Here is a 115343-nt window from a genome sequence, read left to right as displayed (position 1 = left end):
CGATGCCCGTCTGCTGGCCCAGCACCCACAGCAGCCAGACGACCGTGGCGAACATGGGGAATGCCATCAGCACCTTGAAGCGCACCATCCACGCGCCGGGCCGCGGCAGCAGGCGCGCCAGGCCGGGCAGCAGGGTCACGGCCAGGTAGGGGGCCGCCATGCCCAGGCCGAGAATGGCGAAGATCGCCAGCGCGCGCGGTGCCGGCTCCGTCAGCGCCACGCCCAGCGCGGCGCCCATGAACGGTGCGGTGCAGGGCGAGGCGACCGCGACAGCCAGCGCGCCGCTCAGCGCATCGTCGACCAGCGGATTCTTGGCCCGGTGGCCGGCCAGCGAGGAGGGCAGCACGCCGCCGAATTCGAAGACGCCGGCCAGGTTCAGGCCGATGAGCGTGAACAGTGCCGCCAGCAGCGTGACGACGAGGGGCGACTGCAGCTGGAAGCCCCAGCCCAGCTCGTCACCGCCGGCACGCAGCGCGAGCAGCAGGGCGGCCAGCGCCGTGAAGGACAGCACCACGCCGGCCGTGTACGCGATGCCGCCGGAGACGGCGCGGCGGCGGTCGTCGCGATGCTGCAGCAGGCTGAAGACCTTCAGCGACAGCACGGGGAACACGCAGGGCATCAGGTTCAGCAGCGCGCCGCCGAAGAAGGCCAGCACCAGCGTGAGTAGAAACGACGAGCTCGCCGCGGGGGCAGGGGCGGGAGCGGGCAGGGGAGCGGGCGCAGGAGCAGGAGCAGCGGCCGCCGGCCACGGTCCCTCGACCGGCATCGATACCGTCCAGCCGGCCGGTTCGCCGGGCGCCACCAGCACCGTCTTCAGCGCGGCCGGGCTCTCGGTACGTTGCGGCGACAGCGGCACGCGCAGGTGCAGCACGCCGTCCGTCCACTGCTGGTCGACCTTGCCGGCGTAATCGATCACGCCGGCATCTTCCGCGAAGTATTCCAGCGGCTGGGGCTGCGTGGCAAGGCCCCGCACAGCGACGGCCAGCACATTGCCATCGACGCGCGCCGTTGCGGTGGCGCCTTTCACTGCCACCGGCGTGGCCGCCGACGTGGCGTCGAACAGGGCCTTGCTGGCCACCAGCGGCGCGCCCACGGGCAGGTCGACGTCGTAGTCGCCCGCTTCCGGCAGGCAGATCTCCTTGCACACCAGCCATTCGGCATGCAGGCCCACCTTCAGCGACGTGCCCTTGAACCCGGCCGGCACGGTGACGGGCACCGGCAGCAGCACGGTGCCCTCGTAGCCGTAGTTCATCAGGGGGCCGAGGGGCAGGCGTTTTGGCGTCGGCCAGGCGATCGCGCCGGCCTCGACACCGGCGGGCAGTTTCCAGGCCAGCGTGGTGGCCAGGCCGGAATCGCCGGGATTCTTCCAGTAGGTGTGCCAGTGCGGCTGGTGCGCGATCGCCAGGCCCAGCCAGACCGTGCTGCCAGGCCGAATGCCGTCCGGCGCATGGGCGACCAGCTCGCTGCGCACGTGCTCCGTCGTGACCACCGGTCCCGCCGCGTACGCCTGCGGCAGGGCTGCACTCAGCAACCATGCCGCCGCAAGTTTCACCATCGTCCTGGCCATCCGTCTCTCCACTGTAACAATACGCACATCATAGAACAAATGAGGGCGCAGCCGGCGGTAGGGCGACGGCTCACTCGCCGCGCGGTTCCCTGCGCCGTTCGGACAGCACGATCGGCGCGGCGTTGCGGGGGTGGCGACCTTCATGCCCCGCGTAGATGGCGCGGATGGCCGCCATGTCCGCTTCCTGGTCGCCGGTCAGCCACAGGTGGTCCGCCACGCCCAGCAACTTGTTCGGGTAATCGATGTACACCAGCACCAGCGGCACTTTCGCCTCCAGCGCCAGGTGGTAGAAGCCGCTCTTCCAGTGGGGACGGTAGCCGCGCGTGCCCTCCGGCGTGATGGCCAGCCAGTACCAGTCCGCCGCGTTCAGCCGTTCGGCCTGGGCGCGGATCATGCCTTGCGGCGCGCTGCGGTCGACCGGCTGGCCGCCCAGCCAGCGGAACCATTTGCCCAGTACCGGTATCTTAAACAGCGGGTCCTTCGCCAGCCAGCGGAACGGCAGGTCGAGCGCCCACTTGCCCAGCAGGCCGATCGGGAAATCCCAGTTGGAGGTGTGCGGGTAGACGACCAGGATGCCGCGCGGCCCGGGCAGGGGGCGGTACAGCATGGTCCAGCCGAGGGCGTGCAGCAGGCGCAGCGCGAGCCGCTGCCGGGTGGTGGGGAGTTGCGAACTGTCGAGCTTCGGGCCGTTCATGAAGTTTGTCCTGCGTCTGTCGTGTAAGGGCGGTGCGGGCCGGCTGGAACCGGCCGCGCTCGCCCTGGTGCGCCCCGTGTTGCCGAAGGCGGGCGCGATTTTATCCTGAACCGCATCCCGCGGCCGGGTTTGCCTTGAGGGGGCGACATGGCGGGAAAGCACAAGAGCCATCGACAATGACAATAAAGAAGCTGTTATGGATCGCCGGGGAAGACCGTCAGACGGACGACAGGCTCCGCACCGCCGCCGCGCCGTTCGGTGCCTGCGTGGCAGGCGACCTGGCCGGGGCGCGCGACCTGGCCGCCGGGGGCACAATGCCGGTCGGCGTGGTGGTGCTGGGGGGGATGGCCGGGGGCGTGGAACCGCTCGATCACTTCCTGCGCGAACATTGCTGGATGAAGTGGGTGGCCCTGTGCGATCCGGCGGCGCTGCAGGAGCCCCGCTGCCGGAAACTGATCCACGAGCACTGCATCGATTTCCACACGCTGCCCGTGGACGCGCTGCGCCTGCGGCACACGCTGGGCCATGCCCATGGCGTGGCGGCGCTGCATGACCTGCCGCCCCCGCGTGCGGCCACGCAGGCGATGCGGCTGACAGGCTACAGTGCGCCCGTGGTGCAGTTGCGGCAGCAGGTGCAGAAGGTGGCGGCGGCCACCGCGCCCGTGCTGATCTGGGGCGAGAGCGGCACCGGCAAGGAGCTGGTGGCGCGCGCCGTGCACGAGGGATCGGCACGCGCGGCCGGTCCGTTCGTGCCGATCAACTGCGCCGCCATTCCCGCCGGCCTGGTGCAGTCCGAACTGTTCGGCCACGAGCGGGGCGCCTTCACCGGTGCGGCGCGGGCGCGCGTCGGCCTGCTCGAATCCGCGGCCGGCGGCTCCGTGTTCCTCGACGAGATCGGCGACCTGCCGCTGGACATGCAGGCGAACCTGCTGCGCTTCCTGCAGGAGAAGACCATCCACCGGCTGGGCGGCACCCGGCCCGTGCAGGTCGATGCGCGCGTGATTGCCGCCTCGCACGTGAAGCTGCAGGAAGCGGTGGCGCGCGGCACCTTCCGCGAGGATCTGTACTACCGCCTGAACGTGCTGTCGCTGGAAGTGCCGGCCCTGCGCGAACGGAGCGAGGATGTGCTGGTGCTTGCCGAAGCCTTCTTCCACGACAACGCGCGCGAACGCTCCGCCCAGGTCAAGGGTTTTTCCGGCCGCGCGCTGCAGGCCCTGCGCGCCCATCACTGGCCGGGCAATGTACGCGAGCTGCTGAACCGCGTGCGCCGCGCCTCCGTGATGGCCGAAGGCCGGCTGATCACGCCGCACGACCTGGGCCTGGACGATGTGCTGCAGACACTGGCGCCGCCGCTGGCGCTGAACGGTGCCCGCGTGCAGGCGGAGCGCCGGGCCATCGAGGCCGGGCTGGGCGCCGGCAAGAGCATCACGCTGGTGGCGCGCGAGCTGGGCGTGTCGCGCATGACGCTGTACCGGCTGATGGCGAAGCACAGCATCGCCGTGCCGGCGCGCAAGCGTTCCTCCTAGCGTAGCCGCCGCGTTCGCTGTTCGCCGTATGTCACATCCTTGTGACAGCGTAGCGCGCCTCGTGATTCCCCACTGAAGAGTGCACGGTCCCGTTACGGTCCGGGCGTGCGACGGTGCCGCGGCCGCCCCGGCACTGTCGCGTGCCTGTGACGAATTGCCTTCCCCGACGGCGCCGCGGCTTCCCTGGCGCCAGGCGAATGTGAACGATTTCAATCAGTTAGCGCAGCGCTGCCCTGATGGCACCAAGCTTGCAATAAGAAACTGGCTGGGCAAACCCGAGGCCGGGCGCACTCAGACGATATTGGCCAACCATTCAGCGAGGAATCAAATGAAGAAAACCATGCTAGCCACGGCAATGGCGCTTGCTTTCAGCGCGGCATTCGCCCAGACGACGGACCCCACTTCGGCGGTCACGCAGGACGGCGGCGGTGCCAACGCCAACAGCAATGCCTCGGCGGTACAGGACAACAGCACCATCACAACGACCGATTCGAACGACGATAACAGCCAGGCGAATGCCAACAACAACAGCACCGGCGCCGCCGATGCCCTCGCGGTCGGCGCGGCGGCCGCGAACAACGGCGGCACGGCCACGTCCAGCGTCGACAGTTCCTTCAACACATCGACGGCCACGGCCACCAGTACGCTGACGGGCACCGTCACGGGCAATAACGTGCAGAACATCGGCAACGTCGCCTCCAATAGCGGCACGGCCAATGGCGGTGCGGGCACCGGCGGCACCGGCGGCGGCGCAACGGGCGGCGGCGCCGGCGCAACGGCCGGCAGCGGCGGCACGGCGGCCGGTGGTCCCGGGGCCTCGGGCGGCATCGGCGGCGTGGCCACCAACGGCAGTGCGACCGGCGGCGCGGCCGCGGGCGGTGCCGGCTATGGCGGCACCGCCTCGACGGGTGCCACGGCCAGCGGTGCCGGCGGTGCGGGTGGCGCGGCGAACGGCGCTTACTCCGGCGCCGGCGGCGCGGGCGGCGCCGGCGGCTACGGGGGGGCGGGCGGCAGCAGCTCGGATGGCTACGGCGGTGCCGGCGGCAGTGGCGCGGCCGGTGGTGCCGGCACGGGCGGCGCAGGCGGTCTCGCCGGTGCGGCAACGGGCGGTGCCGGCGGCGCCACGGGCGCCGCGAACGGTGCGAACGGCGGCAGCGGCGGCAGCACTGGGGCTGCCACGGGCGGTGCCGGTGGGGCGGGTGGCTACGGCGGCCTGGGCGGCGCCGGCGGCACGGGCGGCAGTGGCGGGGCGGGCGGCTATGCCTCGTCCGGCGGTGCCGGCTCCGGCACCACGTCCACCTCCGGCAACGGCACCGGTGGCGCGGGCCCTGGCGGCGCGGCAACGGGCGGCGCGGGGTATGGCGGCGGTGCGGGCAGTGGCGCCGCGTCGGCCAGCAACGGCAATACCGTGCCGGGCAGTGGCGGCGAGGCGAGCACGCCGCCGACGATCGGCGACCAGACGGCAGGTGCCGGCTCCGGTAGCGCCACGGGCGGCGCAGGCAGTGGCGCGACCGGTACGGGCGGCGCGGGCGGCGGCGGCACGGGCACGGGTGGTGCAGCCACTGCCGGTGCGGCCACCGCGAATGCCGGCACCACGTCCGGCGGTGCGGGTGGCGCCGGGGCGGCAGGCGGTGCCGGTGCGGCCGGTGGCACGGGCGGTGCCGGTGGCGCCGGTGCCGCGGCCACCAATACGGCGGGTGCCGGTGCGGCAGGCGGCAGCACGACCTCCGGTAACGGCGGCGCAGGGGCGACCGCCAGCACGGCGGGCGGTGCCGGCGCGACGGGCACTGGCGGTGCCGGCGGCAGCGGTGCCACGGGCGGCGGCGGTTCCAGCATCGCCGGCGCGGGCGCCGCCGGTGCAGCCGGCGGTGCCGGTGCGGCCAGCGGCGCGGCGTCCAACACGGCAGGCGCGGGTGCGGCCAGCGGTGCGGCCACCGGCGGCACGGCCACGGCCGGCACGGGTACGGGCGGTGCGGCCACGGGCGGGGCTGCCACCAACGGCGGTGCCACGGCCGGTGACGGCGGCGCAGGCGGTGCTGGCGGGGCCGGCACCGGTGGCGCGGGCGGCAGCACGGGTGCGACCACGGCCGGTGCGGCCACCGGCGGCACCGGCGAAGGCGGCACGGGCGGGGCTGGCGGCAGCAACAGCGTCAGCGCCGGCGTCTTCAATATGTCCGCCACGATGAGCGGCATTGCGCAGTCCGCCGCGGGCATCTCCGTGATCAGCCAGAACAGCGGCATCAACTCGCTGGTGCAGCAGAGCGTCAACGTGCAGGCCAACCTGGCCGTGGGTCCGTAAGGGCGTGGGGCGGGCGGCCGTGCTCCGTGGGGAGTGCCGGCCGGTCCGCCGCACACGGGCCGCTCCCGTGTTCGGGAGCGGCATTCACAGCCTGGGAGGCGACATGGATGGACGATTCCAACGAAAGATTGCTGCGGTGACGGCGTTGCTGTGCCTGCCTGCCTGCTGGTGCGCTGCGGCGCCGGCAGGCGAGGCGGGGGCATTTGGCGAGGAGGCGCAGGAGCACGTGGCGGCGCCTGCCGCCACGCCCGCTCGTTTGACCGCTCATTTGACCACTCATTTGCCCGCTCATTTGCCCGCTCATTTGCCAGCTCATTTGCCGGCCAGCTTGTCCGCCAGCTTGCCTGTGGTGGTGCCGGGGCCGGTGCAGGACCTGAGGGTGTCCGGCCCGCCCGGCGCCCTCGATGACGCCCGCCTGGCGGACCTGCGCGGCGGAACGGAAACGCCTTGGAGCGACATGAAGCTGAACGGCACCGTGGGCAACAATGCGGCCACGAATGTGGTGACGGGCTCGAACGTGATCACGGAAGGCTCGTTTGCCAATGCCAGCGGCCTGCCGATGGTGATCCAGAACACGGGTGCCAACGTGCTGATCCAGAACGCCACCATCGTCAACGTGCAGTTCAAATGAGGGCCGCGATCGTGAGGCGAACGATGCCGGCAAGGATGGCGCAGCGTCGCGAGGCGCCGTCGGAATGGGCCTCGCCATCCGCACCTGCCCCGCCACCCGCTGCCCCGCCACCCGCACCTGCCCGACTGGCCCTGGCATCGTCCTTCGTGCTTGCCCTGGCGCTGTCACCGCCTGTGCGGGCGGTCGACCTGCCGTTCGCCGGTGCCGGCCCGGTATCGGTGGGCGTGACAAGCATCCGCGAGGCGCGCTATCTCGCCACCGTGCGGCAGCAGTTCGACTTCAGCTGCGGTTCGGCGGCAATCGCCACGCTGCTCACGCATCACTACGGCGTTCCCGTGACCGAGGCGCAGGCGTTCCGCGAAATGTTCGCCGGCGGCGACCAGGCGCGCATCCGGCGCGAAGGCTTCTCGCTGCTGGACATGAAGCGCTACCTGGCCGCCCACGGCTTCGTGGCGGATGGCTTCCAGCAGCCGCTGGAGGCGCTGGCGGGGGCCGCGCTGCCGGCGATCGTGCTGGTGGCGGAGCGGGGCTACCGGCACTTCGTCGTGGTGAAGGGCGTGCGCGATGGCCGCGTGCTGCTGGGCGATCCGGCGGGCGGCACGCGGGCGATGAGCCGCGCAGCGTTCGAGGCGATCTGGCTGAACCATCTGCTGTTCGTGATCCACGGCCGGGCCGGCACGCCGCGTTTCAACGCGTTGGCGGACTGGGCCGTGGCACCGCGCATGCTGCCCGGTGAAGCGCTGGACCGCACCGGGCTGGGCCGGGTCACCCTGCCGAAGCACGATGTGGGCGACTTCTGACAGCGATACATGGAGAAACCGATGGATGACGGAACGGGCGGCCGGGCGGTGCGATGGCAACTGGCGGAAGTGGCGGAAGTGGCGGAAGGGGGCGAAGTGGCGACAGTAGCGACAGTGGCGACAGAGGTGGAGGGACGGGCGATGCGACAGTCAAGGCGCGCCGCTCCGCGCCTGTGGGCGATGGCGCTGCTGCCTGCGCTGGCCGTTCTGCCGGCCGCGCGGGCCGAGGGTGGGCCGGGCGGCTGGGTGCCGGTCGATGAAGCCGTGCTGGACGAGGCGCGCGGAGGCTTCGATACCGGCAATGGCCTGCTCGTGTCGCTGGAGCTGGACCGCATGATCAGCCTGAACGGCAACGTGGTCGGGAGCAGCAGGCTGGCGCTGGCCGATGTGGCCGGCACCGGAGGCGCGCCGTCGTCGGGGTTCAGCTTTGTCGCGGCGGGGGACGGCAACGCAGTGTCGCTTGCCACCAACATGCAGACGATGGCGGCACTGGTGCTGCAGAACAGTGCCAACGACCAGCTGATCCGCAGCCAGACGACGATCAATGCCACCGTCAATACGCTCTCTACACTCAAGGGTCTGAACTTCGGCGACAGCCTGCGCCAGGCGCTGTCGACCGCCGTCGTGCCGCGCTGAGCGGCCCCGCCCACGTACCGCATCGAGCGGTCCCGTCACAGGAGTGCAAGCATGCGGCTCGTCCATACCCTGCGTGCCGGTTCGGCCGGCCTGTCCCTCTTCATGCTGAGTGCGCTGGCGCAGCAGGCGCTGCCCGCGGCGCCGCCTGGCGACGGGCCGTCGTCCGCGGAGTTGTCCGCCGAACTGCAGCGCCTGCGCGCGGAGCTTGCCAGCCAGCGCGAACTGCTGCGCCAGTTGCAGGCGGAACTGGCGGCAGGACGGGCGCCGGTCGCGGACGATACGATGACGCCGAGAGGACCGGCGGTGGCCGCGCCCATGCCGGACGCGGAGCCGGCGCTGGCGGAACCGCTCGGCAGGACGGCTGACGAAGCAGAACCGGCGCGGCGCCCGCTGGCCTCGGCCATCCTCGAGACGCTGCGTGGCACGGGTCCGGCGGACCAGACGCAGCCCCAGCCGCCAGTACCCGCGCAGGCTGCACCGGTGCCAGGCCGGCCACAGGTACCGCCGCGGCAGAATAAACAGGCGGCGCCGGCGCCCGCCGTGGGCCGCGCCCCCGAACGCAACGCCCGCCCGCCCGAAGTGGCGCCCCTGTTCGAAGCGCCCGGCGTGCTGACGGCGCGCGGCCACTACGTGCTGGAGCCCGCGCTGCAGTTCGGCTATTCGTCCAGCAACCGGGTCGCGCTGGTCGGTTACACCATCATCCCGGCGCTGCTGATCGGCCTGGTGGACGTGCGCGAAGTCAAGCGCAACACCTTCAATGCGTCGCTCACGGGCCGCTACGGCCTGAGCAACCGCACCGAGGTCGAACTGCGCGTGCCCTATGTCTACCGCTCCGATGCCACGGTGAGCCGCGAGCTGTTCACGGGCACCGCCGTCGAACGCGTCTTCAATACGAGCGGCCGGGCGATCGGCGACGTGGAGCTGTCGATGCGGCACCAGCTGAACGACGGCGGCATCGACAAGCCCTACTACGTGGCCGGCCTGCGCGTGAAGACCCGCACCGGGCGCGATCCGTTCGAGGTGGTGACGGACTGCACGCGCCGCTGCGTGGGCGAAAACGCCACCGGCACCGGGCTGCCGCTGGACCTGCCGACCGGCTCCGGCTTCTATGGCATCCAGCCCAGCCTGACCTGGTTGTTTCCTTCCGATCCGGCCATCTTCTTCGGCAGCGCCAGCTACCTGCACAATTTCAAGCGCAGCAACGTGAGCCGCCGCGTGCTGAACGGCGAGACGGAACCGCTGGGCGACGTGAAGCCCGGTGGCGTGATCGGCTTCAACTTCGGCATGGGGCTGGCCCTGAACGAGAAGGCGTCGCTCAGCCTGGGCTACGACCACAGTTCGGTGGGTCGCACGAAGCAGAACGGCAGCAATGTGCCGGGATCCGTGCGCACGCAGCTGGGCACGCTGCTGATGGGTTTCTCGTATCGCCTGAACGAGAAGCGCACGATCAATGTCACGGTCGGTGCAGGGCTCACGCGGGATACGCCGGATGTCTCGCTGGCCGTGCGCATGCCCCTCAATTTCTGATACCGGCAATGGGGGGCGCCGCGTTAGTGCGGAAGGAGGAGGGCCCTGCAGGGGCGCGCCGTTTCGGTTAATCTGTCGTTCCGAACACATCCACAAGAGGAACAAGAGATGGGCTTCTCCTTCACTGCGCGCCGCCAGGTGCTGTCCACCATCGCCGGTGCCGTGCTGAGCGTGACGGCTGCCGGCGCCTTTGCCGCCGCGCCGATCGTGGGCACCCAGGCCCCCGGCTACTACCGCACGATGCTGGGCGACTTCGAAGTGACCGTGCTGAGCGATGGTACCGTCGACCTGCCGATGGACAAGCTGCTGCAGGCGAAGCCGGCGCAGCTGCAGCAGGCGTTTACGAAGAACTTCGTCAAGGCGCCCGTCGAAACATCGGTCAACACCTTCCTGATCAACACGGGCAGCAAGCTGGTGCTGGTCGACACGGGTGCCGGCGGCCTGTTCGGCCCCACCCTGGGCAAGCTGCTGGCCAACCTGAAGGCGGCCGGCTACCAGCCGGAGCAGGTCGATGAAATCTACATCACGCACCTGCACCCCGACCACATCGGCGGACTGGGGGCCGGCCAGTCCGTGTTCCCGAACGCCGTCGTGCGTGCGGACCGGCACGATGCCGACTACTGGCTGAGCAAGTCGCAGGCTTCTTCGGCACCGGCCGACAAGCAGGGCTATTTCCAGGGCGCGCAGAATGCGCTGGCCCCGTATGTGGGCGCCAAGAAATTCGTGCCGTTCGATGGCAGTACCGAACTGGTGCCGGGTATCCGCGCCACGTCGAGCTACGGCCACACGCCGGGCCACACCTCGTACGTGGTGGAAAGCCGGGGCCAGAAACTGGTGCTGATCGGCGACCTGATCCACGCCAACTTCATCCAGTTCGATGACCCGACCGTGACGATCGCGTTCGACAGCGACAGCAAGACGGCGCTGGCCGCCCGCCAGGCCGGCTTCGCGGAGGCGGCGCGGAGCGGTTACCTGATCGGCGCAGCCCACCTGCCGTTCCCCGCCCTGGGCCACCTGCGCAGCAGCGGCAAGGGTTACCAGTTCGTGCCGGTCAGCTACAGCGTACCGCGCTGACGCGGCTGGGCGGGCCTGGAGGCGGCGCCCGCTGCAGGAATGTGGAAAGGCCGCGCGAGCGGCCTTTGCTTCAGGTGACGGCACCTCGGGCGAGCGCTGGCCACGCCATGCAGCTTGCGGCGGACGAACCGTGGAGCACATCAAGACGTAAAAAAGGCCGCGCGAGCGGCCTTTGCTCCGATGACGGCCGCTCGGGCGAGTGGGGGCCAGGCCATGCAGCTTGCGGCGGACAAACCGTGGAGCACATCAGGACGTAAAAAAGGCCGCGCGAGCGGCCTTTGCTTCAGACAGGGACGATTCAGGCAAGTGCCGGATAGTCCGTGTAGCCTTCGGCGGACGAACCGTAGATCACCTCGGCGCGCAGCGGGTTCAGCGGCGCACCCTGCTGGAAACGTTCCGGCAGGTCCGGGTTCGAGATGAAATCCTTGCCCCAGGCGACCGCATCGGCGGTGCCGTTGTTCAGCGCTTCCTGCGCGCTCTCCAGGCTGAACTGTTCGTTGGCGATGTACACGCCGCCGAATTCCTTCTTCAGCAGCGGGCCCAGGCTATCCGCGCCGATCGACTCGCGGGCGAAGAGGAAGGCGATCTTGCGCCTGGCCAGTTCGCGGGCCACGTAGCCGAAGGTGTTGGCCGGGTCGGAATCGCTCATGTCGTGCGAGTCGCGGCGCGGTGCCAGGTGCATGCCCACGCGGTCAGCGCCCCAGACGTCGATGGCGGCGTCCGTCACTTCCAGCAGCAGGCGGGCGCGGTTCTCGACCGGGCCGCCGTACTGGTCGGTGCGCTGGTTCGTGCCGTCCTGCAGGAACTGGTCGAGCAGGTAGCCGTTGGCGCCGTGGATCTCCACGCCATCGAAGCCGGCGCGCTTGGCGTTCTCGGCACCCAGGCGGTAGGCGGCCACGACGCCGGCGATTTCTGCCGTCTCGAGTGCGCGCGGCGTCACGTAAGGACGGACCGGACGCAGCAGGCTCACATGGCCCTGCGGTGCGATGGCGCTCGGTGCGACGGGGGCATCGCCGTTCAGCAGCTGCGGGTCCGAGATGCGGCCCACGTGCCACAGCTGCATGAAGATCTTGCCGCCCTTGGCGTGCACCGCTTCGGTGACGAGCTTCCAGCCTTCCACCTGCTCGTCCGACCAGATGCCCGGCGTGTTTTCATAGCCGACACCCTGCGGCGTGACGGAGGTCGCTTCCGACAGGATCAGGCCGGCGCTGGCGCGCTGGGCATAGTACTCGGCCATCAGCGCGTTCGGCACGCGGCCTTCGCTGGCGCGGGCGCGGGTCAGCGGCGCCATGATGACGCGGTTCTTCAGGGTGAGGTCGCCAACGGTGATAGGGTCGAACAGTGTGGTCATGTGGGGTCCTTGAATCGGCTTACAGCCGGGTTACAGTTCAGTAGTTAAAGCTCAGTAGTGAGCTGATCGAGAAAAGCCTGGACGACTTCGTCATTGCGCTTGTACATGCTCCACTGCCCGAGCCGGGTCACGGTGATCAGGCCGGCCTTCTGCAGCGTCGCCAGGTGGCCGGACACGGTCGACTGCGACAGGCCGCAGCGGCTGTCGATCATGCCGGCGCACACGCCGATGCTGAGCGGATGCAGCTGGTCGGCAAAGTGGGCCTGCGGGTCCTTCAGCCAGGCCAGGATCTGCCGGCGCACCGGATTGGCCAGCGCCTTGTGGATGGCGTCGATGTCCAGCACGGGTTGTGGGCTTGTATTCATGTTTGACGAAGCGTTCATCGGTTTTGTCCGATACGCATATGGGCATTCTACGATATAAGTTCAAGGGCTGCTGGCGGCCGCGTTTTTCGGTCAGGTAGAAGTGGTGATTGCCGTCCCGGAACGCGCCCGCAGCGGGGAGGGCGCAATGATATACTCCGGCCAGCCCGAGGGGACGGCCCCTGCATCGCCACATGGCGGCGGGTCCGATTCCCGGGGACGACCCCGTTCCCGGAGTTCTCCATGTCCTGGATCATCCTGTTCGTTGCTGGCCTGCTCGAGGTCGGCTGGGCCGTCGGCCTGAAATACACCGAAGGTTTTTCACGTCTGGTCCCGAGCGTGCTGACGCTGGGCGCCATGGCTGCCAGCGTGGGCCTGCTGGGCCTCGCCCTGCGCGAGCTGCCGCTCGGCACTGCCTACGCCGTCTGGACGGGCATCGGCACCGTCGGCACCGTCATCTACGGCATCGCCGTGCTGGGCGAGCCGGCGCAGGTCGCCCGGGTCGTCTGCATCGTGCTGATCGTCGCCGGCATCGCCGGGCTGAAAATCCTGTCGCCGCACTAATCGGCGCCGCTACCGTTGTCGAGCTTCTGTCCCGGTGCCAGGCACCGTGCCAATTGACGGGCTCGTGTCCTGGTGCCAGGCACCGTGCCAATTGCCGAGTTCGTGTCCCGGTGCCAGGCACCGTGCCAATTGCCGAGTTCGTGTCCCGGTGCCAGGCACCGTGCCATCGACGGGCACGTCAAAAGTCGGTATTCACCCGCGCGAGGTAGTACCACTCGCTGTTGGCCTTCGCGGCGCTGTCCGGGAACAGGATGACGCCGTCCATCGCGGCCAGCACCGGCGTGCCATCGGCACGCCTGCCGATCTCCTCGCCCTGCCGCACACGGTCGAAGCTGGACCAGGGCCGGCTGAAGCGGTCGTCGTCGTGCAGCTTGTCGTACACGTCCGTCATCGACAGCACTTCCATGTCGGCCAGCGCGATCGGCTGCGGTGCCGGCGCATCGACCAGCCGCAGGTGGGCGAGGGCATTGAGGATCGCGCGATACGCCACCTCGGGCGCCTGCGGATCGTCGTGCTGGCCGCATTCCAGCGTCACCGCATAGCCGCCGGTCGTGCGCATGTATTCGGTCGTGCCCACGCCGTAGCGCTGCACGGTTTCCAGTTCGGCGTTATCCCGCAGGCGGCGCTGCACGCCCGCACCGTAGGCACGCAGCCAGCCGTCCATGAAGCGCCGCACGCCGATCACGCGGGCCAGCGCGCGCTCCTCGGCGGAATGGTGGAAGGGTTCGAGCGGGCCATCGTTGTCGCGCGGGCCGACCGTCACGAACGCCTCGCCCGGCGCGTTGAACGAGTGCAGGTCCAGCAGTACGTCGTGCGCCGCCAGGAGGGGGCACAGCCAGTTGGCGACATGGTCCTCGAAATCCTGCGGCGCAGCGGTCGGAAACAGGTTGCGGTTCAGGTTGCGCTCGCCCGCGCGGGTAACCTGCGCATAGGCGAGGGGATTGGCGACGGGGACGAAGGTGACACTGCCGCGCACGATGGCGAGCTCGCCGCCGTCCAGCTGCGCCAGCACGCGCGCGATGCCGTGCGTGCCCGCCGTCTCGTTGCCATGCACGGCGCCGAGCACGATCAGGCGCGGACCGGGTTGCTGTCCCGTGTAGTTCAGTGAACGGAAATGCAGTGGCGGCATGCGGAACCTCGGCTGTGGACTGGCTGCCATTCTAGCGCGGCGCGGGGTAACGTGACATCGCAATCCCGGTCCGGCCGGACGCTGAAGGTACAATCCCGGCCATGTCTTCCACACCCCGTCTCGCCGGCCTCGACACGCTGCGCGCGCTTGCCATCGTGCTGGTCTTCGCCAACCACTACATGGGCTTCGTCACGTTCGCGCCCACCTTCGGCGTCGTCAGCCGGATCGGCTGGGCGGGCGTGGACCTGTTCTTTGCCTTGTCCGGCTACCTGATCGGCAACCAGCTCTTCGCCGGCCTGCAGCGCGGCACGTTCTCCCTGCCGCGCTTCGCGGCGCGCCGCCTGCTGCGCACGCTGCCCAACTACTACGTGGTGCTGGCGCTGTATGCCTTCTGGCCGCCGTTCATGGAGCCGGCCCGCCATGAGCCCTGGTGGGAGTACTTCACGTTCACGCTGAACTGGGGCCTGATGCCGGGCACGCGCTTCTCGCACTCCTGGTCCCTGTGCGTGGAGGAGCAGTTCTACTTCGTGCTGCCGCTGGTGGCGGTGCTGATCGCGGCATGCCGCCGGGCGAAGGTGCTGTGGTGGCTGGTGCTACTGGCCGGCTTCGGTGCCGGCATGTGGCTGCGCCACCAGGGCTGGCTGGCGGCCGATCCGCCGGCGCGCGGCAATGCCGCCTTCTACCGCGAGATCTATTACGCCACGCTGTGCCGCTTCGACGAACTGCTGGCCGGCGTGCTGCTCGCCCTGATCCGCCAGCACCATCCGGCAGCGTGGCAGCGCATCACGGCCTTCGGCAACTGGACGCTGCTGGCCGGCCTCGTCGTGACGGGCCTGACGCTGAACTGGTTCCTGGACGATCACTTCGGCCACCGGGCCAGCGTGGTTGGCTATCCGCTGCTGGCGCTGGGCTTCGGCCTGCTGGTGCTGGCCGCGCTCAGTCCCGGATCCCTGCTGGCGCGGGTGCGCGTGCCGGGCGCGGCCAGCATCGCCGTGTGGTCGTATGCGATCTACCTGGTGCACAAGCAGCTGTGCGTGGTGATGGCGGAAGCCTTGCTGCCGTACGGGATCGATGCGGCCGAGCCGTTGGGCATTGCTCTGCTGGCTGCCGGCAGCATCGGCGCGGGCTGGCTGCTGTACTTCGTCATCGAGACGCCGTTCATGAAGCTGCGCGAGCGCTACGTGGCGGCCAGCGCGCCCCGCGAAGGGGCACTGCCAGCCGCCACCTGAACAGCGCTCAGCGCATCTCGATCACATCGAACGGCGCATCGCGCGCCGCGAGAAAATCGAGCAGGGCCCGCACGCGCGCCGGGGCCTCGTCGTGGGCGGTGGCCGCAATCGCCGCATGCAGGCCGGGCATGACCTCGATGATGTGCGGACTGCGGTAAGCGTTGATCAGGAGCGCGGCCAGCTGCGCCGCCTCGCGCTGGTGGCCCAGGCGGATGCGCTGTTCGAGCACGCCGAACAGGGCGCGCTGCATGCGCGGGGTGGGATTGGTGATGTGGGCGAACACCAGCGGCGTGTTGGCGATGGCATCGCAGATGCGGCGTTCGATCTCGTCGGGACGCACGTCCGAGGCGATATCGAAATAGGCCGCGTTCCAGCGCGTGCGGGCATGCACGTGGCCGGGCGGGAAGGAATCGGCCGTGTCGAACCCGAGGGCCCGGCTCAGCCGTTTGAGAAGATCGGTCAGCATGCCGGCATTCTAGCGTGCCGGCATGCTGGCCGTCAGCGGGCGTGTCAGCCGTGGGCTTCTTCGCCCAGCAGGCCGGCGCGGAAGTCCTGGACCGCCTGCTGGATTTCCTGCTGCGTGTTCATCACGAACGGGCCGTACTGCGCGATCGGCTCATTGAGCGGCCGGCCGGCGATCAGGATGAAACGTGCCGCTTCCCTGGCCTCGATGACGACGCCATCGGCTTGCGCATCGTTGGCGAAGATGGCCATGCTGCGCTCCGCGACCGGCTTGCCGGCGATGCTCACCGTGCCCCGGTACGGATACAGGAAGGCGTTGTGGCCGGTCGGCAGCGGCTGGCTGAACGTGGCGCCGGCGGGCAGCTCGACGTCGATGTACAGCGGCTCCGTCACGTCGCGCTGCACGGCGCCGGCCACGCCGTGCGTCACGCCGGCGATCACGCGCACCGTCGCACCGGCGTCGGTCGCGAACGACGGCACTTCGGCGGCCTTGAAGTCCTTGTACCAGGGCTTCATCAGCTTGTCCTTCGCCGGCAGGTTCAGCCACAGCTGGAAGCCTTCCATCAGGCCCGCTTCCTGTTCCGGCAACTCCGAGTGGATCACGCCGCGGCCGGCCGTCATCCACTGCACGCCGCCGTTCTCCAGCAGGCCCTCGTTGCCGGCGCTGTCGCGGTGGCGCATGCGGCCTTCCAGCATGTAGGTCACGGTCTCGAAGCCGCGATGGGGATGGTTCGGGAAGCCGGCCAGGTAGTCGCTGGCTTCCTCGGAACCGAAATTGTCCAGCATCAGGAAGGGATCGAGGCGGCGCTGCAGCGGCTGCGTCAGCACGCGGTTGATCTTCACGCCGGCGCCGTCCATCACGGCCTGGCCCTGGATGATGCGTTCCACGCTACGGGAGCGGGTGACTTGTGCGTTATTGGTCATGATCGTTCCTTTACACCAGCACTGCGTTGATCTGTTGGTCCGCATCGAGGCGGGCCCGTTCGACGGCTTCGGCGCCCAGGCCATGGCCCTCGGAAAACACGAACTGTACATCGGTCAGGCCCACGAAGGACAGGAAGGCCTTCAGGTGCGGCAGCTGCACGTCGCTCGGCGCATCCTTGTGGATGCCGCCGCGGGTCACGGCCACGTAGACTTTTTTGCCGGTCAGCAGGCCGACCGGGCCGGTGGCGCCGTACTTGAACGTGACGCCGGCGCGGGCAATCGCGTCGAACCAGCTTTTCAGCTGCACGGTGATGCCGAAGTTGTACATCGGTGCGCCGATCACGATCACGTCCGCAGCCTGCGCCTGGGCGATCAGTGCGTCGTCGAGGGCGACGCGGGCATTCTGGTCCGGCGTGCGGGCATCGGCCGGTGTGAACAGGGCCTGCAGTGCCGCTTCGTCCAGCACCGGATGCGGTGCCGCGGCCAGGTCGCGGCGCACCACGGTGGCGGTGCCGGACGCGTTCAGCTTCGCGACGATCGCGTCCGCAAGGCGGGTGGATTCGGAACCGGTGCTGCGTGCGCTGGAATTGATCTGCAGGATGTTCATGGTGTGCTCCTTGTCTGGTTTTGCTGCGATGGAGTGACTTTACTCGTTCCATCTCCATCGATAAAGACAGTAAAATGGATAACATTCATCCACCAGTGGAACAATCATGGATCTCGACCCCGGCGACCTGCTGCTGTTCGCCCGCATCGTGGAGACGGGCAGCTTCAGCCAGGCGGCCGAGCGGCTGCAGCTGCCCAAGTCGACCGTGTCGCGCCGCCTGTCACTGCTGGAAGCGCGCCTGGGCGAGCGGCTGCTGCAGCGGACCACGCGCCGCCTGGCCCTCACGGAGTTCGGCACCAGCCTGCTCGAACATGCCCGCAAGGTGGCCGACGAAACGGCCGCTGCCGGCGCGCTGGCGCAGCACCGGCAGCAGGCGCCGAACGGCCTGTTGAAGGTGTCGATGCCGGCCGATTTCGCCAACGAGGTGATGGGTGGGCTGCTGCCAGGCTTCCTGGCGCGCTATCCGGCCATCTCGGTGCAGCTGGATCTGTCGCCGCGCCGCGTGGACCTGCTGGCCGAAGGCTTCGACCTGGCCGTGCGCATGGGCGCGCTGCCGGACGACACGTCGCTGGCGGCGCGGCCCATCGTGCTCAGTACCTGGTCGCTATATGCGTCGCCCACCTACACGGTGCTGCGCGGCCTGCCGTCGCATCCGGATGAACTGTTCAGGCACGACCTGCTGGGCCTGACGCGTTCGGCCTCCGGCATGGCACCGTGGACGCTCGTCAAGGGCAAGCAGAAATGGGAGCGCGAGCTGCCCGTGCGCATGACAGGCAATTCGCCGGAGCTGCTGGCGCGCCTGGCCGCAGCCGGCGGCGGCATCGCCAGCTGCACGGACCGCAACGCGCTGGCCCTGCTGCAGTCCGGCGCGTTGGTGAAGGTACTGCCCGACTGGCGCTTTCCTCCAGTGACCGGCTGGGCCGTCTTTCCCGGCCGCCGGCTGATGCCCGCCAAGACGCGGGTGTTCCTCGACATGCTGGAAGCGCACTACGACGCAACAATTGCCTGAAAAATGGGGACAGACCCCATTTTTGAAGAAACTTTCCTGAAAAATGGGGTCTGTCCCTATTTTTCGGTCACGCGTCGTCGAATCGCGTAAAGCGCTCCACCAGGAAATCGACGAACGTCCTGACCCGCACCGATAACTGGTGCCGGTGCGGATACACCGCATAGATATCGGCATCCGGCGTGCGATATGCTGGCAGCACCTGCACCAGCCGTCCGCTTTGCAGATAGCGCTCGATGTCCCAGGCGGCGCGCATCAGGATGCCGTGGCCGTCCAGCGCCCAGCCGACGGCGATCTCGCCATCGTTGGTGGTCAGGTTGCCGCGTACCTTCACGGCCGTCGCATCCCGTTCCGCTTCGCGCCCGCTGTGACGCCCACCGAGCAGGCGCCACACGCCATACGCTTCATCGCCCTGGCGGATCGCGATGCAGTTGTGCCGGCCCAGTTCCGCCGGCGACTTCGGTTCGCCATGCTGGGCCAGGTACTTCGGCGCGGCGCACAGCAGGCGGCGGTTCGGTGCCAGCCGGCGGGCGATCACGCGCGCATCGGCCGGCGCGCCGAAGCGGATGCACACGTCGAACTGGTCGTCCGCCAGCGGCGGCGGATCGACGGACAGCTGCAGCTGCACGTCCACCTCCGGATAGCGCTTCACATACTGGGAAATCGTTGGCGCGATGTGCAGGCGGCCGAAGCCCAGCGTGGCATTGACGCGCAGCTGCCCCTTCGGCGTGCCCTTCGACTTGGTCAGCATCTGCTCCAGGTCGGCCAGCTCGCCGAGGATGCGCTGGGCATGCTCCAGCAGCACCTCGCCCTCGGACGTGAGGCTCATGCGCCGCGTGGTGCGGTTCACCAGCGGCACGCCGATGCGCCCCTCCAGCAGCGCCAGCCGCTTGCTGACGGCGGAGGTGGTGATGCCCATCTCGCGCGCCGCGGCACTGAGGCTGCCGCTCATCGCCAGCGTCACCATGAACGCCAGCTCGGCCGGTTGCAGTCCCGTTTCCATCAGTTGGTCGATGCCATGATTGTTGAGCTCCAGGTTAACAACGCATTGAGTTTAGCCGTCATTCGCGCACCCGTCCACGGACTACAGTCGTTTTACTTTCAATGGATTCAACAGGAGACAGCATGAAGACCTACCAGATCGCGACCATTCCCGGCGACGGCATCGGCAAGGAGGTGGTGCCGGCCGGGCGCGAAGTACTCGCGGCGCTGGCCGCCGAGACCCACGGCTTCCGCTTCCAGTTCGAGGATTTCGACTGGGGCGGCGACTACTACCGCAAGCATGGCGTGATGATGCCGGCCGATGGCCTCGATGCCCTGCGCGGCAAGGACGCCATCCTGTTCGGCTCCGCCGGCGACCCGGACATCCCGGACCACATCACGCTGTGGGGCCTGCGGCTGAAGATATGCCAGGGCTTCGACCAGTACGCCAATGTGCGGCCGACGCGCATCCTGCCCGGCATCGACGGCCCGCTCAAGCGCTGCAGCGCCGCGGACCTGAACTGGGTCATCGTGCGCGAGAATTCGGAAGGCGAGTATTCCGGCGTGGGCGGCCGCGTACACCAGGGCCACCCGATCGAGGCGGCCACCGACGTGTCGATGATGACGCGCGTGGGCGTCGAACGCATCCTGCGCTTCGCCTTCAGGCTGGCGCAGTCGCGGCCGCGCAAGCTGCTGACCGTGATCACCAAGAGCAATGCGCAGCGCCATGCGATGGTGATGTGGGACGAAGTAGCGCTGGAAGTGTCGCGCGACTTCCCGGACGTGAAGTGGGACAAGGAACTGGTCGATGCCGCCACCGCGCGCATGGTCAACAAGCCCGCCACGCTGGACACCATCGTCGCCACCAACCTGCATGCCGACATCCTCAGCGACCTGGCCGCCGCGCTGGCCGGCAGCCTGGGCATCGCCCCCACCGGCAATATCGACCCGGAGCGCCGCTACCCGTCGATGTTCGAGCCGATCCACGGCTCCGCGTTCGACATCATGGGGAAAGGATTGGCCAATCCGGTCGGCACGTTCTGGTCGGTCGTGATGCTGCTCGAGCACCTGGGCGAGCACGACGCGGCGGCGCGCGTGATGGCCGCCATCGAACACGTCACCGCGGACACGTCGCTGCACACGGGCGACCTGGGCGGCACGGCGAAGACGGTGGACGTGACCCGCGCCGTGTGCGACTTCCTCGCCCGGAAGGAGGAACGCAAGGCCGCCTGAGTTCCAGGTCCCGCGTACAAGCCGGCCACCAAGAGCCGGCAGGGCATCCGCAGCACGACATCAAGGAGACATCATGTCAAAACGATTTTTTGGAAAGCTGTACGTCCAGGTCCTGATCGGCGTGCTCGCCGGCGGCGTGCTGGGCGTGTTGTATCCGTCCTTCGCCACGGAGCTGAAACCGCTCGGCGACGTGTTCATCCGGCTGATCAAGATGGTGTTCGCACCGGTCATCTTCGCGATGGTCGTGCTGGGCATCGCCAAGATGGAAAGCATGAAGGAGCTGGGTCGCGTGGGCGCCCGGGCGCTGATCTACTTCGAGGTGATGTCCACCTTTGCGCTGCTGCTCGGCCTGGTCGTCGTCAACCTGGCGCAGCCGGGCGTGGGCATGAATGTCGATGCCAAGTCGCTCGATACTTCCGGCATCAAGAACTACACGGCCGCCGCGGGCCACGCGGGCGGCTTCATGGACTTCGTGCTCCACATGATCCCCACCAGCGTGGTCGATGCGCTGGCCAAGAACGATATCCTGCAGATCCTCGTGTTCGCGACGATGCTGGGCATCGCGCTGTCGCACATGGGCAAGCGCGCCAAGCCGGTGGTGGACTGCCTGGAGGCGTTCAGCAACAGCATGTTCATCGTCGTCGGCATGATCATGCGCGTGGCGCCGCTGGCCGCGTTCGGTGCCATCGGTTTCACCGTCGGCAAGTACGGCCTGCAGTCGCTGGTGTCGCTGGGCTACCTGATGGCCTGCATGTACCTCACGTGCGTGCTGTTCGTGGTGGTCGTGCTGGGCTTCGTGGCCCGCTACGCCGGCTTCAGCCTGTGGAAATTCCTGCGTTATATAAAGGACGAGATCTTCACGGTGCTGGGCACCAGCTCCTCCGAATCCGTCGTGCCGCAGCTGATGCGCAAGCTGGAGCATGCCGGCGTGTCGAAGCCCGTCGTCGGCCTGGTGATTCCTTCCGGCGTGACGTTCAATCCGGATGGCCAGTGCATCTACTACACAATGGCGGCGATCTTCATCGCCCAGGCCACCAACACGCCGCTGACCCTGACGGACCAGCTGGTGGTGCTGGGCGTGCTGATGGTGACGTCGAAAGGGTCGGCCGGCGTGACGGGTTCCGGCTTCATCACGCTGGCCGCCACGCTCGCGTCGATGGGCAAGATTCCCGTCGCGGGCATGGTGCTGCTGCTGGGCGTGGACCGCTTCATGTCGGAAGCGCGTGCCATCACGAATACCATCGGCAATGCGGTCGGCACGATGGCCATCGCCGCCTGGGTCGGATCGCTGGACCGCGAGCGCATGCACCGGGTGCTCGATGGCCACTCGTCGGCCGAGGAGCTGCGCGCGCTGTATGCGGACGATGGCGATGACGTGCCGGAGCCGCAGGTGGTCGTCCCTTTGCAGAAGGCGTCGGCATGATGGGCGACGACACCGTCAACGGCCTGCTGCGGCGCATGCTCGATGCGGCGATTGCCGCCGCGCAGCCGGCGCTGTGCATTCCCGCCGAGCTGCCGTCACCGCCGCAGGGCCGCCTGATCGTCATCGGCGCCGGCAAGGCGTCGGCAGAGATGGCACGGGCGGTGGAACGTCACTGGCCTGGTCCCCTGGGCGGATTGGTCGTCACCCGCTACGGCTATGCGGTGCCGTGCGAACGCATCGAGATCGTGGAAGCGTCGCACCCGGTGCCGGATGCAGCCGGCCTGCAAGCCGCGCGGCGCATGCTGGACCTGGTGCGGGGGCTGGGCGAAGACGACACGGTGCTGTGCCTGATCTCCGGCGGCGGCTCGTCGCTGCTGCCGCTGCCGCTCGACGGCATCACGCTGGCGGACAAGCAGATCGTCAACCAGGCGCTGCTCAGGTCCGGCGCGACGATCGGCGAGATGAACTGCGTGCGGCGGCACCTGTCGGGCATCAAGGGCGGCCGGCTGGCGGCGGCCTGTCATCCGGCGCGGGTCGTCACGCTGCTCATTTCGGATGTGCCGGGCGACGATCCACGCGACATCGCTTCCGGACCGACGGTGGCCGATGCCAGCACGTGCGAGGATGCGCTGGCGATCGTGCGGCGCTACGGCCTGTCCTTGCCGGAGAACGTGCTGGAGGTGCTGCGCAGCGGGCGGGGCGAGTCCGTCAAGCCGGGCGATCCGCGGCTGGAGCGGGCCGAGGTGCGGCTGATCGCCACGCCACAAAAGGCGCTGGAGGCGGCCGCCGCGGTGGCGCGCGAGGCGGGCGTCACGCCGTACATCCTGGGCGACAGCCTGGAAGGGGAGGCGCGTGACGTGGGCAAGGTCCTGGCCGGCATCGCGCTGCAGACGGCGCGGCGCGGACAGCCGTTCCGGACGCCCTGCGTGCTGCTGTCCGGCGGCGAGACCACCGTCACCGTGCGGGGCGAAGGGCGGGGCGGGCGGAACGTGGAGTTCTTATTGTCCTGCGCGCTGGCGCTCGATGGCGCGGCGGGCATTTACGGGCTGGCCGCGGATACCGATGGCGTGGATGGGCAGGAGGAGATCGCCGGCGCCGTGATCGGGCCGACGACGCTGTCACGCGCGTGGGCTGCCGGCCTGCGGCCGCGCGACAGCCTCGATGACAACGACGGCCACGGTTTCTTCCAGGCGCTGGGGGACAGCGTGATCACGGGGCCCACGCTCACCAACGTCAACGATTTCCGGGCGCTGGTGGTGCTGGGAAATCAGTTGCGTTGAAATCTGTTGCTTTGAAAATGGGGTCTGTCCCCATTTTCAAAGCAAGTTTGCCATCATCTCGCCCAGCCGTACGGGGCCGGCGGGCTGCCACGCGGCGTTGAAGTGCAGCGTATCCTTCGGGAACAGCATCACGACCGTGGAGCCGAGCAGGAAGCGGCCCAGCTCTTCGCCCTTTTTCAGCACGATGTTCTGGTCCGCATAGGTCCACTCGCGGATCTCGGCCTGGCGCGGCGGGTTCACCACGCCGTGCCATACGGTGGCCATGCTGCCGACGATGGTCGCACCCACCAGCGTCATCACGAACGGGCCGCTGGCCGTGTCGAACACGCACACCACGCGCTCGTTGCGGGCGAACAGGCCAGGGATGCCGCGCGCCGTCGTCGGGTTCACGGAGAACAGGGCGCCGGGCACGTAGATCATGCGCGTCAGGCGGCCGTCGCACGGCATGTGGATGCGGTGGTAGTCGCGCGGCGACAGGTACAGGTTGGCGAAGGCGCCGTGGCGGAACTGGTCCGCCAGCGCGCGGTCGCCGCCCACCAGCGCCGTCGTCGTGAAGCGGTGGCCCTTGGCCTGGAAGATCTGGTCGTCCTCGATCGCACCGAACTGGCTGATGCGGCCATCGACGGGGCACACGAAATCGGCATTGGCCAGCGGCCGCACGCCATCCCTCAGGCCGCGCGTGAAGAACTCGTTGAAGCTGTGGTAGCTGGCGATGTCGGAATTGGCCGCCTCGCTCATGTTCACGTCGTACTTGCCGACGAACCAGCGGATCAGCCGCGTCGTCATCGCGCCGCCTTTCGCGCCTGCCACCCGGCCGGCGAAGTTGGTCAATGCACCCTTCGGTAGCAGGTATTGCGGCAGCACGGCGAGACGGTCGGACACGATATTATTTTTCCATACAAGAACGAGTGCGCATTATAGCCGTGCGTGTCGGGGCCATGGCGCGCGCGCCGGCATAAATATTTCTGGGAGACCAACACATCGCTGGCGAACTTCGGCAAAATAGCGCTATCAATAAAATAACCCCCAACCAAAATAACCCCCAACCCGCTGCCCATGAACACGACCGCTGCGCCACGCCTGTCCCGCCTGAACGCTGCCTTGCTGCTGACCACCCCCTTCCTCCTTGTCCCCGCCGTGCCGGCCATGGCGCAGACCATCGACGCCGTCGTGAAGCCCGCGGCGGAAAAGCAGCCACAACCGGCCGACGTCGCGCCGATGCAGAAAGTGGAGATCAAGGGCGCCGCGGCCGCGTACGATCCGCGCCGCGACGACACGGCCAGCAAGATCGTCGTCTCCACCGAGGAGATCCAGAAGTACGGCGACACGGCGATCACCGATGTGTTCAAGCGCCTGCCCGGCATCACGGTGGGCGGCAATGGCCGGGGCAATGGCGAGATCCGCATGCGCGGGCTCGGCAGCGGCTACACGCAGATCCTGCTGAACGGCGAGCGCGCGCCGGCGGGCTTCTCGATCGACACGCTGTCGCCGGACGTGATCGAGCGCATCGAGATCGTGCGCGCCGCCAGCGCCGAGTTCTCCACGCAGTCGATCGCCGGCACCATCAATATCGTGCTGAAGAAGGCGGTGAAGACGGCGCAGCGGGAAGTGAAGCTGAGCGCGGCCAAAAGCGCCGACCAGAACAGCCCGAGTGCCAGCCTGCAGATGTCCGACAAGGCCGGCGCGATGTCGTACTCGCTCGGTGCGAACTTCTGGCGCGGCACCTACGACCGCGAGGCGCCGATCGCCGAGACCCGCACGGCGCCGGACGGCATGCCGACGATGGACCGCCGGACCCGCCAGCAGGACAGCGGCCGCTGGGAAGGCCTCAACCTGGCGCCGCGCGTGAACTGGAACCTGGCCGATGGCGACACGCTCACGTCGCAGACCTTCGTCAACTACAACCGCAACCGCTATCACGGCTATGCCGATACCGACACGTCCCTGGGCGCGCCGCCGCCGTTCGAGGAGCGCGACATGCGCCAGTCGAACTGGAACCTGTTCGCCCGCGAGGACGTGAACCTGGTGACGAAGCTGGGCGAAGGTGCCAAGCTCGATGCCAAGGTGGGCATCAGCGGCAACCGCGCCGAGGGCACCTGGCACGAGCTGGACTACCGCGGCGGGGCGCTGGCGCGCGATGCCGTCGTGCTGAGCGAGACCACCGAAAAAGGCCTGTCCACGCAGGGCAAATACTCGCGGCCGTTCCTGGAAGAGCACGCGCTGTCGATGGGCTGGGATGCCGGCTACACGGTGCGCGACGACAGCCGGGTCGAACGCGATGCCGACCTGCCGGGCGCGATCAACGACGATTCCGACGAGGGTTACGAGGCCACTGTCAAGCGCCTCGCGCTCTATGCGCAGGACGAATGGAACATCACGCCGCGCTGGTCGATGTATGCGGGCCTGCGCTGGGAGGGGCTGGAGACCACCAGCGACGGCGACAGCTTCGACGAAGTCAGCCAGGTCAACAGCGTGTGGAGCCCGCTGGCGCAGACTCTGTACAAGCTGCCGGACAGCCGCGACCAGGTGCGCCTGGCGCTGACCCGCACCTACAAGGCGCCGCCGACCGGCAACCTGGTGCCGCGCCGCTTCACGTCCACCAACAACAGCCAGACGGAGCCCGACCGCCGCGGCAATCCGGACCTGAAGCCGGAGCTGGCCTCCGGCATCGATGCCGCCTACGAGCACTACTGGGGCGAGAACGCACTGCTGTCGGCCGCGGCATCGATGCGCCGCATCAGCGGCTATACCCGCCAGGGTCTGTTCCTGGAAAACGGCCGCTGGGTCGCCACGCCCGTCAACGACGGCAATGCCGTCACGCGCAGCCTGGAGCTGGAAGCCAAATTTCCGTTGGCCGCCGTGATGACGAACGCGCCGGGCGTGGACGTGCGCGCCAGCGTGTCGCGCAACTGGTCCAGCGTGGACAGCGTGCCGGGCCCGGACAACCGGCTGGACCAGCAGACGCCGCTGTCGGCCACGTTTGGCGCCGACTACAAGTCGCCGGACGGCAAGCTGACGACGGGTGCCAGCTTCGCCTTCAAGAACGGCGGCCCGGTACGCATCGACGTCAACCAGACCGGTTACCAGGCGGTGCGGCGCGACCTGGACGTGTACGCGCTGTGGAAATTCAATCCGCAATACCAGCTGCGCGTGGCCGTATCGAATCTGCTGGGTCAGGATGCGTTGTCCGATACCGCTTATACGGACGAGAATGGCACATTGCGCCGTGCCTCCCAATATCCCGGGTATGCGCAGGGCCGGGCGACGCTGGAAATGCGTTTCTGAGCATTGCGCTGCGGTCGACGCCATCGGCGACGACCGCGGCTGATTTAATCCCCGGAAAACATCGGCGTCAGTCCGACACCGTCCTGCACGCCGTTTTCAATGCCGCAATCGCCTTTGCTTCCAAGCGCCTCCGGGCATTGGCGATCCATGTCGCCGTGTAATCCCAGCGCGGCAAAACTCCTCAGTCCGATTAAACGCCCGGGTGCTTTCGGTGCACTATCTCCCTGCACGTAACAGCACATCCGTCTAATGGTTGTCGTGAATAACGCAACGCCATTTTTATTCTGGCGCAGCGCGCGGCCCTTAATACGCGAATATATGTGGAAGCGTGAACGGATTCTATGGTAAATTGGCGTGACATTGAATTCTCACACATTGTCACACGCAGTTTGCGGCCGATGGATTGCAAGCTTCTGTGTCCAGGCAGACGCGCGGCCTGATGCCATCGGATGCAATGTTGACATAGCGAGTCGCAGCGGCGTTCCGAAGCGGCTGCATCCGTTTTAACCGTTTTTACCCATAGGGACATGACATGACGACTTATCAGGAGTACCAGGCAAAGATCGCCGAATTGCAAAAACAGGCCGAGCAGGCGCGCAAGAATGAAATCGCCCAGGCCAAGGAACAAATCGCCACGATCATGCGCGATTTTGGCCTGTCGATCGCCGATCTGGGTCCTGCCGTCAAAGCGGCCAAGCCGGTGAAGCCACGCGCTCCCGTGCCAATGAAATACCGGGATGACAAAACCGGCCAGACCTGGACCGGCCGCGGCCGCGCACCGAAATGGCTGGAAGGCCGCAAGAAGGAAGAGTTCCTGATCAAGCAGTAATCTCGCGCCCCCGGCGTGGCCAGTCTGGCCGGCCGGAAGCACATGGCGCTTCCCGGGAAGTGTCGGGATCGCTCTCGCAGTAATCGCGCCGTAGATCGGCGTTGTGCGCCGCTGCACTCGCTTCATTCCATTGCCTGAGGCCTGACGCTATCGCCAGCCGACTGCGCTGTTACCAGGCGTTTATTACCGTATCGACCGGTGTGGTCATACCAGCAGTCATTCCATTGCGTTGAAAGGCCGAAAGGGAACCTGGCCACCATCCCTCTACTGCCATCCGGATCCGCGCGATAGGCATTCATGTAAATTTCCGTTAAATTCCGAAGATATTCAGAATATTCCCATCCAGATTGCGGAACCCGGCGAGTTTGATTCCGTCCCCTGCATGCACGTCGCCAGTCAGTCGAAGTCCTTCGATCCGATGGTGTTCGAAAACGACACCCTTGGACTCCAGCGCGGCGACTATCCCTGCGCGCTCATCGCCCACTCCCCGGGTTATGCCGGTGGCCTGATTGGTTCCCGCAAAACCGGCAGGGTAAACGATTATCCGGGCGCAGCCGCTCAGATAAGGCACACTTTCAACGACCGTCCCGCCGCGCACCAGTCCATTCTTCTACGGACCGCTACCGCGCCATAGAAATGCCGTGCCGCCGCGATATTGCGCACGGCGACCGTGGCCACCGCTTCCGCATTAGCCGGCGTGTCGTTCGCCCGGCAGTGAAACGGGCGCGGCCGCGCAGCACACTGCGCAGTCTAGGCGAACGCCGCGACCGGCCATTGTGTGCCACCATGCGGCATGACTCCTTTGTTCCCTTTGAATACCGTTTTGTTCCCGGACGGACGTCTCGACCTGCAGGTGTTCGAGGTGCGTTACCTGGACATGATGAAGAAGTGCATCGCCGAGTCCGGCGAATTTGGCGTCGTCGCGCTGGCGCAGGGCGACGAGGTACGCAAGCCGGGCCAGCAGGAGGCGATCGTTACCGTCGGCACGCTGGCGCGGGTGGTCGACTGGACGGCGCCGTTGCCGGGCCTGATGCAGGTGACGTGCCTGGGCACGCAGCGCTTCCGCGTGCTCGAAGCGCAGCAGATGCCGCACGGGCTGTGGATGGGCGAGATCGAACGGCTGCCGGACGACATGACCGTCACCGTGCCGGACGACCAGCAGGAAGTGGCCGATGCGCTGGGTGCGCTTATCCGCTCGCTGCAACAGCGCGGCCTGCCGGTAGCGCAGATGCCGATGGCGGCGCCGTACCGGCTCGATGAAAGCGGCTGGGTCGCCAACCGCTGGTGCGAGCTGCTGGACCTGGACCTGGGCCAGAAGCAGCTGCTTCTGGCGCAGGAGAACCCCGTGCTGCGTCTCGAGCTGATCCAGGATGCGCTGGAAGACACCGGCTACCTGAACCAATAGAGCTGCCGACGCCGGTCACGCCGGTAAGGAGATGGGCTACCTGAACCGGTGGAGGGCGCCGGTCATGCCGGTGAGGAGAAGGGCTACCTGAACCGGTAGAGGTCGCCGGTTACGCCGGTGAAGAGAAGAGCTACCTGAACCGGTAGGAGTGGCGGTCACGCCGGCGCGAGCCGCTCCTCGGCCGCGTGCACGCGCACCGACCAGAGCACGCCCATCACCAGCAGCGCGATGGCCGCCGTCTCCAGCGGGCGCGGTCCTGCCTGGCGATAGAGGAAGCCATACAGCAGCGCGAACAGCGTCTCGAACAGGATCAGCTGGCCGGACAGCGTGACGGGCACGCGCCGGCTCGCCACGTTCCACAGATGGTTGCCGATCACCGAGGCGCCCAGCGCCAGCAGCGCGTTGCAGGTCCAGAACAGCGGCCAGTCGCGGCCCGAGGCGGCGCCTGCGGCACCCGTCACATCGTCATGCCACAGTGCGAAGGCAATGCTGCCCACCACCAGCGCCACGATGCCCGTCGCCAGGCCATACAGTGCCGACCATTCGGCGCTGCTGAAGTGGGCATTGGTCTTCAGGAAGCGCGCGTTGTCGACCGCATACCACGTCCAGCACAGCAGCGCGCCCGCGGCGCAGGTCAGGCCCGCGACCGTGTGCCACAAGGGCCGTCCCGTCTCGCCCGCATGCAGGAACACATCGACGTTGATGCACGCGATGCCGGCCGCAACGATGGCCAGCGGCAGCGCCAGGCGGCGCAGCGGCACGGCACCATGATCGTGCCGTCCCAAGAGCGTGACGGTGATCGGCAGCACGCCGATGATCAGCGACGTGGGCGCCACTCCGGCCAGCTTCACGCCCAGCGCCAGCAGCATGTAGTAGACGAGGTTGCCGGCCAGCGCATGGCGCAGCAGGGCCATGCAGTCGGAGCGATCGAGGCGGTGCGCCAGGGTGCCCAGCTTCGGCAGGAGCAGCACGCAGGCCATTGCGCCGTACACGCTGTAGCGGCCCAGCGCCAGTTCCAGCGGCGAGAACGCCGCCAGCAGGGCCGGCGCCACGAACACGGCGCCCCACAGCGCGCCTGCCAGCAGGCCGCATAACACTCCGATCCACATGCTCGGTTCCGTCGACTAGGGGGCGCCAGTGTCGCACAGACTGCGCTATGGTGGCCAGACCCGGAACCGGCAGGAGAGAGCATGAGCGACAGGAAGATCATCGAAGCACTGAAGCTGGAGGCACAGCCTTTCGACACGGAGGAAGATTTCACGCGGCTGCTCGACCACATGGGCGATGCGTCGATCGTGCTGCTGGGCGAGGCGACCCATGGGACGCGCGAGTTCTATCGCCTGCGCGCCGAGATCAGCAAGCGGCTGATCGTCGAGAAGGGCTTCGACGCCATCGCCGTCGAGGCGGACTGGCCGGACGCGCTGCGCGTGAGCCGCTACGTGCAGCATGGCGGCGACGACATGACGGCCGAAGGCGCGCTGGCCGGCTACAAGCGCTTCCCGCAATGGATGTGGCGCAATCACGAAATCGAAGGGCTGGTGAACTGGCTGCGCGAGCACAACGCGCACGTGGCCAGCAGCGCGCGCCGCATCGGCTTCTATGGCCTGGACCTGTACAGCCTGCAGCAGTCGATGCATGCCGTGATCGCGTATCTGGAAGAAGCCGATCCCGAGGCAGCGCGCCGGGCGCGCGAACGCTATGCCTGCATCGACCACATGGCGGAAGATCCGCAGCACTACGGCTATGCCACCTCGTTCGGCATGAAGGAGGACTGCGCGAAGGAAGTGCGGCGCCAGCTGGCCGAGCTGACGCGGCAGGCCAATGAGCACCTGCAGTCGATGGGCGGCCAGGTGCCGGACGACCTGTTCTACGCACAGCAGAACGCCCGCGTGGCCAGCAATGCGGAGGTGTACTACCGCGCCATGTTCGGCGGCCGCGACGAGTCGTGGAACGTGCGCGACTCGCACATGGCCGAAACGCTGGAAGCGCTGCGCGAGCACATCCACCAGCGTACGGGCCGGCCCGGCAAGATCGTCGTCTGGGCGCACAACTCGCACCTGGGCGACGCGCGCGCCACCGAGATGGGCGAAGGGGGCCAGCTGAACCTGGGCCAGCTGGTGCGCGAACGCTACCGGCCGGAGGACATCTACCTTCTGGGGTTTACAACGCACACGGGTACCGTCACCGCGGCCACCGATTGGGACGGGCCGGCGGAACTGAAACAGGTCGTGGCATCGCGGACGGACAGCGTGGAGCGGCTGCTGCATGAAACGTCCATCGCGGCGGGGCTGCCGCAGTTCCTGCTGCCGCTGCGCGGACGCGACAGCATGCTGGCCCGGCTGCCGTCACGCTACCTGGAGCGTGCGATCGGCGTGATCTACCGGCCGGAGACGGAGCGCTTCAGCCATTACTTCCATGCCGACGCGGCCCGGCAGTTCGATGCGATCATCCACGTGGACCGCAGCGCGGCGCTGCAGCCGCTGGAGCGGTCGGCACTGTGGCAGCAGGATGAAGTGCCGGAGACGTATCCCAGCGGGCTGTGAACGGCGACCGATCAGGCGGCGAGCCAGAAGAGAAGGGCGGCGTTGAGCACGACGCTGGTCCAGAACTGCCGCTGGAACGACGCCTTGACGGTCTTGTGCCGCACAATCGACTGGGCCAGCAGGCCGCCGGGCCAGCCGCCAACCAGGCCAAGCAGCAGCAGGGTGCGTTCGGGGATGCGGCGCCGCTTGAGGCGGGCGGCGCGCTTGTCGATCACGTAGGCGGTGAAGCAGGCCAGGCTGGCGACCAGGTACCAGCCGGCCGCAATGAAGACGACGGGATCAGAAATAGCTCAGGCCCAGCGCCGCCTTCACTTCGTCGGCCGTCCGGGCCGCCACTTCGCGGGCGCGCGCGGTGCCTTCCTTCAGCATCTGCAGCACCTGGCCCTTGTCCTTGGCGAATTCCTCGCGGCGCGCGCGGATCGGCGCCAGCATTTCCTGCAGCACGACTTCCAGGCGTTTCTTGACGATCGAATCGCCCAGGCCGCCGCGCACGTAGTGGGCCTTCATCTCTTCCAGTGCTGCTTTCTCGGTATCGAAGGCATCGAGGTAGATGAAGGCCACGTTGCCTTCCAGGTGGCCGGGGTCCTGCACGCGCAGGTGCAGCGGATCGGTATAGACCTTCTTCACGGCGGCCGTGATCTCGTCGGCCGAGGCGCCCAGGTTGATCGTGTTGCCGAGCGATTTGCTCATCTTGGCCTTGCCGTCGATGCCCGGCAGGCGGCCGATCTCCGGCACCAGCGCCTTGCACTCGACGAGGATCTCGCGGTCGGCCAGGCGGTTGAAGCGGCGCACGATCTCGTTGGTCTGCTCGATCATCGGGATCTGGTCTTCGCCGACCGGCACGAGCGACGCCTTGAACGCCGAGATATCGGCCGCCTGCGAGGCAGGGTAGGTGAGGAAGCCGGCGGGAATGTCGCGCTCGAAGCCGCGCAGCACGATTTCCGCCTTCACGGTCGGATTGCGCTCCAGGCGCGCCACCGTCACCAGGTTCAGGTAGTAGAAGGTGAGTTCGGCCAGTTCGGGGATCTGCGACTGGATCAGGATCGTCGACTTGGCCGGGTCGATGCCCACGGCCAGGTAGTCCAGTGCCACCTCGACGACATTGCGGTGCACCTTGCCGGTGTCTTCCATGTTGTCCGTCAGCGCCTGCGAGTCGGCCAGCATGATGAACTGTTGATAGTCGTGCTGGTAGGTGACGCGGTTGCGCAGGCTGCCCACGTAGTGGCCCAGGTGCAGGGGGCCGGTCGGGCGGTCGCCCGTGAGGATCACGGCGGGGGGAGCGGTTTTTTCGGACTGGGTGTCGAGCGTCATGGTGCTGGGTTCCTTGTGCCCCCTGTCCCGATGCGCCATGAAAAACGCCGCCTGACAGGGCGGCGTTGATAGTGAATCACATCACGTTACAGTGGCCGCACAGTGCGTTGTAAGCAGCGGGGCGGCGCCACGAGCAAGCGGGAGCGGGATGCGATCGATGAAAAGTCATTCCGCTATGGTTGCAGGTTGACGCCGCCCTGTCAAGACGGCAGCCCCCGCGGATCAGTGACGGCGCGGGTCGTTCGGGCGGTCGTCGTGGCGGTTCGAGACGCCGTCGCCATCGCGGTCGCGGTCGACGCGGTTCGGCACGCCATCGTGGTCACGGTCGCCGGGACGGCCGTTGTGGTCGCGTTCACCGCGGCGCCATTCGCCACGGGCGAATTCCCAGCGGCCGTCGCGTTCCACCCAGGCCGGCTGGTTGTAGTAGTAGCCGGCGCGCACGCGCTCGTAGTGGCCCTTCTGCCAGACGTAGGCGCGGCCGTTGTAGCTCCAGTAGCCCGGTGCCCACACATAGCCGTGGCGCGCTTTCGGCACCGCTTCGTGGCGCGGTGGCGGCGGTGCCTTGCGAACGACGATCACATCGGCGCTGGCGGTCAGCGGCACGGTCATGGCACCCATCGAACCGGCAATCATTGCGGCAATCAGCAGTTTTTTCATGATGAACTCCTCTTTCTGATTAGTGTGAGTTCATTATGCACAGGGACTTGTTACAGAACTGTGGCCGCACACACTTAGCTTGTAAGCAATTGTTTCCCGGAGTACCATCATGCGATTCACTCATGAAGGAGTTCTCCATGCCGTTGCGCGTCGCCCTGGTGTCTTCCGTAATTCTCTCTTCCCTGTTGTCGACGGCCCAGGCCCAGACGGCGCCGATGACGCCCGATATCGCCGGCAAGTACGAAGCGCCCGTCGAAACGGCCGATTACGTGAAGCGTGTGGTGATGATCCCGATGCGGGACGGCGTCAAGCTGTACACCGTGATCGTGCTGCCGAAGGGGGCGAAGAAGGCGCCGATCCTGCTCACGCGCACGCCGTACAACGCGGCCGGCCGCGCCAAGCGCAGCGCCAGTCCGACGATGCTGGCCACGCTGCCGCAGGGCGACGAGAACTTCGTGCAGGAAGGGTATATCCGCGTGTTCCAGGACGTGCGCGGCAAGTACGGCTCGGAAGGCGACTATGTGATGACGCGTCCGCTGCGGGGCCCCCTCAACAAGACGAAGACGGACCACGCCACCGATGCCTGGGACACGATCGACTGGCTCGTCAAGAACATCCCCGAGACGAACGGCAAGGTGGGCATGCTGGGCTCCTCCTATGAAGGCTTCACCGTGCTGATGGCGCTGGCCGATCCGCACCCGGCGCTGAAGGCCGCGGTGCCGATGAGCCCCATGGTCGATGGCTGGCGCGGCGACGACTGGTTCCACAACGGCGCCTTCCGCATTCCCACGCTGCCCTACATCGCCAGCCAGACGACGGTGCGCGGCCGGGGCGAACCGCTGGCCACCGGCGTCTATGACGACTACGACGGCATCCTGCGCGCCGGCTCCGTCAGCGCGTATGCCAGGCAGTTCGGCCTCGACAAACTCAATTACACGAAGAAGCTGTTCGAGCACCCGGCCTACGACAGCTACTGGCAGCACCAGGCGCTGGACAAGGCGCTCGGCGCGCGCAAGCTGAAGGTGCCGACGATGAACGTGGTGGGCCAGTGGGACCAGGAAGACATCTACGGTGCGTATGCCGTGTACTCGGCGCTGGAGCAGCAGGACAAGGACAACCGCATGAACTACCTGGTGGTGGGCCCGTGGCGGCACAGCGGCGTGAATTACGACGGCTCGTCGCTGGGGGCATTGAAGTTCACCGGCGATACGGCGCTGGAATTCCGCCGCGACGTGATGCAGCCGTTCTTCAACCAGTACCTGAAGGACGGTGCACCCGTGGCCGACACGCCTCCGGTGTTCTTCTACCAGACCGGCACCAACCGCTGGCAGCGCCTGTCCGGCTGGCCGCTGTCGTGCGAGACGGGCTGCCCGTCCACGTCGCAGGCCGTCTACCTGAAGGAGGGCTTCAAGCTCGATTTCAGTGCGCCCGCCGGCGGTGGCGCGGCGTATGACGAATACGTGTCCGATCCGGCCAAGCCGGTGCCGTTCGTGCCCCGTCCCGTGCGCATGGGCGACCGCGACGTGTGGCAGCCCTGGCTGGTGCGCGACCAGCGCTTCGTGACGGACCGGCCGGATGTGCTGACCTACGTTTCCGAACCGCTGAAGGCGCCGCTGCAACTGTCCGGCGCACCGCAGGTGGACCTGTATGCATCGACCTCCGGCACGGATGCCGACTGGGTGGTGAAGGTCATCGACGTGTACCCGGACGAAGTGCCGTCGCAGCCCGAACTGGGCGGCTACCAGCTGCCGCTGTCGATGGACATCTTCCGCGGCCGCTACCGCAACAGCCTGGCGTCGCCGCAGCCCGTCGTTGCCGACAAGCCGGAGCGCTACCGCTTCGCGCTGCCGAACGTCAACCACGTGATCCTGCCGGGCCACCGCGTGATGGTGCAGATCCAGTCCAGCCTGTTCCCGCTGTACGACCGCAACCCGCAGCGCTACGTGCCGAACATCTTCTACGCCCAGCCCGCCGACTACATCAAGGCGACGCAGCGCATCTACCACACGCCCGAGCTGCGCAGCGCGATCGCGCTGCCGGTGGTGCCCAACCGCTGACCACGGCCGAGTCCGTGTCCACCTTGGGGTCAACCCCGAAATCGGACACGGGCTCTACTATAAGAGTACATCCAACTGTTGAGGCCGTGTCCGAAAACGGGGTTGACCCCGTGGTGGACACGGGCTGGACAGTAGCCGGTGGCTACGGCGCGCTGACGTATGCGGAGAGCCGCGCGCCCGGCGACTGGGCGAGGAGGTTGCGCATTTCGCGGGCTTCTTCGAGCGGGGTGCGGCCGAAGAAGCGCTTGAATTCGCGCGAGAACTGCGAGGTGCTTTCGTAGCCCACGCGCCCGCAGGCCGATGCCGCCGTCAGGCCGTCCTGCACCATCAGCAGCCGCGCCTTGTGCAGCCGCGTCGATTTCAGGTACTGCATCGGCGACGTGGCGGTCACCGCCTTGAAGCTGGCGTGGAAGGCGGCGGCGCTCATGCCCGCTTCGTCGGCCAGCGTGGCGACGTCGATCGGGCGCTGGTAGTCGGCGTGGATGCGCCGCAGCGCCTTGCCGATCTTGCCGAACTGGCTCTGGTGGGCGAGGGCGGCGCGCAGGGCGCCACCCTGGGCGCCCGTCAGCACGCGGAACAGGATTTCGCGCAGGATGCCGGGACCGAGCAGGCGCGTCTCCAGCGGCGAGGTGAGGGCTTCCAGCAGCCGCAGCACCGCGTCGCCCAGCGGTTCGTCCAGCGGCGTGGCCGCGATGCTGACGGGCGGGATCGGCGCGACGTGGCCGGCCTGCGCCTCGTCGGTGGCCAGAGCCAGTTCGGCGGCCTGCTGCAGGTCGATGGGGATGGAGATGGCCAGCAGCGGTTCGGCTTCCGTCGCGTGCAGCGTCTCGCCCTCGAACGGCAGCGGCACGGAGAGCACCAGGAACTGCTGCGAGTGATAGTCGAACGCGGCGCCACCCAGGTAGCCCCGCTTGTGGCCCTGGCAGACCACGACGATGCAGGGTTCGTACAGCACCGGCCCGCGCGGGTGCACCGAGTTCGACCGCATGAACTTCACGCCGGGCAGGCCGCACAGCGTGTAACCTTCCTCCGGCGCCAGCACTGCCATCAGCCGCACCATGCGGGCCTGTCTCGCACAGATCGTCATGTCGTTCTCCAGATAGCTTCCGGCAGAGATTATGCCGCAATGCGCACATTTTTTAACATCCGCTGGAGGATCAGGCAATCTTTCGCCATCAACGCGCAACCCGGCGCGGGCGTTCGTTTTTAAACTGCCAGTCCATTACCACCCGTAACTGGAGACGACCATGGCAGAACAGAAAATCATCCTCATCACCGGCGCAAGCAGCGGTATCGGCGCCGCCACGGCGCACCAGCTGGCCAGCGACGGCCACCACGTGGTGCTGGGCGCGCGGCGTACCGACCGCCTCGAAACGCTGGTCGCCGACATCCGCGCCGCCGGCGGCAGCGCCGAGTTCCACGCGCTCGACGTGACCGATGCCGACGGCATGCAGACCTTCGCGCTGGATGCGCATCGCAAGCATGGCCGCGTGGACGTCATCGTCAACAATGCCGGCGTGATGCCCCTGTCGCGCATGGATGCGCTGAAGCTGAAGGAATGGGACCGCATGATCGACGTGAACGTGCGCGGCGTCCTGTACGGCATCGCCGCGGTGCTGCCGCTGATGCAGCGGGCCGGCGGCGGCCACGTGATCAATGTGGCGTCGATCGGCGCGCATGCCGTCAGTCCCACCGCGGCCGTGTATTGCGCCACCAAGTATGCCGTGTGGGCCATCTCGGAAGGCCTGCGCCAGGAAGAGAAGGCGATCCGCGTGACGGTCATCTCGCCCGGCGTGACCACCTCCGAGCTGGCCGACTCGATCTCGGACGAAGGCGGCCGCGCCGAGATGCGCGAATTCCGCAAGGTGGCGATCGGCGCCGACGCGATCGGCCGTGCGATCAGCTATGCAATCGCCCAGCCGGCCGACGTGGACGTGAGCGAGATCGTGGTGCGTCCCACGGCCAGCCCGTACTGAGCGTCACACGGGCCGGTGGTGGTCGCGGAACCAGCGCCACGCCACGAAGATGGCGAGGGCCTGCATCGCCGCGCTGACGAAGAAGGTGGCGCCGATGCGCCAGTCCGCGGGCGGCAGGTGGCTCACCTCGCCGAGCAGCCAGCCGCCCGCCAGCGGCATCACGGCCACGGCCACGCCGCTGATCGACTGCAGCGAGCCCATCAGCTCGCCCTGTTCGGTGGGCGGCGTGGCCTTCGAGAGGATGCCCTGCAGCGCCGGTCCGGCGGCAAACGCGAAGACATTGCACAGGATGAGCACATACATCATCCAGCCGTGCGTGGCCAGGCCGTACAGCAGGTAGGTGAGGGCGCCGGAGCACAGGCCCAGCAGCGACAGGCGCACTTCGCCGAAGCGCTTCATGAAGAGACCGAGCAGCCCGGCCTGCACCACGACCGACGCCACGCCCACGCAGAACAGCGAGATGCCGTTCTGCGTGGTGCTCCAGCCGAAGCGGAAGGTGGTGTACAGCACCCATGTGGTGTGCAGCATGATCTGTGCGAAGGTCACCAGCACGAAAACGACGACGAGCCCGCGGATCTCGCGCCGCGCCGCCAGCCGGAACAGGCCGCCCAGGGGATTCAGGCGATGCAGCGCGAACGGCGCACGGCGTTCGACTGGCAGCGATTCGGGCAGGAAGAACCAGCCATACAGGAGGTTGGCCGCCGACAGGCCCGCCGCCACGTAGAAGGGCAGGTGCAAATTGACGCCACCCAGCAGCCCGCCCAGCATCGGCCCCGCAATGAAGCCCATGCCGAAGGCGGCGCCGATCTTGCCGAAGCTGTTTGCCCGGTTCTCCGGCGTTGACACGTCCGACGCGTAGGCCGAGGCGACGGACATGCTGGCCGACGACATGCCGCCGATCACGCGACCGACCAGCAGCCACGCCAGGTTCGGCGCCCAGGCGGTGACGAGGAAATTGAGGGCCATGCCGCCCATCGAATACAGCAGTACCGGACGGCGGCCGATGCGGTCGCTGACCGCCCCCAGCGCCGGCATGCACAGGAACTGCATGAGACCGAACACGGCGCCCAGGATGCCGTACCACATGGCCTGCTGCTCGCGCGAGCCGACGAATTCGCCCACGAGGGCCGGCAGCACGGGCACGATCAGGCCCACGCCCAGCATGTCGATGAATACGCAGACGAGCGCAAAATTAAGCTTTTGACCCGTGAGCTTTTGACCCGTAAGCTTTTGACCCGTCAGCTTTTGCTCCGCAGCCTTCTGATCGGCAGGCTTCTGATCCACAGGATTCCGATCGGCTCCCTGCTGCCCCGGCACCGCCCCGGCGTGCGTATCGGCAACCTGTGCCGGGGGCACGCGGTCGCCGGCGTCGTTCACGGCTTGATGGCGGCGGCCGCCATTTCGGTATCGTTCAGCACGAACACCAGGCGGCCATGCATCGCCTTGCTGATGCGGTTCATCGCGGGCCGCAGCGCGGCATATTCCTGCGGCGAGCAGAAGCCGCGCGGATTACCGGCACGGGCGCTGCGCATCAGCTGATAGCGCATGCCGCTATTCGTTTCTTCACGGGTGTAGCGGGCGTCGTAGCGCAAGCCTTCCTGGTTGATTTCCAGGTTCTTCGGCACGTACAGCACCTGCATGGCCACCGGCAGTTCGATCGTCATCGTGTCCTTCACGGCGAACGGTTCGCAGCGCGTGTCGTACTGGCGGTCGCGTTCCGTGAAGCGTCCCGCGAAACCGGCCAGCGGCACCGGGCCGTTCACGCCGGGCAGGAAGGACAGCACGCCCGCTTCCGGCTGGCTCACGTAATTGCGGATGCGTTCCGTGAAGCGCACGGCCAGCGTGTCCGCCTTCGTGCGCGGCAGGATCTCCAGGCTGCCATTGCCTTCGTAGCCGTTCGACGCCATCGTGCGGCGTACCCAGTCGGCGCCGCCGCCCGGGCCCACGCTGTCGATGAACTGCTGCACGGCGACGGCGCTGCGGCCGTGGCCGATGATCTCGGTGACGCGTTCGGCGGAGCCGTCCAGCGCCACGCGCATCGTCACGCGGCGTTCGACGAGGTGGTTGTCCGGATCGGGCAGGGGGGTGTTGCGCAGCACGGGATGGCCGCGCGTGGCCAGCACGGGTTTGCCGGAATCGCTGTCCGGCAGCAGGCCGAACGGCATCGTGCTGTCCGTCGAATCCAGGTACAGGTCGAGCGCGGGCAGGTAGCTGATGGCGTGGTTGAACCACATGACGGGAATCGACGGCAGCGTGTAGTTCTCCTGGTCCGCCAGCAGCAGCACCGGAGAAGCTTCGATGCCGCGCGCGGCCAGCAGCGCTTCGAGCAGCGCCACGTGATCCTTGCAGTCGCCGTAGCGGCGTTCCAGGATCGCGGCCGCATCGTCCGGCACCCAGCCGCCATCGCCCACATACGTGGCCACGTAGCGGATATTGGCGCGCACCCAGTCGTACAGCAGGTGCGCCTGTTCGCGCGGCGTGGCGGCCTTGCCGGCGATGTCGTCGGCCAGCGTGCGGATGGCCGGCGTGACGGCCGATTTCGGGCCGGCGCCTTGTTCATACGCGTCGGCCAGTGCCTGCCAGCTGGCAAACGTGGACAGCATCAGGTAGGGCGTGTGGTGCCAGCTGTTGGCCTTGTTCGCTTCCGGCGTGCCCGTGTCGCGGCTGCGGAACTGCCAGCGCAGCACGCGCTCGCCGTTTTCCGTCACGGCCGGCTGCGACGCCAGCGCGTTGTGCGCGATCTTCAGCGGCAGGGCCTGCGGATAGCGCACGGTGATCGTGCTGTCGTCGCGGATCACGTCGTCCTGCAGGAACAGCACGTGCGACATCCCGCCCGGCAGCTCCGGCACCTTCTGCACCAGGCGGTAGCGCACGCGGATCGCATCGCCGGCGGCCAGTTGCGGGAAGGTGATCTGCAGCAGGCGCTTCTCGGGGAAGGACACGCCGCCCAGGATGCCGTCCTGGATCTTGATGCCGGAGGCTTCCACCGGGACCGGGGCGCCGTTGGCGGGGATGGTCTCGGCAGCCAGCAGTTCCATCGTCTGGCGGCGCGAGTCCCAGTTCACGTACTGCTGGCCCAGCGTGTCGGCACCGGCCGCGTCGATGGCGCGCCAGGTGTAGTCGACGATCTGTTCATGCGTATTGTCGGCGCGGATCAGGATCTCGGTGCGTTCGCGCAGCGCGCGCACGTGGCCCTCGCCGGCGGCTTGGGCGGCCAGCGTGGCGGCGCACAGCTGGAGCAGGACGAGGAGCTGGAGAAGCCTGCGCATCATGCCCCCGCCCCGGACCATTCGGCCACGAACATGTCGCGGAACCGGTGCAGCGCTTCGAGCCGCTGTTCACCCAGCCGGCGGCCGGCGGCCGTCTGCATCGTGCCGGGCAGCGTGGCCAGCTTGACGGCGATGTGGTCGAGCGCGAAGGCCTTGTCATCCAGGTCGCGCAGGGTGCCGGCCGGGTCGGCGCCATGCGCCAGGCCCGTGCCCATGCGGCCCGCCGTGTAGAACATGCGCGCCAGGCCGACGGCGCCCAGCGCGTCGAGCCGGTCGGCGTCCTGCACGATCTGCGCCTCGATGGTGCGCGGTGTCAGGCCGGCCGAAAAACTGTGCGTTTCGATGGCATGGCCGACCGCCGGCAGCAGCGCTTCCGGGAAGCCGGCGGCGGCCAGCTCGCGCATGGCCTGCCGGGCTGCCTGGCGCGAGGCCAGGTGGCGTTCGGGATGGTTCTTCGGCAGGTTCACCAGGTCATGCAGGTAGCACGCGGCCAGCACGACGAGCGTGTTCGCCTCCGGGTAGTCGCGCAGCAGTTCGGACGCATTGCGCCAGACGCGATGCAGGTGGTTGGTGTCGTGGGCGCCGTCGTCTCCGGGAGCGGCCCCCGCGATGGCCGCCAGCTTCGGCTGCCAGCCGGCCGGCGCGATCGTCGTGGTCGTCATATTCTTGTCTTGTTTCTATATGCAGACCATTGTGCCACGATTCAATTTATTCTGGTGTAAAAACGGCAAGTTCGTGTCCCCGTCGAGGCAGTCAAACGCCGTCGAAACGGGCAGGAATGTGACATATTCGTTGCGCGCATGTTGCGTTTTATGGGGCGGATACAAACGCAAAAGAATTATGTGATGCAAAAAAGATTGGGCTACGGTAACATTTCGCCTGTGTACAACCGGCTACCGCCACAACCCCGCGCCCGTCCGCTGCAACAAGGAATCCCATGTCCCAGAACGACACCGCCACCACGACCAACCCGGCCGAATACCTGGCCTTCACGCTCGGCAAGGAAGAGTACGGCATCGATATCCAGAAGGTCAGCGAGATCCGTAATTACGAATCGCCGACCCGCATCGCCAGCGCCCCCGACTATGTGAAGGGCGTGATCAACCTGCGCGGCATCATCGTGCCGATCGTGGACATGCGCGTGCGCTTCAACCTGGGCACGCCCGAATACGGCCCGTTCACCGTCGTCATCATCCTCAACATCGGCAACCGTGTCGTGGGCATGGTGGTCGATGCGGTGTCCGACGTGACGACCCTGACGCCGGAGCAGATCAAGTCCGCGCCGGACATGGGCTCCACGCTCAACACCGAATACATCGTCGGCCTCGGCACCGTCGAAGAACGCATGCTGATCCTGGTCGATATCGACCGCCTGATGTCCAGCGAAGAGATGGGCCTGATCGAAGCCATCGCGGCCTGAGCGCGCGACGGGCTTCGCCCGCAGGCACGCCGGCGCCAGGCTTTGCGGCCGCGATGCGGCACGGATCGACGGTGGACGATAGCGGAGCGGAGCAGTGCCGGCATCCGGCCCGGTTACTGGAGAGGCCTGTCACCATGGTTGTGGTGGCAGGCTTTTTCATTCGGCAGTCGCCGGCACGGATGGGCCGACGTGCGCCAGTGCGCGCTGCGACAGCGCGTCCGCGGCGGCGTTCCGGTGACGGGGCAGCCAGCGCACCGCCACCATCCCGATCTCGTCCATCAGCAGGTGCACGCGGGTGCGGTGTTCCGCATGGCCGCTGGCCGCGGGCACCTCGCGCATCAGCACATCCTGCACGATCACCTGGCTGTCGCCATGCACCAGCAATTCGCCGGCGTTGCGCGCCACGGCCACTTCCAGCACGGCGATGAGGGCCAGGTATTCGGCATCGCCGCTGGTGCCTTCGCCGGCGCGCCGGCTGATTTCGACGCGTTCACCATCGGGCCCGACGAGCAGTGCGCCGATGCCGATGCGGCCGGGATTCGGCGTGGCCGAGCCGTCGAACCACGCCTGCCAGCCGCGCGGCGACAGCGTTACCCGCTGGCGCGCCAGCTTTTCGGCTGCAGCGCGGGACTGCGCGATGATGCGTGGAGGGGGAAAGGGCGGAGACATCGGGTGCGCGGGCAAAGCGCGCATTGTACTGCTGATCTGGCGTGCTGCCTTGGCGCTCAAGCCGCGAGCAACCCTGGAACGGCCGGGGCCCGACCCACGGCGCCGTCCGCGCGAAGTCCTGTCGCCGACGGTGTCACGGGCCGGGCCCCGGCCGTTGCCCCTTCGTCGAAAAGGGCAGGCAACCGATAGGTCCCAGCCGGCTCAGCGGCGATGCGGATTGTCCGGTCGGTCGTCGCGGCGATTCGGCACGCCGTCCCCGTCGCGGTCACGGTCGTAACGGTTCGGAATGCCGTCGCGGTCCTGGTCGCGGCGCGGTCCCGGGCCGTATGCATGCTGCACGGGGCGGCCACGGTCGTAATGGTTCGGATTGCGGTCGTAGCGGTTCGGGATGCCGTCGCCATCGCGGTCGCGGTCGTAGCGGTTCGGCACGCCGTCGTGGTCGCGGTCGCCGCCGCCGTGGCGGTTCCAGCGCGCCTGCTCGTAGTACCAGCGGCCCTCGCGTTCGCGCCACGACGGCGCCGCGTAGACATACCCCGGCCGGTCCGGCAGCCAGCTGCCCGCCATCCACACATGGCGGTAACCGTCCCAGCCCCAGTAACCCGGCGCCCACACATAGCCGTGGCGCGGTGGCGGCATGCGTTCATAACGCAGCGGTGGCGGCGCACTGCCGATGACGAAGCTGACGCCGACCTGGGCGATGGCCTGGGTGGGCACGAAGGCGGCCGAGCCGATGGCCAGGGCTGCCGCTGCAAGGATGGATTTCTTGAGCATGGTGTTCTCCGTTCTTCCGTGGTGTTCGTGGTATTCGTGGTGTTCGCGGTATGCGATGTTCTTCTCGGGCCGCTGGCCTGGTGGTTTCGCCGGCCCCGTGAAATCACTATATCCCGCACGATTTGTCACACGCATGGCGATTTCAGATTCTTACAAATGCGCGAGAGTTTGTTAATGCGTGTATCGGCGCGTGTACATCCGGAGGTTTCCAGGTCCCCCTGCTACGGCTGGGTACCTCATACCGTCCCGATGCCATGGCCGCCCAATTCGCCGCGCAACTCTCATCGACAGTCGCGCATCACCACCGCAGCTGGCGCCGCCGCCGCAATCTGCCGCGTTCCTGGCCGATGCCCTGGCCGCTGCTGGCAGTCGTCGCACTGATCCTGGCCGGTGGGGTGCTGCTGGCCTTCAATGCGCGGCAACTGGGCGATGCCGCGGCGGCTACCGAGGCCGGCGCGGATGCCCTGCGCGCCGCGTCGCGATTCCAGAAGATTGTGCCGGGCGCGCACTTCGACGTGCCCGCAGCGGCGGGGGTCACGCTGCTTGCGCAACCGTCGGGCGCCGTGGTCATCGCCAACCGCACGCGTGCCGAGGCGCCGGTGCTCATCGATCTGTGCGCGCAGCTGGCCGATGCTGCCGGACGGTTGATGCCGGTGCGGCTGGGCGGACGGTGGACCGAAACAGGCCGGCCGGCGGGACGCAATGCGATGCTGGTCAAGCGGGGATCGACCGCCACCGTGGACATGCCGGAAGTGCGCATCACCGGCACGATCCACGCGCCGCTGCAGCTGGCGTGGACGGGCGCCGCGGCGCGCTGGCTCGGCGATGGCGGCGACGGCATCGTCGGCGGCAGCACGGGCGCGGCCACGCTGCGCAACGAAGGCTGGCTGGCCTGGCAGGGCGGCGCCCTGCAGGTGCTGCGCCGGCCCAGTGCCTCCTGTCCGCGCGCCGGCGAGCTGGTGGCGCGGCTGCACGTGCCGGACGGCGCGCAGCGGGGCCGTGCGCTGGTCTCGGCGTACGCAGCCCACGGCGCGTCGGCCAGCGCCTGGCTGGCGGCGGGCGACTACGCGATCCCCGCTGTACCGTCGCCCGAGCTGGAAGACGAGACGCTGTTCGACGCGCTGCGCCAGCACGGGCTGGTACGCCTGCTGCCCGACGGCGCGGTGGTCCTGGCGCCGGCCGACCTGGCGGAATGGCTGGCAGCGCCGGCGCAGGTGCGGGCCACGAGCCTCGACATCTGGCGCGGCGTGCGGCTCGACGACGAACAACGCAAGCTGCTGCGCCGCCTGTACCGGCAGGCGGACGGCACCTACGTGCGCCAGCAGGTGGCGCTGTACAACAGCGAACGCACCTTGCTTGCCTGGCGCCAGCGCGAGGGCGACGCCTCACGCTGGCGTGTCGATGGCGGCACCACGTCCGCCATGCCGCCGCTGGCCGCGCGCCTGTTTGCCAGCCTGCCGCAGGGCTGGCAGCCATGGACGCGGCTCGCGGCACCGGCCAATACCGCACGACTGGTGCTCGACTTGCCGGCCCCGGCAAAGGGCACGGAGCGACTGTCCTTGCTGCTGGCCGGGCGGGTGGCCGGCAGCGTGGAAGGGGCAGCGTTGCAGTCGGCTGCCGCCTGCGACGGGCGCGCCTGCACGGCGCCGGACGATGTACAACGCCTGGTCCTCGCGCCGCAGCCGGGTGCACGCCGTATCGTGCTGGCGGCCACGCCGCTGGATGCGCGCGCGATGGAACGTCCCGCCGACCGCGATTACCGTCACCTGCGCGTGGCGGCGGGGCGGCTCGTGTGGCAGCCCTTGCCGCGGCCCGCGGCCGGCGAGGCGGTACGGGCCAGCCCCGGCCCGGTACTGCTGGCCGACCGCAACGGCACGCCCCTGTGGAGCGACGGCACCGCGACGGAGGCCGCGCAGGCGGCCGGTCTTGCGCCGCTGCTGGGTCTCGGACCGCAGCATGCGGCCAGCCTGGCCGGCATGCTGGCACGCGCCGACAGCCGCGGTGCCACGGCACGCCTGTCGCTGGACCTGCCGTTGCAGGCGCTGGCGCAGGAAGCACTCGACTGCCTCGGCCTGCGGCATGGCCGCTGGCGTGGCGGTCGCTGCGAAGGCGGCGCGACAATCCCGGCCGGCCGCAAGGCGGGCCTGGTCATCCTCGATGCCGAGAATGGCGACATCCTGGCCGCTGCCGGCGCCGGCCAGCCGCACGTCGGCGCGGGCAACTGGGCCGAGGCGCGCGACCTGGACCGAGCCAACCCCGCCGCCAGCGCGCTGCGCCTGCCCGCCCTGCAGCACGATGGCGGCGCGAACAACAGCCCCGGCTCCACGTTCAAGGTGATCAGTGCACTGGGCCTGGAACTGGCCGCGCAGGAAGACCGCCGCCTCGATGCGCTGCTGGACGGCCAGCCGCTGGCCCGCATCAATGCCGAGGCGCGCGAGCGGGGCTTCGATTTCAGTACCGGTGCGCCCACGTATCCGGCGTCCGCACGGGGCGCCTATGTCACCAACTACCGGGAGATGGGCATCGACGGCCGCGCGCAGGGTGGCCGCCTCGGCCTGCCGCAGGCCCTTGCGTACAGCCTGAACACCTGGTTCGCCTGGACCGGCGAGCTGTCCGACCACACGCTGCTGGGCCGTGCCGAAGGCGGCGTGCCCGATCTGCAGCCGCTCGAACCCGGCGCGCTGGATGCGGCGCGTCCCATCCTGGCCGCGGCGCGCCGGCTCGGCTTCGAACGGAACCTGCGGCTGGACGGCGGCCTGCTGCCGGCGGACTTCCGCTGGGCCGACTACGACGTGCTGCAGGCCACGCCGGCCCGCATCGACCCGGTGCACACGCGCCATGAGCTGCGCCAGATGAGCATCGGGCTGCGCATGCAGGCCACGCCGCTGCAGATGGCGATGGCTGCCGCGGCGCTGGGGCAGGGCGCCAGCGTGGCACCGCGGCTGCTGCTGGCACTCGATGGCCGCGATGCGAAGTCGCCGGCACCGGTCAAACTGGACGCGCGGCTCGACCGCATCCGCGCCGGCATGCAGGGCGTGATCGAACGCGGCACGGCGGCCGGCGCCTTCCGCAGCCTGCCCGCCCATGTGCGCGCCGGCCTGTATGGCAAGACGGGCACGGCGCCCGTCAGCGACGACCGCGCCACGGTCTGGTTCACCGGCTGGCTGGAGCCGGGCACGCTGCCGGGCCAGCGTCACGGTCTCGCATTCGCCACCTACGTCAGCCGTTCCGAAGGGACCGGCGGCGAGCATGCGGCACCCGTGATCGCCGCGGTCCTGGCCCGGCTTGCCGACGGAGATGCAAGGCATAAAGTGAAACAGACGGGTAAATAGCGATGTGCAAGCGGAAATGAAACTTGCGGTTTCATGGCATGATGACCAATGATCGCCGCAGGCCTGCCGATTTCCGGCGGCCCGGCATGCATGGTGCAATGTATGCGACTGCCAGGAACGCGCTACCAGGAACAGGGCTGGGAACAGGTCCGGAAGCTGCTAGGCCATGCGTCGCTGGTGGCGTTCCGCCAGTGCGACCTGGCGCTGCTGCTCGACCCGGCGCGCCTGCCGGAGATGCTGGACTGGTACACGGATGCGCTGGCCCACGCGCTGCGCAATGCGGCCGGGTCGCTGCGCGGCAGCGCGCCCGCGAATGCGTATGGCGACAACGTGGGCGACCTGGCGCTGGTGCTCGTCTACGAGTTGCAGGCGCAGCCCGCGTACTTCCATACGATGGCTGCGGCGATCGCCGCCGAGCATGCGAAGCTGGGACCGTTCTGGCTGCAGGCCACCGGCGACGCGCTGCTGCGCAAGAAGGTGAACGACATGTTCGCCACGCTGCGCGACAAGGTCGATGCCGACAATTACGTGGCCGCCACCGGCCAGCCCTGTTCGCCGAACCGCATCTACACCTACCGCATGCTGGACATGGCGTACGCCGCGATCGCCCAGGTATTCGCCGGCTGGCCGGGCACGGCGCCGCAGGTGGCGGCGATCCTGGGCCGCGAGCCGGACGGCATTCCCATCGAGGTCCGGCAGATGAAGTCGATCGCCTCGTGCCGCGCGGCGTGGGTGATCCGCTGGAGCGAAACGCTGGAAGCCTTCGGCGGCGCGCCCGGCCCGCTGCACACGAAGTCGAAGCGCTTCGCCAGCCTGCGCAACAGCCCGGAGAAGATCGCCGCGATGCTGGCGGAGATCGGCGACTACGAAGAGCTGTCGGCCAACGGCGACGGCGCGGACTGGCGTCAGGATGCGGACGATGCCACGGCATGGCTCGATGACCTGGCGCGCGTGTCGGCACAGGCCGAGCCGGGCCGGGAGGCGGACCGCATCCTGCCGCAGGCAGACGAGGACGAGGAAGACGATGTTTGCACCGCCCCCGGCTATGATGAGCTGCCGGCCGCCGCTGGCGCGCTGGCCGCCTTGCGCGAGGAAGCGCTGGCCGTGCGGCTGGCGGTGTACCTGAAATTGCTGGGGCCTGCGGACGACAGCTATCCCGATGCCTGGCTGGACGGCGAGAGCGGCGAGCTGCCGACCCTCGGCAAGCTGGCGCAACTCGGCGGCATGTCGGTGCCCACGCTGCGCAAGCGCCGCAATGCGGCCATCGAACGGCTGACTGCGGCGGGCGGCGCATCCTGGACTGGAGAACAACTATGATGGACGAGGACAAGGTACGGGAGAAGACGGCGGAGGACAGGCTGCGCGAGCGCGTGCTGCTGTCGCGCGCCGTGCCGGGCGACCGGCTGATGCTGGCCGATGCTGCGCTGCTGGCGGCGCTGGACGGCAGCCGGCCCCTGTCGACGGGCGAACTGGCCGCGCTGAACGGCTCGCCCGTCACGCTGCGCCGCTTCCGGCACCTGGCGCTGGAGCGCCGGCGCGGTGCCTGGACGGCCAGCACCGGCATGCTGCGCGCGGCGGACAGCGGCGAGCTGACGCTGCTGGCCACCGACGACGGCCTGTGGACGCTGCACTTCGTCGTCGCCGAAGGCTGGCAGGTGATCCTGAAGCTGGAGGTGGCGGTCGCCGCGGCCCCGCAACTGCTGCGCGAACGGCCACTGCTGCGCGTGACGGATGGCGGCGGCGCCATCGTGCTGCAGGGCCGGCTGGACAGCGATGGCGAATGCGAACGGTCCTGGCCCTTCGAGGCGGCGCCGGCGCAGCACTTCCAGGCGTGCGGCGCCACGTTCGCCGTGACGGCGCTCGGCTGATGGACCCGCGGCGCGAACCCTCGCTGGCGGCGCCGGAGGTGGATGCCGTCATCGCTGCCGCCTGCACGGACGGGGCAGCACCTTCGGACAGCACGGTGATCTTGTTCGGCGCCGATGGCACCGCGCGGCGCCCGGGCACCTTCGGCACCAGGGCGGGCGCGCGCCGCGCCACCATGAAAGGCGAAACGGCATGGTGGTTCCATGGCGGGCCGCACAGTGTGGCGCTGGTGCCGTTCGCGGCCGCGCCGGAAATCGGCCTGCAGCTCGACTTCGTGATCGACAGCGCCGATCCCCGCCTGGCGCGCCAGCGCTTCGACCTGTTCCTGTTCAGCGAGATCGCCGTCAATGCCTCGTCACTCACGCTGGCCGGCTTCACCCGGCGTGCCGAGACGGCGCTGCGCGCTGCGCTGGAAGGCGGCATGCTGGACCTGCCACCCTGCACGTCGCTGGACGAGTGGAACGCCTTCCGGGGCGGGTTCAATGAGCTTCTCTACACCCGCTTCGGCATCACGGTGGACGACTGCGTGCCCGTGACGCTCGACGAGGTCGATTATGCGGCGGTGCTGCGCGCCCGCGCGGTGGCGCCGCCCGCGCCGCACGCGATCGATGCGCCGCTCGAGAAAACAGATGCGGTGGCAGATCAGGGAGCAAATGAGGTGGCATATAAGGTAGCAGATGCGGTAGCAGATGCGGTAGCAGATTCGGTCACACTGCCCGCAGCCATGCTGCCGGTGTCCGACGCGGGAGCGCTGCGCCGCCTGTTCCTGGAACTGCCCGCCGCGTCCGCCGCACTGCGCGCGCTGCCGGCCACGCACTTCGCCACCCGCCAGTCGCACCTGCAGCGGCTGGCCCTGGCCGCGCTGGACGTGAACACGATGCCGTCGCTGGCGCTGGCCGCACCGGGCCGGCCACGCGCGGCGCACGAACAGCGCCGCCTGGCTGCCAGCAGCACCAGGGCCGCCGTCGCACTGGACGAGTTGTGGGCCGTACTCGCACAGTGGAAGGAGGCCGGCGCCACGGACGACGAGGTGGACCGCGTGCTCGCCAACCTCGAATTCCACCTGAAGGCGCGCCGCGGCGGGGAGGCGCCTTGATGCCGTCCTCGATCGCGGAATGCCGCACCGTGCTGGGTGACGGCCGCGTGCTGGCCGTCACGGCGACGGTACGCCCCCGTGCCGGCCGGGCCGAAGTGAAATGCGTGGTGCCGGGCGCGCCCGTGCTGTGCGAGCGCGTGCAGGAAGTCGTCAGGCTGGCGCGGCTCACGGAGGCGCGCTTCGACAGCCGCGTGCAGGTCGTGCTTGGCTTCGACGGCGTGCCGGCCGACGGTGAGCGCAACTGGGAACTCGCGGCCGTGCTGGCGGACCGGATGGCGCGCGGCGCCTGGCAGCCGCCGGCCGGCATGGAAGACGTGTGCGCGCTGGGCTGGTCCGATGCCTGGCAGCTGGGGCGCCTTGCCGGCCACGATCCTGCCGCCACGCCGGAGGAGGCGTTCGTGCTGCTGGGCGGTGCCGGCGCGGCATTGAACGCGTTGCCCCATCTCGGCGCGCTCACGGGGCATGCCGATCCGGGCGCCGCCGTCTCGTCCGTGCGCGCCTGGTTCCCGCTGCACAGCGGCGGCGTGAACGATGCGCTGGCCTGGGTCGAGGTCAGCGTGTTTCCCTCGGACGGGCAGGCTGGCGAGGAAGAAGACACCATCGCCGTGCCGGGCGTGGACGCAGCCGTGCAGCTGGCGGTGCGCCAGGCGCTCGCCGGTGCGCGCCATTTCGATGGCAGGGGGCTGGGCCGCTGGCGCAGCGTGGTGCGCTTCGGCCAGCCACGCTTTGCCGGCGACTCGTACCAGCTGGCGCTGGTGATGGCGGACCGCCTGGCGCGGGGCCGCGAATTCGTGCCGCGCGGCCGGCTGATCGCCAGCGGTACCTCCGGCGCCTGGCATGCCGGCCGGGTCGACACGGTGGCCGGCCGGGAGGCGAAAACGGCGCTGATCCTGGCCGAGGCGGTGTCCGGCGACCGGGTGCTGCTGCCGGCGGCCTGGGCGGACGCGCTGCCGGCCGGCTTCCGGGACGGGCTGCGCGCGCGCGGCGCGTCGCTGGCCTGCGTGGACCGAATCGGGCTGATTTGATGTCGCCTGCTAAAATCGGCCGGCGGCCCATGTATATGAATGCGAGGAGTCTCACATGTTCAAGATGTTCGGTATCGGCGGCGTGAAATGCCCCCGCTGCGGCCAGCGCACGGTGGATGCCGGCGGGTATTGCGCCGGCTGCGGCCTGTCGCCCGGCGCGCCCCGCAGCGAGCCGGTATTGCGTGACAACCGCTGGATCCCCGCCCCGGACGAGCTGGCGGTGTATTTTGGCGTGCGCGAACTGTCCGGCCTCTTCACCAAGACGCTGCGGGTGCCGGCCACCACGCGCGCCTACATCCTGCAGGGCGACGTCGCCACCGAGGTGCCGCAGGGCGAATACGAGCTGGAAGGCTTCTTCCAGCGCCTGAACAACCTGCTGCGCGACCGGCATGCCGAGATCCTCATCACCCGCACCACGCCGCTGCCGGTGGAATTCGCGTTCGCGGACCTGAGCACCGCCGAGCACCTGAAGGTCTCGGCCAGCTTCACGGCAGCGCTGCAGGTCGAGCACGTGCCCGCGTTCGCGCGGCATTTCATGACGGCGCCGGGCACCGTCACGACGGCCCAGCTGGCCGAGCTGCTGCGGCCGTCCGTGCGGCAGATCGCGGCCGAATTCATCGGCGCCCGTTCGCTGCGCGAGATGCACGCCAATCCGGACCTGCGCCTGCAGCTGGATGAGCGCCTGCAGGCCGCGCTGAAGCTGCGGCTGGCCGAATTCGGCCTGGTCGCCGTGCAGGTCGACACGCTGGCGCTGCGCCACGACAAGTTCGATGCCAACCGGGCCAGAGTGGGCAGCCTGTGGCTGGTGGCGGACGAACGCCACGGCGACCTGGCCCATGCGAAGCAGCTGGACGAGCTGTACGACGAAGAGGAATGGCAGGCCATCTGGCGCGAGGAGCAGAAGGCGCGCAGCGACTACCGCCGCGCCGAACTGCGCCAGGATGCCGCCGTCGACCAGGCCGAACTGGCCGCCACCGAAGCGGAACGCATGCAGGCCGTGCGGGCGCGCCAGATCGAGCTGTATGGCCGCATCGTCGAATCGCGCACGCGCCGGCAGGCGATCGACCTGGGCGCGGCCGATGCAGCCGCGGAACTGGAACACGCGCTGGCGAAAAAGACGGCCGGCCTGGCAGGCGAGGCGTCGGACTGGGAGCATGTGCGGCGCCTCGCGCAGATCCGCCTGCGCACCGAGCTGGAAATCGCCCAGCAGGCCGCCATCGAGGAACGCGCGCTGGCGAAGCAGCGCTTCACGCACCAGCTGCATGTGCAGCAGATCCGCAACCGCATGGAACAGGCGCTGGCGATCGAGGACGAAGCGCAGCGCCGTGCCGGCGTGCGCCAGGCGCAGCAGGCCGAAATGGATGCGCAGCGGCGCGAGGCGCAGATCGAGGCGGAGCACCACGAGTCGCGCCTGCAGACGGTGGCGCTGGCCAACCTGGCGCGCAAGCGCGAGGCCGAGCGGGTGCAGGAGTGGGAAGAAGAACTGCATGTGTCCCGCAAGCGCGAGCTGGGGCGCGGCGAGGCCGCCAAGGATGCGGGGTCGCAGGTGCACGTGGCGGAGATCTCGGCGCGGCTCGATGAGCTGCGGCGCAGCGGCGCCAGTGCCGATGCGCTGGCCCAGCAGGAAAAGCTGCTGCGCACGATCGAGGCGGACGGCGTGGCCCAGCGGCAGTCCCGCGACATCGCCAACGAAGGCGAAGAGCAGCGGCTGGCCCTGAAGCTGCGCGAACGCGAAGCCCAATGGCAGCAGGAACTGCGCCGCCTGGAACACGAACGCGAAGAGCGCTATGCCCGCGCCAGGGCCGAGTATGAGACGCTGGTAGCGCAGCAGAACCATGCGGCGGAGCTGGCGCGCATCGACATCGAGCGCATCGAATCGATCGGCAACCTGTCCGACACGGGCAAGGTGGCGCTGGCGCCGACGGCCAACGCGCAGGCGCTGGCCCAGCTGCTGAAGGTGCAGGCGCAGTCCGGCATGAGCGCCGACCAGCTGCAGTCCCTGGCCGCGGTGGTGGCCGCCGAGAACAGCGTCACGCCGCTCGATGCGCTGCGCATGGCCCAGCAGAGCGTGGCGGACGAACGGGCGCATGCCGACACCCAGCAGGACAAGGACCGCCAGCACCAGCTGGAGCTGCTGAAGCTGCAGAACGCGACCCATGCCAATGCGCTCGCCGCGCAGATGCAGCTGGGCGTGGGCGTCGCCCAGGCCGGCGCACCGGTCCACCACCATCACACGACGGCGCAGGCGGGACCGCAGTTCTGCGTGAACGGCCATCCGGTGCCGGCCGACCGGCCGGATGCCCGGTTCTGCGCCGAGTGCGGCGTGCCGCTGCGCCGCTAGGTCCGGCGCCAGGGAATCGATGCAGACAGCCCGGGAAAAAATCCGTGAACTGCGCGCGCTCCACGACGACGGCCTGCTGTCCGAGGCGGAGTTCGAGCGCCGCAAGAACGCCATCCTGGACGCCGAGTACACCCCCGGCGGCACGGCGGCGCCTGCGGTACCGGCCCGGCATGGCACCGAACTGGGCCTGATGGCCGGCCAGGAGATCGGGCCGCAGAACCGCCGCTACCGCCTGGAACGCCTGCTCGGCATGGGCGGCATGGGCCAGGTCTGGCAGGCCACCGACCTGGCCACGCATGCGGAGCTGGGCCACAGCGAGCAGGTAGCGCTGAAGATCCTGCCACCGCAGCTCACGCAAAGCCCCGCCCACGCGCGCCTGCTGATCGAGGAGGCCACGCAGGCACGCCGGCTGGCCCATGACAATATCGTGCGCGTCTACGAATGGGCGCTCGATCCGGCCACCGCCAGCTATTTCATCATCATGGAGTGCCTGGACGGCCAGGACCTGGATGCCTGGCTGGCTGGCCGCGGCCCGGTGCCGTTCGAGGAGATGGAGCGCATCGTGCGCCCCGTCGCCAGCGCGCTGCAGTATGCGTGGGACCGGCACCGGCTGGTCCACCGCGACATCAAGCCCGGCAATGTGTTCCTGACCAGGCAGGGCGACATCAAGCTGCTCGATTTCGGCATTGCGGCGCGGGCGCGCGATGCCACGGCAGGACTCCCGGAGGTACCGAACGCGGGTACCGCCGGCTACCGCGCACCGGAGATCGGCACGCAGCAGGGCAAACCCACGCCGAAGCTGGACGTGTATGCGGTGGCCGTGATGGTCTACCAGATCCTGGCCGGCCGGCTGCCATTCGACGACACGCGTTCCGCCCAGATCGTGCCGGAAGCGCCGCCGGGCCTGAACGACGCGCAGTGGGTGGTGCTGCAGAAGGGCTTCGCGTTCGATGACGAGGAACGCTTCGACGCCGCGCAGGCGTTCATGGATGCGCTGCGCCGGGCTGCGGGGCCGACGGCCGAAGAGCTGGCGGCGCAATCGGCAGCGGAGCGGCGCGCGCAGGAGGAGCGCGATTTCGCGGCACAGCAGGCGCAGTTGCGCGAGCAGCGCGAACAGCTGCAGGCCGAACAGAAGGCCCAGGAAGCGGCCCGCGCGGCGGAAGCGGCGGAAGGGCGGCGCCTGGAGATCCAGCGGAGCATGGAACTGCAGGCGCGCCGCAAGGCCGAGGCGCAGGCCGCGGCCATGCAGAAGGTGCGTGACGACCAGGCCCGCCGCGAGCTGGAAAAGCAGCGGCGGCTGGAAGCGGAAGCGGCGGCCCAGGTGCGCAAGGAACAGCTGCGCCAGCAGCTGATCGCCCGTCGCGAGGCCGATGCCGCCAAGGCCCGCGCCATCGAGGAGGAGCGCCAGCGCAAGGCCGCCATGCTGAAGGCGCAGGCCGCGTACAAGGCCGAACAGGACCGCGAGCGCCTGCAGCAGGCGGCCCGCAACGCCGCCGAACTGGCCGCGCTGATGCCGACCGCGGCCAGCCCCGTTGCCGACCCGAGCGGCGTGCTGCGTGACCGCTTCCTGGATGGCACCGGGACCGGTCCCGACCTCGTGCTGGTCCCCACCGGCAGCTTCCTGATGGGCGGTAACGCGCAGGAGCACGAGGTGGCGCGCAAGGCCGGCTCGCAGAAGGCCTGGCTGGAACGCGAGCTGCCGGCCCACACGGTGCGCATCGACCGCTCGTTCGCGCTGGGCCGCTACCCCGTCACGGTGGGCGAGTGGCGCCGCTTCGTGCGCGCCACCGCGTGGGAGCCGAAGCTCGACATCGACTGGACGGCGCCCGGCTTCGAGCAGGAGGACTGGCACCCGGTGGTCGGCGTCAGCTGGGACGATGCGCAGCTGTACCTGCAATGGCTCACGCTGATGACGGGCGCCCACTACCGGCTCCCCAGCGAGGCGGAATGGGAATACGCCTGCCGCGCCGGCTCTGCCACGGCCTTCGCGTTCGGCGACGAGATCTCCACCGAGCATGCCAACTACGACGGCCACTTCACGTACGGCAAGGGCGTGAAGGGCCAGGTGCGGCACGGCACCACGAAGGTCGGCAGCTTCCCGCCCAACCCCTGGGGCCTGTACGACATGCACGGCAATGTGTGGGAATGGACCCAGGACCCGGCCCACGACAGCTACCAAGGCGCACCGACGGACGGCAGCGCGTGGCTGGAAGACGGCGACCGGGCGCGCCGCATCGTGCGCGGTGGCGCATGGCTGTACCAGCCGCGCTACCTGCGCTCGGCCGTGCGCAATGGCTACTCGGCAGTGCTGTCGAACGACGTCGTCGGCTTCCGCGTGGCGCGCCGGCTGGGATGACACTGCGGCGACCCCGTCAAAATACCGCTTGCATCTGAACCTACTAGTAGGTAGGATGGCGGCATGAAAAAGCTCTCGACGACTTCCGACGATATCCTGGCCAGTGCGCGCAACCTCATCGTGGCGGGCGGCTACAACGGTTTCAGCTATGCGGACATCGCCGAGGTCGTCGGTATCCGCAAGGCCAGCATCCACCACCACTTTCCCGCCAAGGCGGACCTGGTGCGGACGCTGGTGGCAGGGTATCGTGAAGGGGCGCGGGCCGGCATCGCGGAAATGGAGCGCAGCATCCCGCAGCCGATCGACCAGCTGCGTGCCTATGTTGCCTACTGGACGAAGTGCATCGGGGATGGCACGGCGCCATTCTGCGTGTGTGCGCTGCTGGCCAGCGAACTGCCCATCGTGCCGGACGATGTGGCGGCGGAAGTGAAGGGTTTTTTCCGCACGTTGTCCACGTGGCTGGCTTCCGTGCTGGAACGGGGCGCGCAGCTGGGCGAGATCCGGCTCGCCAGTTCGCCCCAGGTGGAAGCCGATGCCTTCATGGCCACGGTGCACGGCGCCATGCTGTCGGCCCGCGCCTTCGGCGATCCGACGCTGTTCGAAACGATCATGACGCCGCAGCTGCAGCGGCTTGCCGCACCGCGCTGAGGACAGCGAGGACAGCGAGGACAGCGAGGAGAGGTGTCTGACACCTTTTCTGCCCGCTCCCACGATGTCGGTCCGCACCGACGCCAGAAAAGGTGCCAGCCGCCGGCTTGGTCGCTGAGCCTGTCGCAGCCGCCTCTTTTTAACTAATTACCTACCATCTAGTAGGTAGTAACCTGTAAGTCAGTCGTCAACCATCCCCGAAAGGACCCGCCATGACCACCACAACCCCTACCATTCCCCAGCCCGCCACCGACACCTGGCTGAAACGCTACTACTACCTGCGCGCCGTGTTCTCCATCGCCTGGGTGATCGCCGCCTTCGCCATCGGCCAGCACATGCCGGCTGCCGCTGCCGTCCTGCTGGTGCTGTATCCCGCCTGGGACGCCTTCGCCAACCTGCTCGACGCCTCGCGCAGCGGCGGCCTGGGGCGCAACCGCAGCCAGGCCATCAACCTGGCGGTCAGCGCGATTACGACCATCGCCGTGCTGGTGGCGCTGCCGGACATGCACCAGGTGCTGACGGTGTTCGGCGCATGGGCGATCCTGTCCGGCCTGCTGCAGCTGGGCACGGCGCTGAAACGCTGGAAGGGCCACGGCGGCCAGGCCACGATGATCCTCAGCGGCGCCCAGTCCGCGCTGGCGGGCGGCTTCTTCATCAGCCAGGCGCTGGCACCGGCCACGCCGTCGATCATGAACGTGGCGGGCTATGCCGGCGTGGGCGCGTTCTATTTCCTCGTCTCGGCGCTGTGGCTGACGGCCAGCGCGATGCGCACCCGGCGCGCCTGAATCATTCCCCCTTTCTGGAGTGGGCGAAACGGCGATAAAGGTGTACATTCCGCCAAGGTTCCCACAACGACAAGGCACACCATGACCATCACCGTCCAGCGCGATCTCACGCAACCCATGCGCCACATCGTCCACGTGCGCAATCACCTGATCCCGGCCGATGTGTCGGTGGAAGAGGGCGGCGCGGATGCCGGGCCGTCGCCGCACGACCTGTACGATGCGGCGCTGTCCTCCTGCAAGGCGCTGACGGTGCTGTGGTACGCGCAGCGCAAGAACATCCCCGTCGTCGACATCCGGGTGAGCACGGCGCGCGATGCGAGCGAGGAGCGCCATGGCACCTACCGCCTGGCCGTCACGCTGCACTTCACGGGCGACCTGAGCGAGGCACAGCGCGCCGAGCTGCTGTCCGTGGCGGAGAAGTGCCCGGTGCACAAGCTGATGACGAGCGTGACCACCGAGGTTGTTACTAGCCTCGCGACGACCCTGGCAGCGGAGTAAGCCATGAGCATCGCGCACATCATCAAGGGCCACGACAAGGACCTGGGCGGCGGCTTCATCGTCAGCCGCTACCTGCCGTCCGTGATCAAGCAGGCCGTCGGGCCGTTCATCTTCTTCGACCACTTCGGCCCGATCGACGTGCCGCTCGATGCCAAGCACGACGTGCGGCCGCATCCGCACATCGGCCTGGCCACCGTCACGTACCTGTACGAAGGCGCGATGGACCACCGCGACAGCATCGGCACGTACCAGCGCATCGAACCGGGCGCGATCAACTGGATGACCTCGGGCCGTGGCATCGTCCACTCCGAACGCACGCCGCCGGACCTGAAAGGCAAGCCGCACCGCACGCACGGCCTGCAGCTGTGGGCCGCGCTGCCGCAGGCGCACGAGGAGGACGAACCGAACTTCTCGCACACGCCGGCCGCCGCTATTCCCGAGCTGACGGTCGGTGCGGCCACCGTGCGCGTGCTGATCGGCACGGCGTTCGGCCAAACGTCGCCGGTGCCCACCTATGCACCGACGCTGTATCTCGATATCGCGCTGCCGCTGGGCGAGACGATCGACCTGGCCGACCTGCCTGCCGAAGCGGCCGTGTATGCCGTGACGGGCGGAGTCGAGGTGGACGGCGTGTCGGTGCCATTGAAGACGATGGCGCTGCTCGACACGTCGAAGCCGCAGCGCCTGCGCGCCCTCGACGCGGCGCGCTTCGTCGTGATCGGCGGCGCGCCGCTGGACGGGCACCGCTTCATGTTCTGGAACTTCGTGTCGTCGTCGAAGGAGCGGCTGGCGCAGGCGGCGGACGACTGGGATGCCCAGCGCTTCCCGCAGGTGCCGGGCGAGACGGAACGCATTCCGCTGCCGAACCGGCCGAAGCCGCAGGGGACGTATCTGTAGAAGCCGGGTTCGGCAGGCAGGGTGCGGCAGACATGATTCGGCTGGGGGGGTGCGCGGATTTGGGACCAGTCTGATTCGTCATGAAACACGCGCCCCGCATCTAAACCCCTCCGATTCCCGCACGGGGAAATCTAAATCGATCCAGCGGAACATGGGGCGCGTCGAATCTGTCCGCTTTTCGGGAGCCGAAAGTCCGGAGGGTACCGGGGCGACGGGATGCGCTTGCTGCTTTGGACTTATTGCTTTGGACTTATTTATCTGGCCATCGACATGCCGTCACCTGAAACAGATTCCTGACCATGCATCTGCTCGACGCGATCACACACGGCGGCCTGTTCCTGGCGCTGCTCTCCGGTGCCATTGCCGTCGGCACCAACACGCTTTTCCTGTCTCGCAAGGAGCACCGACTGGCGGCAGAATATGTCATGCGCAAACGTGAATGCCTGCCAGTGACGGCGGAGATGAAGTACGCGCGGCTCCAGGCGCTGGTGCAAAGGGGTTGCCAGATGGGGTTTCTCGCTGGCGTATGTGTGTCTCTGCCGTTCGCCGCGTTTCACTGAGCCGGGGCCGCCGTCCCGCACGGCAGTGCGCACGCACAGGCACGGAGTCTGCGAACGTTCAGGCGGTCTGCACTTCGCCGGCGACCGTTTCGCGCGCCACGCCGCCGGTGCGGATGATCCAGCTTTCCGGATACGGTTCGCTGGCGAAGCGGGTGTGCGGCGCCATGCGGCTCAGTTTGTCGAGCTGGGCCTGCGGGCCCAGCGCCGTTTCCTTGCCGGTCACGGCATCGAGGTGCCAGAAGCCGCCATCGTGGTGGAACAGCTGCGGCAGCGCGGCGGCCACCGGGGCGGCCTGCAGGCGGCGCAACGGGTAGCCGGGGTGCGTGTCCGGCGCCAGCACGATGAAGCATTCGGCGCGCGCGCCTTCGTCGACCCGGTGCAGGACCACGCCGTGCGGCATCAGCGCCGTCACTTCCATCACCACGATGCCCTTGATGCTGGCGGACAGTTCGATGCGCATGCCGAGGCGCAGCGGCACGGGCTTGTGCTTGCCGGGCCAGACGCCATCGAGCAGCAGGCCGTAGCGCGACACATCCTCGATTTCAAAGCCCTGCGTGCCGCGGCGGATCACGGCGTGGCGGCCGGACAGCCGGCGCGTGAGCCCTTCCGTGTCGATGCCGTCCTGGCCGAAGTGGTTCAGCAGCGCATGCGCTTCCGGATCGACGATCTCCATGCGGCCGAACACGCACTCGTCCAGCGCGAACAGGCGGATGTGGCGCTGCGCCCCCGCTTCCGGCGCCGCGTTGACGAAGCTGGCCATGCGGCTCGGGTGCGGGTGGACCGGGCCGGCGTGCGGCACGTCGATCTCGATCAGGTCCTCGTCCCACGCGATGGTGGAGAAGCCCAGGTCGACCTTGCCCTGCGACGGGCCCAGGTCCAGGTGGGCGATGCCGGCGTTGCGGGCCGTGACATCGATGTCCATGCTGCCGCCGCCCTGGCCGCTGTGGTCGGCCACGCGAGCGATCGACGCATCGTCCGCCATCACGCGCACGTTCTTGTGCGTGGACAGGAAGATGCGGTGGATCTCGGTGAGCGAGGCATCCAGCCGCGGCACCAGGATCACGAACGTGCATTCCCATTGGCGGCTGGCTGCGCCGGGCTGCTGGCTGACGATCTCGGCGTGGATCTGGTACTGGCCATGCTCGCGGTCGCGCGACGAGAATTCCGCGAACACGGGACGCCAGTCGCCTTCCACGCAGCGCACGAACTGCTGGTGGGCGACGCCGTCGCGGATCAGGTCGGAGGAGAGGCGGATCGCCAGTTGCGGCGCGCACTGGGCCGGCATGCCGCGCAGTTCCATCTTGAGCGTCTGGCGGCCGCCGGCGGCGCGCGGGTCGAAGCCGCTGATGTGCAGCTGGGGCCGCACGCGGATCGGGGTAGCGTAGTTGGCAAACCCGCTGGCAACCGCGGCGGAATCTTTGACCACGTTCACATCGGCCTGCGGCACGCGCGTGTTGCGCACTGCCGACAGCAGTTCGTAGCTCGATGCGGCGCTTGGCGCTTCGGCTGGCTGGCCGTGTCCGCCTTCGCAGATGTGCGAACCCGGCGCAACCCAGAAGGTGCAGTGCGGGTGTTCGGCGTTACGACAAGTTTTCATGAGCGGCCACGGACGAGATAAGGAAGACTTTACGCGCTTTCCCACGTCCTTGGCAACCTGCCGGTACCCCGAATAACGCGGCTTTCAGGCCTCAATCCGGGGCATGCCGCGAATTTTATTGAAAGGCTAATCTTGTCCGGTTTGCTCGTTTTCCCGTTCGCCCGGGCGCCGCAGCCACAGGCTGCTGGCCCAGCCCGTTTGCCGGGAAGTGCCGCTGGCATAGGTGATCTGCCACCAGTCGCCTTCGTGCGCGCCGGTCGCGGCCACCAGCGCACCCTGCGGCACGACGGCCAGCCGCGCCGCGCCGACCCCGGCCGCACCCCGCACATTCAGGTCGCGATACACCCGATAACGCGCGCCCGCGGCCGGTGGCGGCGTGCCGGTTTGTTGTTCCGGCACGTCACTTGCGATGAGCGGCGCGGCCACCGGCGCAACCGGCGCCGTGGCAAAGCAGTACAGCAGCAGCGCGCCGCCGGCCCACGTGCCGCCGCCGAGCACGGCCGCGCCGCGCGCGGTGGGACGCCGCCACCAGTGCGCCGGCGTCAGGTGCGCGGCCAGAATCAGCGTCAGGACCAGGCCCAGCGCATAGGCCGGGACGCCATGGAGAGCGGTCAGCATGGCCGTCATGCGTCGCAGCGCAGCACGTAGTGGCCGGCGACCACGTGGTGGCCGGGCGGCAGCGTGAACGGCGCATCGCCTTCGATCGGCCCGACGAAGCGCAGTTCCGCATCCAAGTGGTACAGCGCCTGCGTGGCCGACTGCCGCGTGATCTGCAGGCCCCGCACGCCCGCCGCGAAGGCAAACGCGCTGCGCGACAGGCCGATGCGGTCCGGGCTGGCCTGCAGGGCGCCCTCGTCGCCACCCAGCAGGCGCGGCGTGTCCAGCACGCGCAGGGCGGCAAGGGCGCTGCTGCCGCGGCCGAAGGTACCCTGCGTGACGGGCGCCGCGACCGGCACGGGCAGCATCACCAGCGCGCAGTAGCGCTCGGCCATCGCGCCCGGCGCCGGCAGCAGGCGGATGCCGCGCTGGCCGGTTGGCGTGAACGTGGCCGGTGCCTCGATGCGTTCGCAACCGGCTGCCGTGACGGCGTGGAGGGCATCGTCCGCGCCGGCGACCAGGGTGACCGCCGCTTCGCCGCTTGCCGCAACGGCCAGCGCCCGGTCGAATGGCACGGACAGCGAGGTGGCGCCCGTGCTGCGGTAACGGCTGAGCCGCGGTAGCGCCAGCGCGGCCAGCGTGATGCACTGGCGTGAACCGGGTGCAAAGGTGGCATCGCTTTCGCCGGGGCGGAACGCCGGGCGGCGCTGTGCCGCAACGGGCAGCGCCGTCGGTTCATCGCCGGCCGGGACGGCGGGACGCGGCTGCCAGACAGCCGGCCGGGCGGCGGCAGCCGGCACCACCGGTGCGCCGCTGCGCACGGCTTTCAGCAGCAGGCGCTTGCCCTGCGGGTCCTGACGCGGCGTGACGATCCAGCAGTCCTGGCGTTCGTCGCGGCGGCAGTCCAGCGCATCCTTCGGGCGCACCTGCAGCACCGGCGGTGCGTCCGGTCCTTCGTTGATGAGCAACAGCGTGGCGCCGCCGCCGAACGGCCAGCCCGGCGTGCTGGCCTCGTCGAGCACGGCCAGGCGCTGGTTCGGGTAGACAGGATTGAGCGCCCGCCAGTCGCGGCCATCCGTGGAGGCGCTCACGTTGAACAGCACCTTCTCGTCCGCGCCCGGCAGGTACACGGCGTGGCCGAAGCGCACCTCGATCTCGCCAGGCTGCAGGTCGTCCCCGCCGGTGACGTGGTAGCGCACCTGGTCGGAGCCCAGCAGGTCGCCGAAGTCCTTCTGGTGCAGCGCCGCCAGCGTCTGTTTCAGTTCGCGGGCGCGGTTGCCGCGCGTGAGATGGTAGTCGTCGTCCACGTCTTCCTGCGGCAGGCGCAGCGTGATGTGGGAGAAGCAGCGCGTGGCGGCGCGGCCGCGCTGTTCGCGCGGGCAGCGTTCCAGCAGGTCGCGCAGCAGCGGGCGGCGCGCGAACAGCGCCAGGCCCGGGGCCTGCCAGATCGCCTCGGCGTTGAACACGTCGGGAATGCGGCCCAGGACTTCGTGTTGGACATAGATCGGCATGGTTACTCCTGAAGGGATGCGGGCGGCGTCGCCCCGGCATGGATGGCTAGCAGGGGGAGCAGGAAAAACAGCAGGTGACTGCCGCCGGCCGACAGGAAACTCATCGGCTGGCCCATCACGGGCAGGATGGCGAGATTGGTCCCCCACGACAGCAGCAGGTGCCCGCCGACGAAGGCCGCGCCGCCGCACAGCGTGAACGCCTGCAGCCGCAGCAGCCAGGCCTGGCGGAAGCCGCCCGCTGCGGCAGCGGCAACCCCGCAACGGATGCCGGCATGCGCCAGTCCCGCCACCAGCACGGCCTGGGCGCACCACAGCAGCAGCGCCGCCAGCAGGCCGTGGCGGTGCAGCAGGAAGGAGGGCGCGAAGTCGTCCTGCACGGCCGGCAGCGCCATCACGCCGCCGGCCGGCTGGCCCAGCGCGCGCAGGCCGAACAGGCCGTCGGTGCCGAACCAGCCGCCGTCGGCAATCGCCGCCGCGCCCTGCTGCAGCTGCTGGCCCGTGTGCGGATGGCGCGCCGGTTCCAGCCATACCTGGAAGCGGTCCGCGTAGAACGAGGATGGCAGCGCCGAGAGCCGTTCCGGTCCCGCCTCGCGCAGTGCCGTCACGCCCGCGATGCCGGCAATCGCCACGCAGGCCAGCGTACCGGCGGCCAGCCATCGTTTTGCCGAGATGGCGTAGGCCAGCAGCATCGCGCCGGTCCACAGCGACAGCAGGATCAGCGGCGAGTAGTCGTCCACCTGCACCAGGGCGCAGCCCAGCAGCGCCAGGAACAGTAGCGCCGGCGCGATCAGGCGCAGCCAGCGCGCGCCATGGCCGGGCTGCGCGCGGTGGTCGGCACGCCAGCCCATTCTGAGCGCCAGGCAGTGCGCCGTCAGCAGGGTCAGTACCAGCTTAGCCGGCTCGACGGGCTGGATGTCGAACACGCCCGTCTCGTCGCCCCACAGCACCTGCGCGGCGAGGGCCAGCAGGGCAAAGCCGGCGGCACCGGCCAGCAGCCATTCGATACGCCGCTGCGAAACGGTCACGCCCCGGCCGTAGATGTGCCACAGCGCGACGGCACCGCTGCCGGCCGCAAGCAGCGCCGTCGTCTTGCGGTAGTAGCGCAGCCATTCCGTGTCGCCGCCGCCCAGGCCCAGGTCCAGCTGGCACAGCAGGCCGACGCCCAGCAGGACGAGCGCGGCGCTGGCGGCGGGCGAGGTCGCGCGGCCTGGCAGCAGCCAGCAGCCCAGCGCGCAGGCAGCCAGCAGCAGCGAGCAGGCGGCCGAGGGCGGCGTGCCGGCCCGCTGCAGCAGCACGGCGGCGACGCCCGCGGCCAGGACCAGCGCGGCGGCCGGGCCATGCAGATGACGAACGAGGAGGCCGGCACGCGAACGCGCCTGCCGCGCCACGTGCACCGGGCCGAGGATATTGCCGCGGCGGCGCGGGGCTGGTGGCGTCAGCACGGCGATGGCGATCAGTGCCGCGGCCGCGGCCAATGTGAGAACCCACACGACCGGGCTGCCCTGCCAAAGCGCGCGCTGGCGCCACTGCCACGCTACCTGCGGCGGCAGCGTCGTTTCGGGCACGGCGAACAGCGCCACGCGGCGGGCCGGGGAGAGCGTCAGGAGGTCGCCGTGCAAGTCCACCTGGTAGCGGGTGCGGCCCAGGGTCAGCGCCTCCACGCCGTGCAGGCTGCGTTCGTCGTCGCGCAGGCTCGCGGCGCCGGCCAGCACGACGGTCGGACTACCGATGGCGGAAGCCAGCACGAGTGCGTCGCGCTGCCGCATGATCTGCGCGCTGCCGGGTTCGATCTCGGCGACGCCAATCCGATTGCCGCAATGCAGATTGCCGCCGAAGACGAGCGGGCGGGCGACGGTCAGGGCGGACGGCATCAGGCGGTTCCACAGCGCCAGCGCACGTACCGACAGCGACGCCGCGGGGCAGGAAGGCTGGGCGGTACCGTCGCGATGGACGGTGGCGCCGTCGTAGCGCCAGTGCGACTGGCCCTCCGTGAAGGCGATGGCGCCATCCCCCGTTTGTTCGACTGTCCAGGCCTTCCCGCCGACCTGGAAGGTGCGCAGCTTGCTGACATCGACCGTACCGAGCCTCTCGTCCGTCCCGTCGCGCCGCAGGAGCGGCGGGCGGCCTTCGCCCGCGGCCCGGATGCGCCAGGCGCCATCGGCAGCGCGGCGCAGCGTCATGCGCATACCCTCGGCCTGTATGGCGGCCAGTTGTGATGACGTCAGTGTGACTTCGCCGGCGCGGTCCAGATGCACCGCGATGGACGCGGGCAGCCACATCGCCGGTGCGCGCAGCAGCGCGAACAGCTGGAGGCCCAGCAGCAGCACCAGTGCCAGGCAGAGCAGCCGCCGGCTCATGCCTGGCCTTCCAGCTGCGCGACACCGCGGCGCACCAGCGCCTCACGGCCCGCCAGGCCGGCGCGGATGCGGCCCAGCAGGCGGCTGATCTGCAGTGCATTGCGGGGGCGCGCTTCCGGGTCCGCTGCCAGCAAGGCTTGCAGCAGCGCCAGCGCGGGATATTGCGAGATGCAGGGGACCTGCGCGGCAAAGCGCTCGGCCTCGTCGTCCGCCAGCACCGGCGGCAGCGGGCCGCGTCCGCGCAGCACGCGCGCGCCATCGGCCAGGTGTTCGCGATAGGCGTCCCCGCACGTGCTGCACCAGCGCAGCGCGGCGCCGGTGACGAGGAAGTACAGCAGCGCGCCCAGCGCGAAGTAATCGCTGTGGCGGCCCGTCGCATAGCCACCGCCCGGGGCCGGGAAGAACTGTTCCGGCGCCTGCCAGTTCGCGGTGCCGCAGTAGGTGTGCGCACCGGCCGCTTCCAGCAGGCGGTTGGTGCCGAAGTCGGCCAGCTTCACGGTGCCGCTGGCCGCGTCCACCAGCACATTGGCCGGTTTCAGGTCCAGGTAGCGCCAGCCGTATTGATGGACCTTGGCCAGCGCCTGGTTCAGCTGCGTGATCCAGTCCAGCACTTCGGCAAAGGCGGGCGCATCGTCCTGTGCGCGGCGGCGCGCCACATGGCGCCCGAGGTCGCCGTCCAGCAGTTCCAGTGCCAGCACGGGCAGCCCGTCGTGCCAGCCGCTGTCGACGAGGCGCACCACGTGGCGGCCGTCCCACGGCTGTAGCGCCTGCAGGAAGGTGATTTCGCTGCAGGCGCTGGCGATCCACCGTTCGCGCTGGCCCGGCAGGGCGCGCGCCATCTGCGCTTCGTTGATGCGCTTGAGCGCCACGTCGGGCGAGCCGGCCGGTCCCTCGGCGCGCCAGATCGTGCCGTAGACGGAGGCGCCGATCTGTTCGCGCAGCCGGTAGGGTCCGCGAGCGAGGGTGAGGAAGGTGGTCTGGTCCGGCATGGCATCTCCGTGGGGTCACGGAGTGCTAGCCGGGGGAGGGGGAAAGGCCTCAGAACCCCAGCTCGGACAGACCCGGATGGTCGTCCGGCCGCCGGCCCAGCGGCCAGTGGAACTTGCGGTCGGCCGCGGCAATCGGACCGTCGTTGATGCTGGCCAGGCGCCGCCGCATCAGGCCGTTCGCGTCGAACTCCCAGTTCTCGTTGCCGTAGGAGCGGAACCAGTTGCCGCTGTCGTCGTGCCATTCGTAGGCGAAGCGCACGGCGATGCGGTCGTCCCGGAATGCCCACAGCTCCTTGATCAGGCGGTAGTCCAGTTCGCGCTGCCATTTGCGGCGCAGGAAGGCGGCAATCGCCTCGCGGCCCTGCACGAACTCGGCGCGGTTGCGCCAGAAACTGTCGACCGTGTAGGCCAGCGCCACGCGGTCCGGGTCGCGGCTGTTCCAGCCGTCTTCGGCCAGGCGCACTTTTTCGCTGGCCGTCTCCAATGTGAATGGCGGCAGGGGCGGGCGGGGATTGTCGGCGGGTGTCGTCATCGTTGTTCTCCTGTATGCAGGCGCGCACGCAGCGCGGCGTTTTCGGCTTCCAGGCTGGCCAGCCGGTCGCGCAGCGGCTGCACGGCTTCCGTCACCTGCTCCTCAGTGTAATGCGGCGTGATGTGCTGCGGGCAGTTCCAGTCGAAGGCCTGCAGGTGCAGCCGGAAGATGCGTTCCGGCCGGCCCTTGTAGCCGGGCGTGGCCACCAGTTCGGCCAGCGCGGCATCGGCATCGAGGGGCACGATGTCGATCTCCGCGAAGATCTTCAGCCGGGCGCGCCGCGCGTAGTCCATCAGGAACAGGCAGCCGCGCGGGTTGGCGTTCACATTGCCGGTGCTGATGTACTGGCGGTTACCGGTGTAGTCGGCAAAGGCGAGCGTGCGCTCGTCCAGCACTTTGAGGAAGCCGCGCGGACCGCCGCGGTGCTGCACATAAGGCCAGCCCGTTTCGGAGACGGTCGCGATGTAGAAACTGTCGCGGTCGGCGATGAAGTCCGTTTCGTGCTCCGTGAAACGGTCGAACGTGAAGGCGCGCCGGCCGGCCATGTTGCGCCACTGGGCGGCGCTGCCCATCTGCTCCTGCACGGCCTGCACGGACGGCGTGGTGGCAATCTCCAGGAATCCAGGCATGAACGCTCCTCGGGAAGGGCCGCCAGCGGCCCGGTCCTCGATCATCCTCTTTTTCGCCGGCGATGATAATGCCCGGCGCTCGGAATGCATTCTTGCAGAGAGTGAAAGAATTCAGCGCTGTTTTTTTTGCGATTCTCACCTGAATCTCATTACGGGCCCCGGGCGTGTGCAGCTCGGGATGAGCCTGCACACGCCGGACGACGCTTCTGTCCCCCTACAGTTCGAACCGCTTGTCGAGCAAGCGGGACCAAGCGAAGCCGCAGGTCTGGCTCACCGGTTCTTGTCCGAACCGCGACGCATGCGCCGGCGCGCGGCCAGCAGCGCGAGTCCCCCGGCCATCATGGCATAAGTGGCCGGTTCGGGGACCGGTGACACCGTGACCACGAAGCTGCTGCCGTCGCTGTCCGTGCCGAAGAACGTGTGTCCATCGGCCGAAACGCCGAGCGGCAAGGCAAGCGTGCGGCCGCCAAGGTCTACTCCTTGACTGAGAATGTAGTCGGTGAAATTGAGCATCCCCTGGCCTTCGATCCAGATGGTGCCCTGGCCGTAGGCAGCGGGGCCAAAGCCGCGATCGTAGCCGACGATCACGCTGCCGTCGGCCGAGATACCGGTCGCCCCCTGGAAGTCGCCCAGCGCGTCGAGGTCACCCAGCCATTCCGTCTGTTGCGTTGCGGTGTTGTAGCGCCAGGTCTGGCCGAAGTCGCCATTCCCCACGATCCAGCGCCCATCGGCCGACACGGCGTCCGCTTCCCGCAGCGCATTGCCCTGACCGTCAACCATATTATGCAGTGCGCCATTCTGCCAGTAGGCGCCGGTCCATTGTCCGTCCGGCTGTTCGACCCAGCCGGCGATGAGGCTGCCGTCAGCGGACACGCCGTTGGCACGTGACGAGCCCCCGAGCGAACCCAGGTCGCGCATGGTGCCGCCGGGAGTCGACGCGATGGCATGGGCGGTACCGCCATCGACCCAGCCCAGGCCCACCACGGTCTTCCCGTCGCCGGAGATATTCCAGCCGGCGCTGGCCGACGTCCCCGAGGTGCCGCCGATGCCGCCCAGCGTCGTCCACTGGCCGGTGCCGACCGAGTAGTAGCCCGCATAACTCTGGCCGTCGTTTCCGTAGGCAGAGCCGGAGATGCGCGTGCCGTCCGCCGACACGCTGGCGACACCACCTTCCCATGCCCCGCCGATGGACGTCACGCCGGTGGCAGCGGTCCACATATAGTACGACCCGCTGTCACTGTAGGCGCCGACAACGCTGCCATTCGCCGATGCGCCGGAAGCCGTGATGCCGTATCCAAGGTCCCAGAAATTCCCTGCCGCGTGAGCGAACGGGGCGGTCAAGCAGCAAACCAGCGCAGCCGGTGCGAGAACAAAACGAGCTGAAGTCTTCACGTTTGAAACCTTTATGTTGAGCAAGGAATGCTGGGATCGCCAGCCCGAATAACACCTGCCGCCGCGGCTGGCGGGACAGGCAACGACCAGTTCAAGCGACGCCGCCCATTGCACGTTTGCGGCGAACTGCCGTGCCAATGGCGCCAAGGCCGGCAATCAGCATCGCCCAGGACGCAGGTTCGGGAACGGGTGAGACGGAGAGAACGACGTTGTCGATTGCGAACTCCGGAAACTCTTCCGAGCCGACGATCGTCAGCGACGAAATATCGACGAAATTGGTGAACGTGAAGGTTGAAAATTTTTCGGCCGCCTTTGTTTCGACGAAGATCTCGGTCGTGACGGTGCCGTTTATTCCCGTCGCAATCAACGTCAGGGTCAGGGGGCGATCGTGTTCCGTGAATGTCTGGGCCACGTCCAGCGAGGTCAACGAGAACAAACCTTTGTTTTCGCGATCGATCGTGACACTGCTTTCGTTGAAAGAATAAAAAGCCGTCGTGCCGTTGGAGGCACATGCCGGATTGCATTGGCCTAAATGATCCGCCGGGTCATCGATAATATAGAATCCGAATACGCTGACCGGGGTGTAATTGACGTTGAACCCGTCTTCGACGAAGCTGTACGGGTAATAACCATAACCGCCAGCCTCGGCCTCGAAATCAAGCGTCTCCGCATTTGCCGAAATCGCCAGGATGGCTGCCGCGATAGCCAGTAATATTTTTCGGAACATCGTTCGTCCTTTCGAAATCAAAATATCGATACAAGTTGTCGACCATGCTTGGCCGAGACCCTCCGAGCCTTCAGGTGCCGGCCTTTCGCGACTCCGCCATAGCGCCATTGACGTCCGGCATCGGCGCTGCCACCTGGTTCGACCCCTGGGGATTCTGAAACAAAATGCCTGCGAACTTGTAAAGCTCGCGATTACAAAGAGTGGAATTTACTAAAAACAATAAATATTTCTACACAAGTACGCCGCCCGCGCGGAACCAATGCGAGTAAGTGGGCGTCACTCTTATGCTGCTACCGACAATGATAATAATTTCATGATTCTGCCGTGGTCAAGTCATTTAGGAATGAAAAACGATGCTCCAAATAACGTGGTCGCGACAGATATTCCCAACTGGAACTGTGCAATGCAATCTGGACAGAATATCGGTACCAAAGCAAAAATAAGAGTGTTCGGCGCCCGGGATCGGCGATCCCGGTTCCGAATACGGCGAACGAGGGATTTGGCTGTCCGACTTGTCGAAGCACCTCGCCAGGCATCTTCTTTCCGCGAATCAGTGAATAAATCGCCGGGCGCTATCGATCAATATTTGGTGATGTCGAGCGGGCAGCAGATTTCACATGACCCCGGCAGACCGGCGCTGCGGCAGTCGGTCGTGTTGTAGATATGCAGGGAGCCCATGGCGTGGCGACAGGCTGGTGAAGGCGCCAGGAAGCCAGAGGTCGCCCATCGGGCCCGGCCTTTCCACGGAACAGCCCTATATCGCGACGGGAACACGGCAACACAACGATTCGAGGTCGGCTGGATCCACCGTCGACATCGGTTGAGACACCTGTTCCGCCGAATGGTTCAGTTCATTCCACAGGTACGCGTGACAGCGCCAAAAAAAAAGGCCCGGAATCCCCGGGCCTCTTCATGCGCGCTGCGGATCAGCGGCGGTGGTGATGGTCATGGCGATCATGACGGTCGTAGCGGTCATAACGGTCATAGCCGCGACGCGGTGCGTCGTAGTAGTAATCGCGGTACACGCGGCGCGGTTCCACGTACACGGTGGCCGGCTGCACGTAACGGGGTGCCGGTGCGTAGTAGACCGGGGCAGGTTCGTAGTACACCGGCTGCGGCTGGGCGTAGACGCGGGTTTCGACGTAGCCGCGGCCGCCGCGGTGATGACGGCCGTCCGAGCTGACGGCATTGCCGACTGCTGCGCCGACCAGGCCGCCGACCAGTGCACCGCCGCCGCCATTCTGGCTGCCGATGGCGGCGCCGAGCACGGCACCGGCCGCGGTATTGAAGTCCCGGTCACCGGCTGCGAACGCGGTGGACGACACCGTGACGGCGGCGCCGAGCACCATCACACCCAGGATTCGTTTGTGGTTGAACATGCTGTTTCTCCTTTAGCGCGGTGGACCGGAACCGGTCGCGAACCGTTTGGTATGGGAACCACTTTACCGGGTTGGCGGGGAACCTCCAGTGCTCATACAGAATATTACAAACCGAACAGGGTATGTAACAAGTACGGTCCGCAACATCCTCCCGGACTTCGTTACCTGGCGGTCAGCCAGGCCGGTGATCCTGCTGCCGCGCCCACTCGGGCCGTAGCAGGCCGAGCACCTTCACGTCCTGGTAGCGGCCGTTGATGAAGAATGCGCCGCGCAGCAGGCCTTCTTCGGTGAATCCGCACTTCTGCGCCACGCGCACCGAGGCGCCGTTTTCCGGCGCGGCCAGCACTTCCAGGCGGTGCCAGGTGTGCACGCGGAACAGGTAATCGGCCAGCATGCGCAGCGCCTCGCTCGTGTAGCCGAGGCCGGCCAGTTCGGTGGCGAACAGCCGGTAGCCGATTTCGCGGGTGGTGGGCGTGCGGCTCTTGAAGTGGGTGATGACGCCGACGATGTGGTGGCGCTCGTCCTCGATGACGAACAGCTCGCTGTCCTCGGTGACGAAGCCGTTCTGCAGGAATTCCTTGCGCATCGTCTCGGGCGACTTGAACTGGCTGGAAAAGTAGTCGCCGCGCGAAGGCAGGTCGTTGACCAGCGCGATGAAGGTGTTCAGGTCCGTGTTCAGCAGGTGCCGCACGGTGCAGAGGGGTCCCTTGAGCATCCGGCCATGCTATGCGAAGGAAGAAGGCAGGTCAACGCATTGCGGGCCGAAGGGGAGCGTCCGGGTATTGCTGCAAAACATTGTCACATGGGTTATCGTTACAGGTTCCTTACACTTCTTTTCCAGGCCACCGCATGCATTTTCGTAAGCCCCTCCTGACCGCCCTCGTCGCCAGCCTGTGCGCCAGCGGCGCCGCCGTCGCCCAGTCCAACGATCCCGCCACGCTGGCGAAAATCCGCGATGCCGCGATGGCGAGCGACTGGCCCTACCAGCGGCTGGAGGACATGACGGACCTGGTGGGCCCGCGCCTGTCCGGTTCGCCCGGCGCCGCCGCGGCCGTCGAGCAGGTGGCCGAGGCGATGCGCAAGCTGGGCGCGAAGGTCACGCTGCAGCCGGTGAAAGTGCCGCACTGGGTGCGCGGCGAGGAGAAGGCGCAGCTGGTGGAGTACACGGGGCGGCCGAAGAACGTCACGCAGAACGTGGTCCTCACGGCCCTGGGCGGCTCCAGCGCCACGCCGGCCGCCGGCCTGACGGCGCAGGTGATCGTCGTCCGTTCGTTCGAGGAACTGAAGGAGCGCGCGGCGGACGTGAAGGGCCGCATCGTGCTGTTCGACGTGGCCTTCGACCAGGGCATGGCGGACCGCGGCCTGGCCGGTCCCGCCTACGGCCGCGGCTCGGCATTCCGCACGCGCGGTCCGGCAATGGCTGCCGAGCTGGGTGCGGCGGCTGCGCTGGTGCGCTCCGTGGGCGGCGCCGACTATCGCGTGGTGCACACCGGTGTCACGCGCCTCGACGAGAACCGCCGCATCCCGGCAGCGGCGGTGACGGCCGAAGACGCCATGCTGATCGCGCGCCTGTCGAAGCGCGGTCCCGTGACGATGAAGCTGGTGCTCACGCCGAAGACCCTGCCGGATGCGGACAGCTTCAATGTGATCGCCGACCTGCCGGGTACCGACAAGGCCGATGAAGTGGTGATCGTCTCAGGCCACCTCGATTCCTGGGACCTGGCCACCGGCGCCAACGACGATGCCACCGGCGTCACCGCGTCGATGGGCGTGCTGGAAACCCTGAAGAAGCTGAACCTGCAGCCGCGCCGCACCATCCGCATGGTGGCGTGGATGAACGAGGAAAACGGCGGCAAGGGCGGGGCCACCTACCACCAGGCCAACAGGGCCACGCTGGAAAAGCAGTTCGCCGCGATCGAAAGCGACAACGGCGCCGCGGGCCGCACCTTCGGCGTGCTGGCCGGGATTCGTCCGCAGTACGAAAAACTGTTCGCACCGCTGCAGGCGGCGCTGCTGCCGATCGGCGCCGGCGTGCTGCAGCGCCGCGACGTGATCGGCGCGGGCGACCTGCACGCGCTGGAAGCCGATGGCGTGCCGAGCTTCCTGCCGCTGGTGGACTCGTCGAAATACTTCGACTACCACCACACCCCGGCAGACACGTTCGACAAGGTGCAGCCGCAGGACCTGAAGAGCCACACGGCCGTGCTGGCCACGCTGGCCTGGTACCTGGCCAATCTCGACCAGCCGATCGGCCGCGCGCCCGAGCAGTTCCGCTGAAAGGCCGAGGCATAAAAAAAAACGGGGGTGCCGCATTGCTGCGGTACCCCCGGTTCACGTCTGCGCCGTGCTTACAGCGTGCGCGGTTCCTTGTCTTCCGGCGTCGTGGCGGTCACGTTGTCGGTCGACGAAGGTTCCGTGTCCTCGGCCGTGCCGTTGATCACCAGGTTGACGGCATCGATGAACGCATCGAGGATCGTCGGCGGCGTGGTGGTCGGTGGCGGCGTGGTGGTGGAGCTGCCGTCATGGCTGCTGCCACCGCCGCCGCAGCCGGCCAGCAGGGCCATGGTGGCGGCTGCGGCGATCAGGCCCGACAGGAGTCGTTTGCGGTCCATGGCGACTCCTTAGTTATTGCCCGGCAGCGGCGTGTTGAAGTACGGGAAGACCGTCTTGAACGCGGTGGCATCCTTGCGCACGCCATCGGTCAGCGGCAGGGCGCCGGCCGGTGCGTCGGTCGGCTTGCAACCCACTTTCAGCGTATCGGCCGTGCCGGTCAGCGCGCACAGGGCCCCCATGGCCACGCGCAGCGACAGGTCGACCACGTCATCGGCAGGACGGCGGCCGTTCGGGAAGCCGGCCGTATCGCCACCGGCCACGCCCAGCGCGTTCTGCGCCGCGGCGGCCTTCGGTGCGATCGACGTGTTCAGGCGCAGCATTTCGGAAGGCGTCACATTGGCCGGCTGGTTGAGGCTAGGAATGCCCTTCAGGAACACCGTGACCAGGTCGGTACGCGGGAAGTTGGTCGGTGCCTTGGCGGACGGGAACAGCGTTTCCACCAGTGCCGGCAGCGTCGGATTCGTCACGTAGTTGATGAACTGCGCGTCGTCCTTCGGCTTGGAACCGTTGAAGCGGTCCTTGTCTTCCATGCCGATCACCACTTCGTTCACCAGCGGCATGCCGACGCGCGAGACCTGCGTCCAGGCGCCGCCTTCTTTCGGCGTCGTGTTCAGGCCATTGGCCGGCGTCGGGTTGAGGAGGCGGCCCTGGCGCATGCTGGCCGTGGCGAATGCACCGATGACCGGATCGCTGCCCGCGACCAGGCAGCCGATCGGCAGTTCCAGCGCGATCGAGCTGACGTTCTTTGCTTCCAGGTCGTTCTTGTTGCCGCCCACTTCCGCACCCAGCGGGTTCAGGTTGAACAGGTCGAAGATCTTGCCCACGGCGATGTAGAACGGTTCCTTGCGCTGGCCCACGAACACGCGGCCCTGGCCGCTGCAGCCGGGGATTGTCACGTTGTAGATGTGCTGGTTGGCATAGGTCTCGTAGCCGGTGGCGCTGCCGAACGACTTGTCGCCGATATTGTCGACCGGTTTGTCGAAGCTGGTGGCGCCGCCGGTGCCCGTCAGGCGGGTGCGGGTGCCGGTACGGCGGTCGCCGCGCACGATGTCGACCGTGAAGGTCTCGCGCACGTTCAGCGTGGCCGGGTTCACGCCGGAGATCGGGCCGGAATTGATCAGCGGGATCGTCACGGACTTGCCGCCCACCGTCAGCGCCGTTTTCTTCGGCGTGTTCGTGAAGCGGAACTGGAACGTGATGTCTTCCTTGCCGTCGCCGTTGTTGTCGAAGTGGATTTCGTACAGCGCGTTATTGTCGAACTGGTAGAAGTTCGGGCCGCCCTGCGGATCCTGGAACGGCATGAAGTTGGCGATGGTCGTGACATAGTCGGCACGGCCCGGTTCATAGCTGCGGAACATGTACAGGTCGGTGCCGTCGACTTTCGGCGCGCCCGTGATGAATGGTGCTTCGCGATGGCTCGATGCGAAGGAGGGAGTACAGAGGGTTGCCAGGACGGCGGCCGTCAGGAGCGCCAGCGAAGGCGCACGATACTTGCCCATGGTTTGTCTTCCTTGTTTTAAATTTGATTGTTGAACTTCTACCCGGCACACCTGGGCACGCAGGATGCGCCTGTCCGCAAATGTAGGCGTGCCGCCCGGTTCGCTCTGTGGGCTGGCGAACATATTTGCATAAGACAACGATAATTATTGTCCCGATCGCCTCCCGGTTTTGTATTGGATTGTCTTAGGCATCGGAAAACAACAAAAGTTCGAAATTGTCAGCACGCACGATTGAAATCGCTGGCTGCTGCCGGGCAAACCGGTCATTCTGAAGCGGGTTCCCATAACGATAACGACATGACCAGACACGTTTTCCTGCTTGCCGCGGCTTCGGCCGCGATCCTCTCCCTCCACGCCAGTTCCGCCATTGCCGCACCCCGCATTCCCGCCAGCGGCACCGAAGTGCTCGAACGCCTGCCTGCCCGCAACGACCCCGCCCAGCAGGCGCTGGCGACCGCGCGCGCGCAACTGGCCGCCGATCCGCGCAATCCCGTGCTGGCCGCCGCGGTGGCACGGCGTTATGTCACGCTGGCGCGGGGCGATGCCGATCCCCGCTATCTCGGCTATGCGCAGGCCGCGCTGGCGCCGTGGTGGAACGAGCCCGTGCCGCCGCCGCCCGTGCAGCTGCTGCGCGCCACGATCCTGCAGAGCACGCACCAGTTCCCCGCGGCGCTGCGCGATCTCGATCACCTCGTCCAGACCACGCCGGGCGATGCCCAGGCCTGGCTGACGCGCGCCACCGTGCTGCAGGTGACGGGCGACTTCGCCGGTGCGCGGCAGAGCTGCGCGAAGCTGTTCGGTATCGCGCCGGACCTGGTGCTGCGCACCTGCCTGGCCGAAGTGGGCAGCGTGACGGGGGCCGCCAACGCCAGCTACCAGGCGCTGCGCCGCACCTACGCGGCCCGCCGTCCCGATGACGCGTCGATCGCCGACTGGGTGCTGACGCTGCTGGCGGAAATGGCGGCACGGCTGGGCGACGCCACGGCCGCCGAAACGCATTTCAGGGAGGCGCTGGCGCTGGGCCCCGCGGACAGCTACCTGCTGGGCGCCTACGCCGATTTCCTGCTCGACCGGAAGCGGGCGGCGGAAGTGGTGCCGTTGCTGCGCGGCCACGAGAAGGCCGATGCGCTGCTGCTGCGGCTGGGGCTTGCGCTGCAGGCGACCGGCGCGCCCGACACGGCGAAGGTGACGGCGCTGCTGCGCGACCGCTTCGACGCGGCCGCCCTGCGCGGCGACACGGTGCACCAGCGCGAACAGGCCCGCTTCGAACTCGTGCTGAACCGGCAGCCGGCGCGCGCCATCGAACTGGCGAAACGCAACTGGGCCGTGCAGAAGGAGCCGGCCGACCTGCGCATCCTGCTGGAGAGCGCCATCGCGGCCCATGACCGCGCCGGCATCGACACGGTGCGTGCCTGGGTCGCGCAAACGAAGATCGAGGACGTGGCGATCGCACGCCTGCTGGCCGGGGTGCCGAAATGATGGGGCGCCTGCTGCTGGTACTGCTTTCCTGCCTGCTCATGGCCCCGGCCCAGGCCCATAAATCCAGCGACAGCTACCTGGTGCTCACGGTGAACGGCGCCAACGTGGAAGGCCAGTGGGACATCGCCTTGCGCGACCTGGACGCCGCGCTGGGCCTGGACGCAGATGGCAACGGCGAGCTGACATGGGACGAAGTACGCGGCCGCCACCAGGCCATCGCGGCGTATGCGCTGTCCCGGCTGGAGCTCGGCAGCGGCGGCCACCGCTGTCCCCTGACGGCCGGCGCCCAGCTGGTCGACGACCACACGGATGGTGCCTACACGGTGCTGCGCTTCCACGGCGCCTGCGCGGAGGCGGTCGACAAGCTGGATGTGCATTACCGGCTGCTGTTCGACATCGACCCGCAGCACCGCGGCCTGCTGCGCCTGCGCGCCGCCGACGGGACCGACAGCGCCACGGCCGTGCTGGGCCCGGACAATGCGCGGCAGACCTTTGCGCTGGCGGGCGGTGGCCGGCTGGCGCAGTTCGGCAGCTATGTGCGCACGGGCGTGTGGCATATCTGGATCGGCTTCGACCACATCCTGTTCCTGCTGTCGCTGCTGCTGCCGGCCGTGCTCGTGTGGCGCGAGCGGCAGTGGCAGCCGGTGGCCACGTTCCGCGCTGCGGCGACCGATGTGCTGAAGATCGTCACCGCATTCACGGTCGCCCACTCGGTGACGCTGACGCTGGCGACGCTGGGACTCGTGGCGCTGCCGTCGCGCTGGGTGGAGTCGGCGATCGCGGCCTCGGTGGTCGTCGCGGCATTGAACAACCTGCGGCCGGTGGTGGCGGGACGGCGCTGGGTGGCCGCCTTCCTCTTCGGCCTGATCCACGGCTTCGGCTTTGCCAGCGTGCTGGCGGACCTGGGCCTGGCGCGCGACACGCTGGTGCTGGCGCTGGTGGGGTTCAACGTGGGCGTGGAAGCGGGGCAGGTGGCCATCGTGGCGCTGTTCCTCCCGCTGGCGTTTGCGGTACGCGGCTCGGCGTTCTACCGCAAGGGCGTGCTGTTCGGCGGGTCGCTGCTGATCGCGCTGCTGGCGCTGCTGTGGTTCGTGCAGCGCGCCTTCGATCTGTAGCGCGCCGGTCAGCGAAAGGGCGCCATTGCGGGCGGCGTCGCTGCGAACTGCAGCGGCAGTGCGCCTTGAATCAGGAGCCACCGCGAACGCCAAGCCTGTAGCGGCGTGCTGGCTTACAGCACCGGCGGTGGTGCAGGCTCGCTGCCGGCAGCGGTCTTGCCGGCGCCGCTGGTGAGGGCCGCGCCGCAGGTGGACGCAATGATGGCGGCGATGGCCAGCCACTGCGTGCCCGTCAGGTGTTCGCCCAGCAGCACGAGGCCCATCAGCGCGCCGATGGCCGGTTCGGCGCTGAGCAGGGTGCTGAACGTGTTGGCCGGCAGGTGACGCAGCGCCACCATCTCCAGCGAATAGGGGATGGCGCTGGACAGGATCGCGACGCCGACGCCCACCAACAGCACCGCCGGCGCCGTGATCGCCGGCCCGGCCAGCGCGATGCCGACCGGTGCCACCAGCACGGCCGCAATCGCGGTGCCGCAGGCGGCCGCCGCCGGCCCATGTGCGGCGCCGGCACGCTTGCCGGCGAGGATATACACGGCCCAGCAGGCACCGGCCAGCAGGGCCAGGCCGATGCCCCGCCAGTCCAGCGCCGCGGCCGACTCGCGCAGCGGCAGCAGCATCGCCATGCCGGCCAGGGCCAGCGCGATCCACAGGAAATCGATGCGGCGGCGCGACGTGAACACGGCCACCGCCAGCGGGCCGGAGAACTCGATGGCGATCGTCACGCCCAGCGGAATATAGGCCAGCGCGCTGTAGAAGCTGAGGTTCATCACGCCCAGCGACAGGCCATACAGCACCATCGGGCGCCACTGGCGGCGCAGGTCCAGCCGCCACGGCTTGAACACGGCGCCCAGGATCAGCGCCGCGAACGCCAGCCGCAGCGCGGTGGTGCCGGCCGCGCCGATGGCCGGGAACAGGCCTTTTGCGAGCGAGGCACCGACGGTGATCGAGACCAGCGACATCAGCAGCGCGCCATACAGGACAGGGGCGGGTGGGGCGGGGCGCTGCGGGTGGGTGCTGGCGGTGGAAGGCATGGGGTGCGGGCGGACGAAACCCGCACGATAGCATCGATGCCCCGGCGGCGGCCAGTCGTGCTTTGCCCGCCGCGCCGATTGTGCAAGAATGCCGTGCCGCCGACCTTCCCCGGCGCTGATCGATTACGAGGACCCATCATGCACAGCTTCCCAACGATCGCGGCCCTGGCCGCGCTGGCCTTCGTCCTGGCCGCCTGCGGCAAGGTCGATCCGCAACTGACGGCCGACCAGATGACGCTGACGGACGGCACCTGTGCGCCGGCCGAAGTCGACCGGATCTCGGACGCCGATGTCCGCAAGGCGTTCGCGGCGCGCTGCGAGCGTCGCCAGGCCGCGCCTGCGCCCTGAGCGACGCTGCTCTTTCCTGTCGCCTGAGGCACGCGCTGGCCCTTCGCCCGATGGCCCAACGCGCCAGGCATTCGTGAAGATCGACGCGTCGCGTGATACCATTCGGCCGATGAAAGCGCTGCTCCGCACATTGCTGCTGTGGTTCCTGCTGGCGGGTATCCCGTTCCAGGGCTTCGCCTCGGCCACGATGCTGTTCTGTGGTCCGCAGCCAGCGCCACCCGCCGCGCCGGCCATGCCGATGCCGGACGGTCCGCACGACCACGCGGCGATGCTGGCTGCCCAGGCACACGAAGCATCGACGCATCACGACAGCGGCACGGGTCACAGCCACGCCAAGTGCGCCAGTGCGGCCGCTTGCTGCGCCGGTGCCGCCCTGGCGCCCGCGCTGCCGGCCGCGCCATCCCTGCCGGCCGGCCACAGTGTCACCATTCCCTTCGTTGCGATGGCGCCAGCCGCCGTCGATCTCGCCGGTCCCGAGCGGCCGCCCAGGCAGTCACGCGCGTGAGTCTTGTTCACTGAGCCTTTGCACAGAGCCTCGTGCACTGATCTTTGCTTACTGAGCCTTTTGCACAGAGCCTCATGCACTGGGCTTCGTCCGGTGAACGACCTGGCGCCGGTCCGCTGACCGGTCCGGCCTGCATCGCAGGCTTCCACGATAGAGAGCAACAATGAAATCAACGATGATGGCGGCAGCGTGCGCGCTGCTGCTGGGCGGCTGCGCCACGTTTTCGTCCGATGGCGGCATGAATGCCGTCGACAGTGCGACACAGGCGCGGGCCGGGGCACCGGCGCGGCTGCTGCGCAATGATGGGGACCGGCGCGCGCTGGCCGACCAGCTGCGGCCGCTGCTGGCGAAACCACTGAGCGCCGACGATGCGGTGCGCATCGCCCTGCTGAACAACCGCGGCCTGCAGGCCACCTACTGGGAACTGGGCATCGCCGAAGCGGACCTGGTGCAGGCCGGGCGCCTGCAGAATCCTGCCTTCGGCTACCAGCACGAACAGGGCGGCGGCGCCAAGACGATCGAACGTTCGCTGACCTTCAACGTGGTCAGCCTGCTGACGGCGCCGCTGGCCGCGCGCATCGAAGGCCGCCTGTTCGCGGCCACGCAGCTGCGCGTGACGGAGGAAGCGCTGCGCGTGGCGGCCGACACCCGCCGCGCCTACTACGAGGCCGTGGGCGGCGCGCAGGCCGTGGACTATGCGAAGACGGTCAGCGCGGCGGCCGATGCCAGCGCGGACCTCGCGTCGCGCATGCGCAAGGCGGGCAACTGGAGCCAGTACGACGAGGCGCGCGAGCAGGCCTTTCACGCCGAAGCGCTGGCCGCAGCGGGAAGGGCCACGCAAGGCGCTGTCGCGGCGCGCGAACGGCTGGCGCGGCTGCTGGGGCTCGACGAAGCCTTCCAGCTGCCGGACCGGCTGCCCGACCTGCCGGCCACGCCACGCGAACTGGCCGATGTCGACAAAGCCGCGCTGCGCGACCGGCTGGATGTGCAGGCCGCGCAGGAAGACACGGCGCGGGTCGCCGCATTGCTCGGCCTGGCGCGCACCACCCGCTTCATCAATGTGCTGGAACTGGGCGCCATGCGCGAGAGCAGTCCGGGCGAACCGCAGCAGCGGGGCTATGCCGTCACGCTGGAGATTCCCCTATTCGACTGGGGCACGGCGCGCACCCGCCGCGCCGAGGCGGTGTACATGCAGTCGGTGAACCGGCTGGCCGAGACGGCCACGCAGGCGCGCAGCGAGGCGCGCGAAGCCTACGCCGCCTACCGCGCGTCGTTCGAGCTGGCGAAGCATTACCGCGACGTCGTCATCCCGCTGCGCAAGCGGGTCTCGGACGAGACGCTGCTGCGCTACAACGGCATGCTGCTCAGTACCTTCGAGCTGCTGGCCGATGCCCGCGAACAGACCGTGGCCGTGGCCGCGGCCATCGAGGCACAGAAAGACTACTGGATCGCGGCCGCCACGCTGGACGCCGCGCTGGGCGGCCGGACCGCCACCACCGAACCTGGAGCACACCCATGACCAACCGTCGATCCTTCCTCACCGGTGCCACGCTGCTGGGCGCCGGCATGGTCAGCCGCGCCGGCGCCGCCACGCTGCCCGAGGCACCGGTGCAGTCGTCCGCCGCGACGGCGGTAACGCCCGCGCCGGCCACCGGACGCCCCTTCAACCCCGTCGTCACGCTGAACGGCTGGTCCCTGCCATGGCGCATGAAGGACGGCGTGAAGGAATTCCACCTGGTGGCCGAGCCGGTGGTGCGCGAGATCGCGCCCGGCATGCACGCCAACCTGTGGGGCTACAACGGGCAGAGTCCCGGTCCCACGATCGAGGTGGTGGAGGGCGACCGCGTGCGCATCTTCGTGACGAACAAGCTGCCGGAGCACACCAGCGTGCACTGGCACGGCCAGATCCTGCCGAACGGGATGGATGGCGTATCGGGCGTCACGCAGCCGGCCATCCAGCCCGGTAAAACGTTCGTGTACGAGTTCGTGGCGCGGCATGCCGGCACCTTCATGTACCACCCGCATGCGGACGAGATGGCGCAGATGGCGATGGGCATGATGGGCTTCTGGGTGACGCACCCGAAGGACATCCGCCAGCATGCCGTCGACCGCGATTTCGTCTTCCTGCTGAACGCCTACGACATCGAGCCGGGCCGCTACACGCCCAGCGTCAACACGATGCTGGACTTTAACCTGTGGACCTTCAACAGCCGCGCCTTCCCCGCCATCGATCCGCTGGTGGTGCGGCAGGGCGACCGGGTGCGCATCCGCGCCGGCAACCTGACGATGACGAACCACCCGATCCACCTGCACGGCCACACGTTCGAGGTGGCGGGCACCGATGGCGGCTGGGTGCGCCCGTCGGCGCGCTGGCCGGAGGTGACGACCGATATCGCCGTCGGCCAGATGCGCGCCATCGAATTCGTCGCCGACAATCCGGGCGACTGGGCCTTCCACTGCCACAAGTCGCACCATACGATGAACGCGATGGGGCATGACGTGCCGAACCTGATCGGCGTCGACCACCGTGGCGTGGCCGAGAAGATCAACCGGCTGGTGCCCGGCTACATGGTGATGGGCGACAAGGGCGGCTCGATGGGCAGCATGCGCATGCCGCTGCCGGAAAACACGCTGCCGATGATGACGGGCACCGGCCAGTTCGGCGAGATCGAAATGGGCGGCATGTTCACGCTGCTCAAGGTCCGTCCCGACCAGCCCCGCGGCGACTACCGCGACCCCGGCCACTACCGCCATCCGCCCGGCACCGTCGCCCGCGAATGGACCGGCAACCTGCCACCCGCCCCGCAGGCGCCCGGCATGCCCGCCCTGGCCCCCGCCACCGGCGCCCCGGTGGACGTCACCCGCGGCGGCGGCCACGACCACCACTAACTGCTGAGCTCGTGTCACTCTGTGGGGTCAGGCGTAGTGACACGAGCACAGCTGTAGAGAAAATACAGCAACTTTCTGGCGCTGCTTCAGAGGGAGCCCAAACCGTCCATCCTGCTAGTGTCGAGTTCGTGTCACTACGCCTGACCCCACGGTGTGACACGGGCTCGGCAGTAGCGGGGGGCTGCGTGCTATATTCGCGCCGATGACTGCCCACCTCGCTCCTGCCTTCACCGCGCTGCGCTACCTGCTTAGATGGACGCTGATTGCCGGCGCGGTCGCGGCGCTGGCGGGCAGTGCGTCGGCGCTGTTCCTGTTCGCACTGGAGGCGGCGACGGCGTACCGGCTGCAGCACGGCTGGATCATCTGGCTGCTGCCGCTTGCCGGCTTCGCGGTGGGCTGGGTCTACCTGCGGTGGGGCGGCACGGTCGAGACGGGGAACAATCTGCTGATCGACGAGATCCACCATCCGCAAAAAGTGGTGCCGTTGCGGATGGCGCCGCTGGTGCTGGCGGGCACGGTGCTCGCGCACCTGTTCGGCGCCTCGGTCGGCCGCGAGGGGACGGCGGTGCAGATGGGCGGTGCGCTGGCCGACCAGCTCACGAACCTGCTTCGGCTGAAGCCCGAAGACCGGCGCATCCTGCTCATGGCCGGCATCAGCGCCGGCTTCGCCTCCGTGTTCGGCACGCCGCTGGCCGGCGCCATCTTCGGTCTCGAGGTGCTCGTCATCGGACGCCTGCGCCACGATGCGATCCTGCCCTGCACCCTGGCGGCGCTGCTGGCCGACCAGGTGGGACTGGCCTGGGGCGTCCACCACACGCATTACGGGGCGGGCGCGATCCCTGCGATCACCCTATGGACGGTTGCCGCGACGATGATCGCCGGTATCGCGTTCGGCCTGGCTGCGCTGCTGTTCGCGAGGGCCACGCACCGTCTCGCCGGCTTCATGAAGCAGCACGTGGCGTATGCGCCGCTGCGCCCCCTGATCGGCGGCGTCGTGGTTGCGGTGGCCGCAGGGGCGCTCGGCACGCAACGCTACGTCGGCCTGGGCATCCCCGTCATCGTGGAGGCACTCCAGCAGCCGCTGCCCCTGTGGGATGCGCTCGGCAAGTTCGCGTTCACGGTCACGTCGCTCGGCGCCGGCTTCAAGGGCGGTGAAGTGACGCCGTTGTTCTTCATCGGCGCGACGCTGGGCAACGCGCTGGCGCCGCTGCTGCACCTGCCGTTCGCGATGCTGGCCGGCGTGGGCTTCGTGGCCGTCTTCGCGGGCGCGGCCAATACGCCGCTGGCCTCCACCGTGATGGCATTGGAACTGTTCGGACCGGAGATCGGCCCGTATGCGGCGCTGGGCTGCGTGGTGGCGTATCTGTTCTCGGGACAGGCCGGCATCTACCGCGCGCAGCGGTCGGAGGCCAAGCCCGCCAGCGCCATGCCGCCCCTATAGCTGGCGTGGATCGTCGAGCGCCGGCAGATCCCTGTCGGCGCCCAGCCGTGCGAGCAGCCGCCGCGCATCGAACGGCGCATGCACCTTGATGTCGTTGTCGAAGTAGCAGAACACGTCGCGGCTGGCGCGCTGCGGCGGTGCCACGGCCGAGATCAGCCGGGCATTCTTGGGCTGCCCGCCGGTGCTCCAGGCGCGGATGCGGTCGGCCCAGTCGTCCAGCGCGGCATCCGTGTAGCCGCCAGCGTAAAGCTCCTTCTCGCCATGCAGGCGCAGGTACATGAAGTCCGCCGTCACGTCCTCGAAGTCCGGCCACTTGCCGGCGGTGTCCGCCACCACCAGCGCCACCTTGTACTTGCGCAGCAGCTTGATGAAGAGGGGATTGTTGAAGCTCTCGTGGCGGATCTCCAGCGCGTGCCGCAGCTTGCGTTTTCGATCGATCTCCAGGTACGAGCGGCCATCCATGCGCGCATCGTGGCGCTGCGCCATCGCCAGCGCCGCGGCGGTATCGTGCGGCAGCAGGCGGAGAAATCCTTCCAGCAGGTCGGCATCGAACCGGAAATTGGGCGGCAGCTGCCACAGGAAGGGCCCGAGCTTTTCGCGCAGCGCGAGCACGCCGGAGGCGAAGATGTTACAGAGCGGCCCCTCCGGATCGCGCAGGCGCTTCATGTGCGTCAGGAAGCGGTTGCCCTTGTGCGAGAACACGAAGTCCGGCGGCGTGGCGTCGTACCAAGCCTGGTAGCTCTTCGGCCGCTGCAGCGAATAGAACGAGCCGTTGATCTCGATGGTCGGCAGGTTGCGCGACGCGAATTCGAGCTCGCGCGCCTGGGCCAGGTCATGCGGATAGAAGACCTTGCGCCAGGGTTCGTAACGCCAGCCGGAGATGCCGATGCGAAGGTGGGCCATGGCCCGAGTATACGCAGGCTCGACAGGGCGCGGCGCATGGCAGGGCAGCGGTGCCGGAGCGGCTGTGCCGCCCGGTCGGACGCGCAGGGTCGTCCGCGCCGGATCACGTCTGCGAGAACAGCTCCCGCATGTCGCCATGGGGGGCCGGCCGGCTGGAACGGTCGCCCCAGGCGCGCAGCAGGTGCTCCACGCCTTCCGGCGGCAGCGCCGAGCAGAAGTACCAGCCCTGCACGCAGTAGGCGTGTTCGTGGCGCAGCCAGTCCAGGTCGACCTGGCGTTCCAGTCCCTCGCACAGCAGCTCGGCATCGGAACCTTCGGCCACGCCCTGGATCAGCCGGAACAGGCTGGCCGTCACGGCGCTGTCGGCCACGCCGTGCACGAAGCGGCGGTCCACCTTCAGCCGGTCGAAGGGCAGCGAGCCGATGGCATCCAGGTTCGAGTAGCCGATGCCGAAATCGTCGATGGCGATGCGCAGCCCCAGTTCGCGCAGCGCCGCCACGCGCTCGTGCAGCGCCTGCGGCGCCTCGAGCAGCTGGCTTTCCGTCACTTCCACCTCCAGCAGCGCGCCGGGCAGCCGGAACTCGTCCAGCAGCGCGGCGATGGTGCCGGCCAGCTCGGGATGCAGCAGCGAGGCGCGCGAGAAGTTCAGCGAAACGGGCACCTGCGGCAGACCCGCATCGGCCCAGCCCCGCATGTCCTGGCACACCTGGCGCATCACCAGCAGATCGAGCTCGTAGCTGCGGCCCGTGCTTTCGGCCAGCGGCACGAAGGTCGATGGCAGCACGGCGCCGCGGCGCGGATGGTGCCAGCGCGCCAGCGCCTCCAGCCCGATCAGCTTCTGCCGCGCGAAGTTCACCTGCGGCTGGTAATGCATCGTCAGTTCGCCGGCCGCGTCATGCCCTTGCAGCAGTCCCAGCATGTCGTGCAGCAGGCCGGAGCGCTCGCGCAGCTCGTCGCCATATTCGCGCACGACGGTGAAGGTGTGCGTTTCGCCGATGCTGGAGGCGGCCGTTTCGGCCATGTCCAGCAGGGCGGCCGCGGCCAGCGTGGTGGGCAGGTCCTGGCGCACCACGCCGATGCGGGCGCGCAGCACCTGGTGACGGTCGGCGGAGAGCTGGATCGGCATGTCGATCGCGCGGGCCAGGGCCTGCATGCGCCCATCGTCCGAACCTTCCAGCAAAGCGAAGGCAAAGCGGTCGCCGCCCATATGCCCGACCGGATTGCCGCTGCCGGCCCAGCCGGTGATGCGGGCAGCGATCTCGGCCAGTGCCGCGTCGCCGGCACGGCGGCCGAAGATCTCGTTCACCTGGTGGAAGCCGGACAGGTCGATATAGCCCACCGTCAGTTCGCTGGCGCCCGCGGGGCTCTTGGCCTGCTGCAGGTGCTGGATGAAGGCGGTGCGGTTGTACAGGCCCGTGACCTCGTCGCAGTAGCGCAGCTCCAGCGTGTCCGTCACCAGGCGGCCCAGGCCCTGCAGCATGGTGCGCTGCGCCTCGTCGAGGCGGCCCGGCTCGCGCCACATCACCCACAGGGTGCCCAGCACGTAGCCGCGGTTGCCGCGCAGCGTGACGGCGGCATAGTGCCGGTAATGCGGCGCGTTGCGCACGATCGGGCGGCTGGCGCTCCAGTCGTCTTCCAGCGCATCGCCGATCTCGAAGAACTCCTGGCCGGCAGCGACCGCGTCGCCGCAGAAGGAGTGCTTGCGGTCCACGTCGCGCAGCGCGATGCCCACCGTGACGGGCAGCCAGATGTGCGATTCGTAGACCAGGCTGATGCCGCCAATCTCGGCACCCATGGTCTGGACGGCCAGCTCCACGATGAAGCGCAGCTGCGGATCGGGACGGTCCGGATCGAGCCCGTAGCGCGACAGCTCGCGCACGCGGCGATCCTCCGATTCCAGTTCTTCCAGCCGCTTGGGATTGGTGTTCATGGTGCTCATTCAGTTGGCGAAGTGTGAGAGCTTACGGAGCTTTTGTCGTCCTTGCAATGTCCGATCATTCGTGCGCAGTAACGAATCATTCCCCGTTTGCCTCTTTCCGGTGATGCCGGGGCCCCGCCGTGCTGGTAAAGTCGCTCTTTTCAAGGCGGAGCCACCATGGGCAAGGGAAGACTGGAAGCGTTCAGCGACGGCGTCATCGCCATCATCATCACGATCATGGTGCTGGAACTGAAAGTACCGCACCACCCGGACTTCAACGCGCTGCTGCCGCTGTGGCCCGTGTTCATGAGCTATGTGCTCAGCTTTATCTACGTGGGCATCTACTGGAACAACCACCACCACCTGCTGCATGCGGTGCAGGAAGTCAGCGGTGGTGTGCTGTGGGCCAACCTGCACCTGCTGTTCTGGCTGTCGCTGATCCCGTTCGTCACGGCCTGGATGGGCGAGAATCATTTCGAAACAGGGCCGACGGCGGCGTATGGCTTCGTGCTGGCCATGTGCGCGGTGGCCTTCTGGCTGCTCACCCTGATGCTCGTGTCGAACCATCCGAAGAACGCGACGCTGGCCGAGGCCACGGGCGAGAACCGCAAGGGCAAGATCTCCATCGTGCTGTACCTTGCCGGCGTGGCGCTGTCGTTCTTCGCGGCGTGGATGGGGTTCCTTGCCTACGCGGTCGTGGCGGCGTTGTGGCTGATCCCGGACCGGCGGATCGAGGCCAAGGTCGTCGAGGAGGAAGAAAAGGCCGCGCAGGAGGAAGAAAAAGCCGCGGTGAAAGCGGGGGAGTAAGGCGAGGAACGCCAGGAAGAGCGCGGCGGGGCATCGTCGCTGCGCTCTTCCCGACCCGCGGCCGGGATGGCCGGGAATGCTATTTCGCGGCGGGGACGGGCACCGGCGATGGCCAGCGCAGGCCCAGCAGCATCACCAGCGCGCCCACCGGCAGCAGCAGGCACCAGAAGCCGGCCGCCACGTAGGCCGAACCGCCGGCGATGCAGCCCAGCGCGAAGGCCAGCACGGGCCAGGCGAAGCGCGTGAGCTTTTCGCGCGCGGCCGGGGCGCCATGGCCGGTCGCCAGGTCCGTCACATTGAACAGCAGCTCCGTCACGTTGCCCGTCATGACCGTGGTCGGGGCGATGCGGGCGAACTGCTGCTTGCCCGCGGCGTTGTGGACACCCATCGCCGCCGCGCCCAGCATGCCGGCCAGGAGCACCGGCGGCGCGCTCTGGTGTTCGAACGGCACCGCGGCCAGGCCCGCCGCCATGAAACCCGCCAGCAGCACGAGCTCCAGCGCCAGCAGGGGCCGTACGGCGCTGCTGCCGCGGCGTTCATAGGCATTGCCGAGCAGCCGGCCGAACACCACGCCGGCCCCGAAGGCGGGGAAGGCGAGGAACTTCAGCAGCAGCGGGCCGTGCGAAGGGCGCGCCAGTTCCGCACCGATCAGCACGAAGTTGCCCGTCACGTGGGCCGTGAACAGCCCGTACAGCGCCACGAAGCCCGCCGTGTCGACATAGCCGGCCAGCCCGCCCAGGCAGATGCCCAGGAACAGGTCGCTGGGTGTCGCCTTCATCAGCTGCGCAGGAAGGCCAGCAGGTCCGCGTTCAGGCGGTCCTTGTGCGTGGTCGGCAGGCCGTGCGGCGCGCCTTCGTACACCACCAGGCGGCCCTGCGGCAGGATCTCGACGGCGCGGCGCGCGGTGGCATCGATCGGCACGATCTGGTCGGCATCGCCATGGATCACCAGGGTGGGGAAGGTCATCTTCTTCAGGTCTTCCGTGAAGTCCGTCTCGGAGAACTGCTTGATGCAGGCATAGGCGGCGCGGATGCTCGACTGGGAACCCTGCAGCCAGAACGTTTCGCGCACGCCGGCCGAGTCCTTCGCGCCAGGGCGGTTGTAGCCATAGAACGGCGTCGTCAGGTCCTTGAAGAACTGCGAGCGGTCGTTCTTCACGCCGGCGCGGATCTCGTCGAACACGGACAGGGGCACGCCGTTCGGATTGTCCGGGCCCACCAGCATGCGCGGCGTGACGGCGCCCACCAGCACGGCGCGGGTGACGCGACCGGTGCCGTGGCGGCCGATGTAGCGCGCCACCTCGCCGCCGCCGGTCGAGTGCCCCACCAGCATGATGTTTTCCAGGCCCAGCGATTCGATCACGGCGGCCAGGTCGTCGGCGTAGTGGTCCATGTCGTTGCCGTGCCAGGGCTTGCTGGACAGGCCGTGGCCGCGGCGGTCGTGCGCCACCACGCGGTAGCCATGGTCGGCCAGGAACATCATCTGGTCTTCCCAGGCGTCGCCCTGCAGCGGCCAGCCGTGGCTGAACACGACGACGGGACCGTCGCCCCAGTCGGTGTAGCGGATGATGGTGCCGTCGCGGGTAGTGACGGTATTGATGGTGTGCTGGGCTGTCATGATGGACTCCGGTGGTGGTTGCAATGAAGTCATTGTCGGCAACCACGCGGGGCGCGTCTACCTGCTGTAAGGGAGAGATGGCGGCGCCACCGGCAGGGGTAGGACGGATGCGCGCCGACCCGCGCACGGCGCTTTCTCCTACTCCCAATGGTCGAGCTGCATGACAGAATGGTGTCATCCGGCGGCGTCATCCGAGACCCGCGCCCGAACGTTGCAAGGCCACTGGCCAGAGGAGAACACCATGAACACGACATTCAATACGAAGCTCAACACCACCATGATTGCGGCAATGGCCGCCCTGGCATTTGCCGGCACCGCGTCGGCACAGAGCCATTCCGTGACGAACATGGCGAACCCGCCGCAGGCCCAGTCGGACACGAAGGCCGGCACCGAAGCCACGCCGGGCCGCACCGCCACGGCGCAGCAGAACACCAACAAGCAGAAGGACAAGAACGGCGGCAAGGGCCACACGACGAAGCACAACCCGAAGAGCCAGGCCCAGGTGAAGGCGGATGCCGCCGCCGATGCAAAGTCCGATAACAAGGACGATGGCAAGGCCGACAGCAGCGGCGCCAGCACGTCGGCCGCGGACGGCTCCCCGGTGACGGGCGAGCGCGTCGATGCCGGTACCAGCGCGACCTCGACGAAGGGCATGGGCGCCGGCAATGGCGATGGCGGTGCGGAAGGCGCCATGGAAATCAAGCCGTCCGACGCCTACGTGAATCCGGTCGAACGCCGCGCGCTCGATTCGGCGCCGAAGAGCGGCAAGATGCCGGGCAAGGAATAAACGGCAGGGTGGCGGAAGGCAGAAAGAGTCGAACTTACAGAGGAGCGTCTGACGCCCCTCACCGGGTTTGAAGCCCGGCCCCATCACCGGATGAGAATGCCTTCCTAGGACTACTTGGAAACGCGCTGGCTCGCGCTGGTCACATCGCTTCCGGCCAGCTCGCGTTGGGCCGCACCAGGTGGCTGTTGCGGACGCGGCGAGTATAGCCGACCCGGTCGAAATACTCCAACACCTGGATCGCGCGTTTGCGGCCCAGGTCCGTCGCATCGCGGAACGTCGCCGCCTGCGTGTCCGGCAGCGTGGCGACAATGCGCGCCATGTCCGCCAGCGCGCGCGGGTGGTAGAACAGGTCCGGCACCACCTGCGACAGCTGCCCGGCGCGCGCCAGCTTGCGCAGCAGCCGCCGCACTTCGTCTTCCGGCACGCGCTGTGCCTTTGCCAAGTCGCGCACCCACGGCGGATCGAAGCGGCCCTGCTCGACGGCCGCCAGCAGCGGTGCCGCCAGCGCTTCTTCTTCCTGCGTCAATGCCACGCTGTGGCCCGGCAAGTGCAGGCTGTGGCCCCTCTGCGCGATGCTGCCTTGCGCGAGCATGCGGGCGGCGAGGGCGCTCCACAGGGCATCTTCCGCATCCGGCTGCGCCATGCGTTTCAGCCGCCACAGTTCGGGGCCGGCGTCGTCCGGATGCTTCGCATGGAAGGTCGCGAGTGAGGCCAGCACCGAGCCCTCCAGCTGGGCCAGCGCCGCCTCCATGATCCACAGCTCTTCGCCGCCGGACAGCGGCACGCGCAGCGCGCCCACGGGCAGTGGCAGCGCATCGGGCGGCAGTTGCGTGAGGCGCACCAGGGACGCCGCACGCACGCCGAGGGGGCTTTGCGCCAGCAGTGCGGACACGTCGCCGCCATCCAGGTAACTCTGCAATGCCTCCAGCCACGCCAGGCGCGCGGGACTGCGGCGCTTGCGCGCCGCGCCGAACGGGTCGAGCACCACGCCGCCGCCGATCGTCTGCGTGGCCTGCGCATTGCGCACCACGAAGCGGTCGCCCGGCACCGCGTGCAGCGGCACGTCGAACACCAGCTGCACGCGCGCGGTCTGGCCCGGCTGCACCGTCTCGGCATCGAGCGGCACCACATGGGCCGTATGGTGCGCGGCGCCCAGGTGCACGTGCACCGGCGACCAGGCTTTCAATACGCCGCTGGCCAGGGTCAGCCGCGCGTCGATGCGCTCCGACACGTCGGCCAGCGCGGGGGCGACCACCCAGCTGCCCCGTTCGATGTCTTCCTTCGCCACGCCGGCCAGGTTCAGCGCGAGACGCTGGCCCGCATGGCCCTGCGTGGCGGTGCGGTTCTGCGCATGGATGGCGCGCACGCGGGCGCTCTGGCCGCCGGGGGCCAGCACGAGCGTATCGCCCACCGCCACGTCGCCGGACAGCGCGGTGCCCGTGATGACGGTACCCTGGCCGGCCAGCGTGAACACGCGGTCGACGCCCAGGCGGAACAGGCGCTGTTCGTCACGCGACGGCAGCGTTTGCGCGATGGCGGCGAGGTGATCGAGCAGGGCGGCGACACCGGCATCGCCCGGGTTGGTCGCGGCGGTGCGGAACACGGGTGCGCCGGCGAATGGCGTATCGGCGAGAAGCACCGCGATGTCGTTTTCCACGGCGGCGATGCGTTCGGCATCGGCGCGGTCGCATTTCGTCAGCGCGACGGCGCCGCGCGTAACGCCCAGCAGCCGCAGGATGGCCAGGTGCTCGACGGTCTGCGGCATGATGCCGTCGTCGGCCGCAATCACCAGCAGGGCGACATCGATGCCCGTCACGCCGGAGGCCATCGTGCGGATGAATTTCTCGTGGCCCGGCACGTCGATCACGCCGAGCACGGAACCATCGGCCAGCGGCACGTAGGCGTAGCCCAATTCGATCGAGATGCCGCGCGCCTTTTCTTCCTTCAGGCGGTCGGTGTCGACCCCCGTCAGCGCGCGCGTGAGGGTGGTCTTGCCATGGTCGATGTGGCCGGCGGTACCGACGATCATGCGCGGCCCAGGTCGGTCAGTTGCGCCTCGAATTCGGCGGCATGCGCCTCTTCCAGGCAGCGCAGGTCCAGCCACAGCGCATCGTCCTTGATGCGGCCGATGACGGGCACGGGCAGGTCGCGCAGGCGGCGTTCCAGCACGCCCAGCGGATTGCCGCGCGTTGCTGGCGCAGAGCGTATCGCCAGCCCGTAGCTGGGCAGGTTATCGACGGGCAGGGCGCCGCTGCCGATCTGGCTTTGCATCGGTTCGGCGGTGACGGTGTACGTGTCGCCCAGCGCCCCCTGCACGGCCGGCAGCAGCCGTTCGGCCAGTCGCCGCATCGATGCCGCCGGGCGGGTGAGCAGCCGCAGCGTGGTGAGGCGGTCGGCCAGCAGGTCCGGCGCGTGGTACAGCGCGAGCACGGGTTCCAGCGCGGCGAGCGTGAGCTTGCCGACGCGCAGGGCACGCTTCAATGGATTCTTCTTGATGGCGGCGATCAGGTCCTTGCGGCCGGCGATGATGCCGCACTGCGGGCCGCCCAGCAGCTTGTCGCCGCTGAAGGTGACGAGGTCGGCGCCGGCGGCGATGGTCTCGCGCACCGTCGGTTCATGGGGCAGGCCGTACTGTTCCAGGTCGACCAGGGTGCCGCTGCCCAGGTCCACGGCGACGGGGATGCCGTGCTTCCTCGCCAGCGGGACCAGCTCTTCCAGCGTGACTTCCTTCGTAAAACCGGTGATGGCATAATTGCTGCAGTGGACCTTCATCATCAGCGCGGTCTTTTCGCCCGCCGCCGCATCGTAGTCCTTCTCGTGCGTGCGGTTGGTGGCGCCCACTTCGACGAGCGTGGCGCCGGCGCGCGTCATCACGTCCGGGATGCGGAACGCACCGCCGATTTCCACCAGCTCGCCGCGCGAGACGATCACTTCGCGGCCCATCGCGACCGTGTTCAGCATCAGCAGCACGGCGGCGGCGTTGTTGTTGACGATGGTGACGGCTTCGGCGCCCGTCAGCTTGAGGAGATGTTCCTCGACGAGGGTATCGCGATCGCCGCGCTTGCCCGTCTCCAGATCCCATTCCAGGTTCATCGGCCAGCGCAGCGCGTCGGCCACGGCCTGCACTGCCACGTCGGGCAGCAAGGCGCGGCCGAGGTTCGTGTGCAGCACCGTGCCCGTCAGGTTGAACAGGCGGCGCATGTGCGAGCGGTTGGCGTCGCGCAGGCGTTCGGCCAGCGCGGCCAGCACGGCGGCCTGGGACGTGTCGGGGGCGCCGCCGTTCACGAGCGATTCCCGCAAGCGGGCCAGTACCTCGCGCAGCACATTGACCGTCTGCTCGCGGCCGAATTCGGCCACCAGCGGCTGGCACGCCTCGGCGGCAAGCAGCGTGTGGACGGCCGGCAGCCGCAGGCCCGGTGTCGCCTTGCCTGACGCGCCGTCCATCATGCCGGGCTGCCCAGTCGCAGCAAGGGGTTGCCGCTGGCGCGGGCGTAGCCCAGCTCGGACACCAGCACGTCCAGCACCAGGCTGGCCAGGTCGTCGGCGAGCGGATCGACGTTGTAGTCGTGCTCCTGGTTGAAGATCTTCCGGTAGGTATGGCACTCGTCGCAGGTTTCGGCACGTGCCACGCGGGTCGGGTCGTTCGCCTTGTTCATCATCTTGCCTTCCCTGGCGGCGGCGATGTTTTCCTCGACCAGGTTGGCTTCGGCGTCCGTCAGGCCCTGGTAGGCGATCTTGCTGGTCGATTCGCAGCAGGAGCACTTCACGCGCACCATGTGCCATTCGCTGGCGCACAGCTGGCAGTGCAGGTAGCGGTAGCCCTGCGACTGGCCGCCGATGCGGATCACGCTGGCGACGGGATGCGAGCCGCACACCGGGCACAGCGTGCCGGTGATCAGCGGCTGGGCCCAGCACTCGTCCAGCTGCGACGCCATGAGGCTCCAGGTGGCCTGCAGCGCGGCGGCGATGAACGGCGCGTGCAGCGGGTCGATGCCTTCGGCGAATTCGCCCAGTACCGCATCGGCGGCGCCTTCCAGCTGCGCTTCATCGAGCGCGCGGAGGGCGGCGATTGCCGTCACCAGCTGCGGCTGGTCGGCCGATTTGGTGGCCAGCCTGTCGAGGATGGCGGCATACACGGCGCGCCACTCGGCGGGGCGCTGGCCGGTGGCCGGGAGCACCGGCATATTGTGTTCGTGCGCGACGCGCATCGTTTCCGTGTCCGGCAGCGGTATGCCGGCCGGCAGCAGCGTGGCGACGACGTCGGCCTGCGCCTGCACCAGTTCGGCCATCAGCTTTACGTAGCTCGACAGCGTGGCATCGACGGACGTGCCCTGGATGTTGTTGGCGGCCAGCTGGCGCAGCCGCTCTGCGCGGGCCGTGTACAGGACGCCCGGCTGCGGCAGCAGCAGGCGGGGAATGGCGGTGTGGTCGAGACCTTCGATCTCGCCGGGTTCTAGCAGACGCTGTACCAAATTAACTCCAGTGTTTCCTCAAAAATGGGGACAGACCCCATTTTTGAAGAAACTAATTTCCCGGAAAATGGGGTCTGTCCCCATTTTTCGGGCAACTTTTAATGAAAAAACCGGGCCACAGGGGCCCGGCCGATTTTAGACCATTACGCAGGAACGCGTACTCAGCGGTCCGATTTGCGGATTTCCGACTCGAACCAGCGCGGGTGATGCTTGCGTGCCCAGCCGTAGGTGACCGTGCCGCGCACCATCGCGCCCATCGAGCCCTTGATCCAGAAGCCCGCGTACACGTGCACGATGATCGACATGATGATCACGAACGCGAAGAACGCGTGCAGCAGCGAAGCCAGGCGCACCAGCTCGATCGGGAACAGGAACGTGAAGTACACGCGCCACATCACGATGCCGGTCAGCAGCAGGCCCAGCATCGACACGATCAGCGCCCAGAACAGTAGCTTCTGGCCGGCGTTGTACTTGCCGATGCGGGGCAGCTTCTCCTCGCGGTTGGCCAGCACGTCGTCCATCTGCTTGAGCCACTGACGGTCCGACGCGTCCAGGAAGTTGTGGTGCCAGAAGCGCAGCACCAGCACCAGGAACGACAGGAACATCACCACACCGATGAACGGGTGCAGGATGCGCGTCCACTGGCCGCCGCCCAGGAACACCGCCATCCACGACATGGCCGGATGGAACATGGCCAGTCCGGACACGGCCAGCAGCACGAAGGCAATCGCCGTGATCCAGTGGTTGGTGCGTTCGTTCGGCTTGTACCGCTCGATGAGCGGCAGGCCGTCCTTGTCCTTCAGTTCGACAGTGCGCTTCATGTCTCCTCCCTGATCCGCTTGGCGTCGTGCAGTGCTTCCTCTTCCTCCGCCGCGCTGACCTCGTTAGGGCCGACACGGGTGTAGTGGAAGAAGCCCGCCAGTGCCGCCGCCGCCATGCCGGCCAGCGCCAGCGGCTTCGTCAGCCCTTTCCACAGGCCGACCATCGGGCTGATGGACGGATTGTTCGGCAGGCCATGGTACAGCGACGGACGGTCCGCATGGTGCAGCACGTACATCACGTGCGTGCCGCCCACGCCGGCCGGGTCGTACAGGCCGGCGTTCTCGTAGCCGCGCGACTTCAGGTCCTCGATCCGCTCGGCCGCGTGCTCCTTCATGTCTTCCTTGGTACCGAAGACGATCGCACCGGTCGGGCACGTTTTCACGCAGGCCGGTTCCTGGCCCACCGCCACGCGGTCCGAGCACAGCGTGCACTTGTACGCGCGGTTGTCCTGCTTCGAGATGCGGGGCACGTTGAACGGGCAGCCCGTCACGCAGTAGCCGCAGCCGATGCAGTTCTCTTCGTGGAAGTCCACGATGCCGTTGGTGTACTGCACGATGGCGCCCGGCGAAGGACAGGCCTTCAGGCAGCCCGGTTCCTCGCAGTGCATGCAGCCGTCCTTGCGGATCAGCCATTCCAGGTTGCCGTCCTGCTTCTCGTGTTCCGTGAAACGCATCACGGTCCACGATTGCGGGGTCAGGTCGATCGGGTTGTCGTACACGCCGATGTTCTCGCCCACCTCATCGCGCAGGTCGTTCCATTCGGAGCAGGCGGTCTGGCAGGCCTTGCAGCCGATGCATTTCGAAACGTCGATCAGCTTGGCGACCGTGCCCGTGATGGGGGCGCGGGCGGCCGGCGGCTGGACGGTCGTGGCGGAAACGCGCCTGATGTCTAATGATTGCAGTGCCATGTTATGCCTTCTCCACTTTCACCTGGAACGACTTGAACTCGGGGGTCTGCGAGTTGCCGTCGCCCACCGCCGGGGTCAGCGTATTGGTGAGATAGCCAGGCTTCGTCTGGCCTTTGAAACCGAAGTGCAGGGGGATGCCCACCGTGTGCGTCGGCTTGCCTTCGATGGTCAGCGTCTTGATCCGCTTCGTCACCACCGCCTTGGCGATGATGTGGCCGCGTTTCGAGGACACCTTGACCTTGTCGCCGGCGATCACGCCGATTTCCTTCGCCAGTCCCTCGCCGATTTCCACGAACTGTTCCGGCTGCGCGATGGCGTTGAGCCTTGCGTGCTTGGTCCAGAAGTGGAAGTGCTCGGTCAGGCGGTAGGTCGTCGCCACATGCGGGAAGTCCACGTGCGTGCCGAGCTGGGCCCGGTCGTTCGGGAAGATCCGCGCACCCGGGTTCGAGGTCGCTGCCTTGTTCTTCGGATGCATCGGGTTGTAGCCCAACGGATTCTCGAACGGCTCGTAGTGCTCGGGGAACGGACCCTCGTTCATCTGGCCGCGGGCGAAGAAACGCGCCACGCCTTCGGCATTCATGATGAACGGGTTCATGCCGTTGGCCGGGTCTTCGTCCAGCTTGAAGTCCGGCACGTCGGCACCGCTCCACGTGGTGCCGTTCCAGCCCACCAGCTTGCGCGTCGGGTCGAACGGTTTGCCTTTCGTGTCGCAGGAGGCACGGTTGTACAGCACGCGGCGGTTGGCCGGCCATGCCCAGGCCCAGCCCAGCGTGTTGCCGATGCCGGTCGGGTCGGAGTTGTCGCGGCGGCCCATCTGGTTGCCCGCGGCCGTCCAGCTGCCGGCGAAGATCCAGCAGCCCGAAGCCGTGGAACCGTCGTCACGCAGTTGCGAGAAGCTGGCCAGCTGTTCGCCCTTCTTCAGCAGCACCTTGGTCGGATCTTTCGGATCCGAGATCTCCTGCAGCGCCTTGCCGTTGAATTCCATGGCGATTTCTTCGGGCGTCGGGCTGTCCGGACGGGCGTACGGCCACGTCAGGTTCAGGATCGGGTCGGGGAACTTGCCGCCTTCGGTCTGGTACATCTTGCGCAGGCGCAGCCACAGGCCGGACATGATCTCCAGGTCGCTACGGGCCTGGCCCGGCGGCTCGGCGCCCTGCCAGTGCCACTGCAGCACGCGGGACGAGCTCACCAGCGAACCGCGCTCTTCGGCGAACACGGTCGTCGGCAGGCGGAACACTTCGGTCTGGATCTTGGTCGGATCGACGTCGTTGAATTCGCCGTGCGGCTTCCAGAATTCGCCCGTTTCGATGGCCAGCGGATCCATGATGACGAGGAACTTCAGCTTCGACAGCGCCTCGATGGTCTTCTGCTTGTTCGGGGCGGAGGCCAGCACGTTGAAGCCCTGGCAGACGTAGCCGTTCATCTTCCCTTGATGCATCAGCTCGAGCGTCTGCAGCAGGTCGTACGGCTTGTCCAGCTTCGGCAGGTAGTCGAACGCGAAGTTGTTTTCCTGCGTTGCCGCGTCGCCCCACCAGGTGCGCATGAAGCTCACGTGGAACTTCTTGTAGTTGCTCCAGTAGGAAAGCTGGTTCGGCCGCAGTGGCTTCGGTGCACGCGCTTCGATGAACTTGTCGAAGTCCTGTTCGGCATCGAACGGCAGCGTCATGTAGCCCGGCAGCAGGTTCGACATCAGGCCCAGGTCGGTCAGGCCCTGGATGTTCGAGTGGCCGCGCAGTGCGTTCATGCCGCCGCCCGCGATACCGATATTGCCCAGCAGCAGCTGGACGAGGGCGCCCATGCGCAGCGTCTGCGCGCCGGTGGAATGGTGCGTCCAGCCCAGTGCGTACAGGATGGTACCGGCGCGACCGGGCACGGCCGTCGACGCGAGCGTCTCGGCGACCTTGTGGAACTGCTCGGAAGACACGCCGCAGACGCGGGTGACCATCTCGGGCGTGTAGCGCGAGTAGTGCTTCTTGAACAGCTGGTAGACGCAGCGCGGGTGCTGCAGGGTCGGATCGACCTTGGCATAGCCGTCTTCGCCCATCTCGTAGTTCCAGCTGCTCTTGTCGGTGTACTTGCCGGCAGTGGCGTCGTAACCGGTGAAGATGCCGTCGTCGAACGCGAAGTCTTCGCGCACGATGAAGGACATGTCCGTGTAGTTCAGGACGTATTCATGCTGGATCTTGTCGTTCGTGATCAGGTAGTTCGCGATCGCGCCCAGGAACACGATGTCCGCGCCGGTACGCGTGGCAACATAGTAGTCCGCCACGGACGCAGTACGGGTAAACCGCGGGTCCACCACGATCAGCTTCGCCTTGTTATGGGCTTTCGCTTCGGTGACCCACTTGAAACCACACGGGTGCGCTTCGGCGGCATTGCCGCCCATAACCAGAATCACATCGGCATTTTTAATGTCGACCCAGTGATTCGTCATCGCTCCACGGCCAAACGTCGGGGCAAGACCTGCCACCGTCGGACCGTGTCAAACACGCGCCTGGTTATCGAATGCGAGCATCCCCAGACTGCGGACAGTCTTGTGGGTCAGGTAGCCGACTTCGTTGCTGGCGGCCGAGGCAGCCAGGAAGCCGGTGGACAGCCAGCGGTTGACCGTCTTGCCGTCGGCGTTCTTCTCGATGAAGTTCGCATCGCGGTCGGCCTTCATCAGCTTGGCGATGCGGTCGAGCGCGTCGTCCCAGGAGATCTTCTTCCATTCCGTGCCGCCCGGTTCCCGGTATTCCGGTTCCTTCATGCGGTTCGGCGAGTGGATGAAGTCGATCAGGCTGTTCCCCTTCGGGCACAGCGTGCCGCGGTTAACGGGGTGATCGGCGTCGCCTTCGATGTGGATGATGCTGGCCGCCGCGTTCTTCGCGCCGTCGCCCAGGCCATACATCAGGATGCCGCAACCGACGGAGCAGTAGGGGCAGGTGTTCCGGGTTTCGGTCGTGCGCGCGAGCTTGTACTGCCGGACTTCGGCCATGGCCGTAGCCGGCGCAAACCCGAGCGCCGCGATACTCGAACCCGCGATGGTCGCGCCGGTCACCTTGAGGAACTGGCGCCGTGACATCTGGTTCATACGATTCCTTTATAAGGATTTATAACTTCGGGCGACTGATGGTGTCACCGCCACTGGGTATTTTCGCAGGAAACTTCCGGTGCTGCAGGAACAAGTGCGGGACTACGTACTATCCCTTATGAAATGCGGCAAATTTAAAACAGTTCGTTAGCAATAAATCAGCGAACCGTGTCATACAAGAGATGTCTAATACAAGACTGCCAACAGCCGGGCCCGTGTCCACCGTGGGGTCAGACCCCGACATGGACACGAGCTGAGCAGTCAGTGAGTGCGAATCGGGCAAAGCCACCTGGCGATGCTGCGTGATTGTTGAGCTCGTGTCCGTGTCGGGGTCTGACCCCGAAGTGGACACGAGCTGTGCCGTTGGCGGCGGCCACGTTGCGGGCGGTGATGTGGCATCATCGCGGGATGACTGCCGATACCTGCCCCATCGTCCCCGACCATCCACTTCCCGAGCCCGCCGCGCGGCATGAGGTGCTGCGCGTGAAAGCGGGCGTGGCGGCGCACACCGGGGATTCGCTGGCCGAGGAGGTGCCGGTGGCGCTGGTCTACAACGGCATCTCGCACGCGGTGATGATGGCCACGCCGGCGGACCTGGAGGATTTCGCGCTGGGATTTTCGCTGACGGAAGGCCTGATCGACCATGCCGGCGAGTGCTACGGCATCGACATCGAGGCGGTCAACGGCGGGGTGGCCGTGCAGCTGGAAGTGGCCAGCCGGGCCTTCGTGGCGCTGAAGGAGCGCCGCCGCTCGCTGGCGGGCCGCACGGGCTGCGGCCTGTGCGGGGTGGACAGCCTGGACCAGGTCTACCGCGCCTTGCCCCCGCAGGCCGGCACGCAGGTCCTGACCGGCGCGGCAATCCGGGGTGCGCTGGCCGCCTTGCCCGCCCGGCAGGCTCTCAACAGGGTCACCGGCGCGACGCACGCCGCGGCGTGGTGCGATGCGGACGGCACCCTGAAGGTGGCGCGCGAGGATGTCGGCCGCCACAATGCGCTGGACAAGGTCGTGGGCGCGCTGGCGCGCCAGCCGGACCTGCGCGAGGGGGACGGTTTTGCGCTCGTCACCAGCCGTGTCAGCGTCGAGATGGTGCAGAAGGCCGCGATGGCGGGCGCCTTTGCCATCGTCGGCGTCTCGGCGCCCACCGCGGCCGCGGTGCGGATGGCGGAAGGGGCGGGGATGGTGCTGGTGGCCTTCGCGCGGGGCGAGCAGTTCGTCTGTTATGCGGGCCAGGATCGCCTGGTGCCCTAGGCGTCGGCACCATGTATCCGTTGCTACGAAGAACCAACCGGTAGTAAGTGCCTTGCCGATAACATTGGTCGACATGAGGCATAGGCTGACACGCGCCCGGCACGTGTGCTGACGGCGGGCGGCTCTCATCCGCGGTGTAATGGTGGCGAGGAATCCACCATGAACAAATCACACACCTGCGGCAGTGCGCCGCCCTACACGCTCGGCCTGGAAACGGTCGGCATCGACGATGTACTGCAGGCCTGCGATCTTGTCGGACAGCTGCTGCAGGCCGTCTCGCCGGATGCCAATCCGCGTGCCGCCGCGCGCCTTCTCGCCGAGGCCTCCAGCGCCGAACACCACAACAATCCCCTGGCCAGGACCATCCTCGTCCAGGTCGCCCGCGCCCTGCAGCGCCGCGACCTGCAATAAGCTGCAACACGATCCCCTGGGCGACGCTCCCTTGGCGGGCACCGCCGCTGTCGGCCTGCTACCATGCGCGCTGCGGAGGATCCATGTGCGTCAATTACGTGACCGTCAGGCGTGACAGCCTGGCTTCTTTCGGCATCGCCACGGAGGCGATGCCGGCCGGCGAATGGGAGCCGGAAATCTGGCAGGACTATGCGGCGCCGATCATCGTCGCGACGGCCGACGGCACCCGTCGTGGCCTCGTGGCGAGCTACGGCATGGTGCCGCAGCACCGCTTCCCGCCCGGCACGCGCGGCTTTTCGACGATGAATGCGCGCAGCGAAACGGCCGGCACGCTGGCCAGCTTCCGCGACGCGTGGGCCGCCTTCCGCTTCTGCCTGATCCCGATGGAACGCTGGTACGAACCGAATTACGAGGGAGTTGCCAGCACGGGCAGGAGCGAGCGCTGGGCCATCGGCCGCGCGGACGGGGCGCCGCTGGCCGTGGCGGGGCTCTGGCGTGCCTGGCAGGCGCCGGATGGCCGCCGCACCGGTTCGTTCACCCAGCTGACCGTCAATGCCGATGCGCATCCGCTGCTGGCGCGCTTCCACCGCCCGGGTGACGAAAAGCGCGCGCTGGTGCCGGTGGCGCCCGGCGATTTCGATGCGTGGCTGGGTTGCCGCTCGCATGCCGCGGCACGCCAGCTGCTCGCGCTGCCGGATGCAGCCGTCCTGTGGGCGGCGCCGGACCCCATGCCGCAGGCCGTGACCTTGCAGGCCGCGCTGTTCTAGCGGCCGATCCCGTCAACGGTGGCCGAGGTGCCGACCACCCCACCGGATCCCGGGCGGCATGGCATGCCCGATCAGACCGCCATCTCCATGAGCGGACCGAAACGCTTCAGGCAATCCGCCGCCGCCATCGGCCGGCCGTAAAGGTAGCCCTGGATCTCGTCGCAGCCGTTCTCGCGCAGCGACGCCAGCTGCGTTTCATCCTCGACGCCCTCGGCGATGGTGCGCAGGTTCAGGCTGTGCGCCAGTGCGATCACGGCACGCGTGATGGCCAGGTCCTCGGAATCGCCCGGCAGGTCCCGCACGAAGGCGCGGTCGATTTTCAAGGCATCGAGCGGGAAGCGCTTCAGGTAGGAGAGGCTGGAATAGCCGGTGCCGAAATCGTCGATCGACAGGCCGATGCCGGCCGCCTTCAGCCGGTGCATCGCCGCCTCGGCCGCCGCCGGATCGGTCATCAGCATCGACTCGGTGAGCTCGAATTCCAGTGCGGCCGGGCTGATGCCGGCGCCGTCGGCCGCGGCCAGGATCACGTCGACCAGGTTCTCCTGCTGGAACTGGCGCGCCGACAGGTTGATCGCGACCGGCACGCGCGGCATGCCGGCGTCGCCCCAGGCGCGGATCTGCATGCACACGGTATCGATGACCCAGGCGCCGACCGGCAGGATCAGGCCGCTGTCCTCCAGGATCGGCACGAACACGTCCGGCGGTACCGGACCTTCTGCGCCGGACCAGCGCAGCAGCGCCTCGAAGCCGGTCAGCCGTCCGGTCGCGATGTCCTGCTTCGGCTGGTAGGCCAGCGCGAATTCGCCGCGGCCCAGCGCACCGCGCAGCCGCGATTCGAGCGACATGCGCCGCGCCACGCGTTCGTTCATCGCGGCCTGGAAGCGGCAGCTGCGATTGCGGCCCGCCTGCTTGGCGCCGTACATCGCCGTGTCGGCATTGCGCACCAGGTCCTGTGCGACCGTGCCGTCGCGCGGGCTGGCGGCAATGCCGATGCTGGCGGCGATGAACACCTCGTTCCGGTCCAGTGCGAACGGGCGGCGCAGGCTTTCCACCAGCCGTTCGGCGCAGGCATCGACGGTGGCGTCGTCCAGGCCGGCGGGGCAGATCACGGCGAATTCGTCGCCGCCGAGCCGCGCCACGAACGCGCCCTCCGGCACGGCGGCACGCAGGCGGCACGCGGCTTCCACCAGCAGCGCATCGCCGGCCGCATGGCCGAGGGTGTCGTTGATGTTCTTGAAGTGATCCAGGTCGATCAGCAGCAGCTGCATGGCGCCGCCCGGCACGACGGCCCGTTCCAGCTGCTCGCCGAAGGCGGCGCGGTTCGGCAATGACGTCAGCGGATCGTGCGTGGCCAGATAGCGCAGCCGGTTGCTGCTGTGGTGGCGCTCGGCGGCATTGGCGAAGGCGGCGGCCAGGCTGTCGAGGAAATGGCGGTCCTCGTCGGTAAACGCGTTCGGCACATGGCCGTAGACGGCCAGCGTGCCCGGCACGTCGCCCCAGCGCAGCGCCACGGCCATGCGTTCGGCATGGCCGAGCGGCTCGTCGGTCGACACCCCGCCGCCCGGTTCGCCCGGATACCAGGCGGCCACGCAGCGGTTGCCCGACGCATCATGGCGGAGCAGGGCGGCACAGTCGGCTTGCAGGCCGACCGCGGCGGCGCGCACCAGCAGCTTGCACAGCGTGTCGTGATCGGTCTCCGTCAGCGCGAAGCGGGCGAAGGCGGCGGCCTGCTCGTGCTTGCGCGCGTGCGCCAGCGCCAGCTGCTCGCTGCGGCGCCGGTCCGTGATGTCGATCTCGATGCAGATGTATTTTTCCACCGCGCGCGCCGCATCGAAGATCGGCACCAGCGTGCGGCGCCGCCAGTGGGCCTGGCCGGTGCGGTCCGTCAGGCGTACTTCGCCCGTCCTGACGGCGGCGCCGGCCACGCCCTGGCGCAGTGGCACCAGCACTTCGCCGATCTCGTCGATCGACATGGCCAGCAGTTCCTCGCGGCTGTAGCCGGAAGCGGCCACGTAGCGCTCGTTGACGGAAACGATGCGGCCGGCCGGATCGAGCTCGCAGACATTGCAGGCTTCGTCCAGCGCGTTCTTGTGCTGGATGAGCGAATCGATCAGCGTGTCGATGCGCTGGTCGAACTGGCTGCGGATGCTGTGCGTGATGCGGTCGACGGCGCGCATCGCCTGCTCGATCTCCAGTGGCGCATCGCCCGGCCTTGCCGCCGCATCGGCCACGCCGGCGGACAGGTCCGCCTCCACGCTCTGCAGGCGGGTCAGCTGGCGCAGCCAGCGGCTCAGCAGGTACTGCATCGCGAACAGCGACAGCACCAGGCAGGCGCAGGCCAGGCCGGCCGCGTCGCGCAGCAGGTGCCACAGGCGTGCCGCGATGGCCGCCTCGTCGAAGGTGAAGCGCATCACGCCGTAATCGTGGCCGCCGACCGAGATCGGCCGGTTCACGTCGTACAACCGTTGTGCCACCATGTCGACGATGAACTGCGGTGGCTGGTCGCCCATCTCGCGCGGATCGGCAATGCGCAGCGTATTGCCGCCCATGTCGATGAACGCGGCGGCGCGCAGCGGCGAGTTGTGCAGGGTTTTCGCCAGCGTGCGCTGCACCGTGTCGTAGTCGCCGATGACGACGCTTTCCTCGACGGCCTGCGACGCCACCTCCGCCAGCATGCCGGCCATGTCCTGCACCTCCTCGATCTCGCGCAGGAACTGCAGGCGGTAATAGGTACCCAGCCCCAGCACGAGGAAGCACACCACGGTGACGCTGTACAGGGCCAGCATGCGGCCCCACAGCGTGCGCGGTACCAGGCGGCGCAGGACGTCCATCAGCGCAGGCGTGCCGGCGCGCGGCTGTAGAAGTCGCGGTAGGCGTCGTAGTCGCCTTCCTTCGCGGGCACGAAGGTGAACGGCGCCATCTTGATCAGCGCGGCCGCTTCGTCGAGGATGCGGCGGCCGCGCGGATCGGTGGCCATGCCCAGGAAGGCCCGCGCCACGGCATCGGCCTGGGCCGCCGGGACGCGGCGCGAGACCATCAGCGCCAGGTCATTGAACGGGGCGGACTGCCACAGCACGCGCAGCGGCCGGCCGGTACGCGCTGCGTAGGCCTCGGCCAGCTGCGAATTGGCGCCGACCGCGCGCGCCTTGCCGCTTTCGAGCTGCGCGAAGGCGCCGTCCATGTTGCCGGCAAAGACCACGTTGACGGGCACGTCGCGCCGCAGCAGTTCGGCGTAGCTGACCTTGTAGGCGACCAGCGCTTCCGGACCGGGGAACGCCACGTCGCCACCGGCCAGTTGCGCCACGTTCTTCACGGGCGAGTCGGCCAGCGTCACGAGCTGCGAACGCACCGGCGGCGCGTCGCGACGGGCCAGCACGCGCCAGCCCATGCGCTCGCGCTCCGGCGAGAACAGGTGGTTGGAGAAGGCGAAATCGACTTCCTGGGCCAGCACGAACGAGGTCGTATCGGCGGACGTGCGGCCGATCTTCAGGCGCAGCGTGACGCCGCTTTTCTGCGACACATATTCCATGATGGGATTCCAGAAGCTGGCCGTGACCTGCACGTTGTACTGGTTCACGGGCGAGAACTGGTACGTGGGCGCGGCGGCGGCGGCCGCCCCTGCGAGCAGGCCCGCGCAGACCGCACCCGCACGTATCAGGCGCGCCACGCGGTGGAACGCGGCGGTCGGGGGCGGCGCAGACGGGCAGGCCGCTTGCCGGAGGCGGGCGGCACGGGGTAACGGATACATCAGGACTCCTGGTACAGGGAAGGCGGCTACTGCGGGCGCGATGAATGACTGCGCGAAGCGTGAGATTGTAACGCAAATTTCCGTACGGTAACGTTCAATTGCACATCAACAGGTGGCAAAGGTGATAAGGACGATGTAACGAATACAACTCTGGCAGGCGCCCCCCGGCCGGCGCAATTGTTAAAATCGTCCGTATGCAATTGTTATGGAAAAATGTTGAAAATTCATCTTGTGGCGGTTGATTTGTTGTTGCACCGCCTGCATATCGGCAAGGTAGCAGATCACTAGGAGAACTCAGATGAACCACATGCACAATAACGATGAAGCGGCAGGGATCGACGAGGCCTACAATCCGGGCCGGCTGCTCGATGCCCTGGCCGAACGGCTGGGCGCCAAGAATGACGCGGCGCTGTCGCGCGCGCTGGAAGTGGCACCGCCCGTGCTGAGCAAGATCCGGCACGGCCGCCTGCCGGTCGGCGCCACGATCCTGCTGCGCATGCACGAAGCGAGTGGCATCGCGATCCGCGAGCTGCGCGACCTGATGGGTGACCGGCGCGGCCGCATGAGAATGAGCCCGCAGGAATTCCGGCCGAAGACCGAAGGGCAGGGCGAGCAGCCGGCGCAGCGTTCCTAGGCTGCGGCGCCCCGCGCCGGTCCACGCTGCCGCCGGTGTCCTGGTGCCTGGCACCGGGACACGTGCCGCGGCGCGCGTTCAGGGCGCCCGGTAGAACTCGATCTCCACGATCGCCAGCGAACCTTTCGCGGTGCGGTCGGCGCCGGTGTCGTTGTTCTTCTGGTTTGCCACTTCCGTGAGCCGGATGCCGCCCGTGTCGTCGGCCGCGCCCACGAGCTCCACCTGCACCATGCGGCCCTTGCGCGGCTTGAGCGGCAGCGTCACGTAGCCGAGGCTTTTCGGCGTGGTGCCGCTGTACACCTCTTCGCCATCGACGGCGACACGCAGCGGGTAGCTGCGCTGGCGCCAGCCGGAGAGCTTGAGCGTGATCTCGGACAGCGTGGCCGCTTCGGCCAGCGTGTACGTGATCGAAGGCGTACCTTCGCCCGGGTTGCTGGCCCAGGTCGTCGTTTCATCGTCATCGTACGAAGCTGCCGCCGCGGCCGCATTGCTGGCCGCGGCGGCCGAGGCGACCGGCACCGCCACGCGCGAGACCCTGAACGACGGCGTGGCCGGTGTCGGGCCCCGTTCCAGGTGGAGCGGCAGGCCGGCATCGGTCAGCTCGCGCGACAGGCCACCCTGCACCTGCACGGCACGCGAATCGAGCGCGATGGCGGCCGGCGCCAGGCCTGCCGCGCTGGCCCGCAGCACGATGTGGCCCGCATCGGTCGTGCTGCGTACCAGCACGCGGTTGACGCCGCCTTCCACCGGCAGCGCGCGCGCCAGGATGAAATTGTCCGGCCCCTGCGCGATGCCGCCGCGCCATTCGGCCGGGCCCTGCAGGTCGAACCTGACCGTGTCGAGCGCCACCGGGTTGCGGCGGCCCTTGGCATCCACCACCTCGACCTGCACCAGCGCCAGGTCGGCACCATCGGCTTTCAGCCCGCCCGGTCCGGTGGTGGGCGTGAGGCGCAGCGCGACGGGCGCGCCGATCGTCTCCAGCTTCGTCTCGCAGACCTTCCTGCCGGCCGCGTCGTAGCCGACCGCCTTCAGCTCGCCCGGCTGCCATGCCACGTCCGCGAAAGTGAACAGGAAGCGTTCGCTCTGCGCGCCGTCGGCCAGCCTGCGGCCGTTCAGGTACAGTTCGACCCGGTCGGCCGAAGAGATCACCGTCACCGGCTTCACCGTACCGGCCGGGTAGTTCCAGTGGCCGACGATGTGGGCACGCGGGCGCTCCACGTCCACCCAGCCGTCCCACATCACCTGGTGCGCGTAGAAGCCGTCCTTCGGAATGCGCATCGCATCGACCTCGCCGCTGCGGCGGTAGTTCTCGGCGCCCCGGTGGTGCGTGTTCGAATCGGACCAGATGATGTTCACGCCGCCGGACGACACGCGGGTGCCCGTGCCGGGGCGTTCGCGCCAGTAGTCGTACCAGCGCTTCACGTCCTCGATCGCGTGCGAGTCCTGGTTGCGGTTGTAGGTGGCGGCGCTTTCGCCCTTGTGCAGGGGGCCGTCGCCATCCTTGTGGAACGGCGGCGTGAAGTCGTCCCAGAACTTGCGGGCGCCTTCGTCGCGCGAGTACTCCATTGCCCACATGGGGATGCGCGCGCTCTTGTTGATGTATAACATTTCGCCGCCATACTCGGCCACCCCCTGGAGCTCGCTCGACAGCATTTCGCGGCTGCCGGCGGCGCGCCCGCCATGCGGGTCGAAGCGGTCGCGCAGTGCCTTCATCTCGGCCATGTGCGCGGCGCTCACGCCCTTGTTGCCGCTCTCGTAGAACACGATGCTGGGGTTGTTGCGGTGGTAGACGATCGCGTCGCGCATCGCTTCCACGCGCTGCTCCCAGCGGCGGCCCGTCACGTCGGCCTCCGCGTCCCCGGCCGGCATCGCCTGCATCAGGCCCACGCGGTCCAGCGACTCGACATCCTGCTTCCACGGCGCGATGTGCATCCAGCGGATCAGGTTCGCGTTGCTCTGCACGGCCAGGCCGTTGCTGTAGTCGCTCAGCCAGGCCGGCACGGACAGGCCGATGGCCGGCCATTCGTTGGATGTGCGCTGCGCGTACCCCTTCATCTGCAGCACGCGGTCGTTCAGCTTGACCATGCCCGCACCGAATCCGGTCTTGCGGAATCCCGTGCGGGTGACGACGCGGTCGACCGCCTTGCCGTCCACCTTCAGCGTGGTCTCCACGTCGTACAGGTAGCCATATCCCCAGCTCCAGAAGTGCAGCCCTTTCACGGGAGCGCTGGCACGCACGGTGGCGGTAGCGCCGGCCGCGATGGTCTGGGGCGCGGCGGCGTAGCGGGCGACCTGCCTGCCGTCGCGGTCGCGGATGCGCACTTCGTAGGTGAAGGTGCGCGCCTGCGGGTACTCGTTCTTCACTTCCGATTCGGCGGCGACGGTTGCGCGGCAGCCGCCGATGTCGAAGTCGCGCGCGTACACGTAGACGCCGGTGGTGCCCAGCGTGGAGTAGAGCGGCAGCGTCTGGTACAGCCGGTCCGTCACGTGCAGGCGCACGTTCTTTGGCAGGCCACCGTAGTTGGCATTGAAGTTCTTGTCGGCCCACTGGTAGCGCTGGCCGGTGGCCGCTTCCCGGTAGTCCCAGCGGTTGTCGGTGCGTACCGCGATCACGTTGCTGCCTTCGGCCAGCGCGGCCGTGATGTCGAAGCCGAACGCGTTGATGCCGTTCTCGTGCAGCCCGATGCGTTGGCCGTTGACGAACACTTCGGCAGCCTGGCGCGCGCCTTCGAACTCGATGAACACCTTGCCGCCCGCCGCACCCTTCGGCAGCGTGAAGTGCTTGCGGTACCAGGCGATGCCGGTCGAATGGTCGACGATGTCCTTGCGGAAGGCATCGTCCTCGTTCCAGGCGCGCGGCAGCGTCACGCGCTGCCACTTTGCATCGTCGAACGCGGCCTGCGCCGCCTGCGGCGTGTCGGCCACGGCCAGGCGCCAGCCTGGGTTGAAGTTGTACACGGTGCGTTCCGCATGGGCCGGCAGTGCGACCAGCATGCCCGTCGCGCAGGCGAGCAGGGCGGCGCGTGCCAGGGGAGTCAGGGGCGAAGGGATCATCGGTCTTCCATGTCAATGCCCGGTGGGGCGGGTGGTGATGGGGGAGCCGGGCGGCAGCCGGCCAGCCGGTCGAGCGGCACGGCCTGCGCCATCGCGCGGTAGCCGGCCGGGGACAGGTGCAGGTGGTCGCCCGAATCGAACGCCGGCAGCAGGCGGTCGGGCGCCGCGGGGTCGCGCACGGCGCCATCGAAATCGGCCACCGCGTCGAACGCCGGCGCGGTGCGCAGCCAGGCGTTCATCGCCAGCCGGTCCGCCTCGTTGTGCGGCGCCGGCCGGTACAGGGAACTGGCGCCATACGGCATCAGCGTGCCGGCCACGAAGCACACGCCGCGTGCGTGCGCGCGCCCGGCCATCCGGAGCCAGCCGGACTGCAGGCGGGCGACCAGCTCTGCGCGCGTTGCGGCCGTTTCCTGACTGCCCGTGTGCAGGCGGCCCAGGTCGTTCACGCCGATCAGCACCACGGCATGCGTGATGCCGGGGCGCGCCAGCACATCGCGCTCGAAACGGGCCAGCAGGTTTTCGCCGATATCGTCGCGCAGCATCGAATTGCCGCCGATGCCGGCGTTGATGACGGCCAGCGCGGGGCGGCCCTCGGTGCCGGTTCGCCGTGCCAGGAAGTCGGTCCAGCGCTCGTTGGCATCCAGGCCGGCGCCGGAGCCGTCCGTCAGCGAATCGCCGACCGCCACCAGCACGGGCAGGCCGGGCGCCAGCACGTCGATGCCGCTCACCTGGAACCAGGACGTGACGGTGCGTGCGCCTTCCAGCACCGGCCTGGCCGCCTGGTTGCCGGCAGCGACGTACTGGGTCGCATGGGCCGCCACATGCGCGCTCTGTTGCGCTGGCAGCGCAGCCGCATGCAGCGAGAGGGCCACGTCCTGGCCGGCCGCTGCGGGGAAGGGGAGCGGATCGCTGACCGCTTCGGCACCCGGTGCCAATCTGAGGCCGGGCGCGCCGCCGAAGCGTAGCGTGTGCAGTCGTGCGGCATCGATCCGCCCGCTGCCTGCCTGCGCGGGCGCGAACGTGGCGGCATCGATCACGAGCGGCGCATCGCCGTGCAGGTTGCTGAGGTGGACACGTACCTGGCTGCCGCCGGCGGAAAGCCGCATCACCTGGCGCAGGGTCACGTCGCCCCGCTCGGGCAGTGCATTCTTCGCCGGCGGCACCATCAGCGCCGCACCCCAGGCGGCGGCCCAGCCGGTGGCCGAGCCGGTGGCCGTAGCGCCGTTCGCCTGCGGCGGCACGGCCACTTCCGCTGCTTGCACTCTGGCCAACTGCCCGGCCACCGCTGCAGCGAACAGCGCCGCGTGCACGGTGGCACGCACAGCAGCGCGCACAAACACTAATACATTAGCCCGGCGGAGCGAAGGCGCTTCCTGCCCCCGTCCCCGCCCGGGTCCGGGTGCCAGGCATTTGGACATGCTGGAAGCGCGGCCCTGCACGATCGCGCCGTATTGCAGGCACAGGGCGGGGCCGCGAGAACGTCCTGCTACACCGCCATTCGACAAGAATTCGGCAGCGATGGCGGGGTACATGGCACCAGGATACGAGCTCGGCAGCATGGCATGGTGCCTGGCACCAGGACACGAGCTCGACAGGATGGCACGGTGCCGGGCACCAGGACACGGGCTCGGCAGGGGCGTGGCGCACTGCGGATGCCATCGATCGGAGTGGTTCACTTGCAGATCTCCTTCAAATCCAGTGCCGGCAGCGCGGACCGGGTTTCAGCCGGCAGCGCGATGCCTGTTGCCCCCGCCGCACGGGTGATCAGGCTGCCGCCGCCGGGCGTGGCGTAGGCGGGATCGGCCAGCGCGCGGGAAAGTGGCACGTAGCGCGCACCGGCGGCATCGAGCCTTGCCAGCACGTCGGGCAGTGTGACGGCGGAAAAGCCGCCCACGTGCGTGAGCAGCACCAGCGGGATCACGCGGCCGTACAGGCGGCGCGAGGCGTCCAGCGTGTGGGCGATGCCGCGGTCGACAACGTCGAGATAATGGGCCTTCAGCGCCGCGATGGCGGTCTGGTCGTCCTTCGCCACACAGCGTGCATAGGGATCGGTATAGCTCCAGTCGCTGAAGGCGATGCTGACATCGGCGATGCGGTAGCCGCGGCCGGCCAGCCACGCCAGCGCCTCCCTGCCGCGCGCATCGTCGCCCACGGCCAGGTTCGGGAAGCGGAAGTAGTGCCAGTCGGCGCCGGCCATGCGCGCCGCGACGGCCGGCTCGCCCGCGACCACGTCGGCCTGCCAGTCCGCCAGAGAGGGGGCATGCGCCAGGTTCATGTGCGAGTTCGCGTGGTTGCCGAGCGGATGACCGGCGGCGCGCCACAGGTCCAGCACGGCAGCATTGCCGGCACCCTCGGCCAGCTTCGCGGCATTGACGAAGCCGAACGCTTCCGGCACGCCATGCGCCTTGAACGCGTTGATGTGTGCCTGGGCGATGCCGGTCCGCGTCATGCCGGGCGGCAGACTCCCATGCGCGGGCAGGTCGTCGACCGTGACGGCAACCTCGAACGGCCCGCTGGCCGCATGGACCACCGGCGGCAACGTCAACCCGCAGGCAGCTGCGGCAAGAAAGGCGCGGAACAGGATCTTCATGACTGGCCTCCGGTCAGCGTCGCGCCTGCGGCGGCAGGGGATGGTCGCTGCGGAAAGGCCGCGCGGGCAGGCCGGCACCGTTGACGAGGTTCGGCTGCGCCGCCTCGTCCCAGGCGAAGCGCACCTTCTTCGGCCGCGGCACCTTCGGACTGGTGACGATCACCCGGTCCCGCTCGACGACGGCGCCGGCCGGATGCCATTTGCCGTCCGCACCGGCCACGTCGAACCACGTCAGCGCCTTCCCATTGGCCGAGAACAGCCCGGCGCCATGGTCGAACGTGACGACCGCGCGGCCGTCGCGCACCTGCAGGCTGCGGTAGACCGGGCCATAGGCCTCGATGTCCTTCCGGCCGTAGGTCTCGTTCAGCGCGAGGTTGGCCAGCCGGTAGCCGACGGACTTCTTGTCGCGCGGGTGCAGGTCGGTCAGGTCGTCGACGAGGTCCGTGGTGACGACCATGCCGGTGCCGGGAATGCGCAGCGCGGCCGACTGGGCCTCCTGCAGGCGCGGTACGGCTTCGGCATCGAGCACCTGGTGGTGCCGCAGCACGTGGTACAGATGCGGTGCGATCTGTACGTAGTAGAAGGGGAGTTGGCGGGGGAACTGAGTGCCGAATGCGGTGCGCCACGCGCCGACCAGTGCGGCCATCTTGGCCGTGTAGGTGGCACCGTCGTCGGTGACCAGCACGTTCGATTCGCCCTGGTACCACAGCATGCCTTTCAACGCGAACGGTGCCAGGCCGGCCACCATCGCGTTGTACAGCGCCGAACTGTCCATCTCGGCCCGGCCGGCCTGCGACAGGGCGGACGCCGGCGTCCACAGCTCGATGCGGGTACCGCCCACGCTGCTGTCGATCAGGCCCAGCGGCACGCCGAGCTCGCGCTGCAGGCGCCGGCCGAAGAAATAGCCGACTGCGGAGAACTGCGAGCTTTCGATGGATTCGGGCGAGCAGCGCACCCACTGGCCGGCCACGTCCTCCTGCGGTGCGGACGCCTTGCCCCGCTGGACCTTGAACAGCCGGAGGTCGGGCGCCTCGGCGGCCGCGATCTCGGCCGGGGCATCGAAGGTGGGCCGCTCGCCCTTGCGCTCGCCGAGCGGCTTCTGCATGTTCGACTGGCCGGACGCCAGCCACACATCGCCCAGCAGCACGTCGCCGGCGGTGACGGTATTGGTGGCACCGCGTACCTCCAAGGTGCCGGCGCGCGGTGCGTCGCGCAGGTCCAGCACCGTGCGCCAGCGGCCATCCGCGCCGGCACGGGTCTGCGTTGTCACACTGCCTGCGGCCGCATTGCCTGCAGCCGCATTGCGTGCAGCCGCATTGCCTGCAGCCGCATTGCCTGCAGCCGCATTGCGTGCAGCCGTACCAGCTGCAACTGCACTGCTTGCAGTCGCACTGCCTGCAGCCCTACTGCCTGCAGCCGCACTGCCTGCAGCCGTACTACCTCCAGCCACACCACCCGCACTGGCTTCGCCGTACCGGACTTCGACCGTCTCGCCCGGCTCGGCCCAGCCCCACACTGGCGTGGCGGCGCCGCGCTGGAGCACCATGTGCTCGGACAGCACGGCCGGCAGGCGCACGGCCGCCAGGGCGGGCAGGGCCGCCAGCAAGGACGCGGCAAGCGGGAACAGCTTCAGGGCGGGCGGCAGGCGCATGGTCGGGAACGGAACGTGACGAGGTTGCCACGCTAGCGCGGGCGCTGCCGCCTGTCCAGCGCCCGCTGGTATTTTAATGTAACTGCTCACCGAATTGATCCAGGCGCGCCGGGATTGCCGGCACAGGGATGCGGGAGGACGGTACAATCGGTACGCTGAAACCGTTACCACCTCCATGAGCGAACACACCTTACCAGGCAATTTCCGCCTCGACCGCTCGCGCAGCGCCGCGCTGCAGGTCTACGAGCATCTGCGCGAGCTGATCGTCACGCTGGCGCTGCCGCCCGGCGCATTGCTGTCGCGCGCCGAACTGGCCAGCTATTTCGACGTGTCCGTGACCCCGGTGCGCGATGCCCTGTCACGCCTGGACGAAGAGCGCCTCGTCGAAGTCTTCCCGCAGCATGCCACGCGGGTGCGCGCGGTCGATCTCGATTCGGCGCGCGAGGCGCACTTCCTGCGCCTGTCCGTCGAACTGGAGCTGGTGCACACGCTGTCGCAGCGCGCCGATCCGGCGCTGGCAAAACAGCTGCAGGCGCTGGTGGCGCGGCAGCGCGTGTGCCTGGAACACGGCGACCTGGCCACGTTCACGGCGATGGACCTGGAATTCCACCGCACGATGTACGAGGCGGCCAAGCTGCCCGGCCTGTGGCAGCGCATGCGCGAGGGCAGCGGCAACCTGGACCGCCTGCGCCGGCTGCACCTGCCGCTGAACGGCAAGGCGAAGTCGATCCTGAAGGAGCATGGCGACATCGTGGTGGCCATCGCCAAGGGGGACCCGGCGCTGGCGCAGGCCGCCGTGCGCCAGCACCTGTCCGGCACGCTGTCCGTGCTCGACGCGCTGCGCGAGCGCTATCCGGACTTCGTGCTGCCGGTGCACTGACCGCGCAGTCGGCTCGCTGTCAGCGGGGCACCCTGCGCAGTACCGCGATCAGTTCCTCTTCCTCGATCGGCTTGGCGATGAAGCCATCCATGCCGGCGGCACTGCAGGCATCCCGTTCCTCCTGCGTCACGCCGGCCGTCATCGCTACCACCGGCAGGTCCAGGCCGAGCGTGCCGCGCAGCGCGCGGGTGGCCGCCAGTCCGTCCATCTCCGGCATCTGCACGTCCATCAGCACCACGTCGAAGGATGCCGGCCCCGCCGCCAGCAGGTCCACGGCGACCCGGCCATTGGCGGCCACGGTCACGCTGGCGCCCGCGTAATCGAGCAGGGCGACTGCCACGGCCTGGTTGATGGCGTTGTCCTCCGCCAGCAGCACGCGCAGGCCGCGCAGTGGTTGTTCTTGATCGTCAATCGACGCCTGTGGCGCGGCTTCGGACGGTGCGGCATGCACGTCCAGCACGGCCGCATGCAGCGCGGCGCGCGTTCCCGGCGCATGGACGACCGCGGTCGGGAAGGGCACGGCCGTCTCGCCCGCCGTCACGTCGAAGCCGGCCACGATGCGGATCACGCCGAAGCCGGCCGGCAGCCGGGCGCGCTGGGCGGCGAGGGCGCGCAGCAGGGGCGCGGCTGCCGCACCCGGACCGGCCAGCAGCAGTGCGAACGGCAACGGGCCGGGCGCAGCGAGGGCCGCATCGAGCGCGGCCATGTCGGCCACCGCATGCGGCTGCCAGTCCCAGCGCGCCGTCGCATGGCCCAGGGCAGCCGCCAGTTCTGCGTCCGGCTCGCACAGCAGCACCTGCAGGCCCCGCTGCGCGGCCGGCAGCGCGTAGGGATCCGCTGCGGCCGCGCCATCTGCCGGCAGGGCCAGCGGCACCGTCAATGTAAACGTGCTGCCTTCGCCCGGCGTGCTGGCGACGTCCAGCGTGCCGTCCATCAGTTCGGCCAGGCTGCGCGCGATGGTCAGCCCCAGGCCCGTACCGCCGAAGCGGCGGGTGGTCGAATCGTCGGCCTGGGCAAACGCCGAGAACAGGCTTTTCAGCTGCGCCGGATCGATGCCGATGCCGGTATCGCTGACGGCAACCTGCAGCGTGGGCAGGCCGGCGCGCGCGGGACCGGCCGTGAAGCGGCAGGCAACCGAGCCCCGTTCCGTGAACTTGAGCGCGTTGCCGACCAGGTTGGTGAGGATCTGTTCCAGCCGCAGCGGGTCGGCCAGCACGACCGGCGGCAGCGCCGGATCCACGTCGACCAGCAGGCGCAGGCGCCCGCCGCCCGTCACCGCCATCAGGCGCGCGCAGGCCAGCGCAATGTCGTCCAGCGCCACCGGCCGCACCGCCAGCCCCACCTTGCCGGCCTCGATCTTGGCGAAGTCCAGGATGTCGTTCAGCACGGCCAGCAGCGTTTCGCCGGAGCTGCGGATCATGTTGACGAGGTCGCGCTGTTCCTTGTCCAGCCGGCTGCGGCCCAGCAGCGCGGCCGTGCCCAGCACGCCGTTCATGGGCGTGCGCAGCTCGTGGCTCATGTTG

General features: G+C 68.3%; 99 protein-coding genes and 1 tRNA gene (2 of these 100 only partly in view). 47 read left to right on the top strand and 53 right to left on the bottom strand.

Features of this window, described 5'->3' with window-relative positions; genetic code table 11:
* Positions 1-1567 carry the 5' portion of a protein-disulfide reductase DsbD family protein gene (locus IP91_RS03475; protein WP_229473808.1) on the bottom strand. 530 nt of this gene lie to the left of the window's left edge, so 1567 of the gene's 2097 nt are visible here — the first part of the coding sequence; the start codon lies at positions 1565-1567; the stop codon falls past the left edge of the window.
* Between the two features lie 70 nt (positions 1568-1637).
* Positions 1638-2261: a 1-acyl-sn-glycerol-3-phosphate acyltransferase gene (locus tag IP91_RS03470; protein WP_145647362.1), complete on the bottom strand. Its 624-nt coding sequence runs from the start codon at positions 2259-2261 to the stop codon at positions 1638-1640.
* Between the two features lie 176 nt (positions 2262-2437).
* Between IP91_RS03470 and IP91_RS03465 the strand changes: the two genes are divergently transcribed.
* The 7 genes from IP91_RS03465 (at position 2438) to IP91_RS03425 (ending at position 10754) form a co-directional block, all read left to right on the top strand.
* Positions 2438-3787, top strand: coding sequence for a sigma-54 dependent transcriptional regulator (locus IP91_RS03465; protein WP_145647361.1), 1350 nt, complete (start codon positions 2438-2440; stop codon positions 3785-3787).
* A 340-nt stretch (positions 3788-4127) separates the two neighbouring features.
* Entirely contained in the window at positions 4128-6086 is a 1959-nt protein-coding gene (locus IP91_RS26160; RefSeq protein ID WP_199754472.1) for a hypothetical protein, read from the top strand.
* Positions 6087-6465: 379 nt separating this feature from the next.
* Entirely contained in the window at positions 6466-6717 is a 252-nt protein-coding gene (locus IP91_RS03445; RefSeq protein ID WP_371860579.1) for a hypothetical protein, read from the top strand.
* A 23-nt stretch (positions 6718-6740) separates the two neighbouring features.
* Positions 6741-7517, top strand: coding sequence for a C39 family peptidase (locus IP91_RS03440; protein WP_229473806.1), 777 nt, complete (start codon positions 6741-6743; stop codon positions 7515-7517).
* A 141-nt stretch (positions 7518-7658) separates the two neighbouring features.
* Positions 7659-8153 (top strand): hypothetical protein, encoded by a 495-nt coding sequence (locus IP91_RS03435; protein ID WP_145647358.1) that lies wholly within the window; start codon positions 7659-7661, stop codon positions 8151-8153.
* A gap of 51 nt (positions 8154-8204) precedes the next feature.
* Positions 8205-9680 carry an acetate kinase gene (locus tag IP91_RS03430; RefSeq protein WP_145647357.1) on the top strand — a complete coding sequence of 492 codons (1476 nt, stop codon included), beginning with the start codon at positions 8205-8207 and terminating at the stop codon, positions 9678-9680.
* A 108-nt stretch (positions 9681-9788) separates the two neighbouring features.
* Positions 9789-10754: an MBL fold metallo-hydrolase gene (locus tag IP91_RS03425; protein ID WP_145647356.1), complete on the top strand. Its 966-nt coding sequence runs from the start codon at positions 9789-9791 to the stop codon at positions 10752-10754.
* Positions 10755-11052: 298 nt separating this feature from the next.
* On the opposite strand, the gene IP91_RS03420 is transcribed toward IP91_RS03425, so the two are convergent.
* Both IP91_RS03420 and IP91_RS03415 read right to left on the bottom strand, forming a co-directional pair.
* Positions 11053-12105 carry an alkene reductase gene (locus IP91_RS03420; RefSeq protein ID WP_145647355.1) on the bottom strand — a complete coding sequence of 351 codons (1053 nt, stop codon included), beginning with the start codon at positions 12103-12105 and terminating at the stop codon, positions 11053-11055.
* A gap of 44 nt (positions 12106-12149) precedes the next feature.
* On the bottom strand, positions 12150-12470 hold the full coding sequence (locus IP91_RS03415) for an ArsR/SmtB family transcription factor (protein WP_145647354.1): 321 nt from the start codon (positions 12468-12470) through the stop codon (positions 12150-12152).
* A gap of 240 nt (positions 12471-12710) precedes the next feature.
* On the opposite strand from IP91_RS03415, the gene sugE reads away from it, so the two are divergent.
* Positions 12711-13031 (top strand): quaternary ammonium compound efflux SMR transporter SugE, encoded by a 321-nt coding sequence (sugE, locus tag IP91_RS03410; RefSeq protein ID WP_145647353.1) that lies wholly within the window; start codon positions 12711-12713, stop codon positions 13029-13031.
* A 178-nt stretch (positions 13032-13209) separates the two neighbouring features.
* Here the strand turns inward: sugE and IP91_RS03405 are convergent, their stop codons facing one another.
* Positions 13210-14160: a M14 family metallopeptidase gene (locus IP91_RS03405; RefSeq protein ID WP_145647352.1), complete on the bottom strand. Its 951-nt coding sequence runs from the start codon at positions 14158-14160 to the stop codon at positions 13210-13212.
* A 101-nt stretch (positions 14161-14261) separates the two neighbouring features.
* Here IP91_RS03405 and IP91_RS03400 point away from each other — a divergent pair, with 101 nt between their 5' ends.
* Positions 14262-15389, top strand: coding sequence for an acyltransferase family protein (locus IP91_RS03400; RefSeq protein WP_145647351.1), 1128 nt, complete (start codon positions 14262-14264; stop codon positions 15387-15389).
* A gap of 7 nt (positions 15390-15396) precedes the next feature.
* Here the strand turns inward: IP91_RS03400 and IP91_RS03395 are convergent, their stop codons facing one another.
* Genes IP91_RS03395 through IP91_RS03385 form a run of 3 tightly spaced genes read right to left on the bottom strand, consistent with a single transcriptional unit; the run spans position 15397 to position 17382 of the window.
* Positions 15397-15855 carry a hypothetical protein gene (locus tag IP91_RS03395; protein WP_145647350.1) on the bottom strand — a complete coding sequence of 153 codons (459 nt, stop codon included), beginning with the start codon at positions 15853-15855 and terminating at the stop codon, positions 15397-15399.
* Between the two features lie 44 nt (positions 15856-15899).
* Positions 15900-16775, bottom strand: a complete 876-nt coding sequence (locus IP91_RS03390; protein ID WP_145647349.1) for a pirin family protein — start codon at positions 16773-16775, stop codon at positions 15900-15902.
* 10 nt (positions 16776-16785) lie between these two features.
* Positions 16786-17382: an FMN-dependent NADH-azoreductase gene (locus IP91_RS03385; protein WP_145647348.1), complete on the bottom strand. Its 597-nt coding sequence runs from the start codon at positions 17380-17382 to the stop codon at positions 16786-16788.
* Positions 17383-17488: 106 nt separating this feature from the next.
* Between IP91_RS03385 and IP91_RS03380 the strand changes: the two genes are divergently transcribed.
* Complete coding sequence (locus IP91_RS03380; RefSeq protein ID WP_145647347.1) at positions 17489-18391, top strand: LysR family transcriptional regulator; 903 nt, start codon at positions 17489-17491, stop codon at positions 18389-18391.
* A gap of 67 nt (positions 18392-18458) precedes the next feature.
* On the opposite strand, the gene IP91_RS03375 is transcribed toward IP91_RS03380, so the two are convergent.
* Positions 18459-19391: a LysR family transcriptional regulator gene (locus IP91_RS03375; RefSeq protein ID WP_199754471.1), complete on the bottom strand. Its 933-nt coding sequence runs from the start codon at positions 19389-19391 to the stop codon at positions 18459-18461.
* Between the two features lie 122 nt (positions 19392-19513).
* On the opposite strand from IP91_RS03375, the gene IP91_RS03370 reads away from it, so the two are divergent.
* The 3 genes from IP91_RS03370 to IP91_RS03360 all read left to right on the top strand — a co-directional run bounded on the left by IP91_RS03370 (position 19514) and on the right by IP91_RS03360 (position 23305).
* Entirely contained in the window at positions 19514-20602 is a 1089-nt protein-coding gene (locus tag IP91_RS03370; RefSeq protein ID WP_145647345.1) for a tartrate dehydrogenase, read from the top strand.
* 73 nt (positions 20603-20675) lie between these two features.
* Positions 20676-22025: a C4-dicarboxylate transporter DctA gene (dctA, locus tag IP91_RS03365; protein WP_145647344.1), complete on the top strand. Its 1350-nt coding sequence runs from the start codon at positions 20676-20678 to the stop codon at positions 22023-22025.
* On the top strand, positions 22022-23305 hold the full coding sequence (locus IP91_RS03360) for a glycerate kinase type-2 family protein (protein WP_229473804.1): 1284 nt from the start codon (positions 22022-22024) through the stop codon (positions 23303-23305). The genes dctA and IP91_RS03360 overlap by 4 nt, the downstream gene beginning before the upstream one ends.
* Positions 23306-23341: 36 nt before the next feature.
* On the opposite strand, the gene asd is transcribed toward IP91_RS03360, so the two are convergent.
* Positions 23342-24187 carry an archaetidylserine decarboxylase gene (gene asd, locus IP91_RS03355; protein WP_145647343.1) on the bottom strand — a complete coding sequence of 282 codons (846 nt, stop codon included), beginning with the start codon at positions 24185-24187 and terminating at the stop codon, positions 23342-23344.
* Between the two features lie 174 nt (positions 24188-24361).
* On the opposite strand from asd, the gene IP91_RS03350 reads away from it, so the two are divergent.
* Both IP91_RS03350 and IP91_RS03345 read left to right on the top strand, forming a co-directional pair.
* Positions 24362-26590 (top strand): TonB-dependent receptor plug domain-containing protein, encoded by a 2229-nt coding sequence (locus IP91_RS03350; RefSeq protein WP_229473802.1) that lies wholly within the window; start codon positions 24362-24364, stop codon positions 26588-26590.
* Positions 26591-27122: 532 nt separating this feature from the next.
* Positions 27123-27419, top strand: a complete 297-nt coding sequence (locus tag IP91_RS03345; RefSeq protein WP_145647342.1) for an H-NS histone family protein — start codon at positions 27123-27125, stop codon at positions 27417-27419.
* A gap of 310 nt (positions 27420-27729) precedes the next feature.
* Here IP91_RS03345 and IP91_RS03340 read toward each other — a convergent pair whose 3' ends face one another.
* Positions 27730-28017, bottom strand: coding sequence for a VOC family protein (locus IP91_RS03340; protein WP_145647341.1), 288 nt, complete (start codon positions 28015-28017; stop codon positions 27730-27732).
* Between the two features lie 195 nt (positions 28018-28212).
* Between IP91_RS03340 and IP91_RS03335 the strand changes: the two genes are divergently transcribed.
* Entirely contained in the window at positions 28213-28824 is a 612-nt protein-coding gene (locus IP91_RS03335; RefSeq protein ID WP_145647340.1) for an LON peptidase substrate-binding domain-containing protein, read from the top strand.
* Between the two features lie 155 nt (positions 28825-28979).
* Here IP91_RS03335 and IP91_RS03330 read toward each other — a convergent pair whose 3' ends face one another.
* Positions 28980-29933 carry a DMT family transporter gene (locus IP91_RS03330; RefSeq protein WP_145647339.1) on the bottom strand — a complete coding sequence of 318 codons (954 nt, stop codon included), beginning with the start codon at positions 29931-29933 and terminating at the stop codon, positions 28980-28982.
* Positions 29934-30014: 81 nt separating this feature from the next.
* Here IP91_RS03330 and IP91_RS03325 point away from each other — a divergent pair, with 81 nt between their 5' ends.
* Complete coding sequence (locus IP91_RS03325; RefSeq protein ID WP_145647338.1) at positions 30015-31367, top strand: erythromycin esterase family protein; 1353 nt, start codon at positions 30015-30017, stop codon at positions 31365-31367.
* Between the two features lie 11 nt (positions 31368-31378).
* Here IP91_RS03325 and IP91_RS03320 read toward each other — a convergent pair whose 3' ends face one another.
* From IP91_RS03320 to IP91_RS03310, 3 genes are all read right to left on the bottom strand, one after another.
* Positions 31379-31603: a DUF1294 domain-containing protein gene (locus tag IP91_RS03320; RefSeq protein WP_307724398.1), complete on the bottom strand. Its 225-nt coding sequence runs from the start codon at positions 31601-31603 to the stop codon at positions 31379-31381.
* Between the two features lie 43 nt (positions 31604-31646).
* The gene (gene trpS, locus IP91_RS03315; protein ID WP_145647336.1) at positions 31647-32678 is read right to left on the bottom strand and encodes a tryptophan--tRNA ligase; all 1032 of its coding nucleotides are present in this window, start codon (positions 32676-32678) and stop codon (positions 31647-31649) included.
* A 222-nt stretch (positions 32679-32900) separates the two neighbouring features.
* Positions 32901-33335 (bottom strand): YXWGXW repeat-containing protein, encoded by a 435-nt coding sequence (locus tag IP91_RS03310; RefSeq protein WP_145647335.1) that lies wholly within the window; start codon positions 33333-33335, stop codon positions 32901-32903.
* 137 nt (positions 33336-33472) lie between these two features.
* Between IP91_RS03310 and IP91_RS03305 the strand changes: the two genes are divergently transcribed.
* On the top strand, positions 33473-35392 hold the full coding sequence (locus tag IP91_RS03305) for a CocE/NonD family hydrolase (protein ID WP_229473800.1): 1920 nt from the start codon (positions 33473-33475) through the stop codon (positions 35390-35392).
* A 142-nt stretch (positions 35393-35534) separates the two neighbouring features.
* Here IP91_RS03305 and IP91_RS03300 read toward each other — a convergent pair whose 3' ends face one another.
* Complete coding sequence (locus tag IP91_RS03300) at positions 35535-36479, bottom strand: AraC family transcriptional regulator (protein WP_145647334.1); 945 nt, start codon at positions 36477-36479, stop codon at positions 35535-35537.
* Between the two features lie 160 nt (positions 36480-36639).
* Between IP91_RS03300 and IP91_RS03295 the strand changes: the two genes are divergently transcribed.
* Positions 36640-37368 (top strand): SDR family oxidoreductase, encoded by a 729-nt coding sequence (locus tag IP91_RS03295; RefSeq protein ID WP_145647333.1) that lies wholly within the window; start codon positions 36640-36642, stop codon positions 37366-37368.
* Between the two features lie 3 nt (positions 37369-37371).
* On the opposite strand, the gene IP91_RS03290 is transcribed toward IP91_RS03295, so the two are convergent.
* From IP91_RS03290 to IP91_RS03275, 3 genes are all read right to left on the bottom strand, one after another.
* Positions 37372-38610, bottom strand: a complete 1239-nt coding sequence (locus tag IP91_RS03290) for an MFS transporter (RefSeq protein ID WP_229473981.1) — start codon at positions 38608-38610, stop codon at positions 37372-37374.
* Between the two features lie 131 nt (positions 38611-38741).
* Positions 38742-40640, bottom strand: a complete 1899-nt coding sequence (locus IP91_RS03280; protein ID WP_158643071.1) for a DUF3857 domain-containing transglutaminase family protein — start codon at positions 40638-40640, stop codon at positions 38742-38744.
* Entirely contained in the window at positions 40637-41299 is a 663-nt protein-coding gene (locus tag IP91_RS03275; protein ID WP_145647330.1) for an HD domain-containing protein, read from the bottom strand. The genes IP91_RS03280 and IP91_RS03275 overlap by 4 nt, the downstream gene beginning before the upstream one ends.
* 275 nt (positions 41300-41574) lie before the next feature.
* Between IP91_RS03275 and IP91_RS03270 the strand changes: the two genes are divergently transcribed.
* Positions 41575-42057: a chemotaxis protein CheW gene (locus IP91_RS03270; protein WP_145647329.1), complete on the top strand. Its 483-nt coding sequence runs from the start codon at positions 41575-41577 to the stop codon at positions 42055-42057.
* A gap of 156 nt (positions 42058-42213) precedes the next feature.
* Here IP91_RS03270 and IP91_RS03265 read toward each other — a convergent pair whose 3' ends face one another.
* Complete coding sequence (locus IP91_RS03265; protein WP_229473798.1) at positions 42214-42726, bottom strand: ribonuclease HI family protein; 513 nt, start codon at positions 42724-42726, stop codon at positions 42214-42216.
* Positions 42727-42927: 201 nt separating this feature from the next.
* Positions 42928-43497 carry a YXWGXW repeat-containing protein gene (locus tag IP91_RS03260; protein ID WP_145647327.1) on the bottom strand — a complete coding sequence of 190 codons (570 nt, stop codon included), beginning with the start codon at positions 43495-43497 and terminating at the stop codon, positions 42928-42930.
* Positions 43498-43751: 254 nt separating this feature from the next.
* Between IP91_RS03260 and IP91_RS03255 the strand changes: the two genes are divergently transcribed.
* The 12 genes from IP91_RS03255 (at position 43752) to IP91_RS03200 (ending at position 58901) form a co-directional block, all read left to right on the top strand.
* Positions 43752-46829 (top strand): penicillin-binding transpeptidase domain-containing protein, encoded by a 3078-nt coding sequence (locus IP91_RS03255; RefSeq protein ID WP_145647326.1) that lies wholly within the window; start codon positions 43752-43754, stop codon positions 46827-46829.
* A 102-nt stretch (positions 46830-46931) separates the two neighbouring features.
* The gene (locus IP91_RS03250) at positions 46932-48146 is read left to right on the top strand and encodes a hypothetical protein (protein ID WP_145647325.1); all 1215 of its coding nucleotides are present in this window, start codon (positions 46932-46934) and stop codon (positions 48144-48146) included.
* Positions 48143-48697: a hypothetical protein gene (locus IP91_RS03245; protein WP_307724391.1), complete on the top strand. Its 555-nt coding sequence runs from the start codon at positions 48143-48145 to the stop codon at positions 48695-48697. The genes IP91_RS03250 and IP91_RS03245 overlap by 4 nt, the downstream gene beginning before the upstream one ends.
* Positions 48697-49791 carry a hypothetical protein gene (locus IP91_RS03240; protein WP_145647324.1) on the top strand — a complete coding sequence of 365 codons (1095 nt, stop codon included), beginning with the start codon at positions 48697-48699 and terminating at the stop codon, positions 49789-49791. Before IP91_RS03245 ends, IP91_RS03240 begins: the two co-directional genes overlap by 1 nt.
* Positions 49791-50816, top strand: coding sequence for a hypothetical protein (locus IP91_RS03235; protein WP_145647323.1), 1026 nt, complete (start codon positions 49791-49793; stop codon positions 50814-50816). Before IP91_RS03240 ends, IP91_RS03235 begins: the two co-directional genes overlap by 1 nt.
* A gap of 55 nt (positions 50817-50871) precedes the next feature.
* Positions 50872-53157, top strand: a complete 2286-nt coding sequence (locus IP91_RS03230; RefSeq protein ID WP_145647322.1) for an SPFH domain-containing protein — start codon at positions 50872-50874, stop codon at positions 53155-53157.
* 19 nt (positions 53158-53176) lie between these two features.
* Positions 53177-55513 (top strand): SUMF1/EgtB/PvdO family nonheme iron enzyme, encoded by a 2337-nt coding sequence (locus tag IP91_RS03225; RefSeq protein WP_145647321.1) that lies wholly within the window; start codon positions 53177-53179, stop codon positions 55511-55513.
* Positions 55514-55576: 63 nt separating this feature from the next.
* Positions 55577-56161, top strand: coding sequence for a TetR/AcrR family transcriptional regulator (locus IP91_RS03220; RefSeq protein WP_145647320.1), 585 nt, complete (start codon positions 55577-55579; stop codon positions 56159-56161).
* A 212-nt stretch (positions 56162-56373) separates the two neighbouring features.
* Entirely contained in the window at positions 56374-56946 is a 573-nt protein-coding gene (locus IP91_RS03215) for a DUF308 domain-containing protein (protein ID WP_145647319.1), read from the top strand.
* Positions 56947-57027: 81 nt separating this feature from the next.
* Complete coding sequence (locus IP91_RS03210) at positions 57028-57444, top strand: OsmC family protein (protein ID WP_145647318.1); 417 nt, start codon at positions 57028-57030, stop codon at positions 57442-57444.
* A 3-nt stretch (positions 57445-57447) separates the two neighbouring features.
* Positions 57448-58341, top strand: coding sequence for a pirin family protein (locus IP91_RS03205; protein WP_145647317.1), 894 nt, complete (start codon positions 57448-57450; stop codon positions 58339-58341).
* 299 nt (positions 58342-58640) lie between these two features.
* Positions 58641-58901: a hypothetical protein gene (locus IP91_RS03200; RefSeq protein ID WP_145647316.1), complete on the top strand. Its 261-nt coding sequence runs from the start codon at positions 58641-58643 to the stop codon at positions 58899-58901.
* A 58-nt stretch (positions 58902-58959) separates the two neighbouring features.
* Here IP91_RS03200 and IP91_RS03195 read toward each other — a convergent pair whose 3' ends face one another.
* From IP91_RS03195 to IP91_RS03145, 11 genes are all read right to left on the bottom strand, one after another.
* Positions 58960-60498, bottom strand: a complete 1539-nt coding sequence (locus tag IP91_RS03195; protein WP_145647315.1) for an FHA domain-containing protein — start codon at positions 60496-60498, stop codon at positions 58960-58962.
* A gap of 126 nt (positions 60499-60624) precedes the next feature.
* Positions 60625-61116 (bottom strand): SH3 domain-containing protein, encoded by a 492-nt coding sequence (locus tag IP91_RS03190; RefSeq protein WP_145647314.1) that lies wholly within the window; start codon positions 61114-61116, stop codon positions 60625-60627.
* Between the two features lie 5 nt (positions 61117-61121).
* Entirely contained in the window at positions 61122-62606 is a 1485-nt protein-coding gene (locus IP91_RS03185; RefSeq protein WP_145647313.1) for a hypothetical protein, read from the bottom strand.
* Positions 62607-62608: 2 nt separating this feature from the next.
* Entirely contained in the window at positions 62609-64963 is a 2355-nt protein-coding gene (locus tag IP91_RS03180) for an FtsW/RodA/SpoVE family cell cycle protein (protein ID WP_145647312.1), read from the bottom strand.
* A complete protein-coding gene (locus tag IP91_RS03175; protein WP_145647311.1) occupies positions 64960-65952 on the bottom strand; it encodes a protein kinase domain-containing protein in 993 nt (330 codons plus the stop codon). The genes IP91_RS03180 and IP91_RS03175 overlap by 4 nt, the downstream gene beginning before the upstream one ends.
* Positions 65953-66001: 49 nt before the next feature.
* Positions 66002-66484, bottom strand: coding sequence for a nuclear transport factor 2 family protein (locus IP91_RS03170; protein WP_145647310.1), 483 nt, complete (start codon positions 66482-66484; stop codon positions 66002-66004).
* Positions 66481-67113, bottom strand: coding sequence for a pyridoxamine 5'-phosphate oxidase family protein (locus IP91_RS03165; RefSeq protein WP_145647309.1), 633 nt, complete (start codon positions 67111-67113; stop codon positions 66481-66483). Before IP91_RS03165 ends, IP91_RS03170 begins: the two co-directional genes overlap by 4 nt.
* Positions 67114-67383: 270 nt before the next feature.
* On the bottom strand, positions 67384-68454 hold the full coding sequence (locus IP91_RS26355) for a PEP-CTERM sorting domain-containing protein (RefSeq protein ID WP_145647308.1): 1071 nt from the start codon (positions 68452-68454) through the stop codon (positions 67384-67386).
* Between the two features lie 142 nt (positions 68455-68596).
* A complete protein-coding gene (locus IP91_RS03155; protein ID WP_145647307.1) occupies positions 68597-69232 on the bottom strand; it encodes a PEPxxWA-CTERM sorting domain-containing protein in 636 nt (211 codons plus the stop codon).
* A gap of 926 nt (positions 69233-70158) precedes the next feature.
* Positions 70159-70611 carry a glycine zipper domain-containing protein gene (locus IP91_RS03150; protein ID WP_145647306.1) on the bottom strand — a complete coding sequence of 151 codons (453 nt, stop codon included), beginning with the start codon at positions 70609-70611 and terminating at the stop codon, positions 70159-70161.
* 172 nt (positions 70612-70783) lie between these two features.
* Positions 70784-71326 (bottom strand): GNAT family N-acetyltransferase, encoded by a 543-nt coding sequence (locus IP91_RS03145; protein WP_145647305.1) that lies wholly within the window; start codon positions 71324-71326, stop codon positions 70784-70786.
* A gap of 134 nt (positions 71327-71460) precedes the next feature.
* On the opposite strand from IP91_RS03145, the gene IP91_RS03140 reads away from it, so the two are divergent.
* The gene (locus IP91_RS03140; protein ID WP_145647304.1) at positions 71461-72888 is read left to right on the top strand and encodes a M20/M25/M40 family metallo-hydrolase; all 1428 of its coding nucleotides are present in this window, start codon (positions 71461-71463) and stop codon (positions 72886-72888) included.
* Between the two features lie 71 nt (positions 72889-72959).
* Here the strand turns inward: IP91_RS03140 and IP91_RS03135 are convergent, their stop codons facing one another.
* Positions 72960-73223, bottom strand: coding sequence for a hypothetical protein (locus IP91_RS03135; protein ID WP_145647303.1), 264 nt, complete (start codon positions 73221-73223; stop codon positions 72960-72962).
* A gap of 9 nt (positions 73224-73232) precedes the next feature.
* Positions 73233-74723: a DUF4331 domain-containing protein gene (locus tag IP91_RS03130; RefSeq protein WP_145647302.1), complete on the bottom strand. Its 1491-nt coding sequence runs from the start codon at positions 74721-74723 to the stop codon at positions 73233-73235.
* Between the two features lie 297 nt (positions 74724-75020).
* Between IP91_RS03130 and IP91_RS03125 the strand changes: the two genes are divergently transcribed.
* A complete protein-coding gene (locus tag IP91_RS03125) occupies positions 75021-76202 on the top strand; it encodes a tetratricopeptide repeat protein (protein ID WP_145647301.1) in 1182 nt (393 codons plus the stop codon).
* Positions 76202-77317, top strand: coding sequence for a HupE/UreJ family protein (locus IP91_RS03120; RefSeq protein ID WP_199754509.1), 1116 nt, complete (start codon positions 76202-76204; stop codon positions 77315-77317). Before IP91_RS03125 ends, IP91_RS03120 begins: the two co-directional genes overlap by 1 nt.
* Positions 77318-77430: 113 nt before the next feature.
* On the opposite strand, the gene IP91_RS03115 is transcribed toward IP91_RS03120, so the two are convergent.
* Positions 77431-78348: an EamA family transporter gene (locus IP91_RS03115; protein WP_145647299.1), complete on the bottom strand. Its 918-nt coding sequence runs from the start codon at positions 78346-78348 to the stop codon at positions 77431-77433.
* Between the two features lie 138 nt (positions 78349-78486).
* On the opposite strand from IP91_RS03115, the gene trbK reads away from it, so the two are divergent.
* The 5 genes from trbK to IP91_RS03090 all read left to right on the top strand — a co-directional run bounded on the left by trbK (position 78487) and on the right by IP91_RS03090 (position 83531).
* The gene (trbK, locus tag IP91_RS25930) at positions 78487-78696 is read left to right on the top strand and encodes an entry exclusion lipoprotein TrbK (protein WP_158643070.1); all 210 of its coding nucleotides are present in this window, start codon (positions 78487-78489) and stop codon (positions 78694-78696) included.
* Positions 78697-78805: 109 nt separating this feature from the next.
* On the top strand, positions 78806-79201 hold the full coding sequence (locus tag IP91_RS03105) for a hypothetical protein (RefSeq protein WP_145647297.1): 396 nt from the start codon (positions 78806-78808) through the stop codon (positions 79199-79201).
* A 163-nt stretch (positions 79202-79364) separates the two neighbouring features.
* Positions 79365-80720 carry a TolC family protein gene (locus IP91_RS03100; protein ID WP_229473796.1) on the top strand — a complete coding sequence of 452 codons (1356 nt, stop codon included), beginning with the start codon at positions 79365-79367 and terminating at the stop codon, positions 80718-80720.
* A complete protein-coding gene (locus IP91_RS03095; protein ID WP_145647296.1) occupies positions 80717-82090 on the top strand; it encodes a multicopper oxidase family protein in 1374 nt (457 codons plus the stop codon). Before IP91_RS03100 ends, IP91_RS03095 begins: the two co-directional genes overlap by 4 nt.
* 202 nt (positions 82091-82292) lie before the next feature.
* Entirely contained in the window at positions 82293-83531 is a 1239-nt protein-coding gene (locus tag IP91_RS03090) for a voltage-gated chloride channel family protein (protein WP_145647295.1), read from the top strand.
* On the opposite strand, the gene IP91_RS03085 is transcribed toward IP91_RS03090, so the two are convergent.
* Positions 83526-84434: a DUF72 domain-containing protein gene (locus IP91_RS03085; protein WP_145647294.1), complete on the bottom strand. Its 909-nt coding sequence runs from the start codon at positions 84432-84434 to the stop codon at positions 83526-83528. The two genes, IP91_RS03090 and IP91_RS03085, sit on opposite strands and share 6 nt — an antisense overlap.
* Positions 84435-84537: 103 nt before the next feature.
* Positions 84538-86364 carry a putative bifunctional diguanylate cyclase/phosphodiesterase gene (locus IP91_RS03080; protein ID WP_158643069.1) on the bottom strand — a complete coding sequence of 609 codons (1827 nt, stop codon included), beginning with the start codon at positions 86362-86364 and terminating at the stop codon, positions 84538-84540.
* Between the two features lie 165 nt (positions 86365-86529).
* On the opposite strand from IP91_RS03080, the gene IP91_RS03075 reads away from it, so the two are divergent.
* Positions 86530-87159 carry a TMEM175 family protein gene (locus tag IP91_RS03075; protein ID WP_145647292.1) on the top strand — a complete coding sequence of 210 codons (630 nt, stop codon included), beginning with the start codon at positions 86530-86532 and terminating at the stop codon, positions 87157-87159.
* Between the two features lie 79 nt (positions 87160-87238).
* Here the strand turns inward: IP91_RS03075 and IP91_RS03070 are convergent, their stop codons facing one another.
* A complete protein-coding gene (locus tag IP91_RS03070; RefSeq protein WP_145647291.1) occupies positions 87239-87937 on the bottom strand; it encodes a YoaK family protein in 699 nt (232 codons plus the stop codon).
* A complete protein-coding gene (locus IP91_RS03065; RefSeq protein ID WP_371860599.1) occupies positions 87937-88758 on the bottom strand; it encodes an alpha/beta fold hydrolase in 822 nt (273 codons plus the stop codon). Before IP91_RS03065 ends, IP91_RS03070 begins: the two co-directional genes overlap by 1 nt.
* A gap of 259 nt (positions 88759-89017) precedes the next feature.
* On the opposite strand from IP91_RS03065, the gene IP91_RS03060 reads away from it, so the two are divergent.
* The gene (locus IP91_RS03060) at positions 89018-89563 is read left to right on the top strand and encodes a hypothetical protein (RefSeq protein ID WP_145647289.1); all 546 of its coding nucleotides are present in this window, start codon (positions 89018-89020) and stop codon (positions 89561-89563) included.
* A gap of 9 nt (positions 89564-89572) precedes the next feature.
* On the opposite strand, the gene IP91_RS03055 is transcribed toward IP91_RS03060, so the two are convergent.
* From IP91_RS03055 to fdnG, 7 genes are all read right to left on the bottom strand, one after another.
* Positions 89573-89668: transfer RNA gene (locus IP91_RS03055), tRNA-Sec, on the bottom strand.
* 34 nt (positions 89669-89702) lie between these two features.
* Positions 89703-91592, bottom strand: coding sequence for a selenocysteine-specific translation elongation factor (selB, locus tag IP91_RS03050; RefSeq protein WP_145647288.1), 1890 nt, complete (start codon positions 91590-91592; stop codon positions 89703-89705).
* On the bottom strand, positions 91589-93010 hold the full coding sequence (selA, locus tag IP91_RS03045) for an L-seryl-tRNA(Sec) selenium transferase (RefSeq protein WP_145647287.1): 1422 nt from the start codon (positions 93008-93010) through the stop codon (positions 91589-91591). The genes selB and selA overlap by 4 nt, the downstream gene beginning before the upstream one ends.
* Positions 93007-94035, bottom strand: a complete 1029-nt coding sequence (gene fdhE / locus IP91_RS03040) for a formate dehydrogenase accessory protein FdhE (protein WP_145647286.1) — start codon at positions 94033-94035, stop codon at positions 93007-93009. The genes selA and fdhE overlap by 4 nt, the downstream gene beginning before the upstream one ends.
* 161 nt (positions 94036-94196) lie before the next feature.
* Positions 94197-94856 (bottom strand): formate dehydrogenase subunit gamma, encoded by a 660-nt coding sequence (locus IP91_RS03035; RefSeq protein ID WP_145647285.1) that lies wholly within the window; start codon positions 94854-94856, stop codon positions 94197-94199.
* Positions 94853-95764, bottom strand: a complete 912-nt coding sequence (gene fdxH / locus IP91_RS03030; protein ID WP_145647284.1) for a formate dehydrogenase subunit beta — start codon at positions 95762-95764, stop codon at positions 94853-94855. The genes IP91_RS03035 and fdxH overlap by 4 nt, the downstream gene beginning before the upstream one ends.
* A gap of 1 nt (position 95765) precedes the next feature.
* Positions 95766-98837 (bottom strand): formate dehydrogenase-N subunit alpha, encoded by a 3072-nt coding sequence (fdnG, locus tag IP91_RS03025; protein ID WP_145647283.1) that lies wholly within the window; start codon positions 98835-98837, stop codon positions 95766-95768.
* A 408-nt stretch (positions 98838-99245) separates the two neighbouring features.
* On the opposite strand from fdnG, the gene fdhD reads away from it, so the two are divergent.
* From fdhD to IP91_RS03010, 3 genes are all read left to right on the top strand, one after another.
* The gene (fdhD, locus tag IP91_RS03020; protein WP_145647282.1) at positions 99246-100085 is read left to right on the top strand and encodes a formate dehydrogenase accessory sulfurtransferase FdhD; all 840 of its coding nucleotides are present in this window, start codon (positions 99246-99248) and stop codon (positions 100083-100085) included.
* A 159-nt stretch (positions 100086-100244) separates the two neighbouring features.
* On the top strand, positions 100245-100496 hold the full coding sequence (locus IP91_RS03015) for a hypothetical protein (protein ID WP_145647281.1): 252 nt from the start codon (positions 100245-100247) through the stop codon (positions 100494-100496).
* Positions 100497-100579: 83 nt separating this feature from the next.
* The gene (locus IP91_RS03010; RefSeq protein ID WP_145647280.1) at positions 100580-101263 is read left to right on the top strand and encodes an SOS response-associated peptidase; all 684 of its coding nucleotides are present in this window, start codon (positions 100580-100582) and stop codon (positions 101261-101263) included.
* A 71-nt stretch (positions 101264-101334) separates the two neighbouring features.
* On the opposite strand, the gene IP91_RS03005 is transcribed toward IP91_RS03010, so the two are convergent.
* On the bottom strand, positions 101335-104094 hold the full coding sequence (locus IP91_RS03005; protein WP_145647279.1) for an EAL domain-containing protein: 2760 nt from the start codon (positions 104092-104094) through the stop codon (positions 101335-101337).
* On the bottom strand, positions 104094-105011 hold the full coding sequence (locus tag IP91_RS03000) for a phosphate/phosphite/phosphonate ABC transporter substrate-binding protein (RefSeq protein ID WP_145647278.1): 918 nt from the start codon (positions 105009-105011) through the stop codon (positions 104094-104096). The genes IP91_RS03005 and IP91_RS03000 overlap by 1 nt, the downstream gene beginning before the upstream one ends.
* A gap of 298 nt (positions 105012-105309) precedes the next feature.
* Here IP91_RS03000 and IP91_RS02995 point away from each other — a divergent pair, with 298 nt between their 5' ends.
* A complete protein-coding gene (locus IP91_RS02995; RefSeq protein WP_145647277.1) occupies positions 105310-105645 on the top strand; it encodes a hypothetical protein in 336 nt (111 codons plus the stop codon).
* 78 nt (positions 105646-105723) lie between these two features.
* On the opposite strand, the gene IP91_RS02990 is transcribed toward IP91_RS02995, so the two are convergent.
* From IP91_RS02990 to IP91_RS02975, 4 genes are all read right to left on the bottom strand, one after another.
* Entirely contained in the window at positions 105724-108699 is a 2976-nt protein-coding gene (locus tag IP91_RS02990) for a DUF4982 domain-containing protein (RefSeq protein ID WP_229473793.1), read from the bottom strand.
* Positions 108696-109961 (bottom strand): SGNH/GDSL hydrolase family protein, encoded by a 1266-nt coding sequence (locus tag IP91_RS02985; RefSeq protein ID WP_229473790.1) that lies wholly within the window; start codon positions 109959-109961, stop codon positions 108696-108698. Before IP91_RS02985 ends, IP91_RS02990 begins: the two co-directional genes overlap by 4 nt.
* Positions 109962-110371: 410 nt before the next feature.
* A complete protein-coding gene (locus IP91_RS02980) occupies positions 110372-111289 on the bottom strand; it encodes a polysaccharide deacetylase family protein (RefSeq protein ID WP_145647276.1) in 918 nt (305 codons plus the stop codon).
* A gap of 13 nt (positions 111290-111302) precedes the next feature.
* The gene (locus IP91_RS02975; RefSeq protein ID WP_229473788.1) at positions 111303-112940 is read right to left on the bottom strand and encodes a sialate O-acetylesterase; all 1638 of its coding nucleotides are present in this window, start codon (positions 112938-112940) and stop codon (positions 111303-111305) included.
* A gap of 175 nt (positions 112941-113115) precedes the next feature.
* Here IP91_RS02975 and IP91_RS02970 point away from each other — a divergent pair, with 175 nt between their 5' ends.
* Positions 113116-113820, top strand: a complete 705-nt coding sequence (locus tag IP91_RS02970; protein WP_145647275.1) for a GntR family transcriptional regulator — start codon at positions 113116-113118, stop codon at positions 113818-113820.
* A 19-nt stretch (positions 113821-113839) separates the two neighbouring features.
* Here IP91_RS02970 and IP91_RS02965 read toward each other — a convergent pair whose 3' ends face one another.
* Positions 113840-115343: the final stretch of a CHASE domain-containing protein gene (locus tag IP91_RS02965; RefSeq protein WP_145647274.1), read on the bottom strand. Its footprint extends 2459 nt past the window's final position; only the last 1504 of its 3963 coding nucleotides appear in the window; its start codon lies beyond the right edge, outside the window — the gene reads right to left on this strand; it ends in the stop codon at positions 113840-113842.

The sequence above is a fragment of the Pseudoduganella lurida genome, assembly GCF_007830455.1.
Lineage (GTDB): Bacteria > Pseudomonadota > Gammaproteobacteria > Burkholderiales > Burkholderiaceae_D > Rugamonas > Rugamonas lurida.
This window is presented reverse-complemented; position numbering and strand designations above follow the sequence as displayed.

Coding starts and splice junctions, on each gene's coding strand:
- IP91_RS03105 (WP_145647297.1), top strand. CDS start 78,806: ATGAAAGCGCTGCTCCGCACATTGCTGCTGTGGTTCCTGCTGGCGGGT.
- IP91_RS03185 (WP_145647313.1), bottom strand. CDS start 62,606: ATGCCGATCTATGTCCAACACGAAGTCCTGGGCCGCATTCCCGACGTG.
- IP91_RS03180 (WP_145647312.1), bottom strand. CDS start 64,963: ATGAGCCGGCGGCTGCTCTGCCTGGCACTGGTGCTGCTGCTGGGCCTC.
- IP91_RS03000 (WP_145647278.1), bottom strand. CDS start 105,011: ATGTATCCGTTACCCCGTGCCGCCCGCCTCCGGCAAGCGGCCTGCCCG.
- IP91_RS03265 (WP_229473798.1), bottom strand. CDS start 42,726: ATGTCTCCGCCCTTTCCCCCTCCACGCATCATCGCGCAGTCCCGCGCT.
- IP91_RS03425 (WP_145647356.1), top strand. CDS start 9,789: ATGGGCTTCTCCTTCACTGCGCGCCGCCAGGTGCTGTCCACCATCGCC.
- IP91_RS03140 (WP_145647304.1), top strand. CDS start 71,461: ATGCATTTTCGTAAGCCCCTCCTGACCGCCCTCGTCGCCAGCCTGTGC.
- IP91_RS03035 (WP_145647285.1), bottom strand. CDS start 94,856: ATGAAGCGCACTGTCGAACTGAAGGACAAGGACGGCCTGCCGCTCATC.
- IP91_RS03010 (WP_145647280.1), top strand. CDS start 100,580: ATGTGCGTCAATTACGTGACCGTCAGGCGTGACAGCCTGGCTTCTTTC.
- IP91_RS03415 (WP_145647354.1), bottom strand. CDS start 12,470: ATGAATACAAGCCCACAACCCGTGCTGGACATCGACGCCATCCACAAG.
- selB (WP_145647288.1), bottom strand. CDS start 91,592: ATGATCGTCGGTACCGCCGGCCACATCGACCATGGCAAGACCACCCTC.
- IP91_RS03225 (WP_145647321.1), top strand. CDS start 53,177: ATGCAGACAGCCCGGGAAAAAATCCGTGAACTGCGCGCGCTCCACGAC.
- IP91_RS03325 (WP_145647338.1), top strand. CDS start 30,015: ATGAGCGACAGGAAGATCATCGAAGCACTGAAGCTGGAGGCACAGCCT.
- IP91_RS03220 (WP_145647320.1), top strand. CDS start 55,577: ATGAAAAAGCTCTCGACGACTTCCGACGATATCCTGGCCAGTGCGCGC.
- IP91_RS03330 (WP_145647339.1), bottom strand. CDS start 29,933: ATGTGGATCGGAGTGTTATGCGGCCTGCTGGCAGGCGCGCTGTGGGGC.
- IP91_RS03395 (WP_145647350.1), bottom strand. CDS start 15,855: ATGCTGACCGATCTTCTCAAACGGCTGAGCCGGGCCCTCGGGTTCGAC.
- IP91_RS26160 (WP_199754472.1), top strand. CDS start 4,128: ATGCTAGCCACGGCAATGGCGCTTGCTTTCAGCGCGGCATTCGCCCAG.
- IP91_RS03070 (WP_145647291.1), bottom strand. CDS start 87,937: ATGAAGGCGACACCCAGCGACCTGTTCCTGGGCATCTGCCTGGGCGGG.
- IP91_RS03360 (WP_229473804.1), top strand. CDS start 22,022: ATGATGGGCGACGACACCGTCAACGGCCTGCTGCGGCGCATGCTCGAT.
- IP91_RS03390 (WP_145647349.1), bottom strand. CDS start 16,775: ATGACCAATAACGCACAAGTCACCCGCTCCCGTAGCGTGGAACGCATC.
- IP91_RS03085 (WP_145647294.1), bottom strand. CDS start 84,434: ATGGCCCACCTTCGCATCGGCATCTCCGGCTGGCGTTACGAACCCTGG.
- IP91_RS03385 (WP_145647348.1), bottom strand. CDS start 17,382: ATGAACATCCTGCAGATCAATTCCAGCGCACGCAGCACCGGTTCCGAA.
- IP91_RS03075 (WP_145647292.1), top strand. CDS start 86,530: ATGGGCAAGGGAAGACTGGAAGCGTTCAGCGACGGCGTCATCGCCATC.
- IP91_RS03335 (WP_145647340.1), top strand. CDS start 28,213: ATGACTCCTTTGTTCCCTTTGAATACCGTTTTGTTCCCGGACGGACGT.
- IP91_RS02970 (WP_145647275.1), top strand. CDS start 113,116: ATGAGCGAACACACCTTACCAGGCAATTTCCGCCTCGACCGCTCGCGC.
- IP91_RS03155 (WP_145647307.1), bottom strand. CDS start 69,232: ATGTTCCGAAAAATATTACTGGCTATCGCGGCAGCCATCCTGGCGATT.
- IP91_RS03435 (WP_145647358.1), top strand. CDS start 7,659: ATGCGACAGTCAAGGCGCGCCGCTCCGCGCCTGTGGGCGATGGCGCTG.
- IP91_RS03245 (WP_307724391.1), top strand. CDS start 48,143: ATGATGGACGAGGACAAGGTACGGGAGAAGACGGCGGAGGACAGGCTG.
- IP91_RS03345 (WP_145647342.1), top strand. CDS start 27,123: ATGACGACTTATCAGGAGTACCAGGCAAAGATCGCCGAATTGCAAAAA.
- IP91_RS03380 (WP_145647347.1), top strand. CDS start 17,489: ATGGATCTCGACCCCGGCGACCTGCTGCTGTTCGCCCGCATCGTGGAG.
- IP91_RS03470 (WP_145647362.1), bottom strand. CDS start 2,261: ATGAACGGCCCGAAGCTCGACAGTTCGCAACTCCCCACCACCCGGCAG.
- IP91_RS03420 (WP_145647355.1), bottom strand. CDS start 12,105: ATGACCACACTGTTCGACCCTATCACCGTTGGCGACCTCACCCTGAAG.
- IP91_RS03295 (WP_145647333.1), top strand. CDS start 36,640: ATGGCAGAACAGAAAATCATCCTCATCACCGGCGCAAGCAGCGGTATC.
- dctA (WP_145647344.1), top strand. CDS start 20,676: ATGTCAAAACGATTTTTTGGAAAGCTGTACGTCCAGGTCCTGATCGGC.
- IP91_RS03150 (WP_145647306.1), bottom strand. CDS start 70,611: ATGTTCAACCACAAACGAATCCTGGGTGTGATGGTGCTCGGCGCCGCC.
- sugE (WP_145647353.1), top strand. CDS start 12,711: ATGTCCTGGATCATCCTGTTCGTTGCTGGCCTGCTCGAGGTCGGCTGG.
- IP91_RS03215 (WP_145647319.1), top strand. CDS start 56,374: ATGACCACCACAACCCCTACCATTCCCCAGCCCGCCACCGACACCTGG.
- IP91_RS02990 (WP_229473793.1), bottom strand. CDS start 108,699: ATGATCCCTTCGCCCCTGACTCCCCTGGCACGCGCCGCCCTGCTCGCC.
- IP91_RS03170 (WP_145647310.1), bottom strand. CDS start 66,484: ATGACGACACCCGCCGACAATCCCCGCCCGCCCCTGCCGCCATTCACA.
- IP91_RS03100 (WP_229473796.1), top strand. CDS start 79,365: ATGAAATCAACGATGATGGCGGCAGCGTGCGCGCTGCTGCTGGGCGGC.
- IP91_RS03250 (WP_145647325.1), top strand. CDS start 46,932: ATGCGACTGCCAGGAACGCGCTACCAGGAACAGGGCTGGGAACAGGTC.
- IP91_RS03115 (WP_145647299.1), bottom strand. CDS start 78,348: ATGCCTTCCACCGCCAGCACCCACCCGCAGCGCCCCGCCCCACCCGCC.
- IP91_RS03405 (WP_145647352.1), bottom strand. CDS start 14,160: ATGCCGCCACTGCATTTCCGTTCACTGAACTACACGGGACAGCAACCC.
- IP91_RS03090 (WP_145647295.1), top strand. CDS start 82,293: ATGACTGCCCACCTCGCTCCTGCCTTCACCGCGCTGCGCTACCTGCTT.
- trbK (WP_158643070.1), top strand. CDS start 78,487: ATGCACAGCTTCCCAACGATCGCGGCCCTGGCCGCGCTGGCCTTCGTC.
- IP91_RS03305 (WP_229473800.1), top strand. CDS start 33,473: ATGCCGTTGCGCGTCGCCCTGGTGTCTTCCGTAATTCTCTCTTCCCTG.
- fdxH (WP_145647284.1), bottom strand. CDS start 95,764: ATGGCACTGCAATCATTAGACATCAGGCGCGTTTCCGCCACGACCGTC.
- IP91_RS03270 (WP_145647329.1), top strand. CDS start 41,575: ATGTCCCAGAACGACACCGCCACCACGACCAACCCGGCCGAATACCTG.
- IP91_RS03120 (WP_199754509.1), top strand. CDS start 76,202: ATGGGGCGCCTGCTGCTGGTACTGCTTTCCTGCCTGCTCATGGCCCCG.
- IP91_RS03080 (WP_158643069.1), bottom strand. CDS start 86,364: ATGAACACCAATCCCAAGCGGCTGGAAGAACTGGAATCGGAGGATCGC.
- IP91_RS03210 (WP_145647318.1), top strand. CDS start 57,028: ATGACCATCACCGTCCAGCGCGATCTCACGCAACCCATGCGCCACATC.
- IP91_RS03310 (WP_145647335.1), bottom strand. CDS start 33,335: ATGAAAAAACTGCTGATTGCCGCAATGATTGCCGGTTCGATGGGTGCC.
- IP91_RS03440 (WP_229473806.1), top strand. CDS start 6,741: ATGCCGGCAAGGATGGCGCAGCGTCGCGAGGCGCCGTCGGAATGGGCC.
- IP91_RS03130 (WP_145647302.1), bottom strand. CDS start 74,723: ATGGGCAAGTATCGTGCGCCTTCGCTGGCGCTCCTGACGGCCGCCGTC.
- IP91_RS02980 (WP_145647276.1), bottom strand. CDS start 111,289: ATGAAGATCCTGTTCCGCGCCTTTCTTGCCGCAGCTGCCTGCGGGTTG.
- fdhD (WP_145647282.1), top strand. CDS start 99,246: ATGACTGCCGATACCTGCCCCATCGTCCCCGACCATCCACTTCCCGAG.
- IP91_RS03235 (WP_145647323.1), top strand. CDS start 49,791: ATGCCGTCCTCGATCGCGGAATGCCGCACCGTGCTGGGTGACGGCCGC.
- IP91_RS03205 (WP_145647317.1), top strand. CDS start 57,448: ATGAGCATCGCGCACATCATCAAGGGCCACGACAAGGACCTGGGCGGC.
- IP91_RS03430 (WP_145647357.1), top strand. CDS start 8,205: ATGCGGCTCGTCCATACCCTGCGTGCCGGTTCGGCCGGCCTGTCCCTC.
- IP91_RS03135 (WP_145647303.1), bottom strand. CDS start 73,223: ATGGACCGCAAACGACTCCTGTCGGGCCTGATCGCCGCAGCCGCCACC.
- IP91_RS03195 (WP_145647315.1), bottom strand. CDS start 60,498: ATGAAAACTTGTCGTAACGCCGAACACCCGCACTGCACCTTCTGGGTT.
- IP91_RS03375 (WP_199754471.1), bottom strand. CDS start 19,391: ATGGAAACGGGACTGCAACCGGCCGAGCTGGCGTTCATGGTGACGCTG.
- IP91_RS02975 (WP_229473788.1), bottom strand. CDS start 112,940: ATGCGCCTGCCGCCCGCCCTGAAGCTGTTCCCGCTTGCCGCGTCCTTG.
- IP91_RS03005 (WP_145647279.1), bottom strand. CDS start 104,094: ATGGACGTCCTGCGCCGCCTGGTACCGCGCACGCTGTGGGGCCGCATG.
- IP91_RS03275 (WP_145647330.1), bottom strand. CDS start 41,299: ATGACGACCACGACGATCGCGCCGGCCGGCTGGCAGCCGAAGCTGGCG.
- IP91_RS03400 (WP_145647351.1), top strand. CDS start 14,262: ATGTCTTCCACACCCCGTCTCGCCGGCCTCGACACGCTGCGCGCGCTT.
- IP91_RS03165 (WP_145647309.1), bottom strand. CDS start 67,113: ATGCCTGGATTCCTGGAGATTGCCACCACGCCGTCCGTGCAGGCCGTG.
- IP91_RS03255 (WP_145647326.1), top strand. CDS start 43,752: ATGGCCGCCCAATTCGCCGCGCAACTCTCATCGACAGTCGCGCATCAC.
- IP91_RS02995 (WP_145647277.1), top strand. CDS start 105,310: ATGAACCACATGCACAATAACGATGAAGCGGCAGGGATCGACGAGGCC.
- IP91_RS03060 (WP_145647289.1), top strand. CDS start 89,018: ATGAACACGACATTCAATACGAAGCTCAACACCACCATGATTGCGGCA.
- trpS (WP_145647336.1), bottom strand. CDS start 32,678: ATGACGCTCGACACCCAGTCCGAAAAAACCGCTCCCCCCGCCGTGATC.
- IP91_RS03200 (WP_145647316.1), top strand. CDS start 58,641: ATGCATCTGCTCGACGCGATCACACACGGCGGCCTGTTCCTGGCGCTG.
- IP91_RS03350 (WP_229473802.1), top strand. CDS start 24,362: ATGAACACGACCGCTGCGCCACGCCTGTCCCGCCTGAACGCTGCCTTG.
- IP91_RS03230 (WP_145647322.1), top strand. CDS start 50,872: ATGTTCAAGATGTTCGGTATCGGCGGCGTGAAATGCCCCCGCTGCGGC.
- IP91_RS03175 (WP_145647311.1), bottom strand. CDS start 65,952: ATGCCGGACCAGACCACCTTCCTCACCCTCGCTCGCGGACCCTACCGG.
- IP91_RS03465 (WP_145647361.1), top strand. CDS start 2,438: ATGACAATAAAGAAGCTGTTATGGATCGCCGGGGAAGACCGTCAGACG.
- IP91_RS03095 (WP_145647296.1), top strand. CDS start 80,717: ATGACCAACCGTCGATCCTTCCTCACCGGTGCCACGCTGCTGGGCGCC.
- IP91_RS03300 (WP_145647334.1), bottom strand. CDS start 36,479: ATGACGATCTGTGCGAGACAGGCCCGCATGGTGCGGCTGATGGCAGTG.
- IP91_RS03190 (WP_145647314.1), bottom strand. CDS start 61,116: ATGCTGACCGCTCTCCATGGCGTCCCGGCCTATGCGCTGGGCCTGGTC.
- IP91_RS03015 (WP_145647281.1), top strand. CDS start 100,245: ATGAACAAATCACACACCTGCGGCAGTGCGCCGCCCTACACGCTCGGC.
- IP91_RS03125 (WP_145647301.1), top strand. CDS start 75,021: ATGACCAGACACGTTTTCCTGCTTGCCGCGGCTTCGGCCGCGATCCTC.
- IP91_RS03370 (WP_145647345.1), top strand. CDS start 19,514: ATGAAGACCTACCAGATCGCGACCATTCCCGGCGACGGCATCGGCAAG.
- IP91_RS03145 (WP_145647305.1), bottom strand. CDS start 71,326: ATGCTCAAGGGACCCCTCTGCACCGTGCGGCACCTGCTGAACACGGAC.
- IP91_RS03240 (WP_145647324.1), top strand. CDS start 48,697: ATGGACCCGCGGCGCGAACCCTCGCTGGCGGCGCCGGAGGTGGATGCC.
- selA (WP_145647287.1), bottom strand. CDS start 93,010: ATGATGGACGGCGCGTCAGGCAAGGCGACACCGGGCCTGCGGCTGCCG.
- IP91_RS03260 (WP_145647327.1), bottom strand. CDS start 43,497: ATGCTCAAGAAATCCATCCTTGCAGCGGCAGCCCTGGCCATCGGCTCG.
- IP91_RS03280 (WP_158643071.1), bottom strand. CDS start 40,640: ATGATGCGCAGGCTTCTCCAGCTCCTCGTCCTGCTCCAGCTGTGCGCC.